The following is a 112,678-nucleotide window of genomic DNA, read 5'->3' on the forward strand; positions in this document are numbered from 1 at the left end:
CAGGGCGCGAGCGGCGCAGCGGCTGCGCAGCCGCCAGGCGGGGGGCCGAGGAGACCGAGGCGCTGCGCCGGGCCGCGCGCCTCGAAGCCCTGCTCGGCGACCCGTACGACCCCGCCAACCCGCACGGTCTCGGCGCCCTGTTCGCCGCCGACGAGCGGCGCGAGCCGCCCGCGGCCACCGAGAGGCTGCTCGTCGGTGCGGGCCTGGGCGCGGAGTTCGTGCCCGCCGAGTTCGGCGGCCGGCTCACCCGCGCCGACCTGCTCGTCAAGGTGCTGCGCCCGGTCTTCCGCCGCGATCTCGCCCTCGGCTTCGGCTCCGGCATCACCTCGCTGTTCGCGACCTCCGCCGTCTGGGCCGCCGGCAGCACGGCCCAGCGCCGGGCCACCGCCGACGTCCTGCTCGGCGGCGGGCGCGCCTCGATCGTCCACCACGAGCTCGCCCACGCGAACGCCATCCTGCGCGACGAGTTCGCCGCCACCCCGCTGGCGGGCGGCGGCTTCTCGCTCAACGGCCGCAAGGACGTCATCATCAACGCCGCGCGGGCGCAGGCGTACGTGGTCTACGCCCGGACCGACCGCGCCCGCAGCCCGCTCAGCCACTCCGTCCTCCTGCTGGACCCGGCCGAGCTCACCGCCGCCGGGGGTCTGGCCCGGCTGCCGCGCGTCCCCACCGCCGGCATGCGCGGATCCCTCTTCTCCGGACTGCAGTTCACGGACTGCGAGGTGCCCGAGGGCTCGCTCGTCGGCCGCGTCGGCGAAGGCGTCGCGCTGGCGCTGCGCACGTACCAGGTCAACCGCTGCGTGATCTCCGCCACCGCCGTCGCCGCCGCCGGCACCGTCCTGCACTCCGCCGTACGGGCCGCCACCACCGGCCGCAGCCGTCCCGTCGCCCGCCGCTTCCACAAGCCCCTGGCCGGGGTCTTCGCCGATCTGCTGGCCTGCGACAGCATGGCCACCGTCGCGCTGCGCGCCCTGAGCCTGCTGCCCGACCGCACCCACGTGCTCGCGGCGGCCGTCAAGTACGTCGTCCCCGACCTGCTCCGGGAAAGCCTGGAGGAGCTGGCGGCCGTACTCGGCTCGCGCGGCTACCAGCACGGCACGCCCGAGTACGGGGCGCTCGACAAGCTCTCGCGCGACCTGCCGGTCGCCGGGCTCGGCCACGCGGGGACCGCCGCCTGCCAGGCCGTGATCGTGCCCCAGCTGCGGGCGCTGGCCGAACGGGCCTGGTTCAAGGAGGAGGAGCCGCCGTCCGAGCTGCTGCGCTCCGGCGCGGGCCTGCCGCACCTCGACTACCGGCTCCTGGGCATCGCCGACGGCGGGGACTTCCTCGCCGCCTCCCTCGTCGGCTCGGCCGCCCGGCTGGCGGAGGTGCGCGGGGTCGGCGGACAGCTCGCCGTCCTCGCCGACCTGGCCGAGGCGTTCGTCACCGAACTGCGGGCGCTGCGCGAGCAGTGCCGGGCGATCCCGCAGGGCGCGGCCGCCCTGGCCGACCCCGCCTGGTGCGTGCTCAGCGACCGCTACGCGCTGGTGCTCGCGGCGGCCGCGGTCCTGGGCACCTGGGAGGGCCAGGACGGCGCCGAGCCCTTCCTCGCCTCGCCCGCCTGGGCGGTGCTCGCGCTGACCCGGATCGGCGGCCGGCTCGGCATCCCGGTGCCGGAGCTGCCCGACGACTGCCTCGGCCAGGTGCTGGAGGAGCTCGTACGCCGCTACCGGGCGGGCCGCAGCTGCGACCTCGACGCCACCGAGCTGGCCCAGTGACCGGAGGGGACACCTGATGACCTGGCACAACTCGCCGTTGCTGAGCGTGCCCGTGCACGCGGCGGGGCCCGGCGGGCCCTGGGCGGAGGTGGCCGCGGGCATGACCCGGGGCGGCAACGCCTGCGTGTACACCACCTGGCAGGAGTGGCCGGCCGAGCCGGGCTCCGCCACCGCGCTGCGGATCCTCCTGGGCCGCGACTGGGCGCGCTACCGGGACACGGCCGACGCCACCACCCGGCACCGCTTCCTCGCCTCCCGGCTGGCGATCCGGTACACGGCCGCCGCCGCGCTCGGCTGCGGGCCGGCCGAGCTGGACCTCTCGTACAAGCCGGGGGGCCGCCCCTACCTGCGCGGATTCGACCAGATCGACCTGAGCCTGACCCACACCGACGACCTGATCGCGGTCGGCATCAGCCGCAACGGGCGCATCGGCGTCGACACCGAACCCGCCGACCGCAGGCTGTCCTTCGAGCTGCTGCAGGACCAGGTGTGCACCGCGGCCGAGCGCGCCGAGCTCGCGGCGCTGGGGGAGCGCGGGCAGAACGCCGGCATGCTGCGGCTGTGGACGCTGAAGGAGGCGTACACGAAGGCGCTCGGGCTGGGCCTGCGGATGGGCTTCGCCGAGTTCGGCTTCGCCACGGCCACCGGCGGGGAGACCGGGCTGCTCACCCCCGACGGCTCGCCCGCCACGCACGGCGAATGGGCGTTCGGCACCTACCCGGTGGCCGGGCGCTACCTGCTGAGCGTCGCCTGTCACGACGCCGGGCTGGACACCTCCCGCGACAGCTCCGTGACCACCATGCTCGACGAGGGCTTCGTCGGCATGGTGTCGGCGCTCCTCGATCCGGCGCTTCCCGGCCCTGCGTGATCCGGCTCGGCCCGGCCTGATCCGACCGGATGCGGCCTGTTCCCGGACGGCTGTCTTGAATCACCGCGAAAAGCTGGCAGTTACACATGAAATTTGCCAACTTCCATGTGGAATAAGACACTCCGATGCCTGAGGCATGTTGTTTGACCTGTTTTTACCTTAGAATTGACCCCGGCTTGACTCGTCCTTCTCGGAGGCGTTTCTGCGGCATGCGACCGGCACGGGGGGAGGGGCGGATGGACGGCGCCATGACAGTGGTGATCGCACCCGGTACACCGCTCGCACTCGACCTGCTCGGGCCCCTCGACGCCCCGCTCCTGGCCAATGCCCTCGCCATGGCCGCGCCATGCGGACCGACGCTGCGCCGGCACACCGCCACGCACCACACGCTCCAGCTGACCTGCCGGCCCGGTGAACGGCCCGCCGACCGGCCCGGCCTGGCCGGCCGCCTCGCGGACCTGCTCACCGACCCGGCCGCCGCCGACGGCCGCCCGGGCTGGTGGTCGGGCGTCCTGGCCGCCCTGCCGCAGCAGCCCCTCCCCGGCCGGGAGGAGCACCCCGCCGGAGCCGCCGCCGGGCACCGAAACGAACTCCTCGTCCCCGTAGCGCACCCTCGCGGTGTTCCGGTCCACCCCGAGATCGGCCGTGAGGCGGCGGGCCGGCGGGAGGTCGGCGAACGGGGCGGGTGCGCTCCGCCCGGCCGATGACGAGTGCGGGGCCGGCCGGTCAGCCCCGGGTCCGCCGCGCCATGGCCTGCCCGCCGATGTCGGCGGCTCCGTCGAGCAGTTCCCGCCACCACGACTCCACCTCGCGGTGGTCCATCGCGGCCCAGGCGGGGGTCTGCTCCACCTGGCCCCGGCCGAGGCGACGGGCCAGGGCGACCATCTCCCGTCCCGCCGCACCGCGCGCGGCGTGGTACCCGCCCAGCAGCCCGGCCCAGCTGTCGGCCCGGCGCCAGGCGTCCTCGAACGCGGAGGCGTCCTGGAGCGCCTTGGCCACTCCGCTCGTGTTGTGCGGGCGCACCACGGTGGCCGCGTCGCCCGCGAGCAGCAGGCGCCCTGCGGTCGTACGCGCCGTCTCGAGGTCGTAGATGGGCTGGACGTAGGTGTCCGCGGGCTCCGTGAGGGCGAGCACCTGCGCCCAGTGGGGCGGGAACTCCCGCTCCAGCAACGTGCTCAGGTGTGCGGTGAGTTCCTCGGTCACCCGCCCCGGCGGGAAGCTCGTCGGGTCGTCGAAGGGCAGCCGGCTGCCGCGCGGGGGCAGGGCGTACAGGACCCAGTTCACCCGGGGGCCGTCCGGTCCGGGGGTGGGGTAGACGACGCAGCTCCCGCCGGTGAAGCAGACGGTGGTCACCGCGTCGCAGGGCACGCCGCCGTTGCCGAGCCCCTCCAGCCGCCGGGCGTCGAGGTTCCCCCGCCAGCAGACGTACCCGGCGTAGACCGGCCGGGACTCCGGGCAGACGGCCTCGCGCACCACCGAGCGGTACCCGTCGGCTCCGACGACCAGGTCGAACGGCTCGGCGCTCCCGTCGGCCGTCCGCACCTCGGCCCGCTCGCCGGCGTCGGCGACGCCCGTCACCGCCGCCCCCTGGCGGTAGACGACCGAGGCGGGCGTGGCCTCCCGCAGTCCGCGCCAGAGCAGGCCCCAGTGGTACGAGTGGAAGGGGAACGGCTGCTCCCAGAACACCCGCCCGGCGGGCCCGGCCGCCGCGTCGTCGCGGACGATCCAGCGGCGCCGGGTCAGCGGGTGCGCGGCGATGCCGGCGGGCAGGGCGCCGGTGGCGGCGAGCTCGGCGGCGCGGCCGTCGTGGATGCAGAGCCCCAGGCCCCGGTCCGCCAGCCGTCCCCGGGTGCGTTCCAGGACCACCACCTCGTCTGCGCCCGCGCGGGCCGCCGCCGAGGCCAGCGCACAGCCCGCCACGCTCCCGCCCACCACCGCGACTTTGCCGCCTCGCATGACCGCTCCCTCCGCGCGAACTCCCGGAGCCCGCCACCCTACTGAGAAGTCCCGGGTCGGGGTGGCGGGTTCGTCGGCGAGAGGTGCGGCGGGGGGGCTTCGCCGACGGTGGGATCAGTCGGCCAGGGCCGCCGAGACGACGGAACGGGCCTCCTCCTGTACGCGGGCCAGGTGGTCGGTGCCCAGGAAGGACTCGGCGTAGATCTTGTAGACGTCCTCGGTGCCCGACGGGCGCGCCGCGAACCAGGCGTGCTCCGTGGTGACCTTGATGCCGCCGATCGCGGCACCGTTCCCCGGAGCCTCGGTCAGCACCGCCGTGACCGGTTCCCCGGCCAGGGTGTCGGCGGTCACCTGATCGGGTGACAGCCGGGCGAGGACCGCCTTCTCCTCCCGGGTGGCCGGGGCGTCGATCCGGGCGTACGCCGGCTCGCCGAAACGGGCCGTGAGGCCGGCGTACCGCTCGCTCGGGGTCTGCCCCGTCACGGCGAGGATCTCCGAGGCCAGCAGGGCGAGCAGGATGCCGTCCTTGTCGGTGGTCCACACCGAGCCGTCGCGGCGCAGGAAGGAGGCACCGGCGGATTCCTCGCCGCCGAAGCCGATGCCGCCCGCCAGGAGCCCGTCCACGAACCACTTGAAACCGACGGGCACCTCGACCAGTTCGCGGCCCAGGTCCGCGGCCACCCGGTCGATCATTCCCGAGGACACCAGGGTCTTGCCGACGCCCGCGTCCGCCGGCCACTGCTCGCGGTGGCCGTAGAGGTACTCGATCGCGGTGGCGAGGTAGTGGTTGGGGTTCATCAGGCCGCCGTCGGGGGTCACGATGCCGTGCCGGTCGGCGTCCGCGTCGTTGCCGGTGGCGATCTGGAACCGGTCCCGGCCCTCGATCAGCGAGGCCATCGCGTACGGGGAGGAGCAGTCCATCCGGATCTTGCCGTCCCAGTCCAGCGTCATGAACCGCCAGGTGGGGTCGGTGTACGGGTTGACCACGGTCAGGTCGAGGCGGTGCTCCTCGGCGATCCGTCCCCAGTACGCCACGGAGGCCCCGCCCAGCGGGTCGGCTCCGATGCGCACGCCGGCGGCGCGTACGGCGTCCAGGTCGAGCACGGACGGCAGGTCGCGCACGTACGTGCCGAGGTAGTCGTACGTGCGCGTGGTCGGGGCCGCCGACGCGCGCGCGAACGGGATGCGCCGGACCTCCTTCATGCCGCCGGTGATGATCTCGTTGGCGCGCTCCTGGATCCAGCCGGTCGCGTCCGATCCGGCGGGCCCGCCGTGCGGCGGGTTGTACTTGAAGCCGCCGTCCGCGGGCGGGTTGTGCGAGGGCGTGACCACCACTCCGTCGGCCAGCGCCGAGGTGCGACCGCGGTTGTGGGTGAGGATCGCGTGCGAGACCGCGGGGGTGGGGGTGTAGCCGTCGGCGGCGTCGACGAGCACGGTCACGTCGTTCGCGGCGAAGACCTCGAGGGCGGTCACCCGGGCGGGTTCGGACAGGGCGTGGCTGTCCGCGCCGAGGAAGAGCGGGCCGTCGATGCCCTGCCGTGCCCGGTACTCGCAGATCGCCTGGCTGGTCGCGGCGATGTGGTCCTCGTTGAAGGCCGTGGCGAGGGAGGAGCCGCGGTGGCCCGAGGTGCCGAAGGCGACGCGCTGACCGGGGTCCGCCGGATCGGGGTGCAGGGCGTAGTACGCGGTCACGAGCCGGGCCACGTCGACCAGGTCCTCCGGGCGCGCCTGCCGGCCCGCTCTTTCGTTGAGCATCCGCCCATTCCTCCGTACTGGATCAAAGAGAACAACAGTGGTCATTGTGTCGCCCCCTGAACGTGCCCGCACCGCCGCGTCCCCACGCGGCCCCCGCCTGTGCCCCGGGTCACGCAACGGCGCGCGCGGCGGGGAGGGGCGCCGCCCGCGCGGCGATCAGCCGCCGGAGGCCTCACGTACGCCGGTACGCGTGTCGCACGGCCACCCGGTCGCCGGGGCCGAGCTTCCCGGCGCGGGCCCGGACGCGGTCCAGCAGCCCGGGCGTGGCGTCGACGGCGACGGTCGCGGCGCCGGCGAAGGCCTCGGCGAGCACGCAGGTCATCACGCCGGGTCCGCTGCCGATGTCGGCCCGGGGGCCGAGCAGCCCGCCCAGGTGGGCCGCGGCCCGCCGCAGGCCGGGGAGCTGCAGTTCGGCGCCGCTCTCCAGCCCGGTCGCCATGACGTCCCAGTCGACGTCGGTGGAATGGTGACCGTGACCGTGGCCGGCCGTGTCCGCGTGCGCGCGGCCGTGACCGTGGCCGTGCGCGGGCGGGAATCCCTGTGGGGGCTCATGCCGCGGAGCCTGCACCGGGTGGATCCGAAACGACAACTCTTGTTGCCGTTTCCGGGACGGCCGGGTGGAATGCCTCCATGGACACACCAGCCGACCACCCTCCGGCCGACCCGCCGGCGCCCTACCGGACCGTTCTCGACGAGGTCGGCCCGCGGCTCAAGCGGCTGCGCGCCAGGCGCGGTCTCACCCTGGCCGCGCTGTCCGAGACGACCGGCATCTCCAAGAGCACGCTGTCCCGGCTGGAGTCCGGTCAGCGCCGCCCCAGCCTGGAGCTGCTGCTGCCGCTGGCCGCCGCGTACCGCGTACCGCTGGACGATCTGGTGGGGGCGCCCGAAGTGGGCGACCCGCGGGTGCGGCTGACGCCGCACGCGATGCCGAACGGCGATTCGTACGTCCCGCTGTCCCGGACTCCCGGCCCCCTCCAGGCGTACAAGATGATCATCACGGACCGGGGCTCCGAGCCGGATCCGCGTACCCACGAGGGCTACGAGTGGATGTACGTACTGCAGGGGCGACTGCGGCTGGTGCTGCCCGAGCACGATCTGGTCCTCGGCCCGGGCGAGGTCGCCGAGTTCGACACGCGGCTGCCCCACTGGTTCAGCAGCGCCGACGGCCGGCCGGTCGAGGTGCTCAGCCTCTTCGGCAGGCAGGGCGAACGCATGCACGTGCGGGCGAAGCCCGCTGCGAAGCCCGCCCCGTAGCGGGGCGGAGCGGGTCAGGCCGGCAGGTTGAGGAGCAGCAGCGGTCGGCTGGTGGGCCGGGCCGACCCACCGGCGGGTTCGACGGTGAGTCCCACCCCGGAAGCACCCTGGATGCCGCCCTGCATGAGCGTGGCCCCGTCCTGCGTGAGGAGCCCGGCGGGGCGCATGGTGCCGTGGTCGTCGAACCAGAGCTGGTACGTCCGGCCCGCGCCGGGGTCGGGGAGCCCGGTCCCGATGAAGACCGCCCTGTTCTGCAGCTTGGAGCTGACCACGGAGGTGCCGGCGCCCGTGGTGGTGCGGCCGCGTACCGTACGGGCGTCGGGGGCGGCCACGACGGCGCTGACGTCCTGGAGGCGGCGTTCGGAGGCCTGGGCCTGCTGCCGGGCCTCCTCGGCGAGCTGTTTCTGCCAGACGGTGACGCCCCCGAGCACGGCCGCCCCGGCGAGGCTCGCGGCGATGGCCAGCGTGATGGCCTTGCGGCGCAGGATGGCCGTGAACGTCATCGGCCTGCCCGAGTCGGGCAGCAGCGGCGGCAGTTGGCGGACCGATTCGATGCCGTGCAGGACCGCGTCCCTCATGCGGGCGGGCGCCGGCAGGGTCGCGGCCCCGGCCAGGCGGGCGGCGGTGGCCGAGAACTCGGCCACTTCCTGCCGGCACGAAGGGCAGTCCGCGAGGTGTGCGGTGAACATCTCGTGTTCCGCCGCCGTGAGTGAGTGGAGGGCGTACGCGCCGGTGAGGGTGTGCAGTTCTCCGTCGTGCTTCATGTGGTCACCCCCATGCAGTCGCGCAGCCGGATGAGCCCGTCGCGCATGCGTGTCTTGATCGTGGGCAGCGGAGTGCGCAGGGTCTCTGCGACCTCTCGGTAGGTCAGGCCCTGGTAGTAGGCCAGGGTGACGGCCTGGCGCTGGATCTCGGTCAGGCCGCGCATGCAGCGCCGGACCTGTTCGCTCTCCAGCCGGGTTTCGACCTGTTCCGCCACCTCGTCGAACGGGCGCGCCTGTTGGCGGGCGGCCTGGTCGTGCTCGCGGTTGATCGCGGCCTGTGCGGAGCGGACGCGGTCGACGGCGCGGCGGTGGGCGAGAGTGGCGGCCCAGGCGAGCACGCTGCCCTCCCCGGGGCGGTAGCGGGCGGCCTGCCGCCACAAGTCGATCATCACCTCCTGTGCCACCTCCTCGGACTGGGCGCGGTCGCGTACGACCCGGACGACCAGGCCGAACACCGTTCCGGACAGGGCGTCGTAGAGGGCGGAGAAGGCGTCCTTGTCACCGCGGGCCACCCGGGACATCAGGTCCTCGAGCCGCGGCGCCGCGGTGTCGGGGACACCGAAGGGCAGCGGTTGCCCGGTGGTGGCGGATGGTCCGCCGGGGTCCGTCCGTCGCATGACAATCCTTTCCCGTCGAATGGACCGGCCCTTCCAGAAAGAGGGCCGACCGCTCCGGATGCTGCCAGGTCCGCCTTCTTGACCGGTCTTCGGAGCAGACATCTGTGCGGATTGGTCAACCGGGTCGCCAATTCCCGATCAATGTGCAGCACCATCGCCGCGGCTGGTTCCGCTTTCCGCAACCGGCACCAATCCGGGGGGCCTTCGGCCGCGAATCAAGGGCGAGACGCCGTCCCGGAAGGCGGCGTGGCGACCGGTGGGGAGTGACGGACTGTGCGTACCCAGAGTGTGGCCGTGATCGGCGGCGGGGTGGCGGGGCTGACCGCCGCCTACGTCCTGCAGAAGGCGTGCGACGTCACGCTGTACGAGGCGGACCCCCGGCTGGGGGGCCACGCCCACACCCATGAGCTGCCGTCCCCGGGCGGCGGTACGGTGCAGGTGGACTCGGGGTTCATCGTCCACAACGAGCGCACCTACCCGCTGCTGATGCGGCTCTTCCGCGAACTCGGAGTGGCCACGCAGGACTCCGAGATGAGCATGTCGGTACGGTGCGACGGCTGCGGCCTGGAGTACGCCGGCGCCCGCGGACCCGCGGGCCTGTTCACCGGGCGGGCCGCCCTGCGCGGCCGGTACCTGAGGCTGCTGGCGGAGGTTCCGCTCTTCCACCGGCGCGCCCGCCGCCTGCTGGCCGAGGGCGCTCCGCGGCAGCGGCTCACCCTCCGCGCCTTCCTCGCCGACGGCGGGTTCTCCCCGTACTTCGTCGGCCACTTCATCACGCCGCTGGTGTCGGCCGTGTGGTCCTGTCCCACCGAGACCGCGCTGGAGTACCCGGCCGAGTACCTGTTCCGCTTCCTCGACCACCACGGGCTGCTGTCCGTCACCGGTTCCCCCCGGTGGAAGACCGTCACCGGCGGCAGCGCGGCGTACGTGGAGAAGGCCGCCAAGGAGATCAGCAACATCCGGACCGCCACCGCGGTCAACCGGGTGGACCGGATACCGAGCGGCGTCCTGGTGGGCACGGAGGACGGCACCACCGAGCCGTACGACGCGGTCGTCATCGCCACGCACCCCGATCAGGCACTGCGCCTGCTGGCCGAGCCCACCCGCGACGAGCGGCGGATCCTCGGCGCCTTCCGGTACGAGGCGAACCCGACGGTGCTGCACACCGACACCGGGCTGCTGCCCCGCTCCCCGAGAGCCCGGGCCTCCTGGAACCACCACCTCGACGACTGCCATCCGGGGGCGGGGGGAGTCCGGGTCAGCTACGACATGACACGGCTCCAGCGGCTGCCGGGCGGCGCCCGGTACGTGGTCACCCTGAACCCGGGCGGGCTGATCGACCCCGAACGCGTCCTGGCCCGCATGGACTACGCGCACCCCGTCTACACGCCCGAGTCGGTGGCCGCGCAGCAGGCTCTGCCGCGCCTCAACACGCGGGTCACCGCGTTCGCGGGGGCGTACCACGGGTGGGGCTTCCACGAGGACGGCTGCCGCTCGGGCGTGCGGGCGGCCGCGGCCCTGGGGGTGCGGTGGTGAGCCGGGTGGACGCGCCCACCGCGGCGCAGCGGACGAGCCGCACGATCCTGCGGGGGCCGACGGCCCCGGCGGACCGGCCTGCGTCGGCGGACCGGCCGGCGTCGCCGGACCCGACGCCCCCGGCGGTCCCGACGCCCCCGGCCCTCCCGCCCGTCGCCGTTCCGGCCCTGTACGACTGCGTCGTCTCCCACGCGCGGACGGCCCCCGTACGGCACTCCTTCCGCCACCTCACGTACATGTGGCTCGTGGACCTGGACGCGCTCCCCCGCCTCCCGTGGCCGCTGCGCCCGCTGGCCCGCTTCCACGCCCGGGACCACTTCGCCGGCGCGCCGACCATCCGGGCCGGACTCGACGCGTACCTGGCCTCCCGGGACGTGGACCTCGACGGCGGACAGGTCCTGATGCTGGCCCACGCCCGGGTCCTCGGGTACGTCTTCAACCCGCTGACGCTGTACTGGTGCCACGACCGCGCCGGGGCCCTGGTCTGCGTCGTGGCCGAGGTCCACAACACGTACGGGCAGCGCCACTGCCACCTCCTGCGGACCGACGGGGCCGGCCGGGCCGAGACGGCGAAGGAGCTGTACGTCTCGCCGTTCTTCCCCGTCGACGGCCACTACCGCATGCGCCTGCCGGAGCCGCGGGAGCGGCTGGAGATCTGCGTCCAGCTCGAGCGCGCCGGCCAGCGGCCCTTCACCGCGACCCTGCACGGCCGGCACCGCCCCGCCACCGCGTTCGCCCTGCTGCGCGCGGTCGCCCGGCGTCCCTGGTCCACGGCCGCCGTCTGGGCCGGGATCCGCCGCCACGGCATCCGCCTGCTGCTCCGCGGGCTGCCCGTACAGCCCCGACCCGACCGCGCGCCCCAGGAAGGCATCCTCCCGTGACCCTTTCCCTCCCCCGCAGCGCCGGCACCGGGCGCGGCAGCGAGCCCGTCACCGACTGCGACGCGCAGGCGTGGCCGGACGTGACGCGTCCGCCGGCGGCCCCCTTCGGGCACGCGGCCGTCGCCCGCGCGCTGGTCCGCCGCGCCGTGACCGCCCTTCCCCTGCGCTGCCGCTTCGGCGCCGAACCGCCCTGCGGCAGCGGTCCTTCGCTGACCGTCCACGACCCGGACGCCTTCTTCCGCCGGATCGGGGCGCACGGGCTGATCGGCTTCGGCGAGTCCTACATGGCGGGCGAATGGGACAGCGACGACCTGACCGGCCTGCTGACCGTACTCGCCGCGCACGTGGACGACCTCATGCCCGTCCCCGTGCGCAAGCTGCGCGGAGCGTGGGTGCAGCGCAGGCCCGAGGCGCAGCTGAACTCCCGGGCCGGGGCCCGGGAGAACGTCCACCGCCACTACGACCTGTCGAACGAGCTGTTCGCGCTCTTCCTCGACGAGACGATGTCGTACTCCTCCGCCGTGTTCACCTCCTTCCCCGCGCGCCGCGAGAGCCTGCCGGCCGCACAGCACCGGAAGATCGACCGGCTGCTGGACCTCGCCGGCGTCGGCCCGGGCACGCGCCTGCTGGAGATCGGCACCGGCTGGGGCGAGCTCGCGCTGCGCGCCGCCGCCCGCGGGGCCCGCGTGACGACGGTGACCCTCTCCGCCGAGCAGCAGCGCCTCGCCCGCCGGCGGATCGCCGCCGCGGGGCTGGCCGGCCGGGTGGACGTGGAGCTGCGGGACTACCGCGACGTGGAGGGCCGCTACGACGCGGTGGTGAGCGTGGAGATGATCGAGGCCGTCGGCCGGGACTTCTGGCCGACGTACTTCGCGGCCCTGCACGATGCGGTGGCGCCCGGCGGACGGATCGCCCTCCAGTCGATCACCATGGGGCACGAGCGGATGCTGCGCACCGCCCGTACGCACACCTGGATCAGCAAGTACGTCTTCCCGGGCGGTCTGATCCCCTCCCGCGAGGCCATCGAGGCGCACGCGGCCGGGGCGGGGCTGCGGATCATCTCCGACCAGGGGTACGGCGACCACTACGCGCAGACGCTGTCCCTGTGGCGGGAGCGCTTCGCGGAGCAGGAGCGGGCCGTGGCGGCGCTGGGCTTCGACGCGACGTTCCGGCGGATGTGGGAGTTCTACCTGTCCTACTCGGAGGCCGGGTTCCGGGCCCGCTACCTCGATGTCCGCCAGCTGCTCCTGACGGAGGACACCTCGCCGGGGGCGCGGCCGTGAACCGGCCCTCCCGGGAGGGCCTCGGGGACGGCCGGGCCGCGGCCCGCGTCGCGGCCGGCTCCGTACCGCTCCCTGTCCGTGCCGCTCTCGCGGCCCGCACCGCCCGTACCGGCGGGTTCTTCCCGCTGCCGTCGAGGGGAGGCCGCTCATGAGGGGGCCGACGGGTGCGCTGGTGCTGCACCGGGTGCCGCAGGATCCGACGGCCGCGGTGCTCCTGCTGCACGGAGGGCGGGCGCAGGGGCTCGAGGCGCCGCCGCGGCCGAACCTGCCGGGGCTGCGGATGCGCCCGTTCGCGCGGGCGATCTCGGGCTCGGGGGCGGCGCGGGGCGTGGTGGTGGCGGAGGTCCGCTACGAGCACCGGGGCTGGAACGGCGACCGGGCGGATCCGGTCCACGACGTGTGGCAGGCGCTGCGCGAGCTGTGCTGCGTGGCCGGTCCCCTGCCCGTGGTGCTGGTCGGGCATTCCATGGGCGGGCGCGCCGCGTTGCGGGCCGCCGCCGACCCGCTGGTCCGTGCGGTGGTGGGGCTGGCGCCGTGGTGCCCGCCGGGTGAACCGGTGCTGCACCTGGGGGACACGGCCGTGGTGCTCCTGCACGACGAGGCCGATCGGGTCACCGACGCGCGGGGGTCGTGGGACTACGTACGGCGGGCCCGTGCCCGGGGCGCCCGGGCCGCGGGCATCGCGATGCCGTACGGAGGTCACGCGATGCTCCGCCGGGCCGCGGTCTGGCACCGGGTCGCGCGGGACACGACGCTGGGCCTCCTCGGCCTGGCCCCGCTCCCGGAAACCCTGTTCACCGACCGGGTGCCCGCCGCCGCGCCGGGCCCACCCCCGCGGCTTCCGGCGCCGGGCGGTTCAGCGGCCCGGTGAAGCGGTGGCCGTGAGCGGGCGACGGTCGGGCTCTTCGAGCCGCCCCAGGGGCGCGAACGCGAGGAGGAACAGCAGTCCCGCCACCGGGAGCAGGTCAAGGCTGACGCTCGTGGCAACGATGCCCGCGACCACTGCGAGGGGCCGCCAGGCGCCGATCCGGCGCAGCGCCGCCAGCTGGGTCATGAGCAGCAGCAGGCCGACGTAGAAGAGGAGCGGACCGACGGTGTAGACGGCGGGCTCCACACCGGCGTGGCTCTTGACCCGCCGGAAGATCTCGCGCATGGCCTCGCGGTCCTCGCTGAGGAATCCGGCGACGAGGTCGATGACCGCCTGGGCGACGACGCAGACGATGCCGAGCAGCGCCGTCACCGCTCCGGCTCCGGCCAGTGCCCGGCCCGGCCGGCCCCGGCCCGCCGCGGCCGTCCGGCGCATGCCCATTACGACGGGGATGAAGCAGGCCACGGCTGCCAGGAAGAAGAGGTGGCCCGAGGACCAGGCCAGCCCTGGGCCGTGTTCCCCGTCGGTCAGCCGGATGAGCCCGTAGGCCGTCATACAGAGCGGTCCGACGCTGAACGCCGCCCGCTGCCATGGTGAGTTCGACATGGATCGATCATGTCCACGCCCAACCCGCCGGCCCTCGGGGAACCCCCTGACCCGCCCCTGACGGGGCGGGCCGGGTGCCTTAGGGGGAATACCCCGGTGGGGACTACTCGATCACCAGCGTGACCGGGATGTTGCCGCGGGTGGCCTTGGAGTAGGGGCAGACCTCGTGGGCCTGCTTGACCAGCAGCTCGCCCGTCTCGCCGGCGAGGGACTCCGGCAGCTCGACACGGAGGGTGACGGCCAGGCCGAAGCCCGTGTCGTCCTTGCCGATCGAGGTCTCCGCGGTGACCGACACCTCGCCGGTGTCGACCTTCGCCTGCCGGCCGACCAGGCCGAGCGCGCTGGCGAAGCAGGCGGCGTAGCCGGCCGCGAAGAGCTGCTCGGGGTTGGTGCCCTGGCCGTTGCCGCCGAGCGCCGGGGGCATGGCGAGCGCGAGGTCGATCTGGCCGTCGGAGCTGACGGTGCGGCCTTCGCGGCCGTTGGCGGTGGCGACAGCGGTGTACAGCGCGTCCATCGGGGTTCCTCTCACGGTGGTGACCGTCCAGCCGGTGATCGGCTGACACCCAGAAGTAGAGCACACAATTAAGTTGTGCACAACTCAATGACCCGCAAGCCTTGCCCGGGTACACTCGTGTCCATGAGCGAGCGGCCCACCCCCACCCTCCGCGAGGAGGACTTCCTCCGCCTGGACGGCCAGATCTGCTTCGCCCTGAACTCGGCGAGCAGGGCCTTCAACGGCCTCTACCGCGTCGTCCTCAAGGACCTCGGCCTGACGTACCCCCAGTACCTGGTCATGCTGGTGCTGTGGGAGCACGGCACCACGCCCGTCAAGGAGATCGGAACCCACCTCCGCCTCGACTCGGGCACGCTGTCGCCCCTGATCAAGCGCCTCGAGGTGGCCGGGCTGGTCCACCGGGAGCGCAGCACCGAGGACGAGCGGTCGGTCCACGTCGGCCTCACCGAGGCCGGTACGGCGCTGCGCGCCCGCGCGGTGGAAGTGCCGCGCCGGATCGCGGCCGCGACGGGCTTCGAGCTCGCCGAGATCCGGGACCTCCAGACCCGCCTCCACCGCCTCACCGCGGCCCTCGACGCCGCGGTGCCACAGGCATGACGGGCCCCTGACCCGCCGTCCCGGCGAAAGCGGGCGAAACGCTGCCGGGAGGGCGGCGAGCCTCCAGCGCCCGTCCACGAGGGAGGGGTTCCTCATGGAGGACATCGCGACCGCCGCGGCCGCGATGTCCTTGTCGGGATGCTGGCGACGGATGCCTGGGGGCGGGCCCGGGAGAGCGCGATCGCCCCGTGGAGACGCGTCCGCACGGGACGGGACCCCGCCGCCCGGCCCGGATTCGTACGACGCGCAGGACTCGGAGCTCGGCACCCGGCTGGCAGCCTTGAGAGCCGGATCGGCCGAAGCACGGCGGCACGGCGGCACGGCGACGCCGAGACGGAACGGATCCCGGCCGGGCCCCCTACGCTCGTGGCCATGGTGCACGTACTCGGCAGCCGCGTCCTGCTCACCCCCGCCGACCCGGAGCGCTCGCGCGCCTTCTACGGCGGCACCCTGGGGCTCGCCGTACACCGGGAGTTCGGCACCGGGCCGGACCGCGGCACGGTGTACTTCCTGGGCGGCGGCTTCCTCGAGGTCTCGGGACGCGCCGAAGGCCCGCCCGCTCCCGGGCTCCGGCTGTGGCTCCAAGTCGCCGACGCGCAGGCGGCGTACGAGGAGCTGCTGACCCGGGGTGCCGAGATCCTGCGGCCTCCCCTGCGGGAGCCGTGGGGGCTGATCGAGATGTGGATCGCCGATCCGGACGGGGTCCGCATCGCCATCGTGGAGGTCCCGGCCGACCACCCGTTGCGGTTCCGCCCCGGAACCGACTGAACCCCGGGCCCCCTTCCGGCCGGACCCGCATGTCCGGTACCCCGTACGGGTTGTTCACCACCCGTACGGAGCCGTGGTCCAACGCCGCGAGCCCGCCCGGCTGCGCCCGCCGCCCTCCGACGCCGACCCCGCATCCGACCCCGCGCACGAGCGCCCGAGCGCCCGACCCACGTCACCAAGACGACCGGGGACCCGGCCCGGGCGCGGCAGCTCCCTGCCCGCCAGCGCCGAGCCCGTCCACCCATCGGGGGGACATCGGACGCACCCCCTGGACACCGCGTCAACCCCGCCCGGCCGCGTGGCCGCCGGGGAAGCGGGTGCACAGCGCGCGCATAGCAGAGATGGATATGCCATGGAGGCTTTTTGTAAAGATCAACTCAGTGTGCTGGATTGATCACCGACAGTGCTCCCGGCTGCGCGGAAGGACACCGCATGCGCACGGTTCGCGAATCAATCCTGGACGTTCTACGAGCACGCGGTATCACCACGGTCTTCGGCAACCCCGGCTCGACCGAACTCCCGATGCTCAAGCGGTTCCCCGAGGACTTCCGCTACGTGCTCGGCCTCCAGGAGGCCGTCGTCGTCGGCATGGCCGACGGTTTCGCCCTCGCCTCCAGAACCACCTCCCTGGTCAACCTGCACACCGGGCCCGGCACGGGCAACGCGATGGGCGCCATCCTGAACGCCCGCGCGAACCGCACCCCGATGGTGGTCACCGCGGGTCAGCAGGTACGCGCCATGCTCACCATGGAGGCCCTGCTCTCCAACCCGCAGGCCACACTGCTCCCCCAGCCCGCCGTCAAGTGGGCGTACGAGCCCCCGCGCCCCGCCGACGCCCCCGCGGCGCTGGCCCGCGCCGTGCAGATCGCCGAAACCCCGCCCCACGGGCCGGTGTTCCTCTCCCTGCCGATGGACGACTTCGACGCGGAGCTCACCGAGCAGGAGGACCGGGCCGGCCAGGCGGCCGCCGCCCGCCGGATCACGCACGCCGCCGCGCCCGACGCCGCCACGGTCGCGGGGCTCGCCGACCGGATCTCCCGCGCCCGCTCCGCCGTCCTGGTCGTCGGTGACGACGTCGACGCCTCCGGCGCCTGGGACGCCGTCCTCGCACTCGCCGAGCGCACCGGACTGCCCGTCTGGGCCGCGCCCGTCTCCGCCCGCGTGTCCTTCCCGCGCAGCCACCCGCAGTTCCGCGGGGACCTGGCCCCGGCGATCGGGCCGCTCGGCCGGCAGCTCGAAGGACACGACCTGGTCGTCGTGATCGGCGCGCCCGTGTTCCGCTACTACCCCTACATCCCCGGGGCCCACCTGCCCGAGGGCACCGAGCTCGTGCTCCTGACCCGGGACGCCGAGGAGGCCGCCCGGGCCCCCGTCGGGGACGCGGTCGTCGCGGACCTGGCCCTGACCGTACGGGCCCTCGTGGAGCGGCTCCCGGCCGCCGGCGCTCCCGTCCCCGCGCCGCACGAGCAGGTGCGCTTCCCCGAGGCGGCCGACGGGACCCTCACTCCGCTCGCCGCCCTGACGGCCATCGCGCAGGGCGCCCCGGAGAACACCCTCTGGGTCAACGAATCGCCGTCCAACGTGCCGCAGTTCCACGAGGCCACCCGCATCGGCACCCCGGACTCCTACCTGTTCTCCGCGGGCGGCGGACTCGGCTTCGGGGCCGCCGCGGCCGTCGGCGCGCAGCTCGGCGCGCCCCACCGGCCCGTGGTCTGCGTGATCGGCGACGGCTCCATCCACTACGCCGTCCAGGCCCTGTGGACCGCGGCCGCGTACAAGGTCCCGGTCACCTTCGTCGTCCTCAGCAACGCCAAGTACGCGATCCTCCACTGGTTCGCGCAGCTGGAGCACGCCCAGGGCGCCCCCGGCCTCGACATCCCCGGTCTCGACGTCACGGCCGTCGCCGACGGCTACGGGGTGCGCACCCACCGGGCCCAGGGCGCGGGCGAACTCACCAAGCTCGTACGGGACGCGGCGGCCCAGCAGGACGGGCCGGTACTCATCGACGTGCCCGTGACCACCGAGCTCCCCTCCCTCTGAAGTCCGGCCCCCGCGCCGCCCGGACACCAGCCTCCCCCACCACCGTCAGAAGGCCCTCATGTCCCCCGACACCCCTCTCCTGTCGCGCCTGCGCACCCTCCTCACCGACCACGCCGACGTCCTGCACACCGACCCGGAGACCCTCGCCGCGCACTCCCGGGACGCGGCGCCGTTCTCCGAGGCCGGCACCCCTGCCGTCGTCGCCTTCCCACGCACCGCCGAGCAGGTCCGGCACATCATGCGCACCACGTACGAACTCGGCGTCCCCGTCGTCCCGCAGGGGGCCCGCACCGGGCTGGCGGGCGCCGCGAACGCGATCGACGGCTGCGTCGTCCTGAGCACCGCCCGGATGGACCGCATCCTGGAGATCGACCCCGCCAACCGCCTCGTGCGCTGCGAGCCCGGCGTGGTCACCAAGCGGCTGAACGACGCCGTCGCCGAGCACGGTCTCTCCTACCCGCCCGACCCGGCCTCCTGGGAGCACTGCACCATCGGCGGGAACATCGCCACCGGCGCGGGCGGCATCTGCTGCGTCAAGTACGGGGTCACCGCCGACTACGTCCGCGGCCTGGACCTCGTCCTCGCCGACGGCCGCCGGATGCGCACCGGCCGGGACACGGCGAAGGGGGTGGCCGGGTACGACCTGACCCGGCTGCTCGTCGGCTCCGAGGGCACCCTGGCCGTCATCGTCGGCGCCACGCTCGGGCTGTGCCCCGTACGGCCGCCCGCGCTGGCCATGCTCGCGCAGTTCCCGACCCTGACGGCGGCCGGGGACGCCGTCGCCGCGATCACCGCGGCCGGCCACGTCCCGTCCGCCCTCGAACTCCTCGACCGGGCCACCTCCCAGGCCGTCGCCGACCACGGGCACCCGATGATGACCCCGGGGGCCGCGGCCACGCTCATCATCGAGAGCGACACGGCCGAACCCGCCCGCGACCTCGCGTCGATGGCCCTCCTGTGCAAGGAGGCGGGGTCCCGGAACGTGGTGACCGCCTCCGGCTCCGAGGAGTCCCGGCAGGTCATCGAGGCGCGGCGGCTGGTCACCCCGGCCCTGGGCGCGTTCGCCGCGACCCTCGGCGGCCGGCCGACCGCCTTCATCGAGGACGTGGCCGTACCCCGCTCCGAACTGGCCAAGTTCATGGGCACGATCGAGGAGATCGCCGTACGGAACCGGCTGCGGATCTTCACCCTGGGCCACGCGGGGGACGGCAACCTGCACCCGACCGTCGTCTTCGACGAATCGGACGCGGACGAGTTCCGCCGCGCCCAGACCGCCTACGACGACATCATGGCCGCGGGCCTGGCCCTCGGCGGCACCAGCACCGGCGAGCACGGCATCGGCACCCTCAAGCGCGAGTGGCTGACCCGCGAGCTCGACCCGGTGAGCCTGGAGCTCCAGCGCGGGCTCAAGCGCCTCTTCGACCCGAAGAACCTGCTCAACCCCGGCAAGGTCGTGGAGGCGTGACCGAGGCCACGGCCCGCTCCGGGGCCGCCGACGAGAGCACCACCGAGGCCGCGGGGACCACCGGGATCCCGGACCGGACCGCGGACACGGGCTCCGCCTCCCTGCCCGTACCGCGGCCCGCCCGGGCCGGGCGCGCCGAGACCGTCCGCTTCGCCGCCACCCACACGCTGCCCGCCTTCGTCCGCGGGGCCTTCCACCTGCGGCCCCGGGTGGTGGCGGCGCAGGCGGCCCTCGGCCAGCAGGGCTGGTCGGCGGCGACGCTGCGCGCCATGCGCGCCCGGCACGGCGGGGCACCCGTGGAGGTGCGCGGCCTGTCCGGGCCGATGCTGGTTCTTTTGGACCAAGCCGACGTCCGGCGGTTCTACGAACTGCCGGTGCGCACCCTCGCCATGGACGCGCCAGACAAGTACAAGGCGCTGTCGCTTCTGGAGCCCACGGGCGTCATCTGCTCCCACGGCGACACCCGCGAGGAGCGCCGGCGCGTCAACGACGAGGTGCTCGCGGCCGACCGGCCGGTACACCCCTCGTGCGAGGAGTTCCGGGCGGTGATCGCGCAGGAGGCCCCCGCCCTGATCCAGGGCTCCGAGCTGGACTTCCCTCTGCTGCGCCGTACGGTGGCCCGGATCGTGCGCCGCATGGTCCTCGGTGACGCGGCCGCGGGCGACGAGGAGCTCGCCCGGTGGCTGCTCGCCATCCGCGAGGAGTCGAACTGGATGCGGATGCGCAGGCGGCGCGCCGCGGCCGCCGAGGCGCTCTACCGGAAGGCCGCCGCCCGTGTCGAGGAGTACGCCGCCCGCGCGGAGCCGCACACTCTGACCGCGCTCGCCCGCAACCACCCGGCTGCCCAGGGGCCGGACGCCGCCGCGCTGGACGCGGTGGGTCAGGCCCACCACTGGCTGCTCGCCCTCGACGCCGTCGGCCCGATCGTGGCCCGTACGCTCCTGCTGCTCGCCGCGCATCCGGCCGAGCAGGAGGCCCTGCGGGCCGAGGTGGACGGCGGGGGCGCGGAACTGCCCAGGCTGCGGGCCTGTGTGGAGGAGACCCTGCGGCTGTTCCCGGTCGTACCGGACCTCCTGCGGGTCACCCGCGCCGAGACCGAGTGGAGCGGGGTCCACTATCCGGCCGGGACGGCGGTGCTCGTGCCCGCCCTGTTCCACCAGCGGGATCCCGAACACGTCCCTGCTGCACACCAGTTCGTGCCCGCCCGGTGGCTGCGGCCCGGGGCGGCGCAGGACATCCGGATGGCGCCGTTCAGCCACGGCGGCGGGCGCTGCCCGGGCGAGCACCTGGGCGTGCTGACGGCCTCGTTGCTGACCGCGGCGGTGCTTCGGGGCCACCGCGTCACCGGCGGCAGGCCCGCGGTGGACCCCTGCCGTCCGCTGCCCGGCCTCCTCGCCTCGGCCGGCATCCGTCTCACCCTCGCCCCGCGCTGAGCACGAGCCGCGGCGCGGGCCCGGCCGGTTGCCGGGCCCGCGCCGCACGTCCGGCTCGCCACCCGTACCCCACCACGCCCCGGAGTGCGCCTGCATGACCGATGCCACCACCGCCGTCGCCGGGTACGAACCGGAGATCGGTTCCCTGCACCACCTGTGCCGTGTCCTCGCGGAAGCCGCCGAAACCGTGGGGGACGCCTCCCGCCACGCCTCCGAACTGGCCCTCGGCACCCGGCTCCCGCGCGCCGGCGGCGGCGCCCGGCGCAACGTGCTGCGGACGATCACCGACCCCGAGGGGCTGGACCGGGCCCCGCGCGGCCGCTGCCTGGCCCGGGCCGGCCGGCTCGCCGGGGTGTTCACCGGCCGGGAGAGCCTCACGGTCACCCTGGCGGTGACGGGTCCGAAGGCCCGCATCCGGGCCGCCGCCGCGACCCACCCCGAGCTGCTCGCGGACCCGGACACGGCGCGCGTGCTCCGGGCCGTCCAGGAGGACCGGCAGCGGGAGGCGGTCCGCGTCTTCCGCTCGATCCTCGCCGCCGAGGGCGCCGAGGGCGCCGAGGGCGCCGAGCCGACCTTCGCCCTGCTGGCCCCCGTGTTCGCCGACATCCTGGCCTGGAACGCCTACACCGACGAGAACCCGCTCAACGACGGCGCGGGCCGGGAGATCGCCACCGGCCGCACCCTGACCGGCGCCGAGCCGGTCCTCGGCGTCAGCGCCCGGGGCCGGGCCTTCCTCGACCGCGGACCGGGCCGGGCCGAACCGCTCGTCCCCTCCCCCGCGCTCGCCGAGCGCCTGGACACCTCCGGCACCATCGCCGGGTACGTCCGCAACATCGGCGCCGTGGGCACCGACCGGACGCTGCTGGTCCAGCAGGTCGAGGGACCCGACGGGGTCCAGCGGTACGTGGTCCACCTCGCCGGCATGTCCGGAGTCAGCGACAAGAACCCCCAGGACCTGCTGGGCGCCGTGCACGCCGTAGCACGACCGGCCACCCCGTACTCCAGGGCCGTCTCCAAGGCGCTGCGCCGGCTGGTCCCCTCGGGCTGCGAACTGGCCCTGGTGGGCCACAGCCTGGGCGGGATCACCGCCATGAACCTGGCCGCCGACCGGGACTTCTGCGGGATCCACCAGGTCACGCACGTCGTCGCGATCGGCTCCCCCATCGACGGCAAACGCCCGGCCGATCCGCGGACACGGGTGTACTCGCTGGTCAACGAGCACGACGTGGTGCCCAGCCTGGAGGGCCGCTCCTCGGTCTCCGCGTACGCGCTGCCCGAGCAGTTCACCGAGTTCACCTCGACCGACGACACGCACGCCTTCCCGTTGTGCCACGCCGCTGAGCGGTACGCGCACCACCTCGAACACGAGGTTCCCGAGGCGAGCGCACGCGTGGACGCCGCCCTCGCGCCCTTCCGGGGCCGGGTGACCGCAGCCCGCTTCTCCCGTCTGTACGACCGCTGACCGCGGGCCGCCGCTCTCCCGCCCCTTCCCCCTGTTCCGCCGACCGCTGAGGAACGCCGTGACCGACACCACCTCCACCTCCACGTCCACGTCCACCGAGCCGAGCGCCGCCCCGACCCAGGGGCCCCCGGCGGCCCAGGCCGTCCCCGCGCAGGCCGCCCGCCCCGGCCAGGCACCCTCGTACGACCCGCCGGGGCTCCTGGAACGCCTCGGCTCGGCCGCCTTCGCCCGCGTCAACCGCACGCGCGAATGGCACGAACTGCCGCTCCCCCTGGGACTGCTGAACCTCCGGGTGCTCCGCGACGACCTGCGCCGCAAGAACCTGTACGACACCTACGGCGCGGGCGGGGAGCGCCGCCGACGTCCCACCCCCGCGCTCGCGCCCTTCCGCTCGTACGACGGCTCGGGCTACGACCCGTACGACGAGGACATGGGCCGGGTCGGCACCCGGCTCGACCGCAACGCACCGCTGCACCTGGTCTTCCCGGACTCCGACGAGGAGCTGATGTCGCCGAGCCCGCGCGAGATCAGCAGGCAGCTGCTGGCCCGCAAGGGGTTCGTGCCCGCGCCCACCCTCAACCTGCTGGCCGCGGCCTGGATCCAGTTCGAGAACCACGGCTGGGCCAACCACGGCGACAACGAGGAGGCCGAACCGTTCACCGTCCCGCTCGCCGAGGACGACGACTGGGCCGAGCAGGGCGGCAGCTGCCCGATGCGCGTGAACCGCACCCGCCCCGATCCGGTCGCGCACACCTCGGCCGATGTGCCGCCCACGTACGAGAACACCGTCACGCACTGGTGGGACGGCTCGCAGATCTACGGCTCCGACGAGGCCCGCTGCCGGGCTCTGCGCACGGGGGAGCACGGGCGGCTGATCGTCGAGGACGGGCGGCTGCCCGCCGACCCGCGGCCCGGGAAGTCCTGCCTGGACTGGACGGGCATGAACAGCGACTACTGGGCCGGTCTGTCGCTGCTGCACACGCTCTTCGCCAAGGAGCACAACGCGATCTGCGACTACCTGCGCGCCCACTACCCGACCTGGGACGACGAACGGCTCTTCCACACCGCGCGGCTGGTGAACACCGCGCTGATGGCGAAGATCCACACGGTGGAGTGGACGCCGGGCATCCTCGACACGCCGGTGCTGCGCCGCGCGATGGACACCAACTGGTACGGGGTGCTGCCGCGCTGGGTCAGCCGGACGTACGGGCGCGTCGGCAGGGGCGAGATGCTCAGCGGGATCCCCGGCTCCCCGACGGACCACCACGCGGCCCCGTTCTCGATGACGGAGGAGTTCGTCTCCGCGTACCGGCTGCACCCGCTGATCCCCGACGAGCTGGCCGTACGGGACCACCGCGCGGGCGGCGTCCGCGCGACCATCGGCTTCGAGGACATGCAGGGCAGGGCCACCCGTACGGCGGTCGACGCGTACGGCATGAGCGACCTCTTCTACAGCTTCGGCACGGCCCACCCCGGGGCCCTCGTGCTGCACAACCACCCCGACGCGCTGCGCAATCTGGCCCGGCTCACCGGCGAGCACATCGACCTGGGCACGGTCGACGTGCTGCGCGACCGCGAGCGCGGGGTCCCCCGCTACAACGCGTACCGGCAGATGCTGCGCAAGCGCCCGGTCACCTCCTTCGAAGAGCTGACCGGCGGGCACCCGGGCGACACGCCGCTGCTCAAGGAGCTGTACGAGGGGCGCCTCGACCGGGTGGACACGCTGGTCGGCAATCTCGCCGAGCCGCGGCCGGCCGGGTTCGGCTTCAGCGACTCGCTGTTCCGGATCTTCATCCTGATGGCGAGCCGGCGGCTGAAGAGCGACCGCTTCTTCACCACCGACTACCGGCCGGAGGTGTACACGGCGGAGGGCCTGGAGTGGGTCGACCGGGGCGGCATGGTCTCCGTCCTGCTGCGCCACCACCCCGAACTGGCCCCGGCCCTCGACGGTGTGACCAATGCCTTCGCCCCGTGGCGGGCGCTGTGACGGCCGTTCCCGCGCCGCGCAGGGGGCAGGTGGCCCGGCACGAGCCCGCGGAGGGGCTGCGGGCGCACTCCGCGGCGCTGCTGCGGCAAGCGGAACGGTTGCGGGCCGGAGCCGCCGCGCCGGACTGGAAGGGTCCGCAGGCCGAGGCCTTCCGCCGGCGGGTCGAAGCCCTGGCCGAACGCTGCGCGACGGCGGCGGCAGGCCTGACCCGGTCCGCCGAGCAGCTGGACACGGCCGTACGCCCGCGCTGACGGCGGGGGCCCGGCTCCGCCCGCGAACCGGGCCCCCGTGCTCCTCACTGCTTCCGTGCCTCGTCCACCACCTCGCGCACCGCGTCCGCGACCAGCCGGGGCCGCTCGACCGCTATGCCGTGGCCGCTGTCGGTGTCGGTGATGTGCCGGGCGTGGAGCTCGCGGGCGAGGTCGTCCTGGGCGGCGAGCCAGGCCGGCCAGGTCGATCCGCCGTCGCCGACCGCGAGGTCCCACGGTTTGTCGGAGGTCAGCACGGCGGCGGGCAGGGGGTGCGGCATCGGGGGCGCGCCGCGGAACTCCGCCACGGAGGCCTCGTAGTCGGGCACTTCGAGGCCCTTCCCCCGGTCCATCGCCTCGATCTTGTGCATCCAGTCCGACCACTGGGCCGGTGTCAGGGTGTCGCGCAGGTACGGTGACGCGCCGTCGACGGTGACGAGGCCGGACACGTGGGGGAAGTCGGTGCGTGCGAAGAGCTCGGCGATCATCGCCCCCCAGGAGGCGCCGACCAGCACGAACGGCCCGTGCTCGCCGGCGGCGGACAGCACCGCCCGCAGGTCCCGCACCCCCGCCCGCGCCGTGGTGGGCTGGGGGACCGGGGTCGAGGAGGTCGGCTTTCCATCGGTCCGCGTGGTCCCGGGGCGGTCGTAGGCGCACACCCGCGTGAACGAGGCGACCGTCGGAAGCACGGCCGCCGTACTGGGTTTCAGGCCGGCCGCGGGGGTGGCGGGGTCCACGACATGGGTCCACTCGTCCCCGGCCCCGCCCGTCCCGGAGACGAGCACGACGGTCGGGGAGCCCGTTCCCCGGCAGTCCAGCCGGATGTCCCGCCCGCCGCCCACGGGCACCGGGCGGGAGGGATCCCCGGCGATGCCTCCCGGGGAGACGGCCGCCGCAGGAGTGGCCGCCGGCGTGGCCGTGCCCCTGCTCGCGGCGGGACCGCCGCCCGCGGCGAGCGCGAGAGCCGCCACGACGGTGACCGCACCGGCCAGGACCCGGCCTCCTCCGGACACCCGCCCAGTGTCACACCCTGCCCTGACCGGGGCGATCGGGCCCGGCCGCGGCGAGCGCCTCGGCGACGAGGCGCCTCAGGTGGTCGTCGGTCAGGGCGTAGACCACGCGGCGGCCCTCCTTGCGGGTGGTCACCAGCCCCGACATCCGCAGCCGGGCGAGGTGCTGGCTGACGGCCGGCCGGGCGGCTCCCACCGCCGCGACCAGGGTGGCGACATCGGCTTCCTCCGAGGCCAGGGCGTGCAGGAGAGCGAGGCGGGTCCGGTCGGCCAGCAGGCCCAGGATCCCGGCCGCCGCCTCGAAGGCCCGCGGGCCCGGTTCTTGCGGGTGCGAACCCTGCGCAGGTGATAGGTGCATGCGTGCGCTCATACGCACATAATAGGCGGATGGACGCTCGCGCCCACCCTTCCCCGCCGTCCTCGTCGAAAGCGAGCACGCTGTGAGCCACCACCACGAGCACCACGACGGACCGTTCCGGGCGCGGCCGCGACGCCGGCTTCCGCACCGGCTCGGCCGTGTGGCGCACGCCCTCACCCCGCACGGTCACGAACCGGCCGCCAAGGTCGACCCGGCGATGGAGACCTCCCGGCAGGGCATGCGCACGCTGTGGCAGTCGCTGGGCGTCCTCGGTCTCACCACGGCGGTCCAGGCCGGCGTCGTCGCCCTTTCCGGGTCGGTGGCCCTGCTCGGCGACACGGTCCACAACGCCGCCGACGCGCTGACGGCCGTCCCCCTCGGCATCGCATTCGTCCTCGGGCGGCGCGCGGCCGACCGCCGCTACACCTACGGCTACGGCCGCGCCGAGGATCTGGCCGGCATCGTGGTCGTGCTGACCATCGCGGCCTCCTGCGCCCTCGCCGCGTACCAGGCCGTCGACCGGCTGCTGCACCCCCGCGAGATCAGCCAGCTCTGGGCGGTCGCGGGCGCCGCGGTGGTCGGCTTCCTCGGCAACGAGTGGGTGGCCCGGCAGCGGATCCGCACCGGCCGCAGGATCGGCTCCGCGGCGCTCGTCGCCGACGGACTGCACGCCCGTACGGACGGCTTCACCTCGCTCGCCGTCCTCCTCGGCGCGGGCGGCGCCGCGATCGGCTGGGAGAGCGCCGACCCGGTCGTCGGCCTGCTCATCACCGCGGCGATCCTCGTGGTGGTGCGCGACGCCGCGCGCGAGGTCTGCCGACGGCTCATGGACTCGGTCGATCCGGCCCTGGTCGACACCGCGCACGGCGCGTTGCTCGGCGTGCCCGGCGTACGGGCCACCGGACAGGTCCGCATGCGGTGGATCGGGCACGCGCTGCGGGCCGAAGCGGACATCGTCGTCGACGCGCACCTGACGGTGGTGCAGGCGCACGCCCTGGCCGTGGAGGCCGAACACGCCCTGATCCACGCCGTCCCCCGGCTGACCGCCGCCACCGTGCACATCGACCACACCGCCGACCACGAGGATCCGCACGCCGCGCTGGCCCACCACGTGGGCCGTACGGGCTGACGGAAGGGCGGTGGCGGACTGACGGCGGGCTGACGGCGGCCGGGGCGGAATCCTGACGCGCCCCTGATGCCTGAGCCGGGAGCGCGTCAGCGGCGTGTATGGAGTGGGCCGTTTCCCGTCAAGGTGGCGTCAGGGACCGGAGCGGAGAGGCCGCGTTCGGGGATAGCTTCGCAGTCGCGCCCCGCACTGCCTCCCCGCACTCGGGGCGCCACCAGTCGCCTCTTGCGGTTCCTCAGGGAGGGCCCCATGTGTCTGTTCCGGTACGAAGACGATCCCGAGCCCGAGGAACGGGTCCCGGCCGGACTCCTGTACGTGCCCGTCCGGCCGGGAAGGGGAGCGGAGGCGGTGATCCGCCTGTTCCGCACCCCGCTGGGCGCCCGTACGGCCGTCGGCTTCACGCGCACGGACCTGCTGGCCGCCACCCTCGGTGAGGGCCAGGGCTGCATCCGGCTGTCGGAGTCCTTGCTGCGGGAGCTGTGCGCACCGCTCGGCGCGGATCTGATCACCGTCGACCCGACGCTGTCGGCCCCGGCGGCCGCTCCGGCCTCTCCCGCCGCGGCTGCGGCTCCGCACCGACCGGGCCGGCTCCCGGCCCAGGCCGCCTGAGGGGGGAGTTTCATGACCACCGTCACCGTGTCCGAGATCGCCTCGGACTCCGCGGACGAGCTGTCCGTCTGGCCCGCCTCGACGACCCGGCTGCCGCACGGGGGCCTGGCAGTCGGCGGGGTCCCGCTGACCGAGATCGCCGACCGCTTCGACACCCCGGCGTACGTGCTGGACGAGGGCGAGGTACGAGCCCGCTGCCGCACCTACCGCGACGCCTTCCCGGACGCCGAAGTGCTCTACGCCGCCAAGGCCTTCCTCTCCCGCGCCATGGTCCACTGGGTCGCCGAGGAGGGCCTCGGACTCGACGTCTGCTCGGCGGGCGAACTCGAACTCGCCGTCACCGCCGGATTCCCGCCGGACCGGATCCTCCTGCACGGGAACGCCAAGTCGCCCCGCGACATCGAGACCGCCCTGCGGCTCGGCGTGGGCCGGATCGTCATCGACAGTCCGTCCGAGATCGCCCGCCTCGCCGCGGCCGTCGGCCCGGGCGGGCACCAGAAGGTCCTGGTCCGCGTCGTCCCCGGCATCTCGGCCGGCGGCCACGAGAAGATCCGTACCGGCACCGACGGCCAGAAGTTCGGACTGTCCCTCACGGACGGCTCCGCGCAGCACGCCGTCACCCGCCTGCTCGGCCAGCCACAGCTCGAACTCGTGGGCCTGCACTGCCACATCGGCTCCCAGATCACCGACGTGAAGCCGTACCTGACGGCGGTGCGCCGTGTGGTCGGCCTGATGGCGCGCATCCGCGACGCGCACGGCGTCACGCTCCCCGAGCTCGACATGGGCGGCGGCCACGGCATCGCGTACCGCCCGGGTGAACCCGCGCTCGACCTCACGGCCCTGGCCGGCCGGCTGCGCGCCGAGCTCGTGGAGAGCTGTGCCGGGGCGGGGCTGCCGGTGCCCCGGCTCGCCGTCGAGCCGGGCAGGGCGATCGCCGGTCCGGCGGGCGTGGCCCTGTACCGGGTGCTCGCGGTGAAGCGCACCGGGGACCGGGTGTTCGTGGCCGTGGACGGCGGAATGAGCGACAACCCCCGGCCGGCGCTGTACGGGGTGCGGTACGCGCCCCGCCTGATCGGCCGCCGCTCCACCGCCGCGTCCTGTACGGCCACGGTCGTCGGCCGGCACTGCGAGGCGGGGGACATCCTCGCCGCCGACGTCGAGCTCCCCGGCGACGTCCACCCCGGTGATCTCCTGGCCGTACCCGTGGCGGGCGCCTACCAGCTGTCGATGGCCTCCGGCTACAACATGGTCGGGCGTCCCCCGGTCGTCGCCGTGGCCCACGGCGCGGCCCGGCTCCTCGTACGCCGCGAAACCCTGGACGACCTCCGCCGCCGCGACATCGGCGACTGAGGTCCGCCGGGGGTACCGACCGGCCCGCCGGCCGGCCGGTGCCCCCGGCCCTGATCGGCGAGACACCCCCTGGGGGGTGTCACCGGCCCGATCGCCGGGAGCGGGCGTGCGGGCCACCATGGGGGGGGAGGTCCGTACCCACGGGGAGCCCGCCCGGGAGGCGCCGATGGTGCACAGCGATGGATCGGCCGCGGACGTCCTGGTGGCGGGCGCCGGCCCGGTCGGCCTGACGGCCGCCGCCGAGCTGCGGCGGCGCGGGATCTCCTGCCGGATCGTCGACCGGCTCCCGGCGCGGCTGCCGTACGCCAAGGCGGTGGGGATCCAACCGCGGACCCTGGAGATCTGGGACCGCATGGGCTTCGTCCGGGCCGCGCTGGAGGCGGCCGTCCCGATGCGCGGGCAGCTGACGTACGTGAACGGCGTGGAGCAGCCCCGGCTGGACCTGGTGCTGCCCCCCGAGGTGCCGTACCGCTTCGCGGCGCTGCCCCAGTACGAGACCGAGCGGATCATCGAGGAGTTCCTGGAGGGGTTCGGGACGCGCATCGAGCGGGGCACCGAGCTGGTCTCCTTCGTCCAGGACGCCGACGGGGTGACCAGCCGGCTCACGACTCCCGCCGGGGACGAGGAAGTGCGCACCCGGTTCCTGGTGGGCTGCGACGGCGCGCACAGCGTCGTCCGCAAGGGGCTCGGGCTGACCTTCGAGGGAGGCGCCTTCCCCGAGGAGTACATGCTCGCCGACGTGGAGGTCGACTGGGACCTGCCGTACGCGTACGGGGTGCGGGCGATGCACCACGACGCCCGGGGCGCCGTCGACGACGTGCTGGTGTGCATCCCGTTGCCGGGCGAGCGCCGCTACCGGGTGTCGATGACGGTGCCGCCCGAACTCTCCGCCGCTCCCCCTTCGGGCGGTGACGCGGTGCTGCACGGCCTGGAGGGCGGCCGGGCCCCCGAACTCGGGCACGTCCAGGCCGTGCTGGACCGGCTGTCCCCGCAACCCACGACGGCGTCGGCCATGCGCTGGTCGTCGGTGTTCCGGATCAGCCACCGGCTGGTGGACCGGTACGGGGAGGGGCGCGTCTTCGTGGCCGGGGACGCGGCGCACATCCACCCGCCGACCGGGGCGCAGGGCATGAACACCGGGATCCAGGACGCCTGGAACCTGGCCTGGAAGCTGGCGCTCGCCGTGCGGGGCGCCGGGGCTCCCGGGCTGCTCGCGAGCTACGACGCCGAGCGCCGGCCGGTGGGCGCGGAGGTCGTGGGCCGTACGGTCCGGCAGGCCGCCGAGGGCGTCCAGGCCGATCCGGAGGACGCGGACACGCTGATGATGCGCCAGGCCCAGCTGCTGGTCGGCTACCGCGGCAGCCCCCTCGTACAGGCGGCGGAGCCGGCGGACCCGGACGGTCCCGGGCCGCGGCCCGGGGACCGGGCGCCGGACTGCGGCGGGCTCTCCGGGCACATCGCGGCGTATCCGGTCCGCCTGTACGACCTGCTGCGCGGCCGCGAGCACATGCTGCTGCTGTACGGGCCCGGCCCGGCGCTGGACGGCCTCGCCGATCTCACCTCCGCGGTCCGGGGCTTCGCGACGGGCCGGGTCGGGGTGTGCGCGATCCTCGCCGAGGCCGAGCCCGGGGCGGCGGCCGACCGGGGGGCGCAGCTGCCCGTGTACCGGGACGGCCGGGGCGAGTTCGCCCGGATGTACGGGGTGCGGGAACCGGCGGCCTTCGTGGTCCGGCCGGACGGCTACCTCGGCGCCAGGCTGTGCCCGCCGACCGTCTCGGGGCTGTCCGCCCACTTCTCGCAGGTGTTCGGGAGCTGAGCGGGCTCGCCCGACCCCTCGGCCGCCGCGCCCCCGGCCCTCGGCCCCTCGCTCCCAGGGGCCTCGGCCCGCGGGTCCCGGGCTCCCGTGAACCCCTTGGCGAGCAGCCGGATCGCCAGGCCCACCTCCCAGGCGAACACCGGGAGCGCGGCGAGCGTCCCGGCCGCCGAGACCTGCTCGTACAGGCCGAACAGGACGGCGGTCGCCGAGGCGCAGATCAGTGTGCCTCCGATGAGCCCCAGCACGGCGAGGGGCCGCGGGACCAGCCGTGAGCGGTACATCAGGCAGGCCAGCACGAGGGTGTTCGCGCCGAGGACGAAGTTGGGCCCGAGGAGGAAGGTCCAGTCGTGGATCGCCACGAGGGTGTCGGCGGCCGTGACCAGCGAGGCGGCTTCGCCGCCCGGCGCTCCCGCGGATTCCCGGCGCAGCGTCACCACCGACAGCACGCTGATGATGCCCACGACGATGACGGCGGCTTCCAGCAGCCGTCCGCAGACGTAGCCGAGCGCGGCGCCCTCGTTCTGCCGCCTGACGACCGGGTACAGGGCGACCCCCGTGCCGATGACGGCCAGCGCGAGGACGAACTCGCACAGCGCCCCGAGGAACACCCGCGGGTCGGCGCCGGGGCCGAGGACGTAGCCGGCGTCGTGCAGCACGGGGCCGTACAGCACGAGCCCGCCGATCGCGGCGACCTCGGTGACGAGGAACAACACCCCTGTGACGACCGCGGTCTTTCTGGTCGAGCCCATGCGGAACCACTCCCTCTTCGGAGGTGTACGGCGTACACCTGAGCGATACGGTAGGTGTACGCCGTACACTCGTCAAGCCGGACCACCACGACGAGGGAGCCGATCGAGATGACCCCCCGACCGGAGGCGGCGCCCCGGGCGCCGCTGAGCAGGGACCGGGTGCTGAGCGCCGCCGTGGAGCTGGCCGACGGCATCGGGATCGAGGCGCTGAGCATGCGCCGGCTCGCGCAGGAGCTGGGCGTCGTGCCGATGGCGCTCTACAAGCACGTCGCCAACAAGGAACAGCTCCTGGACGGCATGGTGGAGGCCGTCGTGAGCGAGATCGATCCCCCGGCCCGCGGATCCGACTGGCAGGGCGCGGTCCGCCGGCGGATCCTCTCGGCGCGCGCGGCCCTGCTCGGCCACCCCTGGGCGGCCCAGGTGATCCGCTCGCGCAGCGGCCCGACCCCGGCGGTGCTCGCGTACCTGGACTCGGTGATCGGCATGCTCCGCGCCGGGGGCCTCTCCGTCGACCTCACCCACCACGCGATGCACGCGCTCGGCGGCCGCGTCCTCGGCTTCACCCAGGAGGTGTTCGACGCCGCCCCGGACCCGGACCCCGCGGCGCCGGCGGCCATGCCCGCGGAGGCCGCCGCGGCCTACCCCCATGTCGCGGAGCTGGCGATGGCCGCGGCGCACGACGGGGACTCCGTCGTGGGCGGCGGCTGTGACGACCAGTTCGAGTTCGAGTTCGCGCTCGACCTGCTCCTGGACGGCTTCGAACGCCTCAGGCGGCAGGGCTGGTCGTCAGGCGCCCGGCGAGCCGGGGATGGCCTGATCGCGTAGGCTCGGCCAATGGCCAAGTACTTCGACGTGCACCCCGAGAACCCCCAGCAGCGCACCATCGGCAGTGTCGCTGACAGCATCCGCTCCGGCGCGCTCGTCGCGTACCCGACGGACTCCTGCTACGCGCTGGGCTGCCAGCTCGGCAACCGTGACGGCCTCGCCCGGATCCGGTCCATCCGCAACCTCGACGACCGTCACCACTTCACCCTGGTGTGCCAGGACTTCGCCCAGCTGGGCCAGCTCGTGCAGATCGACAACGACGTGTTCCGCGCGATCAAGGCGTCCACGCCCGGCAGTTACACCTTCATCCTCCCCGCCACGAAGGAAGTGCCGCGCCAGCTGCTGCACCCCAAGAAGAAGACGGTCGGTGTGCGCATCCCCGACCACGCGGTGACGCAGGCCCTGCTCGCCGAGCTGGGCGAGCCGCTGCTGTCCAGCACCCTGCTGCTGCCCGACGAGCCGGAGCCGCTGACGCAGGGCTGGGAGATCAAGGAGCGGCTCGACTACCTGGTGGACATCGTGGTCGACTCGGGCGAGTGCGGGACCGAGCCGACCACCGTCATCGACTTCTCCGGCGGCGAGGCCGAGATCGTCCGGCGCGGGGCGGGCGACACCACGCGGTTCGAGTGACGCAGCCCGCCGCGGCCCGCCTGCCGCGGGACCCGGACCCCGGCCCGGACCCGGGTCACGCGGCGGGTGGATCGGCCGGCCGGGGCTCACCGCCACGGCGCACCAGACCGTAGGCCCAGCGCTCGTTCAGGCCGGCGAGGAAGCCGATGCCGCCCCAGAAGAACCAGGCCTTGATCAGGGCCTGGTGGCCGGCAGCGGAGAGCGGGACCGGCCCGCACATGTCCTCGGGGGCGGCCGGCGGGGTGAGCACGGTGAGGATGCCACCGTTGATGAGCAGGAAGAGTGAGCTGGCCAGGAACCAGCCGACCACCACCCGGTACCAGCCCTCCTGACGCATCATCCGGGCGAGCTGCACCGGATCCGCCGGGACGTCGGCGGGCTCCGAACCGCCGGGGGCCGGCCGGATCAGCTGGTAGGCGTCGCGCAGCCGGATGATCACGCTGAAGACCGCCCCCATCGCCCCGCCCGCGAAGCAGACCAGGGAGTCCATCAGGACCAGCTCCTCGGGGCAGCCGATGGCGCCGTGGAACAGCGGCGGCAGGAACCGGCCGGCGAACAGGGCCAGTACGAGCACCACGGGGCTGAGGACGATGCCGAAGGCGAGGCCCGTGTTGAGTCCGCGCCCGCCCGCGAGTGCCGCGTCGGCCGCGAGCCGCTGGGCGGCTCCGTCGGCCTCGGCCCGGAGGCGGCCCGTTCCGGTTCCCGCCGCCGTCCCCGCTCCGGTTCCTGCTCCGGTTCCCGCTCCGGGCGGACGCCCGGCGGGGCCTGCCGAGGCCTCGCGGATGCCCGCGCGCACGGCCGCCTCCAGAGCGCGGCACACGGCCTCGCCCGTTCGCCGCTCGAAGGCGCGCTGCGCGGCCGCGTGGAGGCGTTCGACCCGGTCCAGCTGCAGCGGCTCCGCCTCCCTCAGACGCTGGAGGCCGGGGGCTTCCTCGGCGAGACCGAGGGCCCCGGCAATCGTCCGCGGCTCGACGGGGCCCGCGGCGCCGAACAGCCAGGCTCCGATCGCGCCGGTCCGGTCCCTGCGCCCTTCACCCATCGACATCCCCCTTGATCCCAGGGGAAGTTGTACCGTCCCACCCGTCCCGGCGGAACCCCCGGCCCGTGGCCTCGCACGGGCCGGGAGCCGCCGGGCGGTGTTCGAACGGACCGATCAGCAGCCGAAGTCGACCTTGCGGAACGAGGCGTAATGGTCGGAGGTGTAGTAGTCCTCCTCCCACTGCTGACCGGTGATGATCCGGCGCGCCCCGCGCGTCGGCGAGCCCGGGGTGATGACGGTGTACTCGTGGTAGTAGCCGCTGCCGTGGATGGGCAGCAGCCGCTCGCGGTTCTGGAAGACGACGCCGTCCTGGGAGTAGGGGAACGGGCCTCCCTGGTCGATGAGGTCGAGGGTGTCGTGCGCCTGCGACGGCAGTGCCGAGTAGCAGACCCTGCCGACCGAGGCCGTCGCGGCGGCCACGACGGAGACGGGAGCGGAGGCGGAGGCGGGAACGGGAGCCGCCGAAGCGGCCGGTCCGGTGAGGAGGGCGCCGGCGACGGCCGCGGCTCCGACGAGGGTCAGGAAGCGTGGGGGGATTCTCATGCGCCCATGATGACGCGCGTAGAGCTGACACCGTCAACGCCAACTGGCTTGAGTTTCCTACCTGTTCACCGGCCGTGGACGGCGCTTGGCTCGGATGTCGGCGGCTCGTAAGGCGGACGCAACCCGGGGCGGCGCGACGCCGGTGGCAGGATGATCGTCAGTCGACCGAGAGAGGTGCCGCACCATGGCCGTCGTCCACCGGACCACGATGACCCCGGGCAAGCTGGAGCTGCTCGCTTCCTGGCTTCCCACCCAGCCCTGGTACCAGGACCCCGGCGCGGGGCGCGCCCCGCAGCCGGCCAGGGCCGGGGGCTTCCGGCTCGACGACCCGCAGGGCGAGGTCGGGATCGAGTTCATGGCGGTCCGCGACGGTGCGGGAGACCGGCCGGTCACCTACCACGTGCCCCTCACGTACCGCGGCGCGGCGCTGGACGGGGCGGAACACGCCCTCATCGGCACCTCCGAGCACGGTGTGCTGGGGCGCCGGTGGATCTACGACGGGGCCCACGACCCCGTCCTGGTCGAGCGGTTGTACGCACTCGTGCGCGGGGAGGCGGAGCCGCAGGCCCAGAGCGAGAGCGATACGCCCGACCCGTCCGTCACGGGCTGGTACGCGGGGGCCGGCGGGCCGGGCCCGGTCACGATCCTCGGCGTGTCCGCCGGACCGGAGGCGACCGACGTGCTCGTGCGGACCCCGTCCGGAAGGCCGACCCTCAGCATCCGTCGGATCCTGCGGCCCGCACCGGCCGGGGAGGACACCGCCGACCGGCCTCTGGGCCACGTCACGGCTGAGTGGACGCTGCCGGACGCCACCTCGGCGCGCGGCCGGTACGCCGTCGTCCTCGCGTAAGCCGCGCTCCGTGGCGCGCGGGCGGCGCGCACCGACCGCTGCGCGCATCATGGAAGGTGGGAAAGGCCCCTTTCGCCCGGCAGAGGAGGGCGCGGATGAGTTCCGAGCGCTACGAGCTGGTGTTTTCCGAGGGCCCGGACACGAGCGAGGACGTCGTCGTGGTGACGGCCACCGGCCAGGCCGGACCGGGCGGCCACCCCGTCTACGCGGACGCGACCGGCATCGTCCGCGCGGAGATCAGCGACCAGGAAGAGGTCCGCGTCCTCGCCTCGGGCGGCGGCCAGGACCCGGCCCGCGTGGTCCGGGTCCGCCCGCTGCCCTGAACGCGCCCCGGTCACGCGCCGGCGGCACCCGCAAGTGCCCGCCCGGCCGCCAGCGTTGCTCCGTCCGAGTTCTCTTGCGTGCCCGTTCGGTCGCACCACCCGAGCGCATGATCATCATTTAGCCGCGCAATCGTTTTGATGCTCCCAACGGGCCGTGGGCGAGCTGGGAAGGCTGCGTGGCGATGTCATCGACGCACCGGGCACAAAAGGAACGACGGGTACGACGGGCCCTCGGGGCGCCGGGGAGCAGGACGTGGAGCGTGGTGGCCGCCGTCACCGGCGCCGCCCTCGTCGTCGCGGCGGGCCGGGCGCCCGGGCAGGACGCCGCCGGCCGGCCGGCCGGCGCCCCCGACGCCGCGGTGACCCTCCTGGTCGGCCGGGCCCTGGACGTGGGCGACGGCGGCATCGCCGCCCGGTGCGCGCTGGAGGCCTTCCGGGACGGCCTGTGCACCGGCTGGCGGCAGCAGCGGGTGCGGGCCACCTCCCGGGGGGCCGGGTCGGTCCTGCGGGGCCCCGCGTCGCGCGAGGGCGCCGGGGCGGCCCGTACGGTCGTCCTCCCCACCAACTCCGGCGGTCCGCTCGAGATCGCACTCGCGGAGGCGGGCCGGCTCACCGATGTCACCGTCCACGACGGGCACGGGCGCTACGTGGGCGGCGAACTCGCCCCCAGGAGCCGCCACTGGACCAACACCGAGCCGCTGCGGGCCGGCGAGCTCTACACCGTGCGGGTGGGCGCCCAGGACGCGGCGGGGACCCCGGTGGGCGTCACCATGGCCTTCCGGACCTCCTCTCCCCCGGACGAGGGCCGGCTCACCGTGGAGTTCGGGCCGCGGCCCGGCACGTACGGCGCGGGGCAGATCGTGACGGCCGCCCTGAGCCGGCCGGTTCCCGCCTCCGACCGGACCGCCCGGGCCCGGGTGGAGCGGGCGCTCCAGGTCACCTCGGAGCCGGCCGTCGAGGGCGGCTGGCACTGGGTGGACGAGTCGACGCTGCACTACCGGCCGCGGACGTACTGGCCGGCGCACGCCGAGGTGCACGTGACCAGCGGTCTCGACGGGGTCGAGGTCGGCGACCACGACTACGGCGGCCCCTCCGACTCCACCGGGTTCACCGTCGGGGACCGGATCGAGGCGATCACCGACGCCGAGTCGCACGAGATGACCGTACGGCGCAACGGCAAGGTCATCCGGACGATCCCGGTCACCACCGGCAAGGCGGGGTTCCGGACCCGCAGTGGCATCAAGGTCGTGCTGGGCAAGGAGTACCAGGTCCGGATGCGCGGGGACTCCGTCGGTATCAAGCGCGGCACGAGCGAGTTCTACGACCTGCCGGTCTTCTACGCGACGCGGGTGACCTGGAGCGGCGAGTACGTGCACGCCGCCCCCTGGTCGGTCGCCTCGCAGGGCGAGGAGAACGTGAGCCATGGCTGTACGGGCATGAGCACGGCGGAGGCCGCCTGGTTCTTCCAGACCGTACGGGAGGGGGACATCGTGCAGGTGGTCAACAGCGAGGGCGAGCCGATGGCCCCCTTCGAGAACGGCTTCGGCGACTGGAACCTGGACTGGCGGGCCTGGCAGGCGGGCAGCGCCCTCGGTTCCGACGCCCCCGTCCCGGCCGCCGCCCTCCCGGCGGTGGCCCGCCACACCGCGTCCCGGCTGCGCCCGCTGACCTGAGCGGCGCGGCGCCGTACCCGGCGGAGCCGCCGGGTACGGCGCGGGGCGTCAGGCGGTGGGGGCGCGGGCTACTTCGGCCCGGGGCAGACCTGCCAGGCGAGGTGGTAGAGCGTGCTCACGCTCGCGTCCGTGGAGTCCATGGCCATGAAACTCGTCGCGGTCTGCGGATTGGACGTGCCCGCATTCACCCGCAGTTCCGTATTGATGTTGAAGTTGCGTTTTTCTCCGCACGGGGCCCAGACCAGATCTGCGTATTCGGTCTTGTCGCTCGCCTGCCAGTTGTCGTTGTGCGGCCCGTTGAACTGATGCGTGCGCTGGGTCGTCTGCGGCATTCCCTGGAAGTAGTAGTTCGCCCGCTCCTGACCCCACGCACCGGGCTGGAGGAATGCGAATCCGCGGTAATCCGCCTGGACGATCGCGTAGGTGAATCCCGAGGGAACGTGGACGCGGAGGTTGAGCTGGCAGTTCTTGCGGAATGCCGTGGGCGGCGCGCCGGGTCCGACCTGTGCGAGGTAGTCACTGTAGGTGACGGTGAAGGCGGTGTTGTCGGGCGCTACGGCCACCTCGGCGGTGCCCTCGCGGCAGCCGGATCCGTTCACGGTGGCGAGTTCGATCACGATCTTGTCGGGCGGAGCGGTGATCTGCGGGGTGTGGCCGGCCGCCCCGGCGGAGGTCGCCGCCGTGGCGATCAGCACGGCCGCCGCGCCACCGGTGAGCAGGGTACGAGACAGGGAATGAGACATCGTTGTCACTCCTGATCATCGATCGGTGTTTCCTGCGCTCGCGCCGCGTCAGGCCGCCGCCGGGCATTCCTTCCACTCGAAGTGGTAGACCGTGCTCACGCTGCCGTCCGTCGAGTCCATGCTCATGAAGCTCAGGGCCTGCGGGTTCGAGGTCCCCGCGTACACCCGCAGTTCGCTGTTGACGTTCAGGTTGCGCTCCTCGCCACAGGGCGCGAAGACCAGGTCCTGGTAGTCGGTCTGGTCGCTCGCCTGCCAGTTGTCGGAGTACGGGCCGCCGAACTGGTGGTTCGTGCGGGCCGTCTGCGGCATGCCCTGGAAGTAGTAGTTCGCGCGCTGCTGGCCGTAGGCCCCGCGCTGGAGGTGCGCGAAGCCGCGGTAGTCGGCGCGGGCGATGGCGTACGTGAACCCCTGCGGTACGTGGACCTGGAGGGCGAGCTGGCAGTTCTTGCGGAACTCGGTGCCGCCCGAGCCGGCGCCCGCCTGGGCCAGGTAGTTGCTGTACGTGACGCTGAACGAGGTGTTGTCGGAGGCGGTGGTGACCCCCGCTGTCCCCTGCGGGCATCCCGAACCGTTCACACCGACCACCTCGACGGTGATTCTGCCGGGCGGCGTGGACGGGGTGTCGGCCTGTGCGGGAACGGCCAGGGCGCATAACGCCGCGACCGCCGCGCCGACGGTGCATCTGCGGAGCAACATCTTTGTTTCTCCATTCATCGGTCCGGTCGCCGATCCGGAAGAACCGGGGACCGGAAGGGAGCCGAATCCGGAAACGGAACCGGAACCGGTTCGAATTTGGGCATGCACATGTCACCACAGGGAATCCGCGGTGGGAAGGACGCGAAACGGCCAACCCCTCCGTCCTGCACCGCCCTGGCCGAATTCGGCACCAGGGCTCCGGCCGCCGCAGAGCGGGCCTGACCTTCCGGAACCGGCGGAGCGCACGCGCGGGCGAGGGACCGCCCGCTCCGAGAAGCTGGCCGAACCGTACGGCGTAAGCACATGAAGGGCATACGCGTCAAGATGCGAGGCATGGGAAGCTCGGCCGCGATAGGCTCGTACGAGGCCCAGGAGAGGGATGATGCGGATGTGTCGCTGGCTCGCCTACTCCGGTTCGCCGATGTTGCTCGACGCGGTGCTCTACCAGCCGGAACACTCGCTGATCGACCAGAGCCTCCACGCCAAGATGGGCGTCGAGTCGACGAACGGCGACGGCTTCGGCATCGGTTGGTACAGCGCCGACGGCGGCGGCACTCCGGCGATCTTCCGGGACATCGGACCGGCCTGGAACAACCGCAACCTGCGGGAACTGGCCGCCCACGTGCGCTCGACGCTGTTCTTCGCCCATGTCCGCGCCTCCACCGGTTCGGCCATTCAGCAGACGAACTGCCATCCGTTCCGGCACGGCCGCTGGCTGTGGATGCACAACGGCGCGATCACGGACTTCCACCGCCTGCAGCGCGATCTGTGCATGGCCGTGGACCCCGCCCTGTTCCCCTGCATCGAAGGCTCGACCGACTCCGAGGTCATGTTCTACCTGGCCGTCACCTACGGCCTCGACCAGGACCCCCCGGGCGCGGTCGCCCGGATGACGGGTCTGGTGGAGCGCCTCGGCAAGGAGCACGGCGTCCCCGACCCCATGCAGATGACGGTCGCGGTCAGCGACGGCGAGCGGGTCTGGGCCTTCCGCTACTCCAGCGCGGGCAAGTCCCGTTCGCTCTTCTACAGCAGCAAGGCCGAAACGGTCCGGCACCTCCACCCGGAGCTGCCGTTCCTGCGGGAGGTCTCCGACGCGACGCGGCTGGTGGTCTCCGAGCCCCTCGGCGACCTCCCCGGCGTGTGGAACGAACTCCCCGAGGCCAGTTACGCGGTCCTCCCCTCGGAGGCCGCGGAGGACTACTTCCCGTTCATCCCCGAACTCCCCTGAAGCCCCGGCCGCGTACCGTGGTGAGGGCGGCGGCTCGCTCACGACGGTACGGGGCCGGGGCCCGGCCTCAGCAGATGCGGGGCAGCTGCTCCCCGATCGGCAGGTCGACGACGCGGGTGCCGCCGAGGCCGGTGCGGGCCACCACCAGTCCGGGGTGGGCCTCGACCGCCTCGCCGATCACGGTCGCGTGCCGGCCCAGCGGGTGCGCGCGCATCGCGTCGAGGACGGCGTCGGCGTGCTCTCGGGGCACGAACGCGACCAGCTTGCCCTCGTTGGCCACGTAGAAGGGGTCGAGGCCGAGGATCGCGCAGGCGTTTCCGACGGCCTCCGGGACCGGCACCCGGCCCTCGTGGATGACGACCCCGGCCCCCGAGGCCGCCGCGATCTCGTTGAGGGCGGCCGCCAGCCCGCCGCGCGTGGGGTCGCGCAGCACGTGCAGGTCGGGGGTGACCGCGAGCATGGCCTGGACGAGCCCGCCCAGCGGCGCGCAGTCGCTCTGGACGTCCACCCCGAACTCGAGGCCCTCGCGGACGCTCATGATGGCCACGCCGTGCAGGCCGATCTCCCCGCTGACGATGACGACGTCACCCGGCACGACGCGCTGCGGGCGCAGGTCCACCCCGTCGGGGATGAGCCCGATGCCGGCGGTGTTGAGGTAGATGCCGTCGCCGTGGCCGGACTCGACCACCTTGGTGTCCCCGGTGGCCACCTCGACGCCCGCGGCCCGCGCGGCCGCGCCGAGGTCCTCGGAGACGCGGCCCACCACGGAGAGCTCGACGCCCTCCTCGAGGATGAACCCGCAGGAGAGGTAGGCGGCCCGGGCCCCGCTCATGGCCAGGTCGTTGACCGTGCCGTTGACCGCGAGGTCCCCGATGCTGCCGCCGGGGAAGAACAGCGGCCGCACCACGTACGAGTCGGTCGAGAAGGCGAGGCGCGCCCCGCCCAGGGTGACCGCGGCCGAGTCGCCGAGCCGGGCGAGCACCTCGCCGCCGAAAGCGGGTGCGAAGACGTGCTGGACGAGCTCGGCGGAGAGCGCTCCGCCGCCTCCGTGGCCCATCACCACGCGGGGGCGGTCCCGCAGCGGGGCCGGACACGTCCAGCCGGTGACGTCGAGTACGGCGTCGGAGAGGGCTTCAGACAACGGGGCTCGCCTCCAGCGGTGCGGTCCGGGCGGCCGGCGCGAGGTCGAGGCGCCGGTAGAGGTAGTACGCGGCACACGCGCCCTCGCTGGAGACCATCGTGGCGCCGAGCGGGGTGCGCGGGGTGCAGGTGGTGCCGAACGCCTCGCACTGGTGCGGCTTGATGAGCCCCTGGAGGACCTCCCCGCTGCGGCACTCGGCGGGCTCCTGCGTGGCGATGTCCGTCACCGAGAAGCGGTGCTCGGCGTCGTAGTCCCGGTAGCGGGCGGACAGCCGCCAGCCGCTGCGGGGGATGACACCGATGCCGCGCCAGGCGCGGTCGGTGACCTCGAAGACGTCCTCCAGCATCGCGAGCGCGGCCGGGTTCCCCTCCGGGCGGACGGCGCGCGCGTAGGCGTTGTCGACGGTGTGCTCGCCCCGCTCCAGCTGACGGACGGCCCGGCGTACGCCTTCGAGGATGTCCAGCGGCTCGAAGCCGGTGACCACGATGGGGACCCGGTGGCGCGCGGCCAGCTCCGGATACTCCCCCATGCCCATCACGCTGCACACGTGCCCGGCGGCGAGGAAGCCCTGGACCCGGCAGCTCGGGGAAGTCATGATCGCCTCGATGGCCGGGGGCACCCGGACGTGGGAGACGAGCAGGCTGAAGTTGGGGATGCCGAGCCTCTTGGCCTGATGGACCGTCATGGCGTTGGGCGGCGCGGTGGTCTCGAAGCCGATGCCGAAGAACACCACCTCGCGCGCCGGGTTCTGCTGCGCGATCCGCAGGGCGTCGAGCGGGGAGTACACCACCCGTACGTCGCCGCCCTCGCTGCGCACCTGGAACAGGTCGCGGCCGGATCCGGGGACTCGGAGCATGTCGCCGAAGGAGCAGAAGATGACGTCCGGCCGGGAGGCGATCTCCAGTGCCTTGTCGATGACCTCCAGCGGGGTCACGCACACCGGACAGCCAGGGCCGTGGATCAACTCGACCTGCTCGGGCAGGAGCTGGTCGATCCCGTGCCGGATGATGGTGTGCGTCTGGCCGCCGCAGACCTCCATCAGCGCCCAGGGGCGGGTGACGGTGGCGTGGATGTCGTCGAGCAGGCGGCGGGCCAGCTCGGGGTCCTGGAATTCGTCGATGTACTTCACTGCTGCTGAGCCTCCTGTACGGCGCCCTCTGCGTCCCCGGCGTGCTGCGGCTGCTCCGCGATGTCGTCGGCGAAGGGCCACTCCTCCATGCCCGCCTCGGCCGCCGCCCGCTCCCAGGGGTCGCCGAACTCCTCCTGGAGCATGCCGAGCTGGGCGAAGAGTTCGAGGGTCTGCCGGGCCGACTCCTCGTCGAGCCGCTGGAGGGCGAAGCCGACGTGGACGATGGCGTACTCGCCGACCTGGAGGTCCGGGAGGTACTCCAGGCACACCTCCTTGACCACGCCGCCGAAATCGACGGTCGCCATGCGGGTGCCGTCCTTCTCCCCGATGTCAAGCACTCTGCCGGGTACCGCCAGGCACATGGCCCTCTCCTTGCTGTGGGTGTCGCGGGGTACTGGCCGCCACCATGAGCTGGCCGAGGGCCAGCCCCCCGTCGTTCGGCGGGACGCGGTGGTGGCGCAGAACGGTGAAGCCGCGCTCGCGCAGCAGGCGGGCGCAGGCGCTGGAGAGCACGGTGTTGGCGAAGACCCCGCCGCTCAGGGCGACGGTGTCGAGCCCGTGCCGCTCGCGCGCGAGGACGGCCAGCGTGCCCACGAGATCGGCGACGGCCGTGTGGAAGCGGGCGGCGATCAGCGCCTTGGGCTCGCCGGCCCGTACGTCGGCCACGACCGCCGCGAGCACGGGGGCCGCGTCGGCCGTGACCGGGCTCTCGCCGCCCCGTTCTCGCTCGCGCAGCGCGAAGGCGTAACCGCCGTCCGCCTCCGTCCCGCACCCGGCGAGGGCCGCGGACTCCAGCTCGACGGCGGCCTGGGCCTCGTACCCGGCATGGTGGCAGACGCCGGCCAGGGAGGAGACCGCGTCGAAGAGCCGGCCCATGCTGGAAGTCGGCACGCAGTGCAGGTTCCGATCCAACTGGCGGCGGAGCAGCCGTAGTTCCTCGGGCGGACAGGCCGCCGTACAGGGCAGGTCCGGGTCCCAGTCGAGCCCGGCGGCACGCAGATGGGACAGGGCCATCCGGTACGGCCGGTGCACGGCGGCATCACCGCCCGGCAGCGGGACGTAGGCGAGGTGCGCGAACCGGGTGTACCCCGCGTAGTCCGCGAGCAGCACCTCCCCGCCCCACACCGCGCCGTCGTCGCCGTATCCGGTGCCGTCGAACGCGACGCCGATCACCCTGCCGGCGCCGTCGTCCCGGCCGTGTTCGGCCATCGCGGACGCGATGTGCGCGTGGTGGTGCTGGACTCCGAGGACCGGGCGGCCGGCGGCCCGGGCGCGGACCAGGCGGCCGGAGCGGTAGCCGGGGTGCCGGTCCACGGCGAGCAGCCCGGGCGCGACGCCGGTGATGGACTCCAGCTGCTGCTGCGCGCGTTCGAAGGCGTACTGCGTGGCCAGGTCGTCCATGTCCCCGATGTGCGCCGACAGCCAGGCCTTGCGGCCCTCGCCGAGGCAGAAGGCGTTCTTGAGGTCGCCCCCGGCGGCCAGCGTGGCGGGTACGGACAGCGGGAGCGTGAGGGGCAGCGGGGCGTGGCCGCGGGAGCGGCGCAGGGTCAGCGCCTCGCCGTCGCAGACGCGCACGACGGAGTCGTCGCAGGGGACGTGGATGGGCCGGTCGTGGGTGAGCCAGGCGTCGGCGAGCCGGCCGAGCCGGTCCATGGCCTCGGTGTCGTCGGTGACGATGGGCTCGCCCGACAGGTTGCCGCTGGTCATGACGAGCAGCCGGGGTCCGGGCGGGTCGCCGGGCAGGCCGAGCAGCAGATGGTGCACGGGGGTGTACGGGAGCATGACGCCCAGGTCGGGACTGCCCGGGGCGACGGCGTCGGCGACGAACTCCTCCTCGGCGGCTCCCGGGCGGCGGCGCAGCAGGACGATGGGGCGGACCGGCCCGGTGAGCAGGGCCCGTTCGGCCGGGCCCAGGTGGACGAGGTGCTCGATGTCGGCGGGATCGCGGGCCATCAGGGCGAAGGGCTTGTCCCCGCGAGCCTTGCGGCGCCGCAGCTCGGCCACGGCCCCGGCGTGCGCGGCGTCGCAGGCGAGGTGGTAGCCGCCGAGGCCCTTGACCGCGAGGATCGCCCCGCCGGCCAGCAGCCGGCGGGCCTCGGCCACCGGGTCGGCGTCCGCCGCCTCGCGCGGCGGCGTACCGGCGAGCAGGCGCAGCCGGGGTCCGCAGGCGGGGCAGGCCACCGGCTGGGCGTGGAAGCGCCGGTCGGCGGGGTCGGCGTACTCCCGGGCGCAGTCCGGGCACATCGGGAAGGGGGCCATGGTCGTGTGCGCCCGGTCGTACGGCACCCCGGTGACGATGGTGAAGCGGGGGCCGCAGTGGGTGCAGGTGATGAAGGGGTGTCGGTGGCGCCGGTCGGCCGGATCGGCCAGCTCCGCCAGGCAGTCGGCGCAGGTGGCCACGTCCGGGGAGACGAGGGTGCGGGCGGGCCCGCCGGAACGGGAGGCGACGATGGTGAAGCCCGCGCCGCCGGAGACGGGCACCTCGTGGTGGTCGACGGCGTCGACGACCGCCAGCGGCGGGGCGTCGGCCGCGAGCCGCTCGCAGAAGGCCGACACGTCCGCCGGGGCGCCTTCCACCTCGGCGACGACCCCCTCGGGGGTGTTGGTGACGTGCCCGGCGAGACCGAGTCCGGTCGCGCGGGTGTACACGTACGGCCGGAAGCCCACGCCCTGCACCACTCCGCGCACGACGACCCGGCGGCGCTCCACGGATTCCATCAGCGGGTCGGCACCACGCCGGAGTGCGGGTGTACGGCCCGGGAGGCGGAGCCGGGACCGTGGTGGCCGGGACCGGTACCGGGACCCGGACCGTGGTCGTGACCGGGACCGTGTTCATGGCCCGGACCGTGGCCGGCGCCGGGTGCGTGGTGGCGCCCGGGCCCGTGGCCGGGTGAGTGGTCGTGGCCGGGCCCGTGGTCGTGGTCGGGCCCGTGGTCGTGGTCGGGGGTCGCCGTGTGGTGATGGTGGTGTGCGGAGGGCTGTCGTGCCATGACGGGGGCGTGCACCGGGCCTCCGGAGCCGACCGCCAGCGCGCGGTCGAGCAGGACGCCCCCGCCCTCGCCGCGGCGGGCCGAGGTCAGCACCACCTCCACCCCCGGGTTGACCTGCTGGACGTGCGCGCGGAAGGCCGCCTCGTCGAACTCGACGGCCTGCGCGATGTCCGACTTCGTCACGACGACGAGCTGGGCCAGTCCGTACGCCGTCGGGTACTTGAGCGGCTTGTCCTCCCCCTCCGTCACCGAGGCGAGGACGACCCGCAGTGATTCGCCGAGGTCGTACGAGGCGGGGCAGACGAGGTTGCCGACGTTCTCCACGAACAGGATCCGGGTGTCCTCGGGCAGCCAGCCGTCGAGGTGCCGTCCGAGCATCGCGGCCTCCAGGTGGCAGAGCCCGTCGGTGAGCACCTGCTTGACGGGAACCCCCGAACGGGCCAGCCTCAGCGCGTCGTTCTCGGTGGCGAGGTCGGCGGTGAGGGCCGCGACCGGTACGCCGCGCTCGCGCGCCAGGCCGAGTTCGCGCTCCAGCAGGGCGGTCTTCCCGCTGCCCGGGCTGGACAGCAGGTTGACCACCGTGGTGCCGCGGGCGGTGAGTTCGGTGCGCAGGGCGTGCGCGGCCGATTCGTTCTTGGCGAGGACCGCCTGCTTCAGGTCGACCACACGGCACATGGTTCAGTGCTCCTCGGAGATCGGTTCGCGGGTGGGGGCCGGAGGCCGGACGCGGTCGGGTCCGTCCTCCCAGTGCACGCTGAGGATCTGCAGCTCGCGCCCGGTGAGCAGTTCGACGTCCGCGGCCTCCCCGCAGCCGGGGCAGACCAGCCGGGGCGGCATGCCGACCGCCCAGTCGCCCGTACAGGAACGGCAGTGGGCACGGGCGGCGACCGGCTCGGTCACGAGCTCGGCACCTTCCAGGAGCGTCCCCGCACAGGCGAGTTCGAAGCAGAAGGCGAGTGCGTCGGGCACCACCCCGGCCAGTTCTCCGACTTGGAGCCGGACCGAGGTGACGGCGGTCGCGCCGTCGGCCTCGGCGGCCTCCTCCACCTGGCCCACCACGGCCATGGCGATCGACATCTCGTGCATGGGACTCCGTCCTGCCGGGCCTCATTAGACCGGCCTGCGCCGTACGGGGCGCTCGGGCACGCCGACGCGCCGACGCCCCGTACGCCATTCGGGCGCCGGGGCGGTCGCACGTCAGGGATCACACGGATCGCGGTCACCGGCCGGCGGGTGAGCGGGTCACATGCGGCGGATCTTCAGATAGCGCCGGATGTCGGGGAGCACCACGCCCAGCGCGCAGGCGAGGACGGCGGCGGCCGCGCCGACGATGATGGCCTTCTTCATGGGTTCTCCTCGGTTGGCATGGGTTCTCCTCAGGTGGCGGTGGCGTTGCGTTCTTGGTCGAGCAGTTCCTCGTCCCGGCTCAGGACCAGGTCCAGGACCATCCGCACGGCCTCCGGTACGGCTGCGGCCACCGGCGCGCTCAGGCCGATGCCCTCCTCCAGGGAGCCGGGTTCGCATCCGACGACCCAGATCCGCCGGGGCGGCGCGGTGCCGGTTCCGGCGCACAGGGTCTCCAGCAGGGCGAGCACCGCGTCGGGGGACATCTGGTGCCCGTCGAGCACCGGGCTCTGCGGGGCGAGGGTGCCGGGCTCGGCGGCCTCGATGAGGTACAGGGTGCCGGGGGCTCCGCCGCGGGCGGTGGCGTCCACCAGGACGAGCGTGTCGTAGCCGTCGAGGAGCTGGTAGGCGAGGTGGACCCCGCGCACGCCGATGTCCACCACCTCGACGTGCCCGGGCAGCCCGTGGCCGGGGTCGGCCAGCCTCCTGGCGGTCTCCACGCCGAAGCCGTCGTCGCCGAGGAAGACGTTGCCGATGCCGGCGATCAGGATGCGGCCGTTCACGCGCCCTCCAGGGGGGCCACCTCGTCGGGCTGGAAGTAGAGGAACCGGCCCTGTTCGCGCCGGATGTCGGCGCCCGGGTCCCCTTCGACGGTGACGGCGAGGTGCACTCCGCCGTCCACGTCGTGGAGTACGGCCTCGACCCGGGCGGCGGCGCCCTGCAGGAACAGGTCCTGGGCGTCGGTGCGCCGCAGTCCCGGGCGCAGGACCACGCGGCTGCCGGGGCCCACCGAGGTCCCGTCGATCAGGATCCGGTCGCGGGCCGGATCGGCGGGATCGGCGTGGGCCGGGTCCCACCAGGGGGTGTCCGGTTTGAACACGGCGTCCTCGTCGAAGAGTTCGGCGAAGGAATCGGGGGTGGCCGCGCCGGGGTCGGTGATCTCGCGCAGCGCCCGGACGGCGCCGTGCAGGCGTTCCAGCACCTCGGGCGGCATGGTCTCGGCGAGGTCGATGACGGCGGCCGCGCGGGGATCGGTGCCGCGGGCCTCCCGCTTCTCCTGGTCGGTCAGGGCCGCCGTGCGCAGGGCGAGGATCTCGTCGATCTCGGTGGCGTCGTACATGGCCCCGATGCTCTCGGGGGCGATGCCGGGGTGGTCCTCCAGGATGATCGGCGAGGACAGGACCACGTCGCTGCTGCCCGGTTCGCCGGCGAGGACGGGCCAGGTGTGCCGGTTGGCGCAGGTGGCTACGGAGGCTTTGGCCCACTCGGGCGGGTCGGTCATGGAGAGGAAGGATCCGGCGCTGAGACCGAGCAGCAGGTGGGCCGCCACCAGTGAGCGCGGCAGGGCGGCATCGCGCTCCGCGCCCCCGGTCGCGTCGGCTCCCCCGGCCACGTCCGCTCTCCCGGTCGCACCGGCTCCCCCGGCGGTGTCCGCGCCCGGGGTCCAATCGCTCGCGTTCTCGACCACGACCGTGAGCTTGAACGCCCGGTACGGGACGTCCAGGTGCTCCGCGCGCAGCCGCAGCACGCCGTCGGCCCGCTCGGTGCGCCGGACCAGCCTGCCCACCTCGCGGCCGTCGGCGCCGAGCACGGGCTCGGTCTCCTCGCGGGCGGGCCGGACGAAGGGCAGGCAGACCTCGCCCTCCTCCAACTCTTGGACGGGAACGGTCATTTCGACCCGCTCCTCGGTCCCCTCGTCCCAGGGGACCAGGACCCGGTCGGGCAGGTGCAGTTCGGGCACGGCCGCGAACGAACCGTCCGCGCGGGCCTCTTCGACCGTACGCCGCTGCGCGTGCAGGAAGCGCAGCTCCACGGCGAGGGTGGCCGCGCCCCGGGGTTCCATGACCACCTCGGTGCGCTGGAAGGAGTGCTCGCCGTGCGCGGGCCCCCACGCGGGCGGGACCAGCACGCCGAACTGCCAGCGCAGCCGGTTCTTCGCCGCCGAGGCCCGGTACGGGTAGAGGACGTAACCCTCGAAGAGGACGGCGTCGGCCACCTGCCGGGCGAGGGCGAAGCGTGATGCCGGCAGGGCCGTCGTGGTCATGGCGCGGTCCTCTCGGCGGCCCGCGGCAGTACGGCGCCGGCCCAGGCGGGGTCGGGGGGCGGCGGCTCGGCCGTCGACGCCGCGTCCAGCAGGCTCCGTACGGTCGCCTCCCAGGAGGCGAGCGCGTGACGGGAGCGGTAGGCGAGCAGGTCGGCCATGGTGTCGCGGGGCAGTCGCAGCCAGCCGCAGCCGGGGAAGTGCTGCTCGACCATCTCGTGCCACACCTCGGCGGGCATCTTGAACGGGGCTTCGCGGTCCCAGGGAACGGGTTCCACCTGGAAGCCTCCGGCGCCGGTGAAGGCCGTGCCGGAGAACAGCATGAGCAGCGGCGCTTCGCCCTCCTCCAGGGCGCTGAGGTAGCGGCCCGAGGCGATGTCCATGTCGTACGAGCACGGCACGACGACATCGGTCTCGGTCTCCCCGGTGAAGCTGGGGACCATCACCGAGACCTGGGCGAACTGGAGGGGCTGGAGGGTGTTCCCCCAGCGGGCCCGCTCGCCGAACAGGTCGTGCAGCGCCGCCGCTTCGCCCGTGCCGTAGCCGCGCCGGGCCGGCTCGATGCGGATCTGGCAGCGCAGCGCGAGCGCGTGGACGCGCTTGTCCGGGGCGGTGGTGATGCGCAGTCGGAAGACGAGGGTCGGGCCGGCCGCGTACGGGTCGGCGCGCACCCCGGTGCAGGCGAAGGCGAAGTCGGTCACGACCGTCCCTCCCCCGCCCCCGCCGGGACCTTGGCCCGGCGCTCCACCTGGGCGAAGAAGGCGTTCAGCGCGGCGCGGGCCTCGGCCCCGCCGTCGAAGCCCTGCCACAGCAGCCGCATCCGCCCCACCAGCTCGTAGCAGATGTCGATGGGCACGAGGTAGCACTCGGTGCGGCCCTCGGTCCGGCGCAGCAGCAGCGCCTCCACGTCGGGTTCGAGCAGCGCGGCGAGCGCGCCGCCGCCGAGCACGTTCTGCCAGGTGGCCGGGTCCAGTTCGCTTTCGGTGGCGCCGGCCGGGCTCGGGTAGAGCGCGACCAGCCGGTCGAGGGCGGCGTTGCGGAAGAAGAAGGCGACCCCGACCGGGATCTGCAGCTGCTCCCAAGCCCCCTCGCCGAGCCGGTGGTCCGGGTCGGTGAGGTAGCGGTCGGGCACGGCGCGGAAGCGCCCGGTGGCGGCGCCGGGCCGGTCGAACAGCAGGGCGCAGGCGGTGCAGGCGCAGACCAGCGCCCGCTTCTCGACCTCCACGAGGTGGCGGTGGCCGTCCTCGGGGACCGCCACTGCGCACAGCTCGCAGCGCTCGGGGCGGGGCGGCCGGGGCCCGGTGAACCGGCGCAGGCCGCGCTGGCCGCGCAGCCCGGCGGAGCCGGTGCCCGGCTCCGCCGTCTCAAAGGGGTGCGCCGCGTTCACCGGGCCCGCGCCGGGGCCTGCGGGCGGGTGCCGATCTGGAGCAGCGGCGGGGTCGGTTCGGCCGCTTCGAGCTCCACCGAGGTCACCTCGGGTGCGAAGCAGGCCAGGGCGTCCTCGACGCTCCGCGGCACGGCGTCCCCGCCGGAACCGCAGCCGCAGCCACCGCCCGGCGCGGACCGCAGGCGCAGCACGCCGGTGGCCGCGTCGAAGCCGACCAGCTCCACCGGGTCCCGTACGGACTCCAGGGCCCGGGCGATCCGGGTGTGCACGTCCTCCGGGTGCAGGTCGTGCAGGGCGAGCAGGCTCGCGACGAGCTCGTCGTCCAGCAGCCCGCCGAGGCGCTCCACTCCGAGCCGCTCCACGATCCGGGCGAGCCCGGCCCCGTAGAAGTCCATGAGCACGCGCACCAGTTCCTCGGCCGCGGCGCAGGCCCCGCGGTCGCCCGAGGCGGCCAGCCGGTCCAGGACCTCGTCCACCCGCCGGCCCGCCTCGCGGGCGTCGGTCACCGTCACGCTCATCCGCCCAGTCCGCTCAGGCCGGTGGGCACGTGCATCTGCTTGACCGTCTTGCCGCCACCGACGTACATGTGCACGCCGCACGGCAGGCAGGGGTCGAAGCTGCGCACGGCGCGCATGATGTCGATGCCCTTGAAGTTCTCCGGGGAGTTCTCCTCGAAGATCGGGGTGTTCTGGACGGCGTCCTCGTACGGTCCCGGGGTGCCGAAGGTGTCGCGGGTGCTGGCGTTCCACGGGGTGGGCGGGTACGGGTGGTAGTTGGCGATCTTGCCGTCGCGGATCACCATGTGGTGCGAGAGCACGCCGCGGACGGCCTCGGTGAAGCCGACTCCGATGGACTCGTCCGGGACCTCGAACTTCTCCCAGGTCTGGGTGCGTCCGGCGCGCACCTCGGCCAGGCCCTTCTCGGCGCAGTGCAGCGCGATGGCGGCCGCGTACGCCTGAAAGTACGTGCGGGCGCGGTTGCGCTCCAGCGCGTTGCTCCACTTCGGGATCTTCCACTCGAAGCGGGTCTCGGGCTTGGTCATGGTCCGGGGCAGGGTGATGACCACGCTGTGGCCGGTGGCCTGGACGTAGTCGGTGTGGACGAGCCCGGACAGCGCGGTGGACCACAGGCGGGCGAGGGGGCCGCCGCCGGTGTCGAGGGCGAGGTGGTCCTTGCCGTCGAACCAGCGCGGGGACATCACCCAGCTGTACTTGTCGTCGAAGTTCCGCTTCTGCGGGGCCGGGATGGTGTGCTGGTTCCACGGGTGGCGGGCGTCGACCGGGTTGCCGAGCGGGTCGTGGGTGACGAACTTCTCCTGGCCCTGCCAGTCGTCGTAGTACGAGCTGCCGAGCAGGATGCGGATGCCGAGGTTGATCTCGGTGAGGTCGTTGGTGACCAGCTTCCCGTCCACCACCACGCCCGGGGTGACGAACATCTTCCGTCCCCAGTCGGTCATGTTGGCGTACGTGAAGTCGCAGTACTCGGGGTCGTTGAGCGCGCCCCAGCAGCCCAGCAGGACGCGCCGGCGGCCGACCTCCTCGTACCCGGGCAGGGCCTCGTAGAAGAAGTCGAAGAGGTCGTCGTGGAGCGGGACGACGCGCTTCATGAACTCGCAGTACCGCATGAGGCGGCTCATGTAGTCCGTGAAGAGCTGGACGGAGGCGATGGTGCCGACGCCGCCCGGGTAGAGGGTGGAGGGGTGCACGTGGCGCCCCTCCATCAGGCAGAACATCTCGCGCGTGTACCGGCTGACCTGGAGGGCCTCACGGTAGAACTCGCCCTCGATGGGGTTGAGCGAGCGCATGATGTCGGCGATGGTGCGGTAGCCGTGCTCCGCGGCGTGCGGTGCCTCGGTGCGCTCGGCCAGCTCGAGGACGCCGGGGTTGGTCTCGCGGACCATCTTCTCGCAGTAGTCGACCCCGACCAGGTTCTCCTGGAAGATGTTGTGGTCGAACATGTACTCCGCCGACTCGCCCAGGTTGATGATCCACTCGGCGAGGTGGGGCGGCTTCACGCCGTACGCCATGTTCTGGGCGTAGACGGAGCAGGTGGCGTGGTTGTCGCCGCAGATCCCGCAGATGCGGCTGGTGATGAAGTGCGCGTCGCGGGGGTCCTTGCCGCGCATGAAGACGCTGTAGCCGCGGAAGACGGACGAGGTGCTGTAGCACTCCGCGACCCTCTTCTGCTTGAAGTCGATCTTCGTGTGGATGCCGAGACTGCCCACGATCCGGGTGATCGGATCCCAGGCCATCTCCACCAGGCCGCTGCCGTCACCGGCCGCCTTCGTCTTCGGTGTCATCTTGTCTGCCGTGACCCTTCTTGGAGACGGGAGCTGGGGGTTGGGGGATGCGCAGCGGTGGGGCGCGGACCCGGTGGACCCGGGTCCGCGGGCGGACGCGGGGAGGTGGGCGACCCGGTCACCAGGGCTTGCGGTAGCCGGTGGTCAACTGCCGTCCGGGGTGGCGCCACTTGGGTTCCTGGTCCACCGTGTGCTCGGTGATGGACCTGAGCTTGCGGATGAGGGTGCCGTAGACCCCGCTGGCGGTGGCGGAGACCTTCGCCCCCGGAGGCTCGTCCATGAACGGCATGAACTTGTCGGGGAACCCCGGCATGGTGCAGGCGATGCAGATGCCGCCGACGTTGGGGCAGCCGCCGATGCCGTTCATCCAGCCGCGCTTGGGCACGTTGCACTTGACGACCGGGCCCCAGCAGCCGAGTTTGACCAGGCACTTGGGCGAGTCGTAGGTCTGGGCGAACTCGCCCTGCTCGTAGTAGCCGGCCCGGTCGCAGCCCTCGTGCACGGTGGCGCCGAACAGCCAGGTGGGGCGCAGCTTGTCGTCCAGCGGGATCATCGGCGCGGAGCCGGCCGCCTGGTAGAGCAGGTAGGTCAGGGTCTCGGAGAAGTTGTCCGGCTGGATCGGGCAGCCGGGGACGCACACGATCGGGATGCCGGCCTTCGAGGTCCAGTCCCAGCCGAGGTAGTCGGGCACTCCCATGGCGCCGGTGGGGTTGCCCTCCATCGCGTGGATGCCGCCGTAGGTGGCGCAGGTGCCGATCGCGACCACGGCGAGGGCCTTGGGCGCGAGACGGTCGATCCACTCGCTGGTGGTGATGGGCTGGCCGGTCTCCGGGTCGTCGCCGAAGCCGCACCAGTAGCCCTCGGGCTTGATCTTCTCGTTCGGGATCGAGCCTTCGACGACGAGCACGAAGGGGTCGATCTCCCCGCGCTCCCCCTTGAAGAACCATTCGATGAACGTGTCGGCGCCGCCGACCGGTCCGCACTCGAAGTCGATCAGCGGCCAGTGCACGGCGATCTTGGGCAGTCCCGGGAGGACGCCCATGACGATCTCCTCGATGCTGGGCTGCATCGCTGCCGTCAAGGACACCGAGTCGCCGTCGCAGCTCAGTCCGGCGTTGATCCAGAGGATGTGGATCGGGGGGTCCTCTACCGCCGTGCTCGGCGTTGCTGCATCCATGAGGATCGCTCCTTGGGAGGGGATGCGGGGGGGGTGGGTGGGGCCGGGGACGCGGGATGGGGCGGAACGGGGACGGCGGACGGGCAGGTGCTCCGCGCCGGCCTCACCTTTCTTGCTAGCAGCCGGCCGGGCCCGGCGCCCTGTCTTGTACGGCCGGTCCAGTGACCCGGGGCCGCCGCGAGGGCAGGGGCGCGGTGCGCCGCCCCGGCACGGTCCGCTCCAGGTGGGCCGGGGTGCGGTCCGGAGTCTCCTTGCGCACGAAGGCGCGGCGCAGGGCGTGGTACGGGGCCCGCGGGTCGAAGAAGGTCTCCCGCATCCGTGCCAGCTCGGCCTCCCGGTAGGCGGCGAGCGGCCGGACGCTCTCGTCGGCGTCGCGGCGGGCCTTCTTGCCGGCGATCCGGGACAGGACGGCGGGCGAGCCCGCCACGCGGACGGCGAGCCGGGACGTCTCGTCCGCGAACTCCTGCGGGGCGCAGTCGATCGTGCGGTCGACCAGTCCGAGCCTGCGGGCGGCCTCGGCGCTGACCGGCAGGGCGTCGGCGGTGAGGCGGTCCGCGACGCCGGTTCCGGTCCGGCGGGGCAGCGTGTAGGTCCAGTACTCGGATCCGTACAGGCCCATGAGCCGGTAGTGCGGGTTGAGGACCACCCCGGCGCGGCACCAGACCTCGTCGGCGGCGAGGGCGAGCATGGCCCCGCCGGCGGCCGCGTTGCCGCCCAGGGCGGCCACGACGAACCGGTCGGTGGTGGTCAGCACGGCCTCCACGAGGTCGTCCATGGCGTTGATGTTGGCCCAGGACTCCTCGGCCGGGTCGGCGGCCGCCTCGATGACCCCGAGGTGGATGCCGTTGGAGAAGAAGTCGCGGCCGCCGCCGAGGACGAGTACGGAGACGGGCCGCGTGCAGGCCTCGCGGTAGGCGGCGAGCAGGCGCCGGCACTGCGTGGTGCTCATCGCGCCGCCGGGGAAGGAGAACGTGAGGAAGCCCGCCCCGCCCTGCTCCCGGTAGGTGATGTCGGACCAGGTCCGCGGGCCGCCGTCGGCCTCCGCCTCGGCGTACGGCGGCGCGGGGATCTCGGGGAGCGGTGGCAGCCGGTCGCCGAGGGCGAGGGTCGCGGGGAGTTTGACGGGGGCCGGCTCGCCCGGTTCGCCGGGCAGGCGCCGGGCGCGGAGCTCGGGGATCCACACGGCTCCGTCGGCGGTCGCCCTGCAGATGGCGCCCGCGCGGGTGGCGAGCAGCTCGCCGGGGCGGCCGCGCAGTCGGTCCTCGGGGTGTCCGCCGTGCAGGAACCACTGGCCGCCGAGCAGTTCGTCGAGTACTCCCGGCTGGGAATCGGCGGCGCGCAGCGCGCGGACGACGCTGCGCGTGGAGTCGTTCGCCCAGTCGATGCGGCGCATCTCCTGGCGCAGGTACGGCCGGGCGCGGCCGGAGCCCTGCCGCTCGGGGACGTACGTGCCGCCTGCGTAGCGGTCGACGGCCGTCAGCACCGCGGCCAGGGCGGCGTCGGCGATCTCGCCGCGGTAGGCGTCGCTCTTGCCGACGGGCGCCAGCGTGCACTCCGCGGTGGCCCAGACGTCGCCCGCGTCCATCTCCTCGCAGGCCTGGAGGACGGTGACGCCCCAGCGGGTCGTGTCCTCGGCGATGGCCCAGTCGAGCGAGGAGGGCCCACGGTCGCCGACGGGCCCGGGGTGGACGATCAGGCAGGTGTGGGCGGACCACACCTCACGCGGGATGGGGGTCTTCAGCATCGGTGCGAGCACGAGGTCGGGCCGGTGGCGGTCGACGGCCTCGACGAGGGAGACGCCGGGCAGGGCGAGCTCGACGGCCACACTGTGCCCCCGGTCCCTCAGTTCCGCATGGACGCGCTGAGTGAGACTGTTGAACGCGCTGGCGGCGAGCAGGATGTGCACGTGATCTCCCAAGCGTCCGGCCCCCGGCCATCTGCGGCCGCGTCAGGTACGGCCGCTGGCGATCGTCGACCACGGGCGCCCGCGGGCCGGTGAGACCTACGGGGGTGTCACCCGGAAGTGGCCACCCGGAGCCGCCACCTGGTGGAGGGTTCGGGCGGCCCGCCGGCGTCGCGGAGCACGTACCGGAGGCCGTCGCCGCGTGACGGCACCCGCCGCCCGCCGCCTCCCGATCTTCGGCGGATATTCTTCATGCGCGCCGCGGGCAGCCACGGCGCCCGGAAGCAGATGAGATGGAGCCCCCGATGGACGTGCAGCACTTCGAGCGGATCACCGCATTCATCGAGGCGCGGCTGACCCCGCTGTTCGACGAGGCCACCGGCAGCGAGCGCGGTTTCGCGATGGACGACACCTCCCGGGCCCTGCGCGCGCTGCGCAACGCCGTGCTGGAGGCCTCGGCGGTCAAGGGGCTCATCGAGAAGCGGGCCACGGCCGAGCCGGCACTGCGCCGGGTCATCGACCAGTCGGTGGAGCACCACTGGGACGTGCTGCGCGGCATCGCCCGCCAGTGGGAGGACCACGGCGACTTCCTGCGCGAGTTCAAGCGGCACGCGTGGGAGCTCGACGAGGCCCTGGCCGCTCCGGCCGCCACGGAGGGCTGAGCCCCGCGGCACCCGTGGCTCCCGTACGGTTCCGCCGTGCCGGAGCGACAATGGGGTGAGACCCACTGCCGAGCCCGGCAGGAGACGAGATGAACGGCTCGGTCCCCATCGGACGTGTCGTCGGAGTGCCGCTGCGGATGCACTGGAGCGTGCCGCTGCTCGTCGTGCTGTTCGCGTACGGGCTCGGCCGCCAGACCCTCCCCGTGTGGACTCCCGGGCGCTCGAACGCCGTGTACACCCTCGCCAGCGTGGTGGGGGCCCTGCTGCTGATGGGCAGCCTGCTCCTGCACGAGACGGCGCACGCCGCGATGGCCCGCCGCAGCAAGATCTCCGTCGAGGACGTCACCCTGTGGGCGCTGGGCGGGATGACCCGGATGGGCCGGCCGCAGAGCGCCGGGGCGGCCTTCGCCGTGGCGGTGAGCGGTCCGCTGACCAGCCTGGTCATCGGCGGCGCCGCGGTCGGCGCGGGGATCGGGCTGGACGCCCTGCTCGGCTGGGCGGTACCCGCCGCCGTCCTGGTCTGGCTGGGCTGGGCGAACCTGTTCCTCGGCGTGTTCAACCTGCTGCCGGCCTCGCCGCTCGACGGCGGTCGGGTGCTCCAGGCCCTGCTGTGGTGGCGCACGGGCGACCGGGACCGCGCGGACCGGGCGGCCTCGCGCAGCGGGCAGGTCATGGGCGTACTGCTGGCGGCGCTGGGCTGGGTCTCCTTCCTGCGCGGGTCCTCGGGCGGGCTGTGGCTCGTCGTCATCGGCGTGTTCATCACGTTCGTCGCGGGCGCGGAGCGCCAGCGGGCCGTCCTGCAGACGGGGCTGCGGGGTGTGCGCGTGGCCGATGCCATGTCGAGCCCGGTGGCGGCCGGCGCCGACTGGCTGAGCGTGCGGCGGTTCATCGAGGAGGTGGCCGTCGGGTCCCGGCATTCCGCCCTGCCGCTGCTCGATTTCGACGGCCGCCCGAGCGGGGTGGTGCACGTACGCGGGCTGGCCCGGATCCCGGAGGCGCAGCGGGACGCGCTGCGCGTGCGGGACGCGGCGACCCCGCTGGAGCGGTGCGCGGTGGCGGCCCCCGGTGATCTGCTGGGCGAGGCCCTGGACGCGCTGAGGCCGGGTGTCGGGCTGCCGCTGCTGGTGGTGGACGCGGACCGGCTGGTGGGGATCGTCACCGCGAAGGACGTCACCCGGCTCGTGGAGCGGCAGGCGCTGGGCGGGGGCGGGGCCCGGGAGCCCGGGTGAGTGGGGCACGGGCGGGCGGGGCGCGGGACAATGGGGGTGCGATGCCGTACGTAGCCGTGAGCGCCCTGAGCCATGCCGGGCTGGTACGCGACCACAACGAGGACAGCCTCGTCGTCGGGCCGTGGACGCTGTGCGCCGGTGTGACCCGCAACCCGCAGACGTTCGTGTTCCCGCTCGGTGCGCCGCTGCTCGTCGCGGTCGCCGACGGGATCGGCGGACAGCCGGCCGGGGAGGTGGCCAGTGCGCTGGTCGTACGGCAGCTCGCGATGCTCGGGCCCTCCCTGGACAGCGAGGGGGCCGTGCGCGAGGCGCTCGCCCTGTGCAACCACGCGGTGTTCGCGGCGGGTGACAGCGATCCGGAGCTGGCCACCATGGGCACGACCGTGGCCGGTGCGGTCGTCCTGGAGGACTCGCTGATCTCGTTCAACGTCGGTGACAGCCGGGTGCTCGACGCCACGGCCCAGGAGCTCCGGCAGGTGAGCGTGGACGACAATCCGCCACTGGAGCCGGGGCAGCGCACCACGTCCCTGCTGACCCAGGCGCTCGGCGGTGCCCGCCGCCACGGAGGGATCACCCCGCACGTCTCGACGCAGCCGCTGCCGGCCGGAGCCCGCTACCTGGTGTGCTCGGACGGGCTGACCGACCCGGTGCCGCCCGAGGAGCTCGACGCGCTGCTGCGGGTGCACGACGACGGCAAGGCGGCCTTCGAGCTGTGGAAGGCCGCCATCGAGGCCGGCGGCCCGGACAACATCACGCTCGCCCTGGTCAGGATCGGCGACTAGAAGCGGCCCCACGGGTCACCGGGTGTGACCGTGGGGGGGCGCCGGGCGTGCACGTACGGGGCATCGGGCCGGAGCGCCTACGGCCGGCGGCGCGGCTTTCCGCCCTTGCCGCCCTTGGCGCCCTTGGCGCCGCCCTTCGCTCCGCCTGAGCCGCCGGAGCCTCCGCGCGGGTTCTTGCCGCCCGTCTTCCCGGCCGCGGGCTTGCGTCCCGTGCCCGCCCCCTCGGGGCGCTTTCGCTGCTTCGGCTGCGGCGGGGTCGGGGCGCCGCGGCCGCGCGTGCTGTTGACCGTCCGGCCGCGCACGATCCCGATGAACTCCTCGACCAGGTCGGTGGGTTCACCGTCGAGTTCGAGGAACGACAGGGCGACCCGGGACTGGGGCGCGTCCGTCACCGTCCGGTACGTGAGGTCCTTGCGGTGGTGAAGGCGGGCCAGGGACTGCGGGACGACGAGGACGCCGATCCCGGCCGCCACCAGCTCGATCGCGTCCGCGGTCGTAGCGGGGCGTTCGAACGCGGGCTTGCCCGGCAGGCTCTCCCACTCCAGGGGGTCGTCCAGCGGATGCAGCACGATCTCGTCGGCGAGGTCCCCGGTGGAGACCTCCTCCACGGCCGCCACGAGGTGGTCCTTCGGGACCACGACGACCGTGGTCTCGGTGTAGAGGGGGATCGCGGCCAGGCCCGTCCGGTCGATCGGCAGCCGTACGAAGGCGGCGTCGGCTCCGCCGCCCCGCAGCGCGCCGGGGGCTTCGGCGGCGGACACCTGCAGGAGGGTGAGCGGGACGTCCGGCAGGCGCTCGTTCCAGATCCGCACCCACTTGCTGGGCGTCACTCCGGGGACGTACGCGAGCCGGAACGAGGGAGATGCCGTGGGAGATGCTTCCGAGCCTGTCACCCGGCCAGGTTACCGGCCGTGGTCAGAAGTAGCGCACACGCTCGATACCCTTGACCCCATGACGTCGCACAAGACCACCCAGACCATGAAGCCCGCCACCGCGGCGAAGAAGCTGGGTGTGTACCTCGAAGCCACCCCCGCTGAGTTCCAGGAGGGTGTCGTGACCCGCAGCGAGCTGAACGCGCTGCAGGCCGAGCCGCCCCAGTGGCTGCAGGAACTGCGACGCAACGGCCCGCACCCCCGGCCCGTGGTCGCGTCCAAGCTCGGCGTCTCGATCGCCGGCCTCGCGCGCGGCGGGGTCACCGAGGCCCTCACCACGGAGCAGATCGACGCGCTGAAGCAGGAGAACCCGGAGTGGCTCCAGAAGGAGCGGGCCACCCAGGCCGAGGTCCGCAAGGAAGCGGTCCGCATCAAGGAGAAGCACGCCGAGCAGGCGGAGCGCCTTCAGCAGTCCGGCTCCTGACCCGCGTGCGCCGCGGGGCGCCGGGGCGGCGCCCCTGACGGCGAAGTGCCCCGAAGCGCCCGCCCCGTCCGCATTTCATCAAAGATCACCGGAATGCGGACGGCGCGCCGCGGGCAGACCTGCGGCGTGATCTCGCGACTCCTCGCCCCGTTCCGGCGCGCCCGCACCACCCTCGTCTTCTCCGCCGACTTCGGCTCGACGTCCCGGTGGGTCGCCGGCCGGACCTCGGCCTTCCCCGACAACGGCCCGGTCAATCCGGGCGACAACAAACTGGACCACCTGGTCGACGACCCCTCCTACTGCCGCGGCGGAACCTTCCGCGCCACCCGGCGGCCCGACGGCAACTGGGACTCCGGCCTGCTGACCACCGAAGGCAGCGAAGAGGGCTTCCTGCTGCGCGCGGAGGACGTACTGGAAGCCCGGGTCAGGCTGCCGGAGGCCGTCGGCGCCTGGCCCGCGATCTGGACCTGGCGGAACGGCGGCCAGGAGGTCGACGTCTTCGAGTACCACCCCGACAACCCGGACCTGCTGGAACTCTCCAACCACGTCCGGGGCGGGGGCTCGCACTACTACCACGACCCGGCCATCCGCCCCGGCGCATGGGTCGACCTCAAGGTCAAGTTCGGTACGACCTCGGTCGTCTGGTGGGTCAACGGCACCCGCGCGTACGCCGATCACAGCGGCGTGGGCCGACGATGGCGGGCGTACCTCATCGTGAACCTCTCCGTGTGCGCCGGCCGCTACCACCCGGCCCCCGACCACTCCCTCACGGAGATGTCGTACGAGGTCTCGGACCTGCGGGTGTACCGCAGTTAGGCCGGGATCACCTCTCGGTGACCTCCGCACCGACGATCACACCACCGGACACGGTGTACGTGCCCTCGTACATCCTCAGCGTGCCGTCCGTCTGGAGCGCACGGATCAGGACGCGTACCCGGCCGGCGTCCACCGTGTTCGCCGAGCCGAGCGAGATGCTCGCCGTCGTGTCGTAGCCCGCCACCCACTTCGCGTAGGAGGTGTGGGCGATGTTCCTGCCGCCGAGCTCCCAGGCAGCGGCGAAGTCCCGGTTCACGAGGTCCTGGTAGTACTCCTCCACCACGTCGCCCGGATCGTCCGGACGGGGCGGGCTCGCCTCGGCGGGAGGCTGGACGGGAGGGGTGTGCTCCACGGACGGGGTGGAAGAGGGAGTGGGCCGGGCCGAAGCCGGGGTGGAGGGCGGGACGACGTCCGACGGCGTGGCGGAGCCGCCGCCCGCCCCCGACGGCAGACCGCTGAGGGCCCCGTCGGCCGTCCGCTCCGCGGGCTCGGGAGCTACGGCGATGAGGACTCCCGCGGTCCCCCCGCCCACGACCACGAGAGCGGCCACCAGCCACGGCAGCCACCGGGGAAGCACCGTCGATCCCACGCGGACGTAACCGGGCCCGGCGCGCCGGGAGGGGGGCATGGTCATCTCCTTCGGACTCCCTCGCTCACAGACCGCGGATCGCCTCTTCGATCGGCTCCGCGAGGGAGACCAGCGCGGTGAATCCCGCCACCGCGCTCAGGAGCGCCCTGGCGAGCGTCCTCAGCTTTCCCATCCGCGGGTTCTCGCGGGCGAGCTCCTCATGCGCGTCCTGCGCCGTCTCGATCAGATCGGCGCGGTCGGGGTGATCGGAGCGGCCGAGTTCCTCGATCAGCAGGGCGACCAGGTCCCGGATCTCCCCGGGCGATCGCTGCCGCCCGTCGCCGACCTGCGTCGGACCGCTGCTGCGGATCTCGACCCGCGCGTTCCTGCCGCTCGCCACGCCGGACGCGACGACGTTCGAGCCGCCCGTGGCGATGATCCCGTCATTGTTCCGCATTCCTCTCCCTGCCCCTCACCCTGATCAGTCCATCTTCACGCGCGGTAGTTTGCTGAGGATCTTCGACGAGATGCTGGAGTTCTCACCGGAGGCGACGGAACTGGCGTGGACGCTCGCTCCGTGGCTCGCGATGATTCCGTGATTGATGATCAGTTCCTGCCGCTGCACCAGCTCGTCCGTATGGATGCCGTGGGCCTCCGCGAACTCGACGATCGCGTTCAGCACCCTCTTCTCGATGGCCTTGAGGACCATGCCGCTGTCCGCTTCCTGGAAGTAGCGCTGGTGGCTCTGGTCGGCGACGTTGCGGCGCACCGCCTCCCGGGCTCCGTAGTCGAAACGCCGCAGCTGCGTGATCAGCCTGTCCTGGCCCCGGACCCGGAAGTACATCCAGAAATCGGGGGCGAATCCCGCGATCGCGCGCCAGGGCGCGGCCAGCAGCTCGAACACGGTGGGGACCAGCGTCCCCGCCGCCAGCCCGAGCACCTCGAACAGGGTCGGGCCGGGCATGAGTGTGTCGACGACCCGGTAGCCGTCGCGCAGGGGGAAGAGCACCGTCGGGGACGCCTCGACGACGAGACTCGAGTCCGAGCGGACGAAACGGATGAAGAGGGAGGTCACCAGCTCGCCGCCCCAGCCCGTGGAGTGCACCCCGAGGTAGGGGCGGGCCTTCTCCTCCGGCGAGCGCTTGAGCGCGTCCATGGCGCCGGACGAGATGGCGGGCACGGGCCGTCCGAGCGGATCGGGGAGGAAGCGCCTGTCCTGCCGGACCGCCGTGCCGTCGACGAAGAGCCGCTCCTCGATCTCCAGACAGGGCAGGCCCAGCGTGGCGAGCCGTCCGGCCACGTGGGCGTAGAGGTCCACCACGTCGAAGTCCTGCGGCTCGACCCCCGGCCGGCTCGGCGAGGTGACGTCGAAGGCCAAAGACCACGAGTCGCGGTCGGATCCGTACCCGGCGAACGGCGAGTAGCCGCTGTAGGTGGTGACGTTCCCCTCCGCGTACTCGCCGATCTCGCGCAGGCGCACGGCGACGCTCAGGCTGATCGGCTCGGGCGCGGCCGCGGGGTCGAAGCCGTCCGGGCGCAGACTCTGCATCGACCGGCCGTACTTGGTGGAGAGCTCGAACGAGAACACCGTCACCCAGGCGAGGAAGAGCATCAGCAGGGCGATCCACGGCATCCCCACCCACAGCTGGAAGACGAGGAGGAACAGCAGCAGGAAGGCGAGCAGGATGTCCCGGCCGTGTCTGCGGGCGTTCGCGCGGTACGCGTGCCTGAGCACGACGGGCACGTCGCACGCCGGGGCCGCGGCCACACCCAGGTGCGGCTCGGCCGCCACGCCCTTGACGAGGGACCTCCCGTACTCGCGCTCCAGGTACGCGGCCGCGCACAGGTACCTGGTCACGTCCCGGCTGCCACCCCATGCCGGCACCGCTGTGCGGCGCGCGGCGGCCGAACCTGTCATGACGCCCCCCGATTTCCGGCCATTCCGCTCTCACGCGCGCACGACGAGCCTTGCCAAGTGTGGTCGGGGGCGCTGCAATGCCGATGAAATTTCGATGATGCGCGCGAAACGAGGATGCGAGTGGACGGGGAATCTCCGCAGCGGCTCCGGATCGAGCTGCTCGGTCCGGTCAGGGCCTGGCGAGGAACGACGCCGCTGGACCTGGGACCCGTCCGGCGACAGGCCGTGCTCACCGCGATGGTCCTGCGGGCGGGCAGCGCGATCAGCCATGAGGACCTCCTCGACGGGGTGTGGGGCGCCGCCCCGCCGGGATCCGGCCACCGGGTCCTGCCGAGCTACGTCTATGCGCTGCGCAAGGCCCTCGACCCGGAGGGCACGGGGTACGAGGATTCGGTGATCCGCAGCAGCCAGGGCCGGTACGGCATGGCCATGGAGCGGATCCGTGTCGACGTGACCGAGATGGCGGGACTGCTCCGGGACGCGCGGCGTGCGAAGGAGTCCGGTGACCTGGCCACCGCGATGGCCGGATTCACCGGTGCGCTCGCGCTGTACCGGGGAGAGCCCCTGGCGGGGCTGCCGGGGCCGCTCGTACAGGCCGAGCGGCGGCGGCTGGCGGACCGGCGGCGCACGCTCGAATCGGAGCGGCTCGAATGCCTCGTCCTGTCGGGCCGGGCCGGCGAGGCCCTGGACGGTCTGGCCGCGCTGTCCGCCGCCGAGCCGTACGACGAGGCGGTCCTGGCCCTGCACATGCGGGCCCTGTACGCCAACGAGCGCCAGGCCGAGGCGCTGAACGCCTACCAGGGCATGCGCGAGCGGCTGCGCGACGAGCTCGGGGTCAGCCCCGGCGACGCGCTGGGCCAGGTGTACGAAGCGGTGCTGCGCCGCGACGACGAGCTGCTCCTCGGCCCGGAGGCGGCCCGTGTCGCCGCCCTGACCGCCGGCGGCCCGGCTTCCGTCCCCGTACCGCCCCGCCCCCGTCGCCCCGTCAACGAATTGCCGGGCATCACCGGTGTCCTCATCGGCCGGGAGCGCGAACGGGCGCTGCTGGCCGCCCCCTTCCCGCCCGGCTCCGTGGGCGTCGTGACCGTCGACGGCATCGCCGGGATCGGCAAGACCGCCCTCGTCGTCCGCGCGGCCCAGGAACTGCGCTCCCGGTATCCGGACGGCTGCCTCTTCGTCGACCTGCGCGCCCACAGCCCGGGGCGGCAGAAACTCTCGCCACAGCGGGCGCTGCGGCGACTGCTGCGCTCGATCGGCGCGGCCGACAGCGAGGTTCCGGCCGATCTGGACGAACTCACCACCGCCTGGCGGGCGGTGACCGAATCGCTGCGGCTGCTCCTCGTGCTGGACGACGCCGTGGGCAGCGCGCAGATCCGGCCATTGCTCCCCGCCGGGCCGGGCAGCATGGTGATCGTGGCCAGTCGGCAGAGGCTGGCCGGACTGGACGCCGACCGGCGCATCACGCTGGAGCCCCTGGGGGCGGGCGAGGCGCAGAACCTGCTCGGGCAGCTCGTCGGGGAGGAGCGCACGGCCGCGGAGCGGACGGCCGCGCGGGAGCTGGCGAGGCTGTGCGGAGGGCTGCCGCTGGCGCTGCGCATCGCCGGGACGCGGCTGCAGACCCGCCCCGTATGGACCCTCGCCCATCTGGTGGACCGTATGACGGACGACGACCACCGGCTCGGTGAGCTCCGCGCCGGGGACCGCAGCCTGGAGGCGGCCTTCCGCCTGTCGTACGACCAGCTCGCCCCCGCGCAGCAGCGGGCGTTCCGCACGCTGGGCCTGACGCCGACGAGCGAATTCGACGCCCTCACGCCGGCGGCCATGCTGGGCCGGCCGGCGCGCGACGCCGAGCAGATCATGGAGGGCCTGGTCGATACGAGCCTGGTGCAGCAGCCCCGGCCGGGCCGCTACCGGCTGCACGACCTGGTACGGGTCCACGCCCGGCGGCTTGCGGAGGCCGCCCCGGCCGAAGCGGGGGTGGCGCGTGCCGCAGTACTCCGCCTCTTCGTGGACGCGGGCCGGACCGCGAGCGATTGGGGCTCCACCGGCTTCCCCACCGGACCGCCCGGGACCGGAGCCTTCACGGACTGGGCCGACGCGAGTGCCTGGCTGAACGCCGCCGACGCGGAACTCGCCGACGTCGTCGGCCACGCGGCGGGCCTCGGCGAGGCCGACCACGCCTGCTGGATCGCCGAGGCGCTCACCGACCACTTCATCCGCCGGGGCCGCTACCACGAAGGCCGCACGGCGTTGGAGATCGCCCTCCCCCAGGCGGACCGGGCCACCGACCGGCGGATGGCGCCCGCTCTGCGCAACTGCATGGGGATCGTCGACATCCACCGGGGCGACGCCGAACGGGCGCGCGCGACCTTCGCCGAAGCCCTGCGCCTGAGCCGCCACGGCGGGGACCGGCACGAGGAGGCCCGGGCCCTGAGCGGGATCGGGACCGCCGAGCTGAACGCGGGCCGGCCCGAGGAGGCCATCGCCCCCCTCACCGCGGGGGCCGACCTGGCCCTGCGGCTGGGGGACGACTGGCTCGTGGCGATGGCGCTCTGCGTGCTCGGGACCGTCCACCGCGCGCGGGGGCGGACCCAGGACGCGCTCCGCTGCTTCGCCGAGTCCACCGTCCACGCCGAGGCGAACGGGCGGCCCACCATGATCAGCAGGGTCCTGACCTGCGCCGCCGAAGTCCACCTCGACCTCGGCGAGTTCACCGAGGCCAAGGAGCTCCTGAGCCGGGCGGCGCAGCTGGTCCAGCAGGCAGGCGACATCCCCCTGACCGCGATCACGCTGAGCATGCTGGGTACGGCGGAGCTGGGCGCGGGGAACCTGGAGGCGGCCCTGGCCCACCACCACGACGCCCTCTCCCGGCTCCAGTCGCTGTCCCCGCTGAACGAGCCCCACCAGACCCGTATGGAGATGGCGATCCGCAGCATGCTGGGCCGCACCTACTCGGCGGCGGGCCGGGTCCGCGAGGCGGGGCAGCAGTTCCGGACGGTCCTCGCCTTCCCCGGCTCCGGCGCGTACCCCGCGGAGCGCGCGCTCGCGGTCGCCGGGCTCAGGGACTGCGAGACCGCGTCCTAGACGAGTAAGTCCGAAGTCCTTGGGCGCATGAAGCGAGGGTCTCGTTGGTTCGTTTGTGACGACAAACCTCAAGACCCTCGCGACAGCACTGTACGTGAGGATCGATGACTCTCTGGCAGGAACGCGGCGATCGGGCCGCCCGCCGAGGCTCGGACAACGCATCCTGGCCCTGACCGCCGCCATCTGGCACAACCGAGCCAACGCCACACCCCTGACCAGGTCACTCATCGCCTACGACCACTGATCAAGACTTCGGACTTACTCGTCTAGGGGGTGTCCGCAAAGTCCCGCCTGTCCCGCGACGCCCGGCACACCGAGCGCACGCACCGGACGCCGCAGGGCCGCCCTCCGGGCGGCCGGCGCTACTGTGCGGACACCCCCTAGCCGTGGCCCACCGCCGCCTCCAGGCGCTGTTCCAGGCGGTGGAAGTTTCGCTCGCCCACCGCGCGCCAGAGCACCCGGGGCGGCAGCGGCAGGTGGCCCATGATCAGGATCTGTTCGCCCGGGTCCGTGTCCTTGAGGATCATCCCGAGTACGGTGAACAGCTTCCTCTTGGGCACGGCCGCGCTGGCCGCGTCGCCGATCTCGTCCCACTCCGCCTGTGACACCGCCCCCGGGACGAGCGGCAGCACCTCGTGCTCTTCTTGGTCGAAGTGGTCCCCGACTGCCTTGGAGAGCCGGTCGAACGCGTCGGCCAACTCCTCCCGGTGGGTGCTCCCCCCGGCGGCCGCCCACGGCCCGAGCAGGGCCTTCGCCCGTGCGAGCAGGGCCGACAGCTCGGTGTGCTGCCCCTGCATCCGCTTCCACAAGCCGCCCTGACCGGGGAGGCGTTCGGCCAGCTTGGGCCACAGCAGGCGGTCCTCGCCCTCGTGGTGGTGGTGCAGGGTGTCCAGCAGCAGCTCCAGCCGGTCCGCGACCAGCCTGACCTGGGCGCGGCTGCCGTGGCGCACTCCGCGCACCCGGCCCGCCGCCTCCCCGAACTCGCGCCGGAACATCCGGTGGACCACCACCATGTCGTGCGTGGTGATCGGTTTTCCCTGGTTCTGCATCGAAGTCGACATCGACCGTGACCCCCGCCCTGGTGGGTGTACCGGGCTCCAGCGTGGCGGGCGGCAGGCCGTCCGCGACAGGGGCGCACGGCGGCGCTCCAGCGCCCCCGGGGAGCCCGGTTGCGGGGCCCGGTCTATGCCAGGGTGCGCACCCTCTGGTCGCGGAGCCCGTAGCGGGCGGCGACGACCGCCACCCTGCCGTCGGATATGCGCCGGGCGATGTCGGGTTCGGCCGAGAGCAGGTCTCGGGTGCGCCGGGCGTGCGCGTCGACGGTGGCGTCGATCCGGGACTCGCCCTGCCGGGTGTGGTCGATGGAGGGCCGGATCCGGTCGGCCAGGTACTGGATGTGCGCGGGCAGCGGCTCCCCGGTCTCGTCGGCGCGGACGGCGGCGCCGACCGCCCCGCAGGACTGGTGGCCGAGCACCAGCACCAGCGGGATCTTCAGTTCCAGGACCCCGAACGCGACGCTGCCGAGGACGGCCTCGTCGAGCACCTCGCCCGCCGAGCGCACGGTCAGCAGGTCGCCGAGCCCCTGGTCGAAGACGAGCTCCGGGGGCACACGGGAGTCGACGCAGCCGAGGACGATCGCGAAGGGGTGCTGGGCCCTGGTCAGACGGAGCCTCAGGAAGGCCGACTCGTGCGGGTGCTCCTGCGCGTACGTACGCCAGCGCCGGTTGCCCGCGGTCAGCCGGCGCAGCGCCTCCTCCGGGGAGACCGGGCCCGAGGCGGCTTCCGGCCCGGCGGGCGGCGCCGGGGCCGGGGCGGCCGAGGCGGGGAAGTCGGCGGCGAGGGGGAGGACGGACCCCACGGCCGCCGAGCCCGCCGCGGCGGCGAGCAGCAGGCCGCGACGGCTGGGCGAAGGGGTGTCCAGTGTCTGCGTGTTCGAATCCATCGCGGGACCGTAACCCCGCCTCCGGCCCCCCGCCCGGATGCGGGGCGCAATACCGGAAGTCCGGCGGGGCCGGCCGGGGTCGCCCTCCCGTCCTGGGTCAGCCCGCCCCGCCCTTGCCGTCCGGAGCCGTCCGGCCGAACTGCTCGTCCAGGACGGACAGCCGGCGCCAGTACTCGTCCTCGTCGATCTCGCCGGTGGCGAACCGGCGGCCCAGGATGGCGATCGGCGAGTTCTCGCCGTACGAGCCCCGCGAGGCCCACGGTCCGCGCGGGCCGCGTCCGCCGCGCCACACCGTGCGGCGCAGGGCCGTGACGACGCCGAAGACGACGGCCGCCCAGATCAAAGGGACGAAGAGGATCCACGGGCCGGGCCCGTCGTACGCCAGGGTGTTCATCTCGGTTCAGCTCCTCGGAAGGGGGTGCGGTTTCCTTGTCGCCTCCGAGACTCTCTCCGGGAGGGTGCCCGGGTCGTCGTACGGCCGGCGGCACCGTGCGTACCACCGCGGGAGTAGCTGCCGGCGGGAGCGGGCTCACCTCAGCGGGCTCACCCCACCGGCCTCAGCCCAGCCAGCCGGGCCTGACCAGCCCCGATTCGTAGGCGAGGACCACCAGCTGGGCCCGGTCCCGGGCGCCGAGCTTGATCATGGCCCGGCTGACGTGCGTCTTCGCGGTCAGCGGGCTGACCACGAGCCTGCGGGCGATCTCCTCGTTGGACAGGCCGAGGCCGACCAGGGCCATCACCTCGCGTTCCCGCCCGGTCAGCCGGTCCAGCCCGGCCGCCGCCTCCGGGGCCTTGGACCGGGCCGCGAACTCCGCGATCAGCCGGCGCGTCACCCCGGGTGAGAGCAGCGCGTCGCCGGCAACCACCGCCCTTACCGCGCGCAGCAGTTCTTCCGGTTCGGTGTCCTTGACCAGGAACCCGGAGGCGCCGGAGCGCAGCGCCTCGAAGACGTATTCGTCGAGCTCGAAGGTGGTGAGCATGACGACCTTCACCGCGGTCAGTCCGGGGTCCGAGGTGATCGTGCGGGTGGCGGCCAGGCCGTCGAGCTCCGGCATCCGGATGTCCATCAGGGCGACGTCCGGGCGCAGTTCGCGCGCCAGCCGCACGGCCTCGGCCCCGTCGGCGGCCTCGCCGGCCACCTCGATGTCCGGCTGCGCGGCGAGCAGTGCGCGAAAGCCCGCCCGTACCAGCGCCTGGTCGTCGGCGAGCAGTACGCGGATCACCAGTCCTCCTTGGTCTCCAGCGGGATGCGGGCCAGTACCCGGAAGCCGCCGTCCGGCCGGGGGCCGGCCTCGATGGTGCCGCCCTGCGCGGCGGCCCGCTCGCGCATCCCGATCAGGCCGCTGCCGCTGCCGCCGGCGTCGTCGCCGGTGGCGGGTCCGTCGTCGTCCACCTGCAGTTCCAGCGCGCCGAGCGGGCGGCTGATGCGGATCCGGGCGGTCCGTGAGCCCGAGTGGCGGACCACGTTGGTGAGCGCCTCCTGGAGGATCCGGAACGCGGCGAGGTCCGTGGCCGGTGACATCCCCCCGGCCCGGGTCTCCCCCGTCACGGAGACGGTGAGCCCGGCCGCGGCCGCCTGCGCGACCAGTTCGGAGAGCCGGTCGAGTCCGGGGGCGGGCGCGCGCGGGGCCTCCCCGGGGGCGCGCAGGGTGTTCAGGACCTGCCGGACCTCGCCGAGCGCCTCCTTGCTGGCCTCCTTGATGGTGGTGAGCGCCGTACGGGCCTGTTCCGGGTCCGTGTCGAGCAGGGCCAGGCCGACGCCCGCCTGCACGTTGATCACGGAAATGCTGTGGGCCAGTACGTCGTGCAGCTCACGGGCGATCCGCAGCCGCTCCTCGTCCACCCGGCGCCGCTCGGCGGCCTTGCGCTCGGCCCGGTCGCGGGCCCACTGCTCCCGGCGTACGCGGACCACCTCGGACGCGGCGAGCACGGCGATCACCCAGGCGGTGATCCCGCCCTCCGTCCCCCAGGGGGCAGGGCCGTCGCCGGGCGGCGGCAGCCAGCGGTACAGCCAGTGCGCGATGAGCAGGTGGCCGGCCCACAGGGCGCCCACCGCACCCCAGGCGGCGTGGCGGTGACCGGCGACGACGGCGGCGAGACAAGCGAGGGCGACGCTGATGAAGACGGGGCCGTACGGGAATCCGGCGGCGAGGTAGCCGAGCGTGACGGCGCAGACCCCGTAGAGGACGGGCACCGGGTAGCGGTGGCGCAGCAGGAGCAGGGCGGGCCCGAGGAGCAGCAGGAGCCGGCCGGGCACGCCGATGGGCTCGCGGCCGGGCTGCAGCTGTTGCGCCCACCCGGTGGCCGCCTGCGTGAACACGGCGACGAGGAGCGAGGACCGCCACGGCAGCCGCCCGCCGCCGGTGCGCTCCGCCCAGTACTGCCACCGCCGCTCCGCCATGCGGCCACGCTAGACGCCCGGGCCCGCCGCCGTCGTCCGCCGGGCGGGCCGATCGGGCGTACTCCCCGCGGAGTACGCGGGCACGCCTCCCTGCTGTCGCGCGCGGCTACTTCGCGGCGCGCAGGGCGTCGACGGCGATGCGGGCGGTGGTGCCGATCACCGCGTCGGCCGCGGGGAGGGTGGCCGCGGGGTTGGCGGCGCGGGTGAAGACGGCCACGGCGTAGCGGCCGCCGTCGGGGTACTCGATGACGCCGACCTCGTTGCGCACGGTCGGCAGGCTGCCGGTCTTGCCGGCCACGTGGACGTCGTCGAAGGGGAATCCGGCGGCCATCCGGTGCGGCCACACCTGGAGTCCGAGCAGGCGGCGGACGGCGGCCCCGTGTTCGGGGGTGCAGGCCTCGTCGCGCCAGACGGCGGCGAGGAGCCGGGTCATGTCCCGTGGAGTGCTGCGGTTGCTGCGGGCCGGGTCGAGGGCGCGGAGCCGGGCGAGGACCTGCGGATCGGTCAGGGCCCGGGCGCCGGCCGGGCCCGCGTCCTCCCGGACTCCGGCGAAGAGCGAGCGGAAGGTGTGGACGGCGCGGGTACGGGTCAGGCCGAGCCGGGCCGTGGCCTCGTTGACGCCGTCGAGGCCTATCCGCGCGAGGAGCAGGTCCGCGGCGGCGTTGTCGCTGACGGCGGTCATCAGGTACGCCGCGTCGCGCAGGGACATGCGTACGGGATCCAGCATGGCGGCGAGTCCGGTGGGGCCGGCCGTGCGGTCCGCCGGCGGGCATTCGACCTGTTCGGTGAGGTCCAGGAGGCCGGCCGCGGCCTGCTGGTGGAGGGCGACGAGCAGGCAGAGCTTGTGCACGCTGGCGGTGACGACCGGGTGGTCCGCGCCCGCGTCGACCTCCGTACCGGAGTCGATGTCCACGGCGTGCAGCCGGCCGCTGACGCCGGCTTCGGCGAAGGCTGCGGTGATGCGGCGCAGGGGGTGGTTCACAGCCAGTACTCCGCTGCCGGGCGCAGGTGGAGCGGCCGCGCGGGTACGTCGGCGGTCACCGCCGCAGTGTTCCACAGGGTCCGCGTGGTCGCTTCGGCGAAGGCGCCGACGGCTGCGTCGCCGCGGCCCCGCGGCCAGGCGACGCTGTGGCGCCAGGCCAGCGGGGCGCCGGCGAGGGGCCGCCACACGATGTCGGCGTGCGGGCCCGGGGAGTGGGCCGACCCGCTGTCGCGCGGGGCGAAGGCCACGGCGTTCGCGGACAGGACGAGGCCGCGGACGAAGCCGGGCCCGCTGCCCTGGCGGACGGCGGCGGGGGTGTAGCCGCCCCGGGCACAGGTGTTCAGTACGTCGTCGTGCAGGGCGGGGGCCTCGGCTCGCGGGAAGAGGACGAGGCCGTATCCGGTGAGGGCGGCGAGCGGTACCTCCTCCAGGGATGCGGCCGGGGCCTCGCGGGGCAGCAGCACGCCGAGTTCGCGGCGCAGGACCGGCCCGAGTTCCAGCCCGGCGATGTCACAGGGGTGCCGGACGAGCCCGACGTCGAGCTCGCGGGAGGTGAACCGGGTCAGCTGCTCGGCGGTGGACAGCTCGTGGAGCTCGAGCTCCACGCCGGGGTGGTGCTGCCGGAAGGCGGCCAGGATCGCGGCGATCGCCTCGCCGGCGAGATCGGGCGGCAGGGCGGCGCGCAGGAGTCCGCTCTCGCCGTCGCGGATGCGGCGGGCGGTGGCGGCGAGGGCGTCCGCCCGGGCGAGCAGCAGGCGGGCGTCCTCCAGCAGCATCGTGCCGGCCGCGGTGATCGTCACCTGGCGGCTGGTGCGTTCGAAGAGCCGGACGCCGAGCTCGCGCTCCAGGCGCTGGATGCGCTGGGACAGGGGTGGCTGGGCCATGCCGAGCAGCTCGGCGGCGCGGCCGAAATGTCTTTCTTCTGCAACAGCGACGAAGCACTGCAGATGCCGGATCAGGTCCACGACCGGCAACGATATCGGAGTTTGATTGATACCAGATCAATATCGATCTTGGACGGAGGGCGGGCGTCGGTGTTGTGCTCACGGCATGTCCTCGAACCGCTTCTCCCCGTCCCCGCGCCGCACGGCCACCCGGTGCGCCTCGTACGCCGCCGCGCTGGCCCTCGGCCTCTCGCTCACCGCCGCCGGGCTCACCGGCTGCTCGACGGCCTCCCGGCCCCCCGCCTCGGCCGGGCCCGCCGTGAGCACGAGCGTCTCCGCCCCCGCCCCCGGCGTCGACGGCCGGGAGCGGCTGACCGTGGGCGACGGCACCCGGGAGTACCTGACGCACCGCCCCGCCGCGGAGGGCGGCGGACCGCGGCCGCTCCTCATCGCCTTCCACGGGCGCGGGGCCGACGCCGAACAGCTGCGGAGGCAGAGCGGCCTGGACAAGGCCGCCGAGGCCCGCGGCATGCTCCTCGTGTACCCGGAGGCACTGGGCAAGGGCTGGGGCGCCGGCACCGCCGCCACCGCGCAGCGGCCGGATCCGGACGCCGATGTCCGGTTCACCGAGGCGCTGATCGCCGAGCTCGTGCGCACCGGCCGGGCCGACCCGCACCGTGTCTACGTCGCCGGGTTCTCCAACGGCGGCTCCATGGCCCTGCGGATGGCCGCGCAGCGCCCGGACCTGGTCGCGGGCGCGGCTTCGGTCTCCGGTGAACTCCCCACCGGGGCCGCCGCCGTGAAGCCCACCGGTCCGGTGCCCGTCCTGATCGTCTACGGGGCGGAGGACCCCGTACGGCCGCTGGCCGGCCTGCCCGCTCCCGGCCCGGCCGCCCCCGGGGAGGAGCCCATCACCGCCACGGTGTCCGCCCGGGCCAGTGCGGAGGCGTTCGCCGCCGCCGGCGGGACCGGCGGACCCGCCGAGGAGGGCAAGCCCGGCTATGACTCCGTCACCTGGCCGGCCGGCCCCGCGGGGGCCGAAGTGCGGCTGCTCGTCGTGCACGGGGCCGGCCACACCTGGCCCGGCTCGACCATGCCGCCGCCCGCGGGCTTCGGCTCCGTCAGCACCGCACTGGATGCGAGCGGCACCCTGCTCGACTTCCTCACCGCGCAGAAGCGTTGACGGCACCACGGCGGCCATCGCCGCAGGGCATCGCGCATGGCTCCGTGCACCACACCCCGGCCCCCGAGTGTGGCGCGCGGGGCCATGGGCGCGGCCCTCCGCCCTCCCTAGGGTTCAGCCATGACGAGCCAACTTCCTTTCCTGCGGGAGCGCGTCGCGCTGGTGACCGGCGGCGGCAGCGGCATCGGCCGGGCCTGCGCGATCGCGCTGGCCGAGGCGGGCGCCACCGTGCACGTGGCCGACATCGCCGAGGAGCCGGCCAGGTCCGTCGCCGCACTCGTCGGCGGGCGGGCGCACGTCGTCGACCTCGCCGACCCTGCCGCCATCGAGCGGCTGCCGAGGGAGGTGGACATCCTGGTCAACAGCGCCGGCCTGCAACACGTCGCCCCCATCACGGAGTTCCCGGCCGAGCGGTTCGCCCTGATCCAGCAGGTGATGGTCACCGCGCCGTTCCTGCTGCTGCGGCACGTGCTGCCGCACATGTACGCGGCCGGCTGGGGGCGGGTGGTCAACATCTCCAGCGCCCACGGGCTGCGGGCCAGCGCGTACAAGTCCGCGTACGTGGCCGCCAAGCACGGGCTGGAGGGGCTGAACAAGGTGACCGCGGTCGAGAGCGCCCCGTACGGGGTGACGAGCAACTGCATCAGCCCCGGCTACGTCCGCACGCCCCTGGTCGAGGCGCAGATCGAGCAGCAGGCCGCCGCGCACGGCATCGGCCCCGGCGACGTCCTGTCCGATGTGCTGCTCACCCGGTCCGCGATCAAGCGGCTGATCGAGCCGGAGGAGGTCGCGGCGGCCGCGGTATGGCTGTGCGGGCCCCACACCGGCTACCTCACCGGAACCTCGCTCCCCCTCGATGGTGGCTGGACGGCCACCTGAATTTAACTACCGACCAGTAGACAGGGGGTTCGATCTTGCGGATTCTGGATCCGTACATGTCAATTCAGCCCTTGAGGAGCGCCCCCACATGCGCAGCACCCGCGCCCGCGTCCGCCTGCTCGGCACCGCCACCGGCACGGCCGCGGCCACCGTCGTCCTGATGCTGGCCCCCACCGCCTCCGCCCAGGCCGCGCCCGCTCCGGTCCCCGCCCCGGCGGCCGCCCCGGCCTCGGCCACCGCCTCCGCGCCCGGCGGCAACGCGCTCATCCGCGGGGTCGACTACGGCACGTGGAAGCGTGACGTGGCCGCCGTCATGGCGACGGCGCGCCCGTACGTCGAGCAGCGCATCGCCCAGTCGCCCGCCGGCGAGAAGCCGGCGATCGTCCTGGACATCGACAACTCTTCGCTGGAGACGGACTTCCACTGGTTCTGGACCTTCCCGACCCCGGCGATCTCCGAGGTCCGCGACCTGACCCGGTACGCCAACGACCACGGTGTGGCCATCTTCTTCGTCACCGCCCGCCCCGGGATCATCCAGTCGCTCACCGAGCACAACCTCAAGGCGGTCGGCTACCCCGTCACTGGCCTGTACGTCCGGGACCTGCCCGACCTCTTCGACGAGGTCAGCGCGTACAAGACGGGCAAGCGCGCCGAGATCGAGGGCCGCGGCTACACGGTCATCGCCAACATCGGCAACAACAACAGCGACCTCGTCGGCGGCCACGCGGAGCGCACCTTCAAGCTGCCGGACTACGACGGCAAGCTGTCCTAGGTCGTGTCCTGACAGCCTCCGGTGCCGAACGCCCGTGCACAGGCGGGCGGTCGGCACCGGTACCGCCGCCCCGGCTTCCCCGGGGTCCGGGCGCCGGCGGCCCGCGCCTCAGGAGGGACGGACCCCGTCGCACGTGATCCGCAGGTGGCGCGGGCCGCGCAGGACCGCGTTCTGCCGGTAGGGCGGCGGGTCCTCGACCAGGCGCGGGTTCTCCAGCCTGCGGGTCAGCTCGGTCAGCGCGAGCTGCGCCTCCAGTCGGGCCAGCGGGGCCCCGAAGCAGCTGTGGATGCCGCTGCCGAGGCCCAGGTGCTGGATGTCCTTGCGGTACGGGTCGAAGCGGTCCGGGTTCTCGAAGCGGTCCGGGTCCCGGTTGCCGGAGGCGAGGATCAGCCACATCGACGAACCCTTGGGGATCGTGACCCCGCCGACCTCGATGTCCGCGAGCGGGGTGCGCTGCGGCAGCAGCTGCACCGGGGGCTCGAACCGCAGCAGTTCCTCCACCAGGGGCACGGCGAGGGCGGGCGTCTCCCGCAGTTGTCGCAGGACGTCCGGATTGCGCAGCAGGGTCAGCATCCCGTTGGTGATGAGGTTGACCGTCGTCTCGTGGCCCGCGATGAGCAGCAGGGCCGCGGTGCTGAGCAGTTCCATCGTGCTCATGGTCTCGTCCTGGCCGTGTCCGACGGCCAGTTGGGAGAGCATGTCCTCGCCGGGGTTCTTGCGGCGCTCCTCGATCAGCCCGGCCAGGTACATGCCGAGCTCCATCCGGGCGTCGTGGGTCGTCTTCTCCCGTTCCTTCGGGTCCGCGCCGGGGTCGGGGTCCAGGCTCGCGGCCAGGGTGTCGGCCCAGACGTGGAAGCGGGCCTCGTCCTCGCGCGGGACGCCGAGCAGCCGGCAGATCATCGTGACGGGGAACGGGTAGGCGAACTGGTCGACCAGGTCGATCCGTTCCGGGTCGCCGAGGTTGTCGATGAGTCCGGTGACGGTGGTGTGCAGGAAGCCGCGCATGTCGTCGACGCGGTGGGGGGAGTCCGGCGGCCCGAAGGGGCGGTTGGTCATCCGGCGCAGCCGGTCGTGCTCCGGGGGGTCCAGCTTGAGGAAGCTCGGCGGCAGGGCCGAGGCCCCCTCGTCCTCCGCCCCGGCCAGCGGGTCCCCGGCACCGGCGGCCAGGTTGCGGGCTTCGGAGCTGAGCCGCGGGTCGTGCAGCAGGCTCTGGATGTGGTGGTACGTGCTGATGACGTACGGGCCGTCCCCGTCGTGGAAGACCGGGGTCTTGCGCAGCTCCGCGTACAGCGGGTACGGGTTCGCGCGGTTCGAGTAGTCGAGGATGTCGCTCAGGATGCCTTGCTTCATGCCGGGTCCTCCGGAGGGCGGGCGGGTCAGTGCCCGGCGGGGGTGAACGTGAGGCGCCGGTCGGCCGGCGAGTATCCGCTGAGGGTGACGGTCGGCCCGTGCGTGGGCACGGAGGGGTCCGGGAAGTCCGCGGGGAGCGGCTTTTGCCCTTCGGGGCGGCGGTCGACCGTGGGGAACGGGGGCGGGAAGGGCGCGGTGGCCTCGATCTGCTGCTGGTAGAACTGCAGCCAGCGCGAGTTGTCGAAGGTGACCGCCCCGATGACGCGGCCCTGGTAGCCGTAGACGCCGGTGAAGCGGCGTTCGGCGCGCGAGCCCTGGGTGATCATGATCTCGGTGCCCATCGAGGGCACTCCGACCGACTTGATGCTCACCCCGAACTGCGAGGACCAGAAGGCCGGCACCCAGATGTGCGGGCGGCGATCGGTGCTCTCGCTGAGCATGTTGTGGGCCGCGGTCTCCGCCTGCGAGACGGCGTTGCCCCAGTGCTCCAGGGACAGGAACTGGTAGCCGAACAGCGGGTGCGGGGAGCGCGCGACGTCGCCCGCCACGAAGATGTCGTCGGTGACGATGCCGCGGATGTCGAAGGCACGGCAGCCCGCGTCGCAGGCGATGCCGCGGGGGCCGGCGCCGAGTCCGGAGCCGGCCAGCCAATCGGTGTTGCGCTGGGCTCCGAGCGAGACGACCACGACGTCGCACTCCAGCGACGTGCCGTCGGAGAAGTGCGCGGCTCGGACCCGTCCGGTGGAGTCGCCCTCCAGGGCCGTGACCATGATCCCGGTGCGCAGGTCGACGCCGTTCTCCCGGTGGAGTTCGGCGGCGACCGCACCGATGACCCCGCCGAGGGCTCCGACCAGGGGGGCGTCTGCGCGCTCGGCGACGGTGACCTCTACGCCGCGCTCGCGGCAGGCCGAGGCGATCTCGGAGCCGGTGAACCCGGCCCCGATGACCAGGACCCGGCGCGGTCCGGCATCGAGCCGCCGGGCCAGGGCCACCCCGTCGTCACGGGTCCGCAGCACGAACACGCCGTCGAGTTCGCCCTCGGCCTGGTTCGGCCAGGGCCGGGCCCGGACGCCGGTGGCGATCAGCAGCCGGTCGTACGGGACCTCGTCCCCGTCGGCGAGCTTGACCCGCCGGGCCGCCATGTCCAGGCCGCTGGCCGCCACCCCCAGGCGCCATTCGGCGTCGATGTCGCGGCGGCGGGGCAGCGCGGTGCCCTCGGCCGTACCCATGCCCAGCAGCGCCTGCTTGGACAGGGGCGGGCGGTCGTACGGCTCGTAGGGCTCGTCACCGATCATCGTCAGCGAGCCCTTGAAGCCCTTCTCGCGCAGGGTCTCGGCTCCGCGCAGCCCGGCGAGCGAAGCACCGACGACGACGATCCGGCCGTTCGCTTTGAGGTGGTCCAGGGCCGTGTCAGCCATCGGATGCCTCCCCCGTGGCGGCCGGGGCGCCGGACCCGGCCGCGGCCATGTCCAGCTCGTCCACGAGGATCGCCTGCACCGGGCAGGCGGCGACCGCCTGGGCCACGCGCTCACGCTGGGCGTCCTGCGCCTGCGGGTCGTAGAGCAGGCCCTCGTCTCCGTGCATCGCGAAGACGTCGGGTGCGAGGAAGGCGCACTGCGCGTACCCCTGGCACCGATTGAGATCGACGACAAGCCTCAGCAAGGTCCGGTCCTTTCGTTGGCCCCTCCGGCTTCCCGGCCAGCGTGCGGCCGGGAGAGCGGGACGGCCCGTCCGGCAAGGCCATTGGGGTGAGGGCGGAGCGGAGGTGACGCGGCGCGGCGCTGTGGGGATCATGCGGAGCGGCGGGCGGTGCGCAGGATGTACAGGCTGATGATCAGTGCCCAGGTCGGGAAGACGAGCTCGCAGTACGGCACGCTGGAGCCCACCACCAACAGGAGCAGACCGGCCACCGTCCCGATCGCGACCAGGGGTCTGGGCAGGACCCGCAGCCTGCGGCCGAGCGTCGACGTCGCGAGGACGAAGACGGCGGCCATCCGCATCCCGTACGTGGTGAGCAGCGTGTACGCGAAATGGCGGCCGAAGCCGGTGGGGTCCTCGGCGTCGAGCACGGTACCGGCGGCGGCGACGGCGCCGAAGAGGCAGGCGACGAAGACCAGTCCGCTGCCCAGGAACACGGTCGCGATGAACCGGTCCTCGGCCTCCCCCGTGTGCTCGCGCAGTGCGCCCATGAACCACAGGAAGGCGATGCCCGCGAAAGGGACCAGCTCGGTCGCCGTCTGCAGCGCCCCCCGCTCGCCCTGGGCGACCGTCAGGTCCTCACCACCGCCCCCTTCGGGCAGGGCGATCCGGGCGAGCACCATCGCCGTCGCGAGCAGGACGGCGAAGACGACCCCCGCCAGCCCCGCGGCCTTGGGCGTGCTCAGGGCTTGTTGCCGGGTCGGCCCCGGTGCCTGTGTCATTCCTCCAGCAAGCCGCCCGCCGGGCCTTCGTGCCAGCGGGGCAGCGCGGTCGGGTGAAGCCCGGGGCGGTCCGCGCGAGGACCGCGCCGGGCGCACACCCCCTAGGTGGCCGTGATGAGGATGCTGCCCGGCTCTCCCGCCGCCTCCTCCCGCTCGGCGGCCGTGCGGGAGGGGCCCGGGCCGGTGCCGCCCACGATCAGGGCGAGCAGCACCGCCGCGGCCTCGCTCTGCAGGATCCTGGCGGCCTGCACGAGGCGGTGCGGGTCCGGGGCCGGAATGGACAGGGCCAGGCACTCGGCGTTGGGGCCCGAGGTGATCGGGACGGCCGCGCAGACCGTGCCCATGGCGTACTCCTGGAGGTCCAGCAACGGGGCGCCGGGGCGGCGGGTGTCGAGCTGGTGGAAGAGCTCGTCCTGACGGGTGATGGTATGGGCCGTGAACCGCGCCGCCCGGTGCCGGGACAGGTGGTCCTTGCGGCCGTCGCAACCGAGCTGCGCCAGCAGGGCCTTGCCGACCGCCGAGGCGTGGGCGGCGGCCCGGAAGTCCACCCACTCGTCCACGAGCGGGGTCGCCGGACCGTCGGCGTACTGGGTGATGCACACCTCGCCGTCGGTGTAGCGGGCCACGTAGACGGCGGCGCCGACCGCGTCACGGACCCAGGCGAGGGTCTCCTGCACATGTCCGTGCCCGTCGCCGGACGCCGCCTCGGTCAGTAAGAGCGCCCGGCCCGCGATGTACGCGCCGGGGGCGGCCGGTGCCGCCAGGTTCGCCCGTACGAGCTGCTCCATGACCCGGGCCAGCACCAGCTGCGGCAACCGGGTCTCGCGGGCGATCTGGGCGAGGCTCACCCCGCCGGAGTACCGGTTGACGATCTCCAGGACGCGCAGCGCCCGGTGGACGGCCTCCATCGCGACCGGAGCCGGCCGCCCCTCGGAGGCCCCGCGCCCGGCGTGTTCCGGCTGCGGCTGGCGGAGCGCCTGGAGCGCCCAGGCGTTCGCCTCGTCCGGCAGGTGCAGGAGGTTCAGCCGCGCGTGCTGGGCGACGGCCACCGCCACGTGCGGGCCGAGGAGGAACACCTCCCCCTGGTCCTGGTCGACGTTCCGGCTCAGGGCCGTCACGGCCCTGCGCAGCCGGGCGGGCAGCCGGTACGGGGGCCGCCCGCCGTGCCCTCTCACCGCCGTGAGGGCGGTCAGGTCCTGGGTGCTGATCGGCGGCGAGGTCCAGATGACCGAGGCGCCGAGGGCCTCCTCCAGGTTCTCCGGGACCTCCGGCAGGTGCGGCAGTCCCTCGTCCGGGGGCAGCGCCTCGGCCAGTGCCCTCCAGTGCCGGGCGGTGTCCACCTCGGCGCGTGCGAGGTGGTGGAGGTGCAGGAGGCGCGCGGCGGTCCGCGATCCGGCTCCGGCCGCGTACTGGAACCAGAACTGCGCGCCCTCCATCCGGTCGGCCAGATGCAGGAGAGCGCCGAACAGCAGGGCCGGTTCCGATCCGTGCGGCCAGGTCCCCGCGGCCAGGGCCAGCTCGGCGAAGGGCCGGCTCTCGGCCAGCGACCAGGCCAGGTCGTCCAGCGCCCGCGCGGCCCGTACGTGGCAGGCGGCGTCGAGTACGAGGTCGTCCGCCGGGGTGGGCGCGAGCGCGGGCATCGGCCTGCGGCCGGTGAGGGAGGCGGGGCCCGGGAAGCCGCCGCTGCCGGTGGCGCCGGTCGCCGAGCGGGCCCGGTCCGCCGCGATGCGGCGGGCGATGCGCCGCCGGGCGGCGTCCTCGTCGTAGCCGGCGTACTCCTCCACCAGCACCTCGGCGTCCTCCAGCGCCGCCGCCAGCTTCTGCCCCGGCACGGCGTCGTGGTCGGCCGTCATGTCACTCACTGGCCCTTCTCCTCTCCAGGCACCCGGTCCGCCCCGAGTTTCTGGGACAGGATTCGGCTCGCGCCTCGAATGTGCGAACGGACCGCCGCGGGGGAGATCCCCATCATCCGGCCGACGGTGCCGTTGTCGTACCCCAGCAAGAAGGCCAGCAACACCACGTCGTAGTGGCGTTCGGGCAGGCACGCGATCGCCGCGTACAGGCCCAGCTTGGCCTCCAGCAGTTCCATCCGGTGCCGGGACGCACGGCGCAGCGCGGCGAACCAGGCCGTCTCGACCATGGCGGCCGGACGGCCGAGGAGCGCCAGCCTGCGTGCGACGTGTTCGCGCAGCACCGCCCAGGCGAAGCCGTGCAGGCTCGCCTCCTTCAGTGCCTGGCGCCACACCTTCAGCAGGAAGGTGAACACGTCGTCGACGACGTCCTCGGCGTCCTGGCGGGAGCCCAGCTGCAGGTGGGCGTAGCGCAGGTAGGCGCGGTGGTGCTGGGAGTGGAACGCGCTGAACTCCACCGGCAGGACGCCGGCCAGCTCACTGGAGACCGCCCGGTCCCCGGACGGGTCGAACTCGCCCTCACTCATGCGCTCCTCCAGGGATGCCGGTCGTCGCCGGCACGAGCGGTCGCCTTCCGGGTCCTCGCACCCGGCAGGCGGGGGTGTCTCCTGACGGCTTCGAAAGCGCCGAAGGCGACGAGTATCGGAACGGGAGTGAAGGTCTGGACACGATTCACGTCGGCGGGAAGCCTTCCGGTGAAGAGAACGGAACGGACATGCCTGTCCCCCACATCCAGCGGCCGGTCGGACCGGCCGCTCCCCCAACACCACCCCATCGGAAAAGACGCCCGAATGTGCACGGCTGTCGATGGAAATCTTTCGGGAAATGGCGCATCTGCTCCGCTGCGCGCCCCCTTGGCCGCCGCGTACGCCCCTGGGAGACTCCCGGGGTTCGGGGGCCCGGCCCGGCCCCGAAACCCCGGATCCCCTACTCCACCACCAGGTCGGCCCGGGTCCGGCCGGGCGCGATCAGGCGGGCGTTCGCCTCGTCCGAGCGCGCCACCCACTCCTCGGCGTGGGCCGGCGCCTTGCCGTGGCGTACGTGCCGGTCGACCAGCCGCCTGACCCGCAGGGCGTCGTCGGGCGCGAGGTACCAGACCTCGTCGAGGAACGCCCGTACCTCCGCCCACTCCCCCGCCCCGTACAACAGGTAGTTGCCCTCGGTGATCACCAGGCGTACGGACGGGGCGACGGGGATGCTCCCGGCGACGGGCTCCTCCAACGACCGGTCGAAGGCAGGGGCGTAGACCGCGGCGGCCGCGGGCGTGCGCAGGCGCGCCAGCAGCGCCGCGTACCCGGCGGCGTCGAAGGTGTCCGGGGCGCCCTTGCGGTCCGCCCGTCCCAGCCGCTCCAGTTCGGCCTGGGCGAGGTGGAACCCGTCCATCGGTACGACGACGGCCCGTTCGGGCCCGAGCGCCTGCGCGAGGCGGGCGGCGAGCGTGGACTTGCCGGCTCCGGGCGGCCCGGTGATGCCGAGGATCCGGCGCGCGCCCGAGGCCGCGAGCGCGCGGGCCCGCTCCTCCAGTTCCGTGAACTCCATCCCGCCATCCTGCACGAGGGGGTGTCCGGCGGACCGGGCCCGACGCCGACTCAGGGGGGTGGCGGCGTGTGGGGGTCGGTGCCCACGCGGGCGACGAGCAGGGCGATGTCGTCGTCCGCGGACGCCGGGACCAGTTGCGTGATCAGCGAGTCGCACAAGTGGTCCAGCGAGCGCGGGGGGTCGACGAGCAGACGGGTCAGTTCCGCCAGGCGCTCGTCGATGTCGCTGCCGCGGGCCTCGACGAGGCCGTCGGTGTACAGGACGAGGAGACTGCCCGGGGGCAGGGTCAGCTCGGTGGAGGAGTACGCGGTCCCGCCGACGCCCAGCGGGGTGCCGGGCGGCAGGTCGAGGAGGCGGACCGTGCCGTCGGGGGTGACGGTCGCGGGCGGCGGGTGCCCGGCGCGGGTGATGCGGCAGCGGCCCGTCTGCGGGTCGACGACGGCGTACAGGAAGGTGGCGAGCATCGGCTCGGCGAGGTCGTCGAGCGTCGCTTCCAGTTGGTGCATCAGGGCCTCGGGGGCGAGGTCGAGCCGGGCGAGGGCGCGCACGCTGGCGGAGAGGCGTCCCATGACCGCCGCGGCCGCGATGCCGTGGCCCATGACGTCGCCGATGAGCAGGGCGGCCTTGCCGCCGGGGAGGTGCAGGACGTCGTACCAGTCGCCGCCGATCTCGTTGACGTCGCTGGCGGGCAGGTAGCGGTGGGCGACCTCGATGCCGGGCGGCGGGGTGATGTGCTGGGGCAGCATGCTGCGCTGGAGGATGACGGCGGTCTCGTGCTCGCGGTGGTAGAGACGCGCGTTGTCGATGCTGATGGCGGCGCGGGCGGCGAGCTCGCCGGCGAGGGTGACGTCGTCGGGTCCGAACGGGCCGACGGGGCGGGTGCGGTAGAAGGTGGCGACGCCCAGTACGAGGTCCCGCGCGATCAGCGGCGTCATCATGAACGAGTGCACGCCGACGGGCAGGAGCTGGGCGGGCTTGCTCGTGTGGCGGGCGGCGGAGGCGACGGCCTGCTCGTCCACGTGCGCGATGACGAAGGGTCTGCGGGCGGCCAGGGCCTGGGTGTAGGGGGCGGCCGACGGGAAGACGAGGGTCCTGCCCAGCGGGGCGAGGATGCCGATCACCGCGGAGCCGGTCAGCGGTGCCTTGCCGAGGCGCCGCAGGCCCACGCCCCCGGCGAGCCCCGGGCCGGGCTCGTCACCGCGCGCGAGGGTGTCGAGTACGTCCACGGTGGCGGCGTCGGCGAGCTGCGGTACGGCGAGGTCCGCCAGCTCCTGCGCGGTGCGCTCCAGCTCCAGGCTCGCGCCGATGCGGACGCTGGCCTCGCTGAGCAGCGCCAGCCTGCGGCGGCCGGCCTCGGCCTCGATGTGGTCGCGCTGCTGCTCGGTGATGTCGAGCAGGGAGGCGATCACACCGATCGGCCGGCCGCCCGGGTCCTCGACGCGGACGTACGAGCACGCCCAGACCCGGTCGCGGGTGGGTTCGGCAGGGGTGCGGCCCGAGCGCCGGCGGTCCAGCACCGGCTCCCCGGTGGCCAGGACCTGCCGCATCGCGTCCTCCATGTCCTCCGCGTTCACGTCGGGCAGGACCTGGACGAGGCGCCGTCCGATGTGGGCGGACTCGGGGAGGCCGTTCATGGCCTCCAGGGCCGGGTTGACCTGGAGGAACCGCAGCTGCGTGTCGAGGATGGCGATGCCGACGGGCGAGCGGGCGAAGAGTCCGTCCCAGACCGCCGACGATCCCCGGATCCGGCGGGCCGCGTGGGCGTCGGCGGCGAAGACCAGCACCGCGGAGGTGCCGTGCCGCCGGCTGGGCACCGGGCAGGCCCAGATCTCCAGCTCCAGCGGGTGCCCGTCCTGGTGCCAGGCGGTCACGGTGCCCATCACCCCGCGCCCGGTCACGGCGGTCTCCCACAGGGCGCGGCCGAGGCTGCGGTCGGCTCCGGGGTGCAGGAGGTCGGCGATGTGGTGGCCGACGATCTGCGGCGGGGCGTAACCGAGCAGCTCCTGGGCCGCGCGGTTCCAGCGGACGATCGTCCCGTCGGCGCCGGTGGCCAGCTGCGCCACGGGCAGGGAGCCGAGCCAGCCTCCGGCGTCCTGTGCGGCGCCGCTGATCAGATCCTCGATGGGCATCTGCTCGGTCATGGCGCACCTTCCACATCCCCATGGTCGCCCGGCGGGCCCGGGGCCGCCCCCCGGCGCCGTCAGGGGCGGGCGAGCACCGCCACGGCGTTGTGGCCGCCGAACCCGAAGGAATTGCTGACGGCGACCTGCGCGGCGTGCTCCCTGGCCGTTCCGGCGACGACGTCGATGTCCGTCCCGGGGGCGGTCGCGGCCAGCCCCGCCGTGGGAGGAACGACTCCCTCGGCCAGCGCCAGGACGGTCAGGGCCGCCTCGATGGCCCCCGAGGCCCCGAGCGTGTGCCCCAGGGCGCCCTTGGCCGAGGTGACGGGCGGCCGGTCGGGGAAGACGCGGCGCAGGACGGCGGCCTCGATGGCGTCGTTCTGCCGGGTCGAGGTGCCGTGCGCGTTGACGTGGCCGACGTCCTCGGGGCCGACCCCCGCGTCCGCGAGGGCGGCGCGGACGGCCTGCTCTGCGCCGCGCCCTTCGGGATGCGGCGCCACGAGGTGGTGCGCGTCCGTCGAGGCGGCGTGGCCGATCAGGCGGGCGAGGGGCCGGGCCGCCCGGGCGGCGGCGTGCCCGGGGCGCTCCAGGACCAGCGCTCCCGCCCCCTCCGCGATGACGAACCCGTCGCGGGTGGCGTCGAAGGGGCGCGATCCCGTGTCCGACAGGGCACCCAGCTGGGAGAACCCCGTCACCATCAGCCGGGTGACGGCCGCCTCGGCGCCGCAGACGAGGGCGATGTCGCACTGGCCGGTCGCCAGCAGGTCCCGGGCGAGGCCGAGGGCGGTGGTGCCCGAGGCGCAGGCCGTGGAGGTGGCGAGGGCGGGCCCGGTCACCCCGAAGCGCAGGGCGATGTTGGCACACGTCATGTTGATCAGATAGCCGGGGAGGAAGTACGGGGAGACGAACTCCGGTCCCTGTTCGCCGAGTCGGGCGAGCGCCTCGTCCTGGGTCCGCACACCGCCGACGCCGCCGCCGGTGACGACGGCGACCCTGCTGCCGTCCCACTCCCGAGGATCGAGCGCGGCCTGCTCGAGCGCCTGCGCCGCGGCCACCAGGCCGAACCGGTCGACCGGGTCCAGCCGGGCCGCCCCGCGCCGGCGCAGGACCGGGTGGTCCGGCTCGGGCACGCGGCAGCTGAGGGTGACGGGCAGGCCGTGCAACAGGGGGTCGGGGGCTGCCGTGGAGCGGCCGGCGCGGACCGCCGACCACGTGGAGTCCCGGTCGCATCCGGCCGCCGTGACCAGGCCGAGCCCGGTCACGACGGCTTCGGGGCGCCTGATCAACGGTCCGTGAGCCGTTCGTCGACGGACGCGGCGAACTGGGCGAGGGTGGCGGCGCGGAGCTCGTCCTCCCCGACCTTGACACCGAGCGTCTCGTGAACGGCGATGGCCATCTCGACGATCATGAGGGAATCGATCAGCAGGTCGCTCATGGGAGCGCTTGCCCGTACCTCTTCGGAGGGGACTTCGAACTTCTCGACGAGCAGGTCGCTGATCACGTCGAGGACGGATTCCGGCGCGGAAGTGGTCACGGTATCTCTCATTTACGGTGGCAGTTGGCGGCGAGGGCGGAGCCTTCTCGTGCTCAAATAGGTACCACGGCCGGGGATTTACTCAAAACCCGTCCCTGCCGGGCTTGTTGATGATTCGAAATGCGAGAGTGGGGATCATTCGTGTCGGAAAGCATGACCGATGTGATCGAGGTCGCCGGAGCCGAGATCAGGAACGTGCAACGGCTGCTCGGTGACGCCGGCGAGGGTGCCTGGGACCGCTTACTGGACTGGCTCGTCGACGACTACTTCCGGCTCGAAGTGGCCGGGGTGGAGAACATCCCGGCCGAAGGCCCCGCGGTCGTCGTCGCCAACCATTCGGGCGCGTGGGGGCTCGACGGATTCGTTCTCCAGAAGGTGTTCTCGCGCAGCCTGCGGCGACCCCTGCACGTTCCCGCCGCGCCGCTCGTCTTCCGATTTCCGGTCCTCGGTTCGTATGCCCGGAAGAAGGGCGCCATTCCTCTCGAACCGACCCTGGGAATGGAACACCTGACCGCCGGGGAAATCGTCGGGGTGTTCCCCGAAGGGCTTTCGGGTCTGGAAAAGCCCTTCCGAAAGCGCTATCAGCTCCGGCCCTTCAGCCACGGATTCGCGGTCACGGCCGTGCGGGCGGGCGCCCCCGTCGTCCCGGTGTCCGTCATCGGCGCCGAGGAGGCCTGCCCCCGCATCGGCCAGATCCCGGCTCTGGCACGCCTCTTCGGCCTCCCGTACTTCCCGATCACCACGGTCTTCCCGCTGCCCGCGAAGTGGCTCGTCACCATCGGCGAGCCGATCCCCGCGCCGCCGCGCCCCGAGTCCTACGCCGCCCGCGCGGCCGCCGCCCGGCTGCTGTGCGCCGAGTCACAGACCGCCGTACAGGCCCTGGTGGACCGGGAGCGGCGCAGGCGCGAGACGCCCTTCTGGTAGGCCGCTCGCGGCGTCCGGGCCGGGGGCGGCTCACCCTCCCTCGGCCACCGCCCGTACGTCGGGCCAGACCAGGGTGGTCGATCCCCAGGCCAGCCCCGCGCCGTACGCGGTGAGCGCCACCCGCAGGCCCGGCCCGAGCGTCCCGGCGGCGGCCGCCTGGGCCAGCAGGACCGGCACCGAGGCCGCCCCGGTGTTCCCGTACGCCTCGATGTGCGACAGCACCTGCTCGGGCGCCAGGCCCAGTTCGGCGGTGAGCCCGTCCAGGATCCGCTGGTTGGCCTGGTGGGCGACCACCAGGTCGAGGTCGCCGAGCCGCCAACCGGCCCGTTCCGCCGCCCGCGTCACGGAGTCGCACATCCCGACGACGGCCTGCTTGAGCACGACGGGCCCGTCCATCCGGAAGTACGGCGAGAACTCCACCTCCGGCTCGGTCAGTTGCCGCTTCCTGGCCCGCGTGCCGCCGCCGGGGACCTCCAGCAGATCCGCCCCCGCGCCATCGCTCCCCAGGTCGAACGGCCCGAACGCACCGGGGGTGCGCGCCTCGCCCGCGCGCAGCACCACCGCTCCCGCCCCGTCGCCGAAGATGGCCGCCGTCAGCCAGTCCCGCGGGTCGAGGAACGCGGTGAACACGTCCGAGGCGACCAGCAGCACACGGTCGAAGGACCCGGCCGTGATCATCGAGGAAGCCACGCACAGGCCGTACGGGAACCCGCTGCAGCCCGATGCCATGTCGAACGCGGGTACCGTGCCCAGACCCAGCCGTGCCGCCACCTCCGGGGCCCCGGCCGGAACGAGCCGGTCCGGGGACGTGGTGACCAGGACGACCGCGTCGACCCGCGACGTCCCGGCCGCCGTCAGCGCGTGCCGGCCCGCTCGCACCGCCAGGTCGACGGTGGCCTCCCCGTCGGCGATGCGCCGGTTCGCCACACCGATGCGGGCGCGGATCCACTCGTCGCCGACGGGGCGTCCGCCGCACAGCTCGGCGTTGGTGAGGACGCGCGGGGGAACGTACGCGCCGAGCCCTGCGAGGACGGCGGCGCGGGCGGGTCCCGGCGGTGGAGGTGCCGAAGTACGCATGGATCCGTCCGCCTCAGTCCGTCAGCCGCTTCGCCGCACGCCGCACGCCGTCGGCGGCCGTGGCGCACCGCTCGGCGTGGTCCAGCAGGACCACGCGGAACCGCTCGCCCTCCTCGTCGGTGTTCCAGCCGCTGTTCCCGGCGCAGGCGGCGAGGCTCTCCGCGTGCCGCTCCAGCCGGTCGGCGCTGGCGTGCGCCAGGGCCCCGTACGCCGCCGGGGCGTAGCCGAAGGCCGAGACGGGCACCGCCGTCGGCAGGGTGACGGTCACCCGGCCGTCGGCCGGCCGGGCGGTGAGGTCCTCCAACGCCACCACCAGCGTCTTCGCATCGAGCGTGTCCGGCAGCCGGTCCGCGGTGAACTGCGGGGCGATCAGCAGCGGGCGCACCGTCTCGGTGACGGCGCGCACGACGTGCTCGGCCACGAGTGCGGCGAACCGCGTCGCCGCGCACCCGGTCGGGGCCCCGCACAGCGGCGGCATCCCCGAGCTGTCCGCCGCGGCCGACGTGCCGGCCTGCGCCCGGTCCGTGCGGTCCTCGCCGTCCAGACCGCGCAGCCAGCCGGGCACGCGCAGGATCTCGGTGCCCGCCTCGACCGCCAGGTCCTGCCAGACGAAGTCCGCGCGTACCGGGTACACGGCCGCGGCCACCGGGGGCCAGCGGCGCAGGGCTTCGGCGACGGCCGTTTCCGGGGTCGCCGCGGCGCCGACGGCGAGCAGGGCCAGCGCCTGGAGCACGGTCTCGGCGGCGGCCCGGGACACCAGCGCGAGCGCGTGCGCGACGGCGGGGCCCGCGGCGTCCGGACCGCTCTCCTCGCGCCCGGAGCCGTGGGCCAGGAGCCGGCCCGTCACGGAGGCGGGGTCCGGGTCGGCCAGGTACGGCGCCAGCCTGCGCCGCAGGGCTTCGGCCCGGCCCTCGTACGACCTGCTGCCGGCGGCCGCCGTGGCACCCGCGAGCACCTCGCCGAGCAGCGTGTCCTCGACCGCCGCGGCTCCGACCACCACGCGCCGGCTCAGCCGCAGCATGCCGCGCTCCCAGTCGGCCCACTCCAGCGTGCCGTCCCCGCGGCGGGCCGCGATCACCCGGTCCACGTCCTCGGCCGGCAGCGCGCCGAGCTCCGCGGCCGGCACGGCCGCGTCGCTGGGCAGTGGCACGTGCGGCGACAGGCCGTACCGCTGCCCGCCGGCCGTGAGGCCGACCGCGGGCGCGAGGGCCCCCGCTTCGTCGGCCGCCGCGAGCAGGCCCGCGGCGTCGGCGGCGGCCAACGGCAGGAGGAACGGCCCGAACGGGGTGCGCAGTCGTACCGGGCGGCCCGAGCGGGTGCGCCGCAGGAACGCCAGCAGCCCGCGCGTCACCCCGTCCCGGGTCAGCATGTCCAGCCCCAGGGCCCGGGCCGGGGCGTCCACCCAGGGCAGCCGCTGGGCGACCATGGCCGCGCTGAACACGGCGTTCTCCAGGGGCCAGGCCGTGGCGGGACGTCGCGCCGCGGTGGCCGGGCTGTCGGCAGTGGTCATCGGTCGGTCTCCCTTGTGGTCCCTTGGGTCACGTGAGGTCACTTGTCGCGCAGCATGTAGGTCTGGTTGCCGACGACTTCGCCGTCGTACGCGCCGATCAGCTTGTTGACCTGGTCCCGGTAGTGCGTGAACTCCCCGCGCAGCGCGTCGGAGTACGCCTGCGGGGCGTGCGACAGCGGGTAGTCGTACGACTCGTCCAGCCAGGCCAGTTCGACCCAGCTCTCGGGGAGGTCGTGAGGCGAGGCCGGTCCGCGCCCGTCCAGTCCCGGAATCACGTCGTGCTTGTTGACGAGGCTGATCACCCGGGTGGTGTGGTCGGCGGGCCGCTTGCCGTCGATCGGAGAGCCGATCGCGATCACGTGGGTGACCCGGTAGGCGGCGCAGACCTCCACGTCGGACGCGAGGTTCATCGCGGTCATCCCGCCGAGGCTGTGTCCGACGATCATGAGCTCCGCGCCGGTGGGCACCCCCGCCCGTCGCAGCAGCTTCTTCGCGGCGCGCGTGTACGTCGTGTCGGTGCGCAGCAGTCCGTCGAACGCGCCGACCAGGTCCTGCGGGGTGCTGTTGCTGAGCAGGCCGAAGCTGGTGCCGGGCAGCAGGAGTACGTACCGTACGGCGCCGTCGGCGCATTCGACACGGCGCAGCAGCACGAGGCCGTGGTTGCCGAGGGCGCCGATGTCGCCCACGTAGCTGACGATGTCGTTGCGGGAGCCTGTGAGCACCTTGGCGAGGATCGGGTCCGGGTCGGTGCGCTCCGCGCGGCCCGGTCCGGGGTTGAGGAACTTCAGGACCGAGCTGGGCAGTCCGAGGATCGGGTCGGTGGTCGGCACGCCCCCGGCGAGCGTCACCCACGAGAAGTCGTCGTTGACCGGATTCTCGTCGAGCAGGCCGAGCAGGGCCAGCAGCTCCATGATCACGGGACTCACCGTGGTCAGCGCGCGCGTCACGCCGAGCAGCTCGATCAGCGCGTACATGGCCCGCGCCGCCTCCAGCCGGTTCCCGGCCACCATCGCGTCGGTGAGCCGGCGGGCGGCCGGGGCGTCGAGGCTGGGATGGTCGACCGCGGCCGCCTTGATCCGCAGGGCGAAGGCGTCCACCGCCATGGCCACCTTGGCGGGCCGGCGGTAGGTCATGTTCCCCGCCATGCGCAGGAGTTCACCGGCCACCCCGCCGTTCGCCCCGAAGCCGAGCCCGGCGGATCCGGTCAGCGCCCGTGCGCAGGAGACGGCCGTGCCGAGGGCCCAGCCGGGGCGCCGCAGCGCCTCCAGCCCGAACCGCCAGCTGAACATCGCGCCGGTCAGCTCCGCGCCGGACTGCTTGGCCGTGAGGGCCGCGTCGGCGAGCAGGACCGAGGCGGCGATCAGGAGTTCGGCGTCGATCCGCTCCGGGGCCGGTTCGGGTTCGGGTGCGGTGGGGGCGGGTACGCGTGCGGGGGCGGCCGGTGCCGCGCCGGGGGCGTCGGCCCCCGGTCCCCTCCGGCCGGGGAGACGCTGAGCCGTTTCATCGACCACCTGAGGCGCCACTTTCGTACCTCTCATCCCTGTGAACGGCTTCGCAGCCTGGCCTGCCCGCTGTGTGCGGGGGAATCGTGGCACCGAACGTGATCCTTTCCGTGCGCCCACCAGCTCCGCCCACCGGCTCCGCACCGGCCCGGACGCGGCCCGCCCCCCTCCCGGACCAGTACTCACGGGCCCGGACGGATCAGACGGGCGCCCAGTTCACCCCGGGGGGTGGGAAGGCTCCGGGAGGATGACCGGGCCCGCGCGCTGTTGACGCGCGCCGATCCGGCCGTCGGCTTGGCATGGACGCGGCGTACAGTCGGCTGCCCGACGCCGGGACCCGACCGAGAGCAGGGGCAATGACAGGCACCGCACCGACTTCCACCCTCGCCGGCTGGCGCCGGGCTCCGTTTTCCGCCGAGGGGCTCACGTACGACTGCTTCGAGAAGGGCGAAGGGCCGGGCGTGGTGCTCCTGCCGGAGCTGCCCGGCATCACGCCCGAGGTGCTCGGGCTCGCCGAACACCTGGTGGACGAGGGGTTCACCGTCGTGATGCCCTCGCTGTTCGGCACGCCGGGCAAGCCCCTGTCCGTGGCCCGGACGGCGGCCGTACTGGCCCGCGTCTGCGTCTCCGCGGAGTTCCGGGCCTTCGCCACGAACGCCAGGCGGCCCGTCGCCGACTACCTCAGGGCCCTCGCCCGCGACCTCGCTGCCCGTACGCCCGCCGCGGGCGTCGGCGTCATCGGCCTTTGTTTCACGGGCGGTTTCGCCCTGGCCGCCGCGGTGGACGACGTCGTCCTGGCCCCCGTGATGAGCCAGCCGTCGGCCCCGATCGCGCTGACCGCCGCCCGCCGCGCGGACGCCGGCGTCTCCGAGGACGAAATGCGGCGCGTCGTCGAGCGCACGCGGAACAACGGCCTCTGCGTGATGGGGCTCCGCTTCAGCGAGGACTGGATGGCCCCGGAGGAGCGGTTCGACACCCTGAGCTCCCGGCTCGGTGAGGCCTTCAAGGTCATCCGGCTCAGCTCGGCCCCCGGGAACGACGACGGCTTCGGCCGCCAGGCCCATGCGGTGCTGACCTTGGAGGTCCGCGAAACCCCGGCGGACCACCCTGCCTTGAGGGCCCGCGCCGAGGTCACCGCCTTCCTGCACGAACGGCTCGACGGCTGACGCGGGCCTGGCCGGCGGCCGGACAGGCCTTCGTCCGGAAATGTGTTCCGGCCGGGTCGGCCCAGCGGCAACACTTGCACCATGACCGGTCGCGACCTCGACGAACTGCCCGACCCTGCACAGCGGTGGCCCGCGGGGCAGGCGTCAGGACCCGCCTCGCCGCCCGCCGTTCAGCCCGGCTACGGCTCCGACTACCGGGCTGCGCCCCCTGGTTCCGGACCCGTGCCCGGCAACCCGTACGCGCAGCCGCTGCCCGTCCCCTCGCCGCCTGCGCCGAGCCCGCCTCCCTTGCCGCCCGGCGGCCACGGGGCTCCGGGCCGACAGCCGGGTTTCGGGGAGCCGTTGCCTCCTCCGGCTCCCGGCAGGAGGGGCGGGAGCCCGTTCCGGGGCCGGCCCGCCGTGCTGATCTCGGCGCTGGTCGCGGGTCTGTTGGTGATCGGCGGCGGCGCGTACGCCCTGGTGGGGGCCGACCGGGAGGAGCCTGCGGCCGGGGCCGGGGCCGGGGGTACGGAATCGGCCGCGCCCTCCGTCTCCCCCTCGGTCGACCGGGGCGACGGCAAGGGCACGGGCCGCGGCCCGGACGAGTACGACCTCAACGCCGGCATCAAGCCGGGCGAGGCCCCGGTCTGGCTGAGCGAGAACAGGACCGAACTACCCGGTCCGGGAGCCTCCCAGTACGGTCCGTGGCGGGTGGGCGACGTGGTGGTCAAGGCCATGTTCAAGGAGGTCACCGCATACGGGGTGACCGATGGCCAGGAGAAGTGGAAGGTCGCGCTGGAGACTCGGACGTGCGCGGTCGCGCCGGCCCCGTCCGCGAACGGAAAGCTGGTCGTCGGACTCAAGTCGAGCGACAGCGAGGGTGCCCGCTGCACCCACCTCCAGCAGATCGACCTGACCACGGGCAAGGCCGGCTGGAAGGTCGAGGTGCCCCAGGAGAACTCTTACGACCTCGCGGTCGAGTTCCGCCTGGCGATCGCCGGCGACACCGTCTCGGTCGCCCGATCGGCCGTCGTGAGCGGCTTCTCCGTCACCGATGGCCGAAAGCTCTTCGGTACGTCGAAGACGGGTGCCTGCTATCCGGCGACCGTCGGCGGGGGCGGCGGGAAGCTGTTCAACGTACGCAGCTGCCCCGACCCGGACGACGCCGCCGGAAAGTCCCGGACCATGATCGAGGAGGCCGACCCGGCTACGGGCGCGCCCAAGTGGAGCTACCAGTACGACAAGGGCTGGAACCTCGGCAGGATCTACTCGGTGGACCCTCTGGTCGTGGCCGCGTACCACTCCGACCGGAAGGTCTGGAACATCACCGCCTTCACCGCCGACGGCAAGATCCGCTCGCAGACGGAGTCCCGGTTCGGCGTCCCCGGCCGGTGCAACGGATGGGGCGACGGGAGCGGCGATCTGCACGGCTGCGTCGGCGCCGTCGTCGATGCCGACACGCTCTACATCGCGGCGGGCAAGCCCGGTCGGGACCTCGGCATCGACACCACGGACGAGGTCGTCGCGCTCGATCTGAACAACGGCGCCGAGAAGTGGCACGCGGCCGCGCCCAAGGGCCGCACCATGTGGCCGCTGGCCGTCGAGGACGGCAAGCTGCTCGTCTACGTCCACTCCGGCGCCGGAGCGGCGGGGGCGGTCGCGGCGGTCCCGGTGGCGAGCGGCGGCGATCCGCAGGTGGTGCTGGCGAGCCCGGACGGCGCCAAGGGCGCCGAGTCCGTCTTCTACCCCAACTTGTCGCGCGTGGCCTGGGCGGGCGGCCGGTTGTTCCTGCTCAACGGCCGGGTGTACAGCCCGAAGCCGTCGGAGGTGAGCCACGCGATCCTCTCCTTCGGCCGGTAACCGGCGTGGCGTCGAGTCCGTGTGCGCGGTGACGGCAGGACGGGCGGTGACGGTGCGTTCGCCGGGAGAGCCAACAGGTTGAATTCGATCACCCGTCAGCCGCAAATGATCACGACCGTCCACTCTTCGGGTCATACGTATGAAGAGATGGTCAAAGTGATCCGCGGTCGCTCTGCCCGCGAGTCTTCGTAGCAAAGGGAGACTGATGCGTCCGTGCACGCTGACGGTGTTCTGCTTCGGTGTCGCGAGCGGGCTCGTGGCCCTGGCACCCGCTGCGGCGATGGCACTCGGCGGCGCCGACGAGGCGCGGCCGCCGGAGCCCGCACCGGCCTCGGCCTCCGCCTCGGCACCTTCTTCACCACCGGCCCCGCCCCCCGCCCCGCCGTCCGTGCCGCCCGCTGCGCCGGAACAGGCCGCGGCGGCCGGCCGGGAAGCCGCGCCGCCGGCCCCCTCGGTCGCCGCGGCGGAACCGGCCGGCCAGGACGAAGGCGCCGACCTCTCCGTCTCCGGGACGCTGCACCCGGCCGGTCCCGCCGCACGCGGCAAGGGCGAGGCGGCGGGCGCGGCCGTACGGGAGACCTTCGACTACGCCGTGACGGTCACCAACCACGGCCCGTCCGACGCCCGGCAGGTGACGGTCACCGACCATCTGCCGCCCGCCCTGGAATTCGTCTCCTCCCGTGACGGGTGCACCGCCTCGGGCCGGACCGTGACCTGCGGCACGCTGGCCGTCCTGCCGGTGAACCGCTCGCACACCTGGGTGATCACCGTCCGGCTCGCGGCCGGGTACCGCGGCGACGGGTCGGACATCGTCAACGAGGCGGTCGTCGGCGCGCAGACGGCCGACCCCGACCAGGCGAACAACAAGACCTCCCTGACGGGCCTGGACGTCCCGCCGAGCGCGCGCGTCGCCGATCTGTCCCTGGAGAAGACCGCGCTGCTCGCGGCCGGGCGCAAGGCCGTCAGACCGGGCGAGAAGTTCGTGTACCTGATCACCGTGCACAACCACGGGCCGGCCACGGCACGGACGGTGCAGGTCAGCGACGTGCTGCCGCCTTCCCTCGCCCTGCTCTCCTCGCCCGACGACTGCGCGGTGCCCAAGGGCGAGGACCGGCTGGTGGTGTGCCCGCCGCAAGAGCGCCTGGAAGCCGGTGCGAAGGCGGAGTTCCGGATCACCGTCAAGGTGAAGGACCAGGGGGCGGGCAGGGACGGAGCGGACCGGGGCGGCGACGGCGGGCGCGCGTGCGTCCCGATCGACAACATCGCCCGTGTCACCTCCGCGACCTTCGACCCCGACCTCGCCGACAACGCCAACAGGCCCGGTACGACCGGCCCCGGCGGCGGGCCCCTGTGCCTGGAGACCGGCAAGGAGGACCACCACGGTCGGAGGCCCGACCACCGCCCGGACGGTCACGGCAACGCCAACGGCAACGGCAACGGTCGTGATGAAGGCCGCGAGAGCGGACACGGCGGCGGACACGAACACGGGCGCGACCACGAAGACGGCGGCGGCCACGGCAACGGCGAGGGCCACGGCGAGCACCTCGCCGACTCCGGCAGCGCGGTCCCGGCCTGGATGCTGCAGGCCCCCGGCGCCCTGGTCGCCGGGGGAGCCGCCCTGCGCGCGGCCGCCGCCCGCCGCCGGGCCCGAAGTGACGGCGGGTCGGACGAGGAGACGGAGAACGCATCCGCATGAGAACGTCCCGCACCGCCTGGTGGCGGCGGGCCGCCGTCGCACTGCTGTGTTCGGCCGGGCTGGTGCTGCCGATCCCGTCGGCGGCGGCGGACACCGCCTCCACCGGCCATCCGAGCGGCAGCACCCTCACCCCCCGGGCGCTCGCCTTCCCCGTGACCGAGACCTTCGACGGCACCACCACCCTCGGCACCACCATCGGCAGCGCCGCCTCCACCGGCGACGGCTGGATGCGGCTGACCTCGGCCACCGCCGGCCAGGCGGGCACCTGGAAGATGAACGACTCGTTCTCCTCCGGGCTCGGCATCGTGGCCGAGTTCACCTACGCCACCTACGGCGGAACCGCCTTCGAGGGCAGACGCGGCGACGGCATGTCGTTCTACCTCGCCGACGGCTCCGCGGCGAACGGGGTCGGCGGCACGGGCGGCGCGCTCGGATACGCCTGCTCGATGATCGCGGGCACCCTCTGCACCGCCAAGTCGGGCGTGCCCGGCGCCTACCTCGGCATCGGGTTGGACGAGTTCGGCAACTTCTCCTCCTCCGGCGTCGGCAACGGCGGGCCCGGGGCGGCACCGAACAAGATCGTGCTGCGCGGCGGCGGGAACGGTTCCACGGGGTACCGCTACGCCACCGCGGCCGACGGGCCGGGCTCGACCGTGGAGACGGGCACCCGGGCCACGTTCCGCACCGTACGGATCGCCCTCCTGCCCGGCGGGACCAAGATGCTGCTGTCGGTCTGGTCGGACAGCGGCCCCGGCACCACCCTGACCAAGCTGATCAGCGACTACGACGTCACCACCATCACCGATCAGCCGAAACTGCCCGGCACGCTCAAGGTCGGGTTCGCCGCCGGGACCGGCAGTGCGACCAACATCCACGAGATCGGCGACCTGAAGATCACCGTGCCGGTCGACCTCACCGTCGGCAAGGCGGTGAACACCGCCACCGTGCCGGCCGGCGGCGGACCGGTCACGTACACCGTCACCGTCTCCAACGGCAGCGCCAACGACGTCACGGGCGCGGTGGTCCGCGACCCGGTCCCCGGCCTGACCGGCGTGACCTGGAAGTGCGCCGCCGGTACGGGCGGCACCTGCGGGCAGGCCTCCGGCAGCGGCAACAGCCTCCACACCACCGCCGACCTGAAACGCGGCGGGTCCGTCACCTACACCCTCACCGGTACGGCCCCGGCCCAGCCCACGACCCTGCGCAACACCGCGACGGTGACCGCCCCCGCCGACCGCACCGACACCAACCCGGCCGACAACACCGCGACCTCGAGCCCGACCACGGTGACCGCCCGGGCCGACGTGGTCGCCGCCAAGGAGGCGCTCGGCACCGGGCCCGTCTTCGCGGGCCGCGAGTTCTCCTACCAGATCACCGCCACCAACCGCGGGCCCTCCGACACCACCGCGGTGGACGCCGTCGACGTACTGCCCGAGGCCCTGCGGTTCGTCTCCTCCCCCGCCGACTGCACGGCGACCGGACGGACCGTCACCTGTCCGGCGCGGGCCGCCCTCGCCGCGGGCGCCGACACGGCCTGGGCGATCCGGGTGCGGCTCGACCCCGCCTACCAGGGTGACGGAAGCGACCTGCTCAACAAGGCCACCGTGCGCCACGCCGTGTCCGATCCGCAGCCGGCGAACAACACCAGCGCCGGCGTCGGACCGCCGGACGGGCTCGCGCCGCCGCAGGCCGACCTCGTCACGGTCAAGACGCCTTCCACCACGAAGCCCGTCGCACCCGGGGAGACGTACGGGTACACGGTGACGGTCACCAACAGGGGCCCCTCCGTCGCCCGCGAGGTCCGGGTCACCGATCCCCTGATCCCGGCCCTCGCCTTCGTCACCTCGGCCGACGGCTGCACGGTCACCGGCACCGGCACCGATCGGACGGTGGGCTGCGGTCCGGTCGCCGAACTGGCTCCGGGGGAAATCCGGACCTGGCATTTCACCGTCCGGCTGGACCCGGCCCACACCGGTGACGGCGGCACCGTCCGGAACACCGCGACCGCGGGCGCGGTCACGTACGACCCGGACTCGCGCAACAACAGCAGTACCGCCGGTGCGCCGGGCGGCACCGTCCGGCCCGCGCAGGCCGATGTGGAACTCGCCAAGCGGGCCACCGCGGGCTGACCCCGCGGCCGCTCCCCCACCGACCGACGACCTTCCGTACAGGGCTCTGTACGGCCGTCCCCGCTGAGAAGGAAACGATGCAGGATGACAACGAGACCTGGTCGCCGGCCGGCGGCGTGGCTGCTGGCCGCGCTGCTCTGCGCGGCTCCGCAGTTCGGCGGCTCGGCGCCCGCCGCGGCCGCGGTCGCGGCCCGGCCACCGGAGCCCGTCGAGGTGACCGTGCGCCACGCCAGGGCGCCGGGTGACCTGATCACCTACACCCTGACCGCGACGAACCGCGGGCCCTCCGTCGCCCGGAACGTCAAGGCCACGGACCGGCTGCCCGAGGGGATCACGTTCGTCGACTCGTCCGACGGCTGCACGGAGACCGACCAGACCGTCACCTGCGGGCCCGAGCCCCAGCTGAACGTGGGCCAGAGCAAGAGCTGGACGTTCCACGCCCGGCTCAGCGCGGCGTACGAGGGCGACGGCAGCGACCTCGGCAACAGCGCCACCGGATCGTCCGACGCCACCGACCCCGCCCCGGACAACAACACGCCCCCGCCCGTCCGGCCGCCGGGGCCCTTCGGCCCGGTCTCGGACCTGGCCACCGTGAAGACCCCGCTGGGCGCGGGACCCACCGTCCCGGGCCAGGAGTTCGAGTACGAGGTCCGCACCACCAACAAGGGCCCGTCCGACGCGCGCAACGTCACGATCACCGACACCCTGCCCGACGGGCTGAGCTACGTCAGTTCCGCCGATCCCTGCCAGGTGACCACCGGACGGACCGTCAGCTGCGGTCCGCGCGCCCGGCTGACCCCCGGTGACTTCGTGGTGTGGACGTTCAAGGTGAAGCTCGACCCCGCGTACTCCGGCGACGGCAGCGATCTGCGCAACACGGCCACCTCGGCCTCCGCTTCGAAGGACCCCGAGCCCGCCGACAACACCTCGCGGCCCGTGCTGCCTCCCGGCGGAGTCACCGTCCCACAGGCAGACGTGTGGATGGCCAAGCGCCCCGCGACCACCACCCCGATCGCGCCCGGACAGACCTTCGACTACGTGCTGACCGCCACCAACGACGGTCCCTCGCGGGCCGTGGACACCACGGTGACCGACGTGCTGCCCGCGCCGCTCGCCTTCGTCGGCTCGACGGACGGCTGCACGGCCGACCACGGCACCGTCACCTGCGGTCCTCTGGCCGTGCTCGACCAGGGCGCGCCGAAGAGCTGGCGGTTCACCGTCCGGCTGGACGGCAACTACACCGGCAACGGATCCGACATCCTCAACACGGCCACCGCGACGTCGGAAACGAAGGACCCCAGGCCCGAGAACAACACCAGCAGCCCGGCGGGCCTGCCCGGCAGCAAGGTCAACAAGCCGACCGCCGACCTCGCCGTGACCAAGGAGGCGGTGGGCAGCAAGCCGCCCAAGCCCGGTGAGACCTTCGACTACCGCATCAGGGTCACCAACAACGGCCCCTCGGCCGACGCGTACAACGTCAAGCTCACGGACAACCTCCCCGAGGGGCTGGCGTACGTGACCTCCTCGCCGACGGGCTGCACCGTCTCGGGGCACATGGTCTCCTGCAAGCGCACCAGCCCCCTGAAGGTCGGCGACTTCACCGAGTACGTCCTGACCGTGCGGGTGGACCCCTCGTACAGCGGGGACGGCAGCGACCTGAGGAACACGGCCAGGGTGACCGCGGACAACATCGACCCCGCGAGCGAGAACGACTCGAGCACGGCCTCCGTCCCCGGCGGCAACGTGGCCGCGCCGTCCGCCGACCTCGCCATCACCAAGAAGCCGGTCCAGACGGTGCCGGTGGCGCCGGGCGAGACCTTCGAGTACGCCCTGACCATCAGCAACACCGGTCCCTCGACGGCGGAGCGGATCACCGTCAGCGACGTGCTTCCGACGGCGCTGAGCTACGTGAGCGGCGATGCCTCCTGCTCCTCCGGCCGTACGGTGACCTGCGGTCCGCTGCCCACCCTCGCCCCCGGGGCGGACGTGACCTGGGTGTTCAAGGTGAAGCTCGACCCGGACTACACGGGCAACGGCTCCGACATCCGCAACACCGCGACCGTGAGCGCGCTGACGGCGGATCCGAACACGGACAACAACACCAGCAGGGCGGCCGGCCCGCCCGGCGGTACCGTCAAGAACCCCACCGCCGACCTGGAAGTGGGCAAGACGACCCCGTAGCGCACCGCACGGGAGCGGCCTTCACGGCCGTTGCACGGCGCGAAGCCCCCCGGCCTTCCGAGCCGGGGGGCTTCCGCGTGGCATCAGCCCCGTGCGCCACCGCTGCCCGGGTCTTGCGTGGCGCGTGCGATGCCGTCGAGCTCGCGGGCGATCCACGCCCGGTCCGCGGCCTCGCACGGGGACGGGGGCGGGGCCGGGGACACGGACGCCGCGAGCGCGGGGTCCGGGCGCGGGCAGGTGTTGTCCACGACCGCCCAGCCCTTGCCGCCGTCGGGGGCGGCCAGTTCGACGAGGCGGTGATCGAGGTGGCCCGTGATCATCACGGCCATCAGGGACAGGTACTCGCACTGCAGGTCGGGGCCGAGGTCGGGCTCTCCCGGCACTTCGAGGACGGCCTCCCGGCCGTCGGCGAGCAGCGCACAGGTGGTCTGTACGGCGCGGATGAGCACCTCGAACCGCTCGCCGGTCAGGCGCGCCCGCAGGACCTCCAGGTAGGGCCCCAGGACATCGGCCTCCTGGCCGTCGCCCGAGTCCGCCGCATGGTGCTCGATCATGTTCCCCCGCCCTTCCCGGACGGCCGCGTCCTGTCGGAAGTGTAGGGAGTGCCCCGCACCTCCACGGCGCTCTTCGGCCACCGGCGGACGGCACCGCCGCCCCATCCTCAACAGGAGCCACCGTCGGTCGAGTTGGCAGACGGCCGTTCCAACGGTCCCGCGAGTGGCCGGAAGACGCCCATCAGGGCAGGGATATCCGGAGGCTTACCCTCCGGATGTTTGCGACTATGCCGCACGCATATCCTTTTGGGATATTCCCTGCCCAATAGCAGGGACAATGCAGTATCTCCGCAATTTCTACATTGACAGTGCACGGCGCTCTGAGGGTTAATAACTTCACGAGTGGCCTGATGTAGTCGTGCGCGGAAGGGTTCTGGTCGGTTCCCGACCGGTTCTTTCCGCCAGCCGCGGCGTGTGCGGACGTAGCGACGCCGCGGCAGCGGGGTGCTCCGAAATTGCACGTGCCACGACGATCGTACATTGAGCGGGTATTGGCGAATCCGACTCTTCCGTGGGGGGATCAATGGCCCGGCTCGACCCATTCTCTGTTCCTGATTTTCATCTTCCGTTCGGGAACTCCAAGCATCCACTGGCCGCGCGGGCCAACGCCGAGGCCACGTCCTGGGCGTTGGGCCACGAGCTCGTCACCGATGCCGCCGAGCAGTTCACCGCGATCGGCTGCGGGCACCTCGCGGGCCGCGTGAGCGGTGACGTGCCGTACGAGACCGTCGTGCTGCTCGCCGAGTGGATGGCCTGGTCGTTCGTCCTGGACGATCAGCACGACCACCTCATCAGGACGGGTGAACTTGCCGCCTGGCGGCCCGTCACCGATGCCATCACCGAGTACCTGGCCACGGGCCGGACCTCAAGGTCGACATCGCGCCGCAATCCACTGGTGAAGGGATTCATCGAGCTGTGCGACCGGATCCTGGGCGGCATGTCCCCGGGTACGGCGGCCCGATACCGAACACACGTACCACAGATGCTGCACTCGCTGGACCAGGAGGCGGGCAATCGCGGTGCGGCCAGGCGCCCTTCGGTCCAGGACTACGTGCTCATGCGCCGGCACAGTTCCCAACTGCTGCCGATGATGGACATGGTGGAGGCCGGACTGGGAATCGACCTGCCCCAGCACATCCACGACCTCCCCGCATTCCAGGCGGTCGTGGAGAGCGCCGTGGACATCATCTCGTGGGGCAACGACGTCTTCTCCCTGCCGAAGGAGCACGCCTGCGGGGACAACAACAACCTGGTCTCCCTCATCGCCTCGTGGGAGGGACGTTCGCTTCAGGAGGCGGTCCGGTCGGTCGAGGCCCGCATCCAGGTCCGCATAGAGGACTACGTGACGGCGGAACGACGACTGTTTCAAGTCATGGACCCCCAGGGGGAGATGGACCCCACGGTGCGGGCGGCGGTCACCCGGTGCGTGCGCAGTTACGAAGACTGGATGATCGGCGCCGATCTGTGGCAGCGTTACGAGTGCACACGGTACAGCGACGAACGGTTCGCGGCCGGGCTGGAGTCCGCGTACACCCGCCCGGACCTCGTTTCGGTGGCATGACGGCATGACAGGGAGCAGACCCATGGCCCGTACGGAACAACTCGGCCCTGTGGTCCACGCACCGGCGGCTCCGGGGCGGTTACCGCTCCTGGGGCACGCCGTCCCCCTGTGGCGCCATCCGATCGCCTTCCTCGAATCGTTGCGCGAGCACGGCGACATCGTGCGGCTCGACATCGGAACCTGGCCGGTGCACGTCCTGACGAGCCCGGACCACGTGCACGCCGTACTGGTCCAGCAGGCGCAGAAGTTCGGGCGGGGCCGGGTCTTCGACCGGCTGCGGCCGATGTTCGGCAACGGCATCGTCACGACGGACGGCGAGTTCCACCGCAAGCAGCGCCGGATGATCCAGCCGGCCTTCCACCGGAGCCACATCACCGAGTACGCCGAGGTCATGAGCCGGGCGGCGGAGGAGATGACCGCGTCGTGGACGGCGGGCCGGGAGATCTCGATGGTCACCGAGGCCCGGCGGTACGCCCTGTCCTCGGTGGCCGAGATGATCTTCTCGGGGGACCTGAGCCGGCCCGCCATCGCCGAGGTGCACCGCTCGCTGCCGATCGTCCTGGAGGGGATGCTGCTGCGGGCGGTCATGCCCAAGTCCCTGGACCGGCTGCCCATCCCGCTGAACCGGCGCTTCGACGCGGCGGCCGCCCGCCTGCGAGGGATCATCGACCAGGTGATCGCGCAGTACGGCGCCGAGGAGGCCGGGGCGGACGACCGCCACGACCTCCTGTCCCTGCTGCTGTCGAGCGTCGACCCGCAGACGGGCACGACGATGAGCCCCGAGCAGGTGCGGGACGAGGTCATCGCCATCCTCTTCTCCGGTACGGAGACCTCGGCGACCACCCTGTCCTGGGTGTTCCACGAGGTGGGCCGTCACCCCGAGGTGGAGGAGCGGCTCCACGAGGAAATAGACGCGGTCGTGGGCACGCGCCGCGTCCGCCCGTCCGACATCGCTCAACTGCCTTACGCCAACAACGTGTTCCAGGAGGCGCTGCGCCTCCATTCGCCGCTGCTGTTCACCCGGCGGGCCCTGGTCCCCCTCACCCTGGGTGGCGTCTCGATCCCGGCCGGCGCGGAACTGGCGTACAGTCCGTACGCGTTGCACCGCGACCCCGCGCTGTTCCGCGATCCGACCGTGTTCGATCCGGACCGGTGGGAGGAGAAGCCGGAGGAGCAGCCGCGCGCGCACCGGTACATCCCGTTCAGCGCCGGCCAGCACAAGTGCATCGGGGACACGTTCGCCGTGGCGGAGATCCTCACCGCCCTCGCGACGGTGGCGTCGCGATGGCGGCTGGTGCCCGCTCCGGGGGTGACCGTGCGGGAACTTCCCGCGGGAATGCCCCAGCCCAGCGAGCTTCCGATGATCCCTGTTTCACGCCATTGACGGAATCTGATCGATTCAGCTCCGTTCAAGGCGAGTTCGGCGATCACACGTCGTCACAGGCCGTGTAAAGGCGGAAGAGGATACAGCGTTGTCCCCTTACGGGTGACGTGATCCCGCAATAATGTGCTTAAGCAGCAAGTTCCCGTCCGCGGGGTCGTACACTCGGCCGCACGCGCTGGAGGGGGCAAGAATGTCACATGTCACGGAACCGCGAGGGTGGGCGACCCAGCCGCTGCTCGAACGGGAATCCGAGATTCGCGCGATCCACCGCGCGGTGGACGAGCTGTGCGGCACCTCGGAGAACGGTCCGACCGCACGCCGCGGAGGTGTCCTGACCTTCGCGGGATCAGGCGGCATCGGCAAGACCACCCTGCTGGTCGAAGCCCGTCGGCACGCGGCCGAGCGCTCGTGCACCGTACTGTTCGCCCGCGGCGGCGAGCAGGAGAAACAGGTTCCGTTCCACGTGATGCGCCAGCTCATCCAGCCGGCCTTCGCCGCCATGACCGAGGACGAACGGCGTGACGTCCTCGGCACCTGGTACAGCATCGTCGCCCCGGCGCTCGGCCTGACCGCAGCCCCGGAAAGCCCGACGGCACCGGACCCGCAGGGCGTGCGCGACGGGCTGGACTGGGTCGTCACCCACCTGACGGTGCGCAGCGCGCCCGTCGTCCTCATCCTCGACGACGCCCACTGGGCGGACGCCGAGTCCCTGGCCTGGCTGACCGCGTTCGCGGCGCGGGCCGAGGAACTCGCCATGCTGATCATGGTGGCCTGCCGGCCGGACGAGATCCCCGCCGGCGCCGCCGCGCTGCGTGCCCTGATGGGGCGCCAGGGGACCCGTCCGCACGAGCTCGCTCCCCTCACCACCAGCGCGGTGGCGCGCATAGTGCGCGACGCCCTCGGCCAGAGTGCGGACGACGTGTTCTGCCGCGAGTGCTGGGCGATCACCGGCGGAAACCCCTTCGAGGTCGTCGAACTGGCCATGAAGGGCCGCGACCGCGAGCTGAAGCCGCACCAGGACAGCATCCCCGAGCTGCGCGACCTGGCCTCCGCCGTCAAGGGCAGCGGTCTGACCGACCGCCTCGAACAGCTCGGGCCGTCCGTCGTCCGGCTCGCCTGGGCCGCCGCGGTCCTCGGCACCGCCGTCCCGACCGGCATCGTCGGAAGCGTGGCGGCCCTCGGGGACGCACAGGTCGCCGACGCCATCAACAAGCTGCGCGCCGCGCGCATCCTGACCGTCCTCACCGGCCTGCGCCGCAAGGAGGTCGTCGAGTTCTTCCACCCGCTCGTCGCCACCGCCGTGTACCGGTCGATTCCGCCCGGTGTGCGCGTCGCGATGCACGGCATGGCCGCGCAGGCCCTGGTCGACGACGGGCAGGGAGCCGCGGCGGCGGCCCGGCACCTGCTGGAGATGCACCCCGACGGCGACCCCTGGGTCGTACAGCAGCTGCGCCAGGCGGCGCGGGACAGCTTCTCCGCGGGGGCGCCCGACGCAGCACGCCGCTATCTGGCCCGCGCGCTGCGCGAGCCTCCGGACGTGGAGGACCGGGCCGAGGTGCTGTTCGAGCTCGGCTCCGCGAACCTCCTGCACGATCCCGGGACCACGATCAACCAGCTCAGGGCCGCGCTGGAGGAGCCCAAGGCCGAACAGGGCCTGCGGGAGGCGATCACCTACCGGCTGGCCCAGGCCCTCGCCCACACCGGTCAGCTGGCCGAGGCCGCCGGGCTCCTCCAGGAGGAGGCCAAGCGGGCCACCAGTTCCCGTACGCGGCTGCGCATGCAGGCCGAGCAGTTCAAGTGGAACTCGGTCCGGGTCGACGAGGAGAACTCGCCCGCCCGCTCCCGGCTCCTCGCCCAGTTCGCCAAGCGGATCACGGGCCGCGGTCTGGCCGAGCGGCACATCCTGGGCCTGCGGGCCTGGGACGCCGCCATGCGCGGCGAGCCCGCCACGACGGCGCTGGAGTACGCGGAACAGGCGCTGGACGGCGGGATGAGCTGGACCGACGGGTTCGAAGTGCCTTCGGTCATCGCGGTCACGCTCATGTACTGCGACCAGCCCGGCCGCGCCGAGGACCTGTTCAACACCGGCATCGTCGAGTTCGAGGCCAAGGGCTGGCGCGGCGCACACCTGTCGTTCGTGTACACCCTGCTCGGCTACGTCCGCTACCGGCGCGGCCGCCTCGCCGAGGCCGAGGACTTCGTACGCAACGGCCTGCAGATCGCCGACCGTGTCGGGCAGGGCATCCCCGCGCAGTGGTACGCGATCGGCACGCTCGTCGAGACGCTGCTCGCGCGCGGGAACACCGAGGAGGCGCTGCGGGTCGCCCACGACTACAAACTGGGCGAGGGCTTCCCCGCCGCGGTGGTCTATCCCGACCCGCAGGCCGTGTGGGGCAAGCTGCTGCTGGCCCAGGGCCGGATCGACGAGGCGATGCGGCACCTGGCCGCGGCGGGCAAGCGGCTGGATCTGCGCGGCACCCGCAACCCGTCGTGGAGTCCGTGGCAACTGGACCTGGCGCTGGCGCAGGTGTCCCGCGCGCCTGACCAGGCACGTGCAACGGCGGCCGAGGCGGTCGCCCGGGCGCGGGCGTTCGGTACGTCCAGCGCGATCGGCCACGCCCTGCGCGTGTCGGCGGCGGCCACGGATCCCGCGCAGGCGGCCGTCCTGCTGCAGGAGGCGGTGGGGCACCTCGAACAGTCCCCGGCCGCCTGCGAGCTGGCCCAAGCACTGGTCGATCACGGCACGGCGCTGCACACCCTGGGCGACCCGCACCGGGCGGCGCAGCAGCTCTACCGGGGCATGGAGACCGCCGCGGCCTGCGGCGCCGACGGCCTCGCGCGCCGCGCCCGCACCCAGCTGGTGTCGGCAGGCCTGCGCCCCCGCCGGCTGCACACCTCCGAGCAGGACACGCTGACGGTGGCCGAGAGCGCGGCGGCCGGGCATGCCGCGCTGGGTCTGGACAACGCGGCGATCGCGGCGAAGATGCACAGCAGCCCCCAGGCGGTCTCCGAACTCCTCTCGGCGGTCTTCACCAAGCTCGGTACCGACCGCCTGGGCCTCCGCAGGGCCCTGGGGAACTGACGGTCCCCCCTCTCCCGGCCGGGAGAGGGGCTGATCACGGTCCGGTCAGCGGTGGGTGATGTCCGCGGCGCATTGTCCACGAAGGCGCTCATGCCCTCCTTCTGGTCGGCGGTGGCGAACACGGCCTGGAAGACGCGGCGTTCGAAGCGGACGCCCTCGCGGCGTCCATGGTGCGTCCGGTCAGGCAGAGTCCCATCGCCTTGGCCTTGCCGACGGCCCTGGTCAGCTGCCGGGAGCCGCCGATGCCGGGGACCACCCCGAGCTTGATCTCGGGCTGTCCGAAGACGGCTGTGTCGGCGGCCAGCAGGATGTCGCAGCGCATCGCCGGCTCGCAGCCTCCGCCGAGGGCGTGACCGGAGACGGCCGCCACGGTGGGAGTGCGCAGGTTTGCCCAGGCGGTCCCAGACAGTGAACCGGTCGCTGCGGGTGTCGGTCATGGGACGCATCCGTTCCGTGCCGCGGCGGCGCCGCGCACGGAAGTCGAGCCGGCTCCACCGCGTCGGGTGAACGCGCGCCGGATCACGCCCCTGCGCCGGAGACCGCCCCCGCGTCGCCCCGGGGCCCCCGGGTCCTGATCATCAGGGCGGCGACCAGGACCGCGAGCAGTACGCTACCGGCCGCCCACCAGAAGTTCGCCGTCTCGGCGCGCAGCAGCTCCTTCTCGATCATGCTGGGCAGCACGGACCCGGCGCGCAGTCGGTCCACGTGGGCGGAGATCACGGTGTCGAGCAGTGCCGCACCGGTCGCCAGGCCCAGTTCCTGGGCCGTGAGGACGGCTGCCGCGGCGCCGCCGGAGCGCTCCGCGGCGACCGCGCCGGTCACGGTGGCGAGGATCGGCACGAAGGCCGTGCCGATCCCGAGACCGATGAGCAGCAGGGCGGGCAGCACCCCGATCGCGTACGAGCTGTCGAAGCCCAGGCGGGTCAGCAGGAACAGCCCGGCGGCGGTGAGCGCCAGGCCCGCCAGGATCGGGACGCGGGGCGCGACGCGGGGCAGCAGTCGGGCGGAGACCTGTGTGGAGCCGATCACGATGGCGGCGACCATCGGGAGGAAGGCCGCTCCGGTCATGGCCGGGTCGTAGCGAAGGACGGTCTCGAGGTAGTAGCCGACGACCGGGTACAGGGCTACGGTGCCGGCGCCGGCCAGGAGCATGCCGAGGAGGCTGCCGGCGCGGTTCGGGTCCTTGAAGACGCATGCGGGAAGGAGCGGGTTCGCCGCCGCGGACTGCCACCACAGGAAGCCGACGAGCAGGAGGGCACCGCCCACGAGCAGGATCAGGGTCAGGGGGGTGGCCCAGCCGCTCAGCTGGGCCTCGTCCAGTCCGTAGAGCAGGGCGGCGACCCCGCCGGAGCCGAGCAGTACGCCGGGCGCGTCGAAGTGGCCGTCGGTGCGGCCGGGGCGCTCGTGCACCAGGGTGAGCGTCCCGATCAGGCCGATCACTGCGATGAGGACGCCGCCGTACAGCGACCAGCGCCAGCTCATGGCGGTGAGCAGCCATCCGCCCTCGGCCATCCCCAGTGCCGTGCCGGCGGCCGTGATCGCGGCGTAGATCCCGAAGGCCCTGCCGCGTTCCTTCGGGTCGGCGAAGCCGGTGGCCACCAGGGACAGCGCGGACGCGGTGAGCAGCGCACCGAAGACGCCCTGGAGGACGCGGGCCCACACGAGCGTGCCGGAGTCCCCGGCCGATCCGCCGAGCGCGGAGGCGGCCGCGCAGCCGAGCAGGCCGACGATCAGTGTCCGTTTGCGTCCCGCGAGGTCCGCGATGTGGCCGCCGATCAGCAGCACCGCGCCGAACGCGATGAAGTAGGCGTTCGCCAGCGTTCCCAGGCCGTCGGTGGACAGGCGGAGGTCGGCCTGGACGGCCGGAAGCGCGACGCTGAGGTTCGCCGCCTGGAGCAGCACCATCAGCTGCACCAGGGCGATCACCGCCAGGCCCCACCAGCGCCCGGGGAGCGCGGGGGCGGGGTCGGGGAGGGCGGCCGGGGGCGGCGGCCACGGACTCGCGGGTGCGCCCGGGGGCGGTCCGAATCCCCGGGCGGGATCGAAGGGCGCGGGCGACGCGGGGGCGTAGGCGGGCGGCAGGGGCAGCGGCTGCGGCTGCGCCGGGCGCTGGTCCTGCGGGGCCGGCGTCTGCGGGGGAACCGGGGCCGGGGCCTGGGGCTGCGGCTGGTGCTGGTGCTGGGCCGGGATCGACGGGGCGAAGTCCAGCAACTCGGCGGCATGGCGCCCCAGTTGTGCCAGCACGGCGCCCGGCAGCCACTCCGCCGCCTGATCCGGCGCCGTACGCTCGGCCACCTCCCGGGGACCCGGACGCCGTGCCGGGTCCTTGTGCAGGCACGCGCGTACGAGGTCGACCAGCGCGTCCGGCACCCCGGTCAGGTCCGCCTCCTCCTCGGCGACCCGGAAGAGGTGGGCGTTCAGGCCGGTGTCCGTGGCGCCGAACAGGAGGCGTCCGGTGGCGGCGTAGACGAGGACGGCGCCCAGGCAGAAGACGTCGCTCGCGGGGGTGAGTTCAAGGCCGCGGACCTGCTCCGGCGACATGAAGCCGGGGGAACCGATCAGCATGCCGGTGCGGGTGTGCAGGCTGTGCTCCTCGGCCAGGCTGTCCATCGCCCGGGCGATGCCGAAGTCGATGACGCGGGGGCCGTCGACGGTGACGAGGACGTTGGACGGCTTGAGGTCGCGGTGGATCAGGCCCGCCTCGTGCACGGCCTGGAGGGCGAGGGCGAGGCGGTGGGCGAGGGTGCGGACCGAGTGCTCGGGCAGCGGCCCGAAGTGCTCGGCGACGACGGCGTGCAGGTCGGGGCCGGGGATGTACTGGGTCGCCACCCAGGGGACGGCGGCCTCCGGATCGGCGTCGAGCACGGCCGCGGTACAACTGCCGCCCACCCGTCGCGCGGCCGCCACTTCGCGGGCGAACCGCCTGCGGAACTCGGGATGCCCGGCGTACTCGGCCTGCACCACTTTCACGGCGACGGTACGGCCGCCCTCGGAGCGGCCCAGGTAGACCAGGCCCATCCCGCCGGCGCCCAGTCGGGCGATGAGCCGGTACGGTCCGATGCGGGTCGGGTCTTCGGCGATCAGCTGGTCCACGGGGGCAGGATAGGCCAACTGTCCGACAGTGGACGGGACATCGGGCGGATCGTCGGCCCGGCCCGCCGGGGAGGGGCCGCGCCGGGCCGAGCGTCGCGCCGAGTGGTTCGCCGCGCCGGGCGGCGTGGTGAAGGACGGCGAGGAGGCCTGCGGCGGCCCCGCCCCGGACCGGCGGCCCCCGCGGACCCGGTCCGATCCCCGCCCCGGTGTTCTCGCCGGGCGGCTGCGGAGCGTCGCGGCGATAATGGGTCGCATGAGCACAGGTGCCGGGCGCGGGCGCTACGGCGAGGCGGTGTTCCGGCCCGGGCAGCCGGGCGAGGACGACCGCATCGACCTCGGGGCGCTCACGTACGACGACATGACACTGGACCGCCTGCGCGCCCTGGGCGCCGGGCCGGGCTGGAACTGCCTGGACGTGGGCGCCGGGACCGGCACCGTCGCCCGGCGGCTGATCGAGGAGGCCGGGGTCACGAGCGTGCTCGCGGTCGACCGCGACGTCCGCTTCCTCGCCGCCCGTCCGCTGCCGGGGCTCGATCTCCTGGAGGCGGACGCCGTCGCGCCGGATTTCGACCCCGGGAGCCGCTTCCAGCTCGTCCACGCCCGGTTCGTATTGATGCACCTGCCTTCGTGGCGGCGCGTGATCGCCCGACTCGGCGGCCTGCTGGCCGACGGCGGGGTGCTGGTCCTCAGCGACGCCATCGACCTGACCAGCCGCAGCGCCCCGCCGAGCCCGTACACCCGGGTCATGCAGGCCATGTGGCAGGGGCTGCGCGACACCATCGGCACCGACATCTCGTGGGTCCCGCAGTACCCGCAGCACCTGCGGGAGGCGGGACTCGTGTCCGTCGCCGGCGAGATCCGCGTGCCGCCCCTGACCCCGGGCAGCCCCATCAGCCGCTTCTGGGTGAATACTTGGGACCGGGCCCGGGAGTCGATGGTGGCCACCGGACTGGTGGACGACACGACGATCGAGGAGGCGGTCCGGTACCTCGAATCACCGGACTGCGCCGCCCTCTCACCCGGAATGATCACCGCCTGGGGCCGGCGGCCGATGCCCGCGTGACGAGGTGACGTGGGTCCGGAGCGGTTCAGGCTTCAGGAACGCCCCGTCTGCGTACCGAGCCGACCGGGCGCGCCCCGGCGCCGCCGGTCGCTGCGACACCATATGCGGTAGGCGCTGAAGCAGGAGGCCAGGGCGACCGCGACAGCACACCAGAGGCCGACGACGACGAGGATCGTGGCGAGCAGGGACATGTGGCTCACTCCTGTCCGGATGGGTGCGCTGTCCGGGCCGTCCGAAGTCCGGTCCTGGGCCCGCCTCTCGTCATGAAGGTACGTGTGGAGGCGGGCAACCGGTTCAGTGCGGCGGGTGGTTGGGCGGAGATGCGGAATACCTCGTCACGTACCCGCGTCAACAGATCCTTCAACACGTCGGACGGCACCGGCTCGTGCCGGACGCGCACGACGACGCCGACCTCGCGGCGCGGGGCGGGCGCGCCCCCGAGGTCGGCGTCTGCAGCAGGCTGTGCGTGTCGGAACCCTCAGCGGAACTGCCGGCGCAGCAGTCGCTCGGGGACGTACTCCGGGAAGGGCGACAGCGCGTGGGCGGCGGCGTCGTCGATCAGGTCCCGGATCGGGTCCGATTCCGGGTCCGTCAGGGGGGTGCCCAGGCGGGTGGCCACCTGCCGGCGCAGCGTCGGGAGCAGCGCGTAGAGGCGGTCGCCGGGGCAGGACGTGGAGTTGAAGTCCCGGTGGCCGTAGATCTCCGAGGCGGGCAGTCCGTACTGGGTGCAGATGTGGGCGCACAGGTCGGCGAGCTTCGAGAACTGCGCCGCCGGCGGGTCCTCCGTCATGTACGTGCCCTCGTTCTCGATGCCGATCGAGACCGTGTTCTGCCCGACGCAGTGCGCCGCGCGCACCTGGCGCTTGCCGGTGCGCAGCTCCGCGAGGCTGTTGTGGCGGCCTTCCATCACGAACGCCCCGCGGCTGACCGTGAAGTGCTGCCCGGTGTCGATCCAGCCCTGGGCGTCCATGTGGTACGTCTGGATCGCCCGGGCCAGGGCGTACGCGCGCTGCTGCGAGTAGTCGGTCACGTTCAGCGTCGCCGTGTGGTGGACGATGATCCGCTCGGGGCGGTTGGCCAGGACCACCACGTCCTCGGACGCGGCCCGCGCCCCCCAGCCGGCGCAGCTCACGATCTCCGGACCGGCCGCGGCTGCGGCCGCGGCGTGCGCCCGGCCCGCCGGGAGGAGGGAGAGCGCGGAGCCGGCGGCCAGGGCGAACGCGCCCGTGACGACCGCTCGGCGGGTGTGCTGCGCGGGGGAGGTCATACCGTGCCCTTTCGGTCGGAGGTGCCCATTGAAGGGGCCCGCACCGCCGGAGCACGCATGACACACCGGTGATCGGCCTCCCGGCGGCGCCACGGGGTGAGCGGGGGCCGCCATCCGGGTGCGGCCCGGGCCGCGTCCTCGTGCCCGGCCGGGCCGTCTCTCACATCCTGGGCCGGGAGCAGCGCCTTCCGCCCAGCCGTCCGACCATCCAGCCGCCCAAGGAGTACGGGATGTCCTTCGACGCCGTCGACCGCTTTCTGACCGCCCTCGACCCGGCGCACCGCGAGGCCGTCGGCGGCCTGCCGCGTGCCGAGCAGGAGCGGCTCGCCGCGGCCTGGGAGGAGGAGCTGGAGCGGGACACCGACATCGACACCCTGGACGAGCTGTCGCCCCCGGCCGCCGAGAGCGAGGCGGCGCGGCGGGTGATGGAGCGCCGTTCCGAGTAGCCGGGCCCGCAGGCACGGGCCCCGCCGCCTTCCGGGCCTCCCCCGGGTCCGCGGGACTCAGACGCGGTCGGCCGCGATCAGCACGTACTGGAACGAGCCGTCCTTGTAGGAGTTGATGAACGCCTCCTCGATGCCGGTGACGAGGGAGGAGGTGGCCCGCAGCTCCCAGTACGGCAGGGTCGCGGGGGTCAGGTCGATGACGGCCTGCGGTACGAGGCGGTTGTCGGCCATGGCC

General features: G+C 73.6%; 104 protein-coding genes and 2 pseudogenes (1 of these 106 cut by a window edge). 47 read left to right on the plus strand and 59 right to left on the minus strand.

The annotated features are described in order from the left end of the window. The 3 genes from K7B10_RS03550 to K7B10_RS03560 form a co-directional block, all read left to right on the plus strand. The coding region (locus K7B10_RS03550) for an acyl-CoA dehydrogenase family protein (protein WP_229334481.1) at positions 1-1,757 on the plus strand (1,757 nt) is incomplete at its 5' end. Between the two features lie 16 nt (positions 1,758-1,773). Further along, positions 1,774-2,625 carry a 4'-phosphopantetheinyl transferase family protein gene (locus K7B10_RS03555; RefSeq protein WP_229334482.1) on the plus strand — a complete coding sequence of 284 codons (852 nt, stop codon included), beginning with the start codon at positions 1,774-1,776 and terminating at the stop codon, positions 2,623-2,625. A gap of 248 nt (positions 2,626-2,873) precedes the next feature. Continuing rightward, complete coding sequence (locus tag K7B10_RS03560) at positions 2,874-3,332, plus strand: hypothetical protein (RefSeq protein ID WP_229334483.1); 459 nt, start codon at positions 2,874-2,876, stop codon at positions 3,330-3,332. Between the two features lie 19 nt (positions 3,333-3,351). On the opposite strand, the gene K7B10_RS03565 is transcribed toward K7B10_RS03560, so the two are convergent. From K7B10_RS03565 to K7B10_RS03575, 3 genes are all read right to left on the minus strand, one after another. Then, positions 3,352-4,581, minus strand: a complete 1,230-nt coding sequence (locus K7B10_RS03565; RefSeq protein WP_229334484.1) for an FAD-dependent monooxygenase — start codon at positions 4,579-4,581, stop codon at positions 3,352-3,354. Positions 4,582-4,695: 114 nt separating this feature from the next. Continuing rightward, entirely contained in the window at positions 4,696-6,336 is a 1,641-nt protein-coding gene (gene pgm, locus K7B10_RS03570) for a phosphoglucomutase (alpha-D-glucose-1,6-bisphosphate-dependent) (RefSeq protein ID WP_229334485.1), read from the minus strand. Between the two features lie 172 nt (positions 6,337-6,508). After that, positions 6,509-6,775 carry a class I SAM-dependent methyltransferase gene (locus tag K7B10_RS03575; RefSeq protein ID WP_229334486.1) on the minus strand — a complete coding sequence of 89 codons (267 nt, stop codon included), beginning with the start codon at positions 6,773-6,775 and terminating at the stop codon, positions 6,509-6,511. A 191-nt stretch (positions 6,776-6,966) separates the two neighbouring features. On the opposite strand from K7B10_RS03575, the gene K7B10_RS03580 reads away from it, so the two are divergent. Further along, on the plus strand, positions 6,967-7,590 hold the full coding sequence (locus K7B10_RS03580) for a helix-turn-helix domain-containing protein (RefSeq protein WP_229334487.1): 624 nt from the start codon (positions 6,967-6,969) through the stop codon (positions 7,588-7,590). Between the two features lie 14 nt (positions 7,591-7,604). Here the strand turns inward: K7B10_RS03580 and K7B10_RS03585 are convergent, their stop codons facing one another. After that, entirely contained in the window at positions 7,605-8,354 is a 750-nt protein-coding gene (locus K7B10_RS03585) for an anti-sigma factor (RefSeq protein WP_229334488.1), read from the minus strand. Beyond that, positions 8,351-8,971, minus strand: coding sequence for an ECF RNA polymerase sigma factor SigK (gene sigK / locus K7B10_RS03590; RefSeq protein WP_267501322.1), 621 nt, complete (start codon positions 8,969-8,971; stop codon positions 8,351-8,353). The genes K7B10_RS03585 and sigK overlap by 4 nt, the downstream gene beginning before the upstream one ends. Before the next feature lie 273 nt (positions 8,972-9,244). On the opposite strand from sigK, the gene K7B10_RS03595 reads away from it, so the two are divergent. The 4 genes from K7B10_RS03595 (at position 9,245) to K7B10_RS03610 (ending at position 13,542) form a co-directional block, all read left to right on the plus strand. After that, on the plus strand, positions 9,245-10,507 hold the full coding sequence (locus tag K7B10_RS03595) for an NAD(P)/FAD-dependent oxidoreductase (protein WP_229334489.1): 1,263 nt from the start codon (positions 9,245-9,247) through the stop codon (positions 10,505-10,507). Between the two features lie 167 nt (positions 10,508-10,674). Beyond that, positions 10,675-11,388: a DUF1365 domain-containing protein gene (locus K7B10_RS03600; protein WP_229344736.1), complete on the plus strand. Its 714-nt coding sequence runs from the start codon at positions 10,675-10,677 to the stop codon at positions 11,386-11,388. Further along, positions 11,385-12,671 carry an SAM-dependent methyltransferase gene (locus K7B10_RS03605; protein ID WP_229334490.1) on the plus strand — a complete coding sequence of 429 codons (1,287 nt, stop codon included), beginning with the start codon at positions 11,385-11,387 and terminating at the stop codon, positions 12,669-12,671. Before K7B10_RS03600 ends, K7B10_RS03605 begins: the two co-directional genes overlap by 4 nt. A gap of 148 nt (positions 12,672-12,819) precedes the next feature. Then, positions 12,820-13,542 (plus strand): alpha/beta hydrolase, encoded by a 723-nt coding sequence (locus K7B10_RS03610; RefSeq protein WP_229334491.1) that lies wholly within the window; start codon positions 12,820-12,822, stop codon positions 13,540-13,542. On the opposite strand, the gene K7B10_RS03615 is transcribed toward K7B10_RS03610, so the two are convergent. Both K7B10_RS03615 and K7B10_RS03620 read right to left on the minus strand, forming a co-directional pair. Further along, the gene (locus K7B10_RS03615) at positions 13,528-14,145 is read right to left on the minus strand and encodes a hypothetical protein (protein ID WP_229334492.1); all 618 of its coding nucleotides are present in this window, start codon (positions 14,143-14,145) and stop codon (positions 13,528-13,530) included. The genes K7B10_RS03610 and K7B10_RS03615 overlap by 15 nt on opposite strands. 103 nt (positions 14,146-14,248) lie before the next feature. Beyond that, entirely contained in the window at positions 14,249-14,659 is a 411-nt protein-coding gene (locus K7B10_RS03620; RefSeq protein WP_229334493.1) for an organic hydroperoxide resistance protein, read from the minus strand. A gap of 123 nt (positions 14,660-14,782) precedes the next feature. Between K7B10_RS03620 and K7B10_RS03625 the strand changes: the two genes are divergently transcribed. The 8 genes from K7B10_RS03625 to K7B10_RS03660 all read left to right on the plus strand — a co-directional run bounded on the left by K7B10_RS03625 (position 14,783) and on the right by K7B10_RS03660 (position 24,662). Continuing rightward, entirely contained in the window at positions 14,783-15,256 is a 474-nt protein-coding gene (locus tag K7B10_RS03625) for a MarR family winged helix-turn-helix transcriptional regulator (RefSeq protein ID WP_229334494.1), read from the plus strand. 372 nt (positions 15,257-15,628) lie between these two features. Next, on the plus strand, positions 15,629-16,024 hold the full coding sequence (locus tag K7B10_RS03630; protein ID WP_229334495.1) for a VOC family protein: 396 nt from the start codon (positions 15,629-15,631) through the stop codon (positions 16,022-16,024). 432 nt (positions 16,025-16,456) lie between these two features. Next, a complete protein-coding gene (mdlC, locus tag K7B10_RS03635; protein ID WP_229334496.1) occupies positions 16,457-18,064 on the plus strand; it encodes a benzoylformate decarboxylase in 1,608 nt (535 codons plus the stop codon). Positions 18,065-18,122: 58 nt separating this feature from the next. Further along, entirely contained in the window at positions 18,123-19,529 is a 1,407-nt protein-coding gene (locus tag K7B10_RS03640) for an FAD-binding oxidoreductase (RefSeq protein ID WP_372481358.1), read from the plus strand. Then, complete coding sequence (locus K7B10_RS41175; RefSeq protein WP_229334497.1) at positions 19,526-20,962, plus strand: cytochrome P450; 1,437 nt, start codon at positions 19,526-19,528, stop codon at positions 20,960-20,962. Before K7B10_RS03640 ends, K7B10_RS41175 begins: the two co-directional genes overlap by 4 nt. A 94-nt stretch (positions 20,963-21,056) precedes the next feature. Continuing rightward, positions 21,057-22,424, plus strand: coding sequence for a lipase family protein (locus tag K7B10_RS03650; RefSeq protein WP_229334498.1), 1,368 nt, complete (start codon positions 21,057-21,059; stop codon positions 22,422-22,424). A 58-nt stretch (positions 22,425-22,482) separates the two neighbouring features. Next, positions 22,483-24,411, plus strand: coding sequence for a peroxidase family protein (locus K7B10_RS03655; protein WP_308284490.1), 1,929 nt, complete (start codon positions 22,483-22,485; stop codon positions 24,409-24,411). Continuing rightward, entirely contained in the window at positions 24,396-24,662 is a 267-nt protein-coding gene (locus K7B10_RS03660) for a hypothetical protein (protein ID WP_229334499.1), read from the plus strand. The genes K7B10_RS03655 and K7B10_RS03660 overlap by 16 nt, the downstream gene beginning before the upstream one ends. 44 nt (positions 24,663-24,706) lie before the next feature. Here K7B10_RS03660 and K7B10_RS03665 read toward each other — a convergent pair whose 3' ends face one another. Both K7B10_RS03665 and K7B10_RS03670 read right to left on the minus strand, forming a co-directional pair. Next, positions 24,707-25,672 (minus strand): alpha/beta fold hydrolase, encoded by a 966-nt coding sequence (locus K7B10_RS03665; RefSeq protein WP_229334500.1) that lies wholly within the window; start codon positions 25,670-25,672, stop codon positions 24,707-24,709. A gap of 10 nt (positions 25,673-25,682) precedes the next feature. Then, the gene (locus tag K7B10_RS03670; protein ID WP_229334501.1) at positions 25,683-26,039 is read right to left on the minus strand and encodes an ArsR/SmtB family transcription factor; all 357 of its coding nucleotides are present in this window, start codon (positions 26,037-26,039) and stop codon (positions 25,683-25,685) included. 70 nt (positions 26,040-26,109) lie between these two features. On the opposite strand from K7B10_RS03670, the gene K7B10_RS03675 reads away from it, so the two are divergent. The 4 genes from K7B10_RS03675 to K7B10_RS03690 all read left to right on the plus strand — a co-directional run bounded on the left by K7B10_RS03675 (position 26,110) and on the right by K7B10_RS03690 (position 30,928). Further along, on the plus strand, positions 26,110-27,156 hold the full coding sequence (locus K7B10_RS03675) for a cation diffusion facilitator family transporter (protein ID WP_229334502.1): 1,047 nt from the start codon (positions 26,110-26,112) through the stop codon (positions 27,154-27,156). A 246-nt stretch (positions 27,157-27,402) separates the two neighbouring features. Further along, positions 27,403-27,762 (plus strand): SAV_915 family protein, encoded by a 360-nt coding sequence (locus tag K7B10_RS03680; protein WP_229334503.1) that lies wholly within the window; start codon positions 27,403-27,405, stop codon positions 27,760-27,762. 12 nt (positions 27,763-27,774) lie between these two features. Beyond that, complete coding sequence (lysA, locus tag K7B10_RS03685; protein WP_229334504.1) at positions 27,775-29,112, plus strand: diaminopimelate decarboxylase; 1,338 nt, start codon at positions 27,775-27,777, stop codon at positions 29,110-29,112. Between the two features lie 166 nt (positions 29,113-29,278). Next, positions 29,279-30,928 (plus strand): FAD-dependent monooxygenase, encoded by a 1,650-nt coding sequence (locus K7B10_RS03690; protein ID WP_229334505.1) that lies wholly within the window; start codon positions 29,279-29,281, stop codon positions 30,926-30,928. Here K7B10_RS03690 and K7B10_RS03695 read toward each other — a convergent pair. Beyond that, a complete protein-coding gene (locus tag K7B10_RS03695) occupies positions 30,853-31,677 on the minus strand; it encodes a DUF4386 domain-containing protein (RefSeq protein ID WP_229334506.1) in 825 nt (274 codons plus the stop codon). The genes K7B10_RS03690 and K7B10_RS03695 overlap by 76 nt on opposite strands. Before the next feature lie 108 nt (positions 31,678-31,785). Between K7B10_RS03695 and K7B10_RS03700 the strand changes: the two genes are divergently transcribed. Both K7B10_RS03700 and K7B10_RS03705 read left to right on the plus strand, forming a co-directional pair. Continuing rightward, positions 31,786-32,502 (plus strand): TetR/AcrR family transcriptional regulator C-terminal domain-containing protein, encoded by a 717-nt coding sequence (locus tag K7B10_RS03700; RefSeq protein ID WP_229334507.1) that lies wholly within the window; start codon positions 31,786-31,788, stop codon positions 32,500-32,502. Between the two features lie 9 nt (positions 32,503-32,511). Beyond that, positions 32,512-33,132 (plus strand): L-threonylcarbamoyladenylate synthase, encoded by a 621-nt coding sequence (locus tag K7B10_RS03705; RefSeq protein WP_030856676.1) that lies wholly within the window; start codon positions 32,512-32,514, stop codon positions 33,130-33,132. A 55-nt stretch (positions 33,133-33,187) separates the two neighbouring features. Here the strand turns inward: K7B10_RS03705 and K7B10_RS03710 are convergent, their stop codons facing one another. Continuing rightward, positions 33,188-34,171, minus strand: a complete 984-nt coding sequence (locus K7B10_RS03710) for a hypothetical protein (protein WP_229334508.1) — start codon at positions 34,169-34,171, stop codon at positions 33,188-33,190. 114 nt (positions 34,172-34,285) lie between these two features. Continuing rightward, a complete protein-coding gene (locus tag K7B10_RS03715; protein ID WP_229334509.1) occupies positions 34,286-34,714 on the minus strand; it encodes a guanyl-specific ribonuclease in 429 nt (142 codons plus the stop codon). A 184-nt stretch (positions 34,715-34,898) separates the two neighbouring features. On the opposite strand from K7B10_RS03715, the gene K7B10_RS03720 reads away from it, so the two are divergent. From K7B10_RS03720 to K7B10_RS03730, 3 genes are all read left to right on the plus strand, one after another. Continuing rightward, entirely contained in the window at positions 34,899-35,564 is a 666-nt protein-coding gene (locus tag K7B10_RS03720; protein WP_229334510.1) for a maltokinase N-terminal cap-like domain-containing protein, read from the plus strand. Positions 35,565-35,659: 95 nt separating this feature from the next. Further along, positions 35,660-35,887: a DUF6296 family protein gene (locus K7B10_RS03725; protein WP_229334511.1), complete on the plus strand. Its 228-nt coding sequence runs from the start codon at positions 35,660-35,662 to the stop codon at positions 35,885-35,887. A gap of 260 nt (positions 35,888-36,147) precedes the next feature. Further along, positions 36,148-37,560, plus strand: a complete 1,413-nt coding sequence (locus tag K7B10_RS03730; protein ID WP_229334512.1) for a L,D-transpeptidase — start codon at positions 36,148-36,150, stop codon at positions 37,558-37,560. A 68-nt stretch (positions 37,561-37,628) separates the two neighbouring features. Here K7B10_RS03730 and K7B10_RS03735 read toward each other — a convergent pair whose 3' ends face one another. Together K7B10_RS03735 and K7B10_RS03740 are read right to left on the minus strand one after the other, a co-directional pair. Next, positions 37,629-38,303, minus strand: coding sequence for a DUF4360 domain-containing protein (locus K7B10_RS03735; RefSeq protein WP_372481359.1), 675 nt, complete (start codon positions 38,301-38,303; stop codon positions 37,629-37,631). 48 nt (positions 38,304-38,351) lie between these two features. Continuing rightward, on the minus strand, positions 38,352-38,999 hold the full coding sequence (locus K7B10_RS03740) for a DUF4360 domain-containing protein (protein ID WP_229334513.1): 648 nt from the start codon (positions 38,997-38,999) through the stop codon (positions 38,352-38,354). Between the two features lie 388 nt (positions 39,000-39,387). Here K7B10_RS03740 and K7B10_RS03745 point away from each other — a divergent pair, with 388 nt between their 5' ends. Beyond that, positions 39,388-40,227, plus strand: coding sequence for a class II glutamine amidotransferase (locus K7B10_RS03745; protein WP_229344740.1), 840 nt, complete (start codon positions 39,388-39,390; stop codon positions 40,225-40,227). A 67-nt stretch (positions 40,228-40,294) separates the two neighbouring features. On the opposite strand, the gene hypE is transcribed toward K7B10_RS03745, so the two are convergent. The 15 genes from hypE to K7B10_RS03815 form a co-directional block, all read right to left on the minus strand. Then, positions 40,295-41,284 carry a hydrogenase expression/formation protein HypE gene (hypE, locus tag K7B10_RS03750; protein WP_372481532.1) on the minus strand — a complete coding sequence of 330 codons (990 nt, stop codon included), beginning with the start codon at positions 41,282-41,284 and terminating at the stop codon, positions 40,295-40,297. A 76-nt stretch (positions 41,285-41,360) separates the two neighbouring features. Continuing rightward, entirely contained in the window at positions 41,361-42,497 is a 1,137-nt protein-coding gene (hypD, locus tag K7B10_RS03755) for a hydrogenase formation protein HypD (protein ID WP_229334514.1), read from the minus strand. Next, positions 42,494-42,859, minus strand: a complete 366-nt coding sequence (locus tag K7B10_RS03760; protein WP_229334515.1) for a HypC/HybG/HupF family hydrogenase formation chaperone — start codon at positions 42,857-42,859, stop codon at positions 42,494-42,496. The genes hypD and K7B10_RS03760 overlap by 4 nt, the downstream gene beginning before the upstream one ends. Then, positions 42,828-45,215 carry a carbamoyltransferase HypF gene (gene hypF / locus K7B10_RS03765; protein ID WP_229334516.1) on the minus strand — a complete coding sequence of 796 codons (2,388 nt, stop codon included), beginning with the start codon at positions 45,213-45,215 and terminating at the stop codon, positions 42,828-42,830. Before hypF ends, K7B10_RS03760 begins: the two co-directional genes overlap by 32 nt. Further along, positions 45,215-46,162, minus strand: a complete 948-nt coding sequence (hypB, locus tag K7B10_RS03770) for a hydrogenase nickel incorporation protein HypB (RefSeq protein WP_229334517.1) — start codon at positions 46,160-46,162, stop codon at positions 45,215-45,217. Before hypB ends, hypF begins: the two co-directional genes overlap by 1 nt. Positions 46,163-46,165: 3 nt before the next feature. Continuing rightward, positions 46,166-46,573, minus strand: coding sequence for a hydrogenase maturation nickel metallochaperone HypA/HybF (locus tag K7B10_RS03775; protein ID WP_229334518.1), 408 nt, complete (start codon positions 46,571-46,573; stop codon positions 46,166-46,168). A 156-nt stretch (positions 46,574-46,729) separates the two neighbouring features. After that, complete coding sequence (locus tag K7B10_RS41520; RefSeq protein WP_372481360.1) at positions 46,730-46,834, minus strand: DUF6893 family small protein; 105 nt, start codon at positions 46,832-46,834, stop codon at positions 46,730-46,732. Between the two features lie 29 nt (positions 46,835-46,863). Then, positions 46,864-47,394: a hydrogenase maturation protease gene (locus tag K7B10_RS03780; protein WP_229334519.1), complete on the minus strand. Its 531-nt coding sequence runs from the start codon at positions 47,392-47,394 to the stop codon at positions 46,864-46,866. Beyond that, positions 47,391-48,875, minus strand: a complete 1,485-nt coding sequence (locus tag K7B10_RS03785) for a hypothetical protein (RefSeq protein WP_229334520.1) — start codon at positions 48,873-48,875, stop codon at positions 47,391-47,393. The genes K7B10_RS03780 and K7B10_RS03785 overlap by 4 nt, the downstream gene beginning before the upstream one ends. Further along, positions 48,872-49,573: a DUF6084 family protein gene (locus K7B10_RS03790; protein ID WP_229334521.1), complete on the minus strand. Its 702-nt coding sequence runs from the start codon at positions 49,571-49,573 to the stop codon at positions 48,872-48,874. The genes K7B10_RS03785 and K7B10_RS03790 overlap by 4 nt, the downstream gene beginning before the upstream one ends. Beyond that, a complete protein-coding gene (locus K7B10_RS03795) occupies positions 49,570-50,187 on the minus strand; it encodes a DUF5947 family protein (RefSeq protein ID WP_372481533.1) in 618 nt (205 codons plus the stop codon). The genes K7B10_RS03790 and K7B10_RS03795 overlap by 4 nt, the downstream gene beginning before the upstream one ends. 68 nt (positions 50,188-50,255) lie before the next feature. Further along, entirely contained in the window at positions 50,256-50,777 is a 522-nt protein-coding gene (locus K7B10_RS03800) for a NifU-related iron-sulfur-binding protein (RefSeq protein ID WP_229334522.1), read from the minus strand. Beyond that, complete coding sequence (locus K7B10_RS03805; RefSeq protein WP_229334523.1) at positions 50,774-52,558, minus strand: nickel-dependent hydrogenase large subunit; 1,785 nt, start codon at positions 52,556-52,558, stop codon at positions 50,774-50,776. The genes K7B10_RS03800 and K7B10_RS03805 overlap by 4 nt, the downstream gene beginning before the upstream one ends. Before the next feature lie 118 nt (positions 52,559-52,676). Beyond that, the gene (locus K7B10_RS03810) at positions 52,677-53,735 is read right to left on the minus strand and encodes an NADH-quinone oxidoreductase subunit B family protein (protein ID WP_053693570.1); all 1,059 of its coding nucleotides are present in this window, start codon (positions 53,733-53,735) and stop codon (positions 52,677-52,679) included. A gap of 115 nt (positions 53,736-53,850) precedes the next feature. Continuing rightward, complete coding sequence (locus K7B10_RS03815) at positions 53,851-55,641, minus strand: hydrogenase maturation protein (protein WP_229334524.1); 1,791 nt, start codon at positions 55,639-55,641, stop codon at positions 53,851-53,853. Between the two features lie 302 nt (positions 55,642-55,943). Between K7B10_RS03815 and K7B10_RS03820 the strand changes: the two genes are divergently transcribed. From K7B10_RS03820 to K7B10_RS03830, 3 genes are all read left to right on the plus strand, one after another. Beyond that, entirely contained in the window at positions 55,944-56,300 is a 357-nt protein-coding gene (locus K7B10_RS03820; protein WP_229334525.1) for a hypothetical protein, read from the plus strand. An 89-nt stretch (positions 56,301-56,389) separates the two neighbouring features. After that, on the plus strand, positions 56,390-57,529 hold the full coding sequence (locus K7B10_RS03825) for a site-2 protease family protein (RefSeq protein WP_229334526.1): 1,140 nt from the start codon (positions 56,390-56,392) through the stop codon (positions 57,527-57,529). A gap of 41 nt (positions 57,530-57,570) precedes the next feature. Then, the gene (locus tag K7B10_RS03830) at positions 57,571-58,311 is read left to right on the plus strand and encodes a PP2C family protein-serine/threonine phosphatase (protein ID WP_229334527.1); all 741 of its coding nucleotides are present in this window, start codon (positions 57,571-57,573) and stop codon (positions 58,309-58,311) included. Positions 58,312-58,388: 77 nt separating this feature from the next. Here the strand turns inward: K7B10_RS03830 and K7B10_RS03835 are convergent, their stop codons facing one another. Then, positions 58,389-59,204, minus strand: a complete 816-nt coding sequence (locus tag K7B10_RS03835) for a LysR family substrate-binding domain-containing protein (RefSeq protein WP_229334528.1) — start codon at positions 59,202-59,204, stop codon at positions 58,389-58,391. 58 nt (positions 59,205-59,262) lie between these two features. On the opposite strand from K7B10_RS03835, the gene K7B10_RS03840 reads away from it, so the two are divergent. Together K7B10_RS03840 and K7B10_RS03845 are read left to right on the plus strand one after the other, a co-directional pair. Further along, positions 59,263-59,667 carry a DUF5997 family protein gene (locus K7B10_RS03840; RefSeq protein WP_030856620.1) on the plus strand — a complete coding sequence of 135 codons (405 nt, stop codon included), beginning with the start codon at positions 59,263-59,265 and terminating at the stop codon, positions 59,665-59,667. 93 nt (positions 59,668-59,760) lie between these two features. Next, positions 59,761-60,483 (plus strand): glycoside hydrolase family 16 protein, encoded by a 723-nt coding sequence (locus tag K7B10_RS03845; protein WP_229334529.1) that lies wholly within the window; start codon positions 59,761-59,763, stop codon positions 60,481-60,483. Between the two features lie 7 nt (positions 60,484-60,490). Here the strand turns inward: K7B10_RS03845 and K7B10_RS03850 are convergent, their stop codons facing one another. From K7B10_RS03850 to K7B10_RS03860, 3 genes are read right to left on the minus strand one after another with little or no spacing between them, the layout of a single operon-like run. Continuing rightward, entirely contained in the window at positions 60,491-61,111 is a 621-nt protein-coding gene (locus K7B10_RS03850; protein WP_229334530.1) for a hypothetical protein, read from the minus strand. 25 nt (positions 61,112-61,136) lie between these two features. Beyond that, positions 61,137-61,508 (minus strand): hypothetical protein, encoded by a 372-nt coding sequence (locus tag K7B10_RS03855; protein ID WP_229334531.1) that lies wholly within the window; start codon positions 61,506-61,508, stop codon positions 61,137-61,139. Positions 61,509-61,532: 24 nt separating this feature from the next. Continuing rightward, a complete protein-coding gene (locus K7B10_RS03860) occupies positions 61,533-62,909 on the minus strand; it encodes an AbeC-like domain-containing protein (protein WP_229334532.1) in 1,377 nt (458 codons plus the stop codon). 180 nt (positions 62,910-63,089) lie between these two features. Between K7B10_RS03860 and K7B10_RS03865 the strand changes: the two genes are divergently transcribed. After that, positions 63,090-66,053, plus strand: coding sequence for an AfsR/SARP family transcriptional regulator (locus tag K7B10_RS03865; RefSeq protein ID WP_308284495.1), 2,964 nt, complete (start codon positions 63,090-63,092; stop codon positions 66,051-66,053). Positions 66,054-66,195: 142 nt separating this feature from the next. Then, positions 66,196-66,297 (plus strand): annotated as a pseudogene (locus K7B10_RS41795) (IS982 family transposase); the annotation flags it as partial. A gap of 136 nt (positions 66,298-66,433) precedes the next feature. On the opposite strand, the gene K7B10_RS03880 reads toward K7B10_RS41795, so the two are convergent. From K7B10_RS03880 to K7B10_RS03910, 7 genes are all read right to left on the minus strand, one after another. Continuing rightward, a complete protein-coding gene (locus K7B10_RS03880; RefSeq protein ID WP_229334533.1) occupies positions 66,434-67,102 on the minus strand; it encodes a hemerythrin domain-containing protein in 669 nt (222 codons plus the stop codon). Between the two features lie 134 nt (positions 67,103-67,236). Continuing rightward, complete coding sequence (locus tag K7B10_RS03885) at positions 67,237-67,995, minus strand: carbonic anhydrase (RefSeq protein ID WP_229334534.1); 759 nt, start codon at positions 67,993-67,995, stop codon at positions 67,237-67,239. A gap of 97 nt (positions 67,996-68,092) precedes the next feature. Beyond that, a complete protein-coding gene (locus K7B10_RS03890) occupies positions 68,093-68,389 on the minus strand; it encodes an SHOCT domain-containing protein (RefSeq protein ID WP_229334535.1) in 297 nt (98 codons plus the stop codon). A gap of 163 nt (positions 68,390-68,552) precedes the next feature. Then, positions 68,553-69,218 (minus strand): response regulator, encoded by a 666-nt coding sequence (locus K7B10_RS03895; protein WP_229334536.1) that lies wholly within the window; start codon positions 69,216-69,218, stop codon positions 68,553-68,555. After that, complete coding sequence (locus K7B10_RS03900) at positions 69,215-70,396, minus strand: sensor histidine kinase (protein WP_229334537.1); 1,182 nt, start codon at positions 70,394-70,396, stop codon at positions 69,215-69,217. The genes K7B10_RS03895 and K7B10_RS03900 overlap by 4 nt, the downstream gene beginning before the upstream one ends. A gap of 106 nt (positions 70,397-70,502) precedes the next feature. Continuing rightward, positions 70,503-71,378 (minus strand): serine hydrolase, encoded by an 876-nt coding sequence (locus tag K7B10_RS03905; protein ID WP_229334538.1) that lies wholly within the window; start codon positions 71,376-71,378, stop codon positions 70,503-70,505. Continuing rightward, positions 71,375-72,343 (minus strand): LysR family transcriptional regulator, encoded by a 969-nt coding sequence (locus K7B10_RS03910; protein ID WP_229334539.1) that lies wholly within the window; start codon positions 72,341-72,343, stop codon positions 71,375-71,377. The genes K7B10_RS03905 and K7B10_RS03910 overlap by 4 nt, the downstream gene beginning before the upstream one ends. 85 nt (positions 72,344-72,428) lie before the next feature. Here K7B10_RS03910 and K7B10_RS03915 point away from each other — a divergent pair, with 85 nt between their 5' ends. The 3 genes from K7B10_RS03915 to K7B10_RS03925 all read left to right on the plus strand — a co-directional run bounded on the left by K7B10_RS03915 (position 72,429) and on the right by K7B10_RS03925 (position 75,096). Further along, positions 72,429-73,445, plus strand: coding sequence for a CE1 family esterase (locus tag K7B10_RS03915; protein ID WP_229334540.1), 1,017 nt, complete (start codon positions 72,429-72,431; stop codon positions 73,443-73,445). Positions 73,446-73,565: 120 nt separating this feature from the next. Further along, positions 73,566-74,324: a 3-hydroxybutyrate dehydrogenase gene (locus tag K7B10_RS03920; protein WP_229334541.1), complete on the plus strand. Its 759-nt coding sequence runs from the start codon at positions 73,566-73,568 to the stop codon at positions 74,322-74,324. A gap of 88 nt (positions 74,325-74,412) precedes the next feature. Continuing rightward, entirely contained in the window at positions 74,413-75,096 is a 684-nt protein-coding gene (locus K7B10_RS03925; protein WP_229334542.1) for an HAD family acid phosphatase, read from the plus strand. A gap of 108 nt (positions 75,097-75,204) precedes the next feature. Here K7B10_RS03925 and K7B10_RS03930 read toward each other — a convergent pair whose 3' ends face one another. The 10 genes from K7B10_RS03930 to K7B10_RS03975 all read right to left on the minus strand — a co-directional run bounded on the left by K7B10_RS03930 (position 75,205) and on the right by K7B10_RS03975 (position 85,969). Continuing rightward, positions 75,205-76,446 carry a cytochrome P450 gene (locus K7B10_RS03930; protein WP_229334543.1) on the minus strand — a complete coding sequence of 414 codons (1,242 nt, stop codon included), beginning with the start codon at positions 76,444-76,446 and terminating at the stop codon, positions 75,205-75,207. A gap of 26 nt (positions 76,447-76,472) precedes the next feature. Next, complete coding sequence (locus K7B10_RS03935) at positions 76,473-77,864, minus strand: NAD(P)/FAD-dependent oxidoreductase (RefSeq protein ID WP_229334544.1); 1,392 nt, start codon at positions 77,862-77,864, stop codon at positions 76,473-76,475. Further along, positions 77,857-78,105, minus strand: coding sequence for a ferredoxin (locus K7B10_RS03940; RefSeq protein WP_229344744.1), 249 nt, complete (start codon positions 78,103-78,105; stop codon positions 77,857-77,859). The genes K7B10_RS03935 and K7B10_RS03940 overlap by 8 nt, the downstream gene beginning before the upstream one ends. A gap of 131 nt (positions 78,106-78,236) precedes the next feature. Beyond that, positions 78,237-78,866 carry a hypothetical protein gene (locus K7B10_RS03945; RefSeq protein WP_229334545.1) on the minus strand — a complete coding sequence of 210 codons (630 nt, stop codon included), beginning with the start codon at positions 78,864-78,866 and terminating at the stop codon, positions 78,237-78,239. Positions 78,867-78,967: 101 nt separating this feature from the next. Next, a complete protein-coding gene (locus tag K7B10_RS03950) occupies positions 78,968-79,774 on the minus strand; it encodes an IclR family transcriptional regulator (RefSeq protein ID WP_229344745.1) in 807 nt (268 codons plus the stop codon). 950 nt (positions 79,775-80,724) lie between these two features. Then, positions 80,725-81,303 carry an RNA polymerase sigma factor gene (locus K7B10_RS03955; RefSeq protein WP_229334546.1) on the minus strand — a complete coding sequence of 193 codons (579 nt, stop codon included), beginning with the start codon at positions 81,301-81,303 and terminating at the stop codon, positions 80,725-80,727. A 400-nt stretch (positions 81,304-81,703) separates the two neighbouring features. Next, positions 81,704-82,315, minus strand: a complete 612-nt coding sequence (locus tag K7B10_RS03960; RefSeq protein WP_229334547.1) for a nucleoside/nucleotide kinase family protein — start codon at positions 82,313-82,315, stop codon at positions 81,704-81,706. A gap of 50 nt (positions 82,316-82,365) precedes the next feature. Then, entirely contained in the window at positions 82,366-84,456 is a 2,091-nt protein-coding gene (locus K7B10_RS03965) for a SpoIIE family protein phosphatase (protein ID WP_229334548.1), read from the minus strand. Positions 84,457-84,515: 59 nt separating this feature from the next. Beyond that, positions 84,516-85,697 carry a beta-ketoacyl-[acyl-carrier-protein] synthase family protein gene (locus tag K7B10_RS03970; protein ID WP_229334549.1) on the minus strand — a complete coding sequence of 394 codons (1,182 nt, stop codon included), beginning with the start codon at positions 85,695-85,697 and terminating at the stop codon, positions 84,516-84,518. A gap of 20 nt (positions 85,698-85,717) precedes the next feature. After that, positions 85,718-85,969, minus strand: a complete 252-nt coding sequence (locus K7B10_RS03975; protein WP_229334550.1) for an acyl carrier protein — start codon at positions 85,967-85,969, stop codon at positions 85,718-85,720. 141 nt (positions 85,970-86,110) lie between these two features. Here K7B10_RS03975 and K7B10_RS03980 point away from each other — a divergent pair, with 141 nt between their 5' ends. Then, complete coding sequence (locus K7B10_RS03980) at positions 86,111-86,893, plus strand: lysophospholipid acyltransferase family protein (protein WP_229334551.1); 783 nt, start codon at positions 86,111-86,113, stop codon at positions 86,891-86,893. A 30-nt stretch (positions 86,894-86,923) separates the two neighbouring features. On the opposite strand, the gene K7B10_RS03985 is transcribed toward K7B10_RS03980, so the two are convergent. Genes K7B10_RS03985 through K7B10_RS41180 form a run of 3 tightly spaced genes read right to left on the minus strand, consistent with a single transcriptional unit; the run spans position 86,924 to position 90,991 of the window. Next, complete coding sequence (locus K7B10_RS03985) at positions 86,924-87,970, minus strand: beta-ketoacyl-ACP synthase 3 (RefSeq protein WP_229334552.1); 1,047 nt, start codon at positions 87,968-87,970, stop codon at positions 86,924-86,926. A 13-nt stretch (positions 87,971-87,983) separates the two neighbouring features. After that, positions 87,984-89,480, minus strand: a complete 1,497-nt coding sequence (locus K7B10_RS03990; RefSeq protein ID WP_229334553.1) for a cytochrome P450 family protein — start codon at positions 89,478-89,480, stop codon at positions 87,984-87,986. Positions 89,481-89,518: 38 nt separating this feature from the next. Continuing rightward, complete coding sequence (locus K7B10_RS41180) at positions 89,519-90,991, minus strand: lipase family protein (RefSeq protein WP_229334554.1); 1,473 nt, start codon at positions 90,989-90,991, stop codon at positions 89,519-89,521. 347 nt (positions 90,992-91,338) lie between these two features. Between K7B10_RS41180 and K7B10_RS04000 the strand changes: the two genes are divergently transcribed. From K7B10_RS04000 to K7B10_RS04020, 5 genes are all read left to right on the plus strand, one after another. Next, on the plus strand, positions 91,339-92,148 hold the full coding sequence (locus K7B10_RS04000; RefSeq protein ID WP_229334555.1) for a dienelactone hydrolase family protein: 810 nt from the start codon (positions 91,339-91,341) through the stop codon (positions 92,146-92,148). Positions 92,149-92,229: 81 nt separating this feature from the next. Beyond that, positions 92,230-93,987, plus strand: coding sequence for an outer membrane protein assembly factor BamB family protein (locus K7B10_RS04005; RefSeq protein WP_229334556.1), 1,758 nt, complete (start codon positions 92,230-92,232; stop codon positions 93,985-93,987). A 205-nt stretch (positions 93,988-94,192) separates the two neighbouring features. After that, positions 94,193-95,683 (plus strand): DUF11 domain-containing protein, encoded by a 1,491-nt coding sequence (locus K7B10_RS04010; RefSeq protein ID WP_229334557.1) that lies wholly within the window; start codon positions 94,193-94,195, stop codon positions 95,681-95,683. Then, on the plus strand, positions 95,680-97,812 hold the full coding sequence (locus tag K7B10_RS04015) for a DUF11 domain-containing protein (RefSeq protein WP_229334558.1): 2,133 nt from the start codon (positions 95,680-95,682) through the stop codon (positions 97,810-97,812). Before K7B10_RS04010 ends, K7B10_RS04015 begins: the two co-directional genes overlap by 4 nt. 84 nt (positions 97,813-97,896) lie before the next feature. Next, positions 97,897-99,993, plus strand: a complete 2,097-nt coding sequence (locus K7B10_RS04020; RefSeq protein ID WP_229334559.1) for a DUF11 domain-containing protein — start codon at positions 97,897-97,899, stop codon at positions 99,991-99,993. An 83-nt stretch (positions 99,994-100,076) separates the two neighbouring features. Here K7B10_RS04020 and K7B10_RS04025 read toward each other — a convergent pair whose 3' ends face one another. Next, entirely contained in the window at positions 100,077-100,547 is a 471-nt protein-coding gene (locus K7B10_RS04025; RefSeq protein ID WP_229334560.1) for a hypothetical protein, read from the minus strand. 628 nt (positions 100,548-101,175) lie between these two features. On the opposite strand from K7B10_RS04025, the gene K7B10_RS04030 reads away from it, so the two are divergent. From K7B10_RS04030 to K7B10_RS04040, 3 genes are all read left to right on the plus strand, one after another. Beyond that, positions 101,176-102,108, plus strand: coding sequence for a terpene synthase family protein (locus K7B10_RS04030; RefSeq protein WP_229334561.1), 933 nt, complete (start codon positions 101,176-101,178; stop codon positions 102,106-102,108). A gap of 22 nt (positions 102,109-102,130) precedes the next feature. Continuing rightward, positions 102,131-103,492 carry a cytochrome P450 gene (locus tag K7B10_RS04035; RefSeq protein ID WP_229334562.1) on the plus strand — a complete coding sequence of 454 codons (1,362 nt, stop codon included), beginning with the start codon at positions 102,131-102,133 and terminating at the stop codon, positions 103,490-103,492. 190 nt (positions 103,493-103,682) lie between these two features. Then, a complete protein-coding gene (locus tag K7B10_RS04040) occupies positions 103,683-106,574 on the plus strand; it encodes an ATP-binding protein (protein ID WP_229334563.1) in 2,892 nt (963 codons plus the stop codon). A gap of 65 nt (positions 106,575-106,639) precedes the next feature. Here K7B10_RS04040 and K7B10_RS04045 read toward each other — a convergent pair. Together K7B10_RS04045 and K7B10_RS40665 are read right to left on the minus strand one after the other, a co-directional pair. Then, positions 106,640-106,996 (minus strand): annotated as a pseudogene (locus tag K7B10_RS04045) (enoyl-CoA hydratase-related protein); the annotation flags it as partial. 97 nt (positions 106,997-107,093) lie between these two features. Then, positions 107,094-109,667 (minus strand): MDR family MFS transporter, encoded by a 2,574-nt coding sequence (locus tag K7B10_RS40665; protein ID WP_308284497.1) that lies wholly within the window; start codon positions 109,665-109,667, stop codon positions 107,094-107,096. A 253-nt stretch (positions 109,668-109,920) separates the two neighbouring features. On the opposite strand from K7B10_RS40665, the gene K7B10_RS04060 reads away from it, so the two are divergent. Further along, positions 109,921-110,730: a class I SAM-dependent methyltransferase gene (locus K7B10_RS04060; protein WP_372481361.1), complete on the plus strand. Its 810-nt coding sequence runs from the start codon at positions 109,921-109,923 to the stop codon at positions 110,728-110,730. 32 nt (positions 110,731-110,762) lie between these two features. On the opposite strand, the gene K7B10_RS04065 is transcribed toward K7B10_RS04060, so the two are convergent. Both K7B10_RS04065 and K7B10_RS04070 read right to left on the minus strand, forming a co-directional pair. Continuing rightward, on the minus strand, positions 110,763-110,921 hold the full coding sequence (locus K7B10_RS04065) for a hypothetical protein (RefSeq protein WP_229334564.1): 159 nt from the start codon (positions 110,919-110,921) through the stop codon (positions 110,763-110,765). A gap of 287 nt (positions 110,922-111,208) precedes the next feature. Further along, a complete protein-coding gene (locus K7B10_RS04070) occupies positions 111,209-111,997 on the minus strand; it encodes a peptidoglycan recognition protein family protein (RefSeq protein WP_229334565.1) in 789 nt (262 codons plus the stop codon). A gap of 230 nt (positions 111,998-112,227) precedes the next feature. On the opposite strand from K7B10_RS04070, the gene K7B10_RS04075 reads away from it, so the two are divergent. Then, the gene (locus tag K7B10_RS04075; protein ID WP_229334566.1) at positions 112,228-112,443 is read left to right on the plus strand and encodes a hypothetical protein; all 216 of its coding nucleotides are present in this window, start codon (positions 112,228-112,230) and stop codon (positions 112,441-112,443) included. Positions 112,444-112,500: 57 nt separating this feature from the next. Here the strand turns inward: K7B10_RS04075 and K7B10_RS04080 are convergent, their stop codons facing one another. Beyond that, positions 112,501-112,678 carry the 3' portion of a geranyl diphosphate 2-C-methyltransferase gene (locus K7B10_RS04080; protein WP_229334567.1) on the minus strand. The gene runs 716 nt beyond the window's last position, so the window shows 178 of its 894 coding nt (coding positions 717-894); its start codon lies beyond the right edge, outside the window; it ends in the stop codon at positions 112,501-112,503.

Source organism: Streptomyces flavotricini (assembly GCF_020639365.1).
Lineage (GTDB): Bacteria > Actinomycetota > Actinomycetes > Streptomycetales > Streptomycetaceae > Streptomyces > Streptomyces flavotricini.

Excerpts from the sequence above, each read along its gene's own strand:
- K7B10_RS03615 (WP_229334492.1), bottom strand. The coding sequence starts at position 14,145 with ATGTCGAACTCACCATGGCAGCGGGCGGCGTTCAGCGTCGGACCGCTC.
- mdlC (WP_229334496.1), top strand. The coding sequence starts at position 16,457 with ATGCGCACGGTTCGCGAATCAATCCTGGACGTTCTACGAGCACGCGGT.
- K7B10_RS04035 (WP_229334562.1), top strand. The coding sequence starts at position 102,131 with ATGGCCCGTACGGAACAACTCGGCCCTGTGGTCCACGCACCGGCGGCT.
- K7B10_RS04060 (WP_372481361.1), top strand. The coding sequence starts at position 109,921 with ATGAGCACAGGTGCCGGGCGCGGGCGCTACGGCGAGGCGGTGTTCCGG.
- K7B10_RS03575 (WP_229334486.1), bottom strand. The coding sequence starts at position 6,775 with ATGGCGACCGGGCTGGAGAGCGGCGCCGAACTGCAGCTCCCCGGCCTG.
- K7B10_RS03735 (WP_372481359.1), bottom strand. The coding sequence starts at position 38,303 with ATGTCTCATTCCCTGTCTCGTACCCTGCTCACCGGTGGCGCGGCGGCC.
- K7B10_RS03725 (WP_229334511.1), top strand. The coding sequence starts at position 35,660 with ATGAGTTCCGAGCGCTACGAGCTGGTGTTTTCCGAGGGCCCGGACACG.
- hypE (WP_372481532.1), bottom strand. The coding sequence starts at position 41,284 with ATGGGCCACGGAGGCGGCGGAGCGCTCTCCGCCGAGCTCGTCCAGCAC.
- K7B10_RS04000 (WP_229334555.1), top strand. The coding sequence starts at position 91,339 with ATGACAGGCACCGCACCGACTTCCACCCTCGCCGGCTGGCGCCGGGCT.
- K7B10_RS03650 (WP_229334498.1), top strand. The coding sequence starts at position 21,057 with ATGACCGATGCCACCACCGCCGTCGCCGGGTACGAACCGGAGATCGGT.
- K7B10_RS04005 (WP_229334556.1), top strand. The coding sequence starts at position 92,230 with ATGACCGGTCGCGACCTCGACGAACTGCCCGACCCTGCACAGCGGTGG.
- K7B10_RS03785 (WP_229334520.1), bottom strand. The coding sequence starts at position 48,875 with ATGACCACGACGGCCCTGCCGGCATCACGCTTCGCCCTCGCCCGGCAG.
- K7B10_RS03705 (WP_030856676.1), top strand. The coding sequence starts at position 32,512 with ATGGCCAAGTACTTCGACGTGCACCCCGAGAACCCCCAGCAGCGCACC.
- K7B10_RS03825 (WP_229334526.1), top strand. The coding sequence starts at position 56,390 with ATGAACGGCTCGGTCCCCATCGGACGTGTCGTCGGAGTGCCGCTGCGG.
- K7B10_RS03955 (WP_229334546.1), bottom strand. The coding sequence starts at position 81,303 with ATGAGTGAGGGCGAGTTCGACCCGTCCGGGGACCGGGCGGTCTCCAGT.
- K7B10_RS03985 (WP_229334552.1), bottom strand. The coding sequence starts at position 87,970 with ATGCGTACTTCGGCACCTCCACCGCCGGGACCCGCCCGCGCCGCCGTC.
- K7B10_RS03710 (WP_229334508.1), bottom strand. The coding sequence starts at position 34,171 with ATGGGTGAAGGGCGCAGGGACCGGACCGGCGCGATCGGAGCCTGGCTG.
- K7B10_RS03585 (WP_229334488.1), bottom strand. The coding sequence starts at position 8,354 with ATGAAGCACGACGGAGAACTGCACACCCTCACCGGCGCGTACGCCCTC.
- K7B10_RS03880 (WP_229334533.1), bottom strand. The coding sequence starts at position 67,102 with ATGCAGAACCAGGGAAAACCGATCACCACGCACGACATGGTGGTGGTC.
- K7B10_RS03965 (WP_229334548.1), bottom strand. The coding sequence starts at position 84,456 with ATGACCGAGCAGATGCCCATCGAGGATCTGATCAGCGGCGCCGCACAG.
- hypF (WP_229334516.1), bottom strand. The coding sequence starts at position 45,215 with ATGGAATCCGTGGAGCGCCGCCGGGTCGTCGTGCGCGGAGTGGTGCAG.
- sigK (WP_267501322.1), bottom strand. The coding sequence starts at position 8,971 with ATGCGACGGACGGACCCCGGCGGACCATCCGCCACCACCGGGCAACCG.
- K7B10_RS04040 (WP_229334563.1), top strand. The coding sequence starts at position 103,683 with ATGTCACATGTCACGGAACCGCGAGGGTGGGCGACCCAGCCGCTGCTC.
- K7B10_RS03580 (WP_229334487.1), top strand. The coding sequence starts at position 6,967 with ATGGACACACCAGCCGACCACCCTCCGGCCGACCCGCCGGCGCCCTAC.
- K7B10_RS03715 (WP_229334509.1), bottom strand. The coding sequence starts at position 34,714 with ATGAGAATCCCCCCACGCTTCCTGACCCTCGTCGGAGCCGCGGCCGTC.
- K7B10_RS03925 (WP_229334542.1), top strand. The coding sequence starts at position 74,413 with ATGCGCAGCACCCGCGCCCGCGTCCGCCTGCTCGGCACCGCCACCGGC.
- K7B10_RS03565 (WP_229334484.1), bottom strand. The coding sequence starts at position 4,581 with ATGCGAGGCGGCAAAGTCGCGGTGGTGGGCGGGAGCGTGGCGGGCTGT.
- K7B10_RS03920 (WP_229334541.1), top strand. The coding sequence starts at position 73,566 with ATGACGAGCCAACTTCCTTTCCTGCGGGAGCGCGTCGCGCTGGTGACC.
- K7B10_RS03840 (WP_030856620.1), top strand. The coding sequence starts at position 59,263 with ATGACGTCGCACAAGACCACCCAGACCATGAAGCCCGCCACCGCGGCG.
- K7B10_RS03620 (WP_229334493.1), bottom strand. The coding sequence starts at position 14,659 with ATGGACGCGCTGTACACCGCTGTCGCCACCGCCAACGGCCGCGAAGGC.
- K7B10_RS03640 (WP_372481358.1), top strand. The coding sequence starts at position 18,123 with ATGTCCCCCGACACCCCTCTCCTGTCGCGCCTGCGCACCCTCCTCACC.
- lysA (WP_229334504.1), top strand. The coding sequence starts at position 27,775 with ATGACCACCGTCACCGTGTCCGAGATCGCCTCGGACTCCGCGGACGAG.
- K7B10_RS03890 (WP_229334535.1), bottom strand. The coding sequence starts at position 68,389 with ATGAACACCCTGGCGTACGACGGGCCCGGCCCGTGGATCCTCTTCGTC.
- K7B10_RS03700 (WP_229334507.1), top strand. The coding sequence starts at position 31,786 with ATGACCCCCCGACCGGAGGCGGCGCCCCGGGCGCCGCTGAGCAGGGAC.
- K7B10_RS03915 (WP_229334540.1), top strand. The coding sequence starts at position 72,429 with ATGTCCTCGAACCGCTTCTCCCCGTCCCCGCGCCGCACGGCCACCCGG.
- K7B10_RS04025 (WP_229334560.1), bottom strand. The coding sequence starts at position 100,547 with ATGATCGAGCACCATGCGGCGGACTCGGGCGACGGCCAGGAGGCCGAT.
- K7B10_RS04065 (WP_229334564.1), bottom strand. The coding sequence starts at position 110,921 with ATGTCCCTGCTCGCCACGATCCTCGTCGTCGTCGGCCTCTGGTGTGCT.
- K7B10_RS03680 (WP_229334503.1), top strand. The coding sequence starts at position 27,403 with ATGTGTCTGTTCCGGTACGAAGACGATCCCGAGCCCGAGGAACGGGTC.
- K7B10_RS03800 (WP_229334522.1), bottom strand. The coding sequence starts at position 50,777 with ATGAGCGTGACGGTGACCGACGCCCGCGAGGCGGGCCGGCGGGTGGAC.
- K7B10_RS03855 (WP_229334531.1), bottom strand. The coding sequence starts at position 61,508 with ATGCGGAACAATGACGGGATCATCGCCACGGGCGGCTCGAACGTCGTC.
- K7B10_RS04070 (WP_229334565.1), bottom strand. The coding sequence starts at position 111,997 with ATGACCTCCCCCGCGCAGCACACCCGCCGAGCGGTCGTCACGGGCGCG.
- K7B10_RS03555 (WP_229334482.1), top strand. The coding sequence starts at position 1,774 with ATGACCTGGCACAACTCGCCGTTGCTGAGCGTGCCCGTGCACGCGGCG.
- K7B10_RS03625 (WP_229334494.1), top strand. The coding sequence starts at position 14,783 with ATGAGCGAGCGGCCCACCCCCACCCTCCGCGAGGAGGACTTCCTCCGC.
- K7B10_RS03945 (WP_229334545.1), bottom strand. The coding sequence starts at position 78,866 with ATGACACAGGCACCGGGGCCGACCCGGCAACAAGCCCTGAGCACGCCC.
- K7B10_RS03930 (WP_229334543.1), bottom strand. The coding sequence starts at position 76,446 with ATGAAGCAAGGCATCCTGAGCGACATCCTCGACTACTCGAACCGCGCG.
- K7B10_RS04020 (WP_229334559.1), top strand. The coding sequence starts at position 97,897 with ATGACAACGAGACCTGGTCGCCGGCCGGCGGCGTGGCTGCTGGCCGCG.
- K7B10_RS03935 (WP_229334544.1), bottom strand. The coding sequence starts at position 77,864 with ATGGCTGACACGGCCCTGGACCACCTCAAAGCGAACGGCCGGATCGTC.
- K7B10_RS03695 (WP_229334506.1), bottom strand. The coding sequence starts at position 31,677 with ATGGGCTCGACCAGAAAGACCGCGGTCGTCACAGGGGTGTTGTTCCTC.
- pgm (WP_229334485.1), bottom strand. The coding sequence starts at position 6,336 with ATGCTCAACGAAAGAGCGGGCCGGCAGGCGCGCCCGGAGGACCTGGTC.
- K7B10_RS03850 (WP_229334530.1), bottom strand. The coding sequence starts at position 61,111 with ATGCCCCCCTCCCGGCGCGCCGGGCCCGGTTACGTCCGCGTGGGATCG.
- K7B10_RS03820 (WP_229334525.1), top strand. The coding sequence starts at position 55,944 with ATGGACGTGCAGCACTTCGAGCGGATCACCGCATTCATCGAGGCGCGG.
- K7B10_RS04075 (WP_229334566.1), top strand. The coding sequence starts at position 112,228 with ATGTCCTTCGACGCCGTCGACCGCTTTCTGACCGCCCTCGACCCGGCG.
- K7B10_RS04015 (WP_229334558.1), top strand. The coding sequence starts at position 95,680 with ATGAGAACGTCCCGCACCGCCTGGTGGCGGCGGGCCGCCGTCGCACTG.
- K7B10_RS03760 (WP_229334515.1), bottom strand. The coding sequence starts at position 42,859 with ATGTGCCTGGCGGTACCCGGCAGAGTGCTTGACATCGGGGAGAAGGAC.
- K7B10_RS03845 (WP_229334529.1), top strand. The coding sequence starts at position 59,761 with ATGCGGACGGCGCGCCGCGGGCAGACCTGCGGCGTGATCTCGCGACTC.
- K7B10_RS03560 (WP_229334483.1), top strand. The coding sequence starts at position 2,874 with ATGACAGTGGTGATCGCACCCGGTACACCGCTCGCACTCGACCTGCTC.
- K7B10_RS03900 (WP_229334537.1), bottom strand. The coding sequence starts at position 70,396 with ATGGCGGAGCGGCGGTGGCAGTACTGGGCGGAGCGCACCGGCGGCGGG.
- K7B10_RS03960 (WP_229334547.1), bottom strand. The coding sequence starts at position 82,315 with ATGGAGTTCACGGAACTGGAGGAGCGGGCCCGCGCGCTCGCGGCCTCG.
- hypB (WP_229334517.1), bottom strand. The coding sequence starts at position 46,162 with ATGTGCCGTGTGGTCGACCTGAAGCAGGCGGTCCTCGCCAAGAACGAA.
- K7B10_RS03885 (WP_229334534.1), bottom strand. The coding sequence starts at position 67,995 with ATGGATTCGAACACGCAGACACTGGACACCCCTTCGCCCAGCCGTCGC.
- K7B10_RS03690 (WP_229334505.1), top strand. The coding sequence starts at position 29,279 with ATGGTGCACAGCGATGGATCGGCCGCGGACGTCCTGGTGGCGGGCGCC.
- K7B10_RS03740 (WP_229334513.1), bottom strand. The coding sequence starts at position 38,999 with ATGTTGCTCCGCAGATGCACCGTCGGCGCGGCGGTCGCGGCGTTATGC.
- K7B10_RS03805 (WP_229334523.1), bottom strand. The coding sequence starts at position 52,558 with ATGACACCGAAGACGAAGGCGGCCGGTGACGGCAGCGGCCTGGTGGAG.
- K7B10_RS41520 (WP_372481360.1), bottom strand. The coding sequence starts at position 46,834 with ATGAAGAAGGCCATCATCGTCGGCGCGGCCGCCGCCGTCCTCGCCTGC.
- K7B10_RS04010 (WP_229334557.1), top strand. The coding sequence starts at position 94,193 with ATGCGTCCGTGCACGCTGACGGTGTTCTGCTTCGGTGTCGCGAGCGGG.
- K7B10_RS03990 (WP_229334553.1), bottom strand. The coding sequence starts at position 89,480 with ATGACCACTGCCGACAGCCCGGCCACCGCGGCGCGACGTCCCGCCACG.
- K7B10_RS03610 (WP_229334491.1), top strand. The coding sequence starts at position 12,820 with ATGAGGGGGCCGACGGGTGCGCTGGTGCTGCACCGGGTGCCGCAGGAT.
- K7B10_RS03775 (WP_229334518.1), bottom strand. The coding sequence starts at position 46,573 with ATGCACGAGATGTCGATCGCCATGGCCGTGGTGGGCCAGGTGGAGGAG.
- K7B10_RS03720 (WP_229334510.1), top strand. The coding sequence starts at position 34,899 with ATGGCCGTCGTCCACCGGACCACGATGACCCCGGGCAAGCTGGAGCTG.
- K7B10_RS03745 (WP_229344740.1), top strand. The coding sequence starts at position 39,388 with ATGTGTCGCTGGCTCGCCTACTCCGGTTCGCCGATGTTGCTCGACGCG.
- K7B10_RS03810 (WP_053693570.1), bottom strand. The coding sequence starts at position 53,735 with ATGGATGCAGCAACGCCGAGCACGGCGGTAGAGGACCCCCCGATCCAC.
- K7B10_RS03950 (WP_229344745.1), bottom strand. The coding sequence starts at position 79,774 with ATGGAGGCCGTCCACCGGGCGCTGCGCGTCCTGGAGATCGTCAACCGG.
- K7B10_RS03630 (WP_229334495.1), top strand. The coding sequence starts at position 15,629 with ATGGTGCACGTACTCGGCAGCCGCGTCCTGCTCACCCCCGCCGACCCG.
- K7B10_RS03670 (WP_229334501.1), bottom strand. The coding sequence starts at position 26,039 with ATGAGCGCACGCATGCACCTATCACCTGCGCAGGGTTCGCACCCGCAA.
- K7B10_RS03830 (WP_229334527.1), top strand. The coding sequence starts at position 57,571 with ATGCCGTACGTAGCCGTGAGCGCCCTGAGCCATGCCGGGCTGGTACGC.